This window comes from Flavobacterium quisquiliarum, assembly GCF_019308285.1.
GTDB classification, from domain to species: Bacteria; Bacteroidota; Bacteroidia; order Flavobacteriales; family Flavobacteriaceae; genus Flavobacterium; species Flavobacterium quisquiliarum.
Genome location: NZ_WWEM01000017.1, coordinates 57,672 through 173,014, shown reverse-complemented (window position 1 = coordinate 173,014; position 115,343 = coordinate 57,672). Strand labels below are relative to the sequence as shown.

Below are 115,343 nucleotides of genomic sequence, written 5' to 3'. Positions count from 1 at the left end.
TCTTTTTATACCAGTATTCTAAACAACCGTTTCAAAGAATTGATTTTGAAAAACCAAAGCTCCTCTTTAGGAATGAAAACCTATTTTGAACCGATTTCAAGATTAAATACTTCCTTTAATATTTCGGCTGCAGCCAAAAAAGGAAAAACATTAGAAGCCTTTGAAGATGCTTATACAGAAGCCGAACGTTTAAAACGTTTTGGAATTGCACAAACTGAATTGGACAGAACTAAAAAACTTTTTATTAGTTCGTATGATGATTTTATAAGCAATAAAGATAAAGTGGACAACGACACTTGGTCGGATAAACTGACAAATTATTTCTTAAAAGCAAAACCTTTTCTTTCTGCTGAAGATGATTATAAATTAATTGTTGGCATTATCAAAAGTATCACTTTAGACGAAATAAATGCTTACGTCAAAACCATTCAGAAACCAACTAATCAAGTCATTTTAGTAACTGGTTCTGATGAGGATAAAGTAAATTTTCCAACGAAAGAATCTGTTGTTCAAGTAATGAAAAAAGTCGAAAACAAGACTTTAGAACCTTACACGAAAAAAGAGAATAACGAACCTTTAATTACAAAAGAATTAAAACCAGCCTCAATTAAAAAAACATTTGAAGTGCCGGGAATTACAGCTGCAAAAGGATATACTTTAGAAAATGGCGCTAATGTAATTGTATTGCCTACAACTTACTCACAAGATCAAGTTGTATTGACAGCTTTTTCTAAAGGCGGTAAATCTTTAATTAAAACAGAAGATTTAGCTTCTGCCGAGATCGCCACAACGATCGCAAGATCATCTGGTTTAGGCAATTTTGATAATATTGCTTTAAAAGAAAAATTGACAGGTAAAGTAGCACAGTCTGCTCCTTTTATTGGCGAAAATACGCAGGGATTCCAAGGCAGTTCCAACAAAGCCGATTTCGAAACGATGCTGCAATTGATGTATCTTTCTTTTGAAGCGCCACGCTTTGACCCGAACATTTTCAGCATCTTAAAGGAACAGTATAAAAACCGTTTGGAAACAATCAAAAAAGACAACGGAAATACATTCAAAGATTCTGTTGCTTTAGCCAATTCGAATCACAATCCAAGAACTTTTATTTTTGATGAAAAGTTTTTACAAAACATTGATTTGCAGAAAGCAGAGAATATTTATAGAGACCGAATTAAAAATGCTTCGGATTTTACTTTCGTTTTTGTTGGGAATATTCCTGAAGGTGCTTTAGAAATGATTCAAAAATATATTGGGAATTTAAAATCAAATCCTGCTGTAAAAGAAACTTTCGCAGATCATAATATTGGCCCTAAAAAAGGAAAAACAATAGTGCATTTCAAACGTCCTATGGAAGTGGCAAAAAGCACTGTTTACTTAAATCTTTCTGGAAAAACAGAATACAGTAAAGAAAATGCCATGACAATGTATATCATTGGTGAATTGCTTTCTAAACGTTTCTTGCAGACCATTAGAGAAGAAGAAGGCGGAAGCTACGGTGTAAACGTTGGCGGTAATCTGGAATTGATTCCAAAACCATCATTCAGCCTTGCCCTTACTTTTGACTGTAATCCTGAGAAACAGGAAAAATTAATGCAGATTGTCTGGAAAGAAATCAACGATTTAAAATCGAATCCAGTCAATGCAAATGATTTGGAAGACATAAAAAAAGCTTTGTTGAAAAACAGAGAAGAATCGCTTAAAACGAATTCTTTTTGGGCTACAACCTTATACAATTACAGCTTAAATCAGATTCCGTTTTCAACAGATGAGGAATATAAAAATCTAATTTCTAAAATTAATCAGAAAACTATTCAGCAGTTTAGTAAGCACGTTTTGGATAGTTCTAGTAGCGTCGAAGTTATTATGAACCCTGAAAGCCAATCAGGAAAGTAAAACTTTAGAATACATTTTTATTTTATTAGTCTTTAAAGGCTGTCTCGTATGAAACAGCCTTTTTTGTTGGATTTTTATTTTATCACTGTTGCTTCCAATTCCACTTTCAAAGTTTCAAAAAGGCTTTTTACTTCCAAAACTGTACTGGATTGTTTGACCTCATTTTTCTGAATCCAATTTTGGAAAACATCAAAATTTTCAAATAACGAAGCACTGTCTGTGGTGTAAATATTTAATCTTACGATATTTTTTAATTCATAATCCGCATCAGAAATTACTTTTTCCAGATTTTCTAATGTTTGTAAAAGCTGACTTCTCATATCGGCATTACTTGAAATTCCATTGTCGTCTATTGCCGTTTGTCCAGAAACATATAGCGTACCTTGAACATTTGTAACTTCTACTGCCTGGGCATAATTTCTAGCATCCTGCCATTTCCACGGATTTATTACTCGTTTTTCCATCTTTAAATTTTTAAAATTAACAGATGCAAAAATCAGCAGACTAAATTTTTTAAAGGCGTGACAAATATCACTATTTACAAGCCTTACATAAAAAGGCGGCTCAATGTCTCGCGCGAAACTCCTAAATAAGAAGCTAAAGAAGTTTTAGGAACACGTTGTAAAAGAGAGGAATTTTTAAGAAGCAACTGTTCGTATCTTTCTCTTGCGTTTGAAGTCAAAAAAGATAATATTCGTGTTTGAGAACCAATATGCCCAGCTATTGATTTTCGAAGAAAAAAACGTTCCATTTTCTGCAAGTCATTACAAAGCTTCTCGAAGTTTTCAAATGAAAGACTATATGCAATCGTGTCTTCAATACATTCTAACAACAATGTGGCTTTGCTTTGCGTGTAAAAAGCCTGAAAATCGGTTTCCCACCAATCTTCCATGGCAAATGAAACAATATGTTTTTTAGCATCTTGATCTTCATAAACCAACTTTACAAGTCCCGCTAACAAAAAATATACATTGTGAACTTCATTTCCTTCTTCAATAATAAATTGACCTTTCTTAAATGTTTCCAGTTTAAAATGAGAAACAATGAATGAAGCTTCTTCATCTGTCAAAGGGACAACTTTTTCTACATGGTTTCTTAAAAATTGTTCAGGATTATTCATAAAAAGGTTTTCAAAATAAATAACAAAAATACAGCTTCAAAAAACAAAAAATCCAAATCCCAAGAAATTTGGAATTTGGATTTTTAATATTCGAATTTATATTTCTTAGTCTAAAACAAAACTTACGCTGACATTAGCTGTAATTTCGATTTCTCCAATAGCTAAAGTTTCATTTGAAGCTCCCATTGAATCTGCTTCTTTCATTCTCATCGCAGCATACATTGGCTGTGGATGATAAACTTGTGAATTGTCTGAAATTGTAAACGCTTTACCTACTTTCTGTCCTAAAACAGATACGTATTCCTCAGCTTTTACTTTCGCATCTTTCATTGCTAATTTTCTAGCTTCCGATTGATATTGTGCTAATTTAGAAGATTCAAAAGAAACTCTGTCGATACGATTAATTCCTTGCTGTACCAAACCTTCCATTAATTCATCATATTTAGACAAATCTTTTACTACAATTTCTACCGTTTGTGTAGCGTTGTAAGAAGTTTTCTTTTTCTCATAATCATATTGCGGATTTAGAGAAACTTGTTTTGTTTTGAAATCTGCTGTTGGAACATTCATTTTTTTGATGAATTTTAAAACAGCGTCCATCTTTTCGTCATTCTGTTTTTTAACGTCTTTAGCATTATTCCCTTTGGTTTCAACCGTAGCTGAAATACAAACTTGATCAGGTGCTACTTTTACTTTTCCTTCCCCGTTTACATTGATTAGAGGTATTTGTTTGATTTCCTGGCCGTAAGACATAGTCATAAACATGATTGTTAAAAATAATACTAGTTTTTTCATTTTTGTTAAATTTTAATATTTGATAAAAGCTTTCCAAAAGTTATGCCATCATTATAATTTTCCCATTTTTGCCATCCCAAAAAGGATTACAATTGGAATTGCAAGCAGAATTACCATCAAAGTTTGATCGGCAAATAAAGACGGTTCTTTTATCAAAGTTATCACATAACCACCTATAGCACCGCCAAAGTGAGCGGTATGGCCAATATTATCATTTTTAGCTTTCATACCGTAAATGGAATACAATAAATATAAAATTCCGAAAATATAGGCTGGCATCGGAATGACAAAAAATATTCCGAGCATCATGTCAGGTCTTAACAATATTGCAGAATACAAAACCCCTGTTACAGCTCCAGAAGCCCCAACGGCACGATAACTATAGTCATTTTTATGGAAAAGCATCGTCAAAAGACTTCCGAAAATCAAACTTCCAAAATAAATCAGGACAAAAGAGAAAGTTCCGAGCCAATCTAATACAACAGGCGCAAAAAAATAGAGTGTCAGCATATTGAAAATTAAATGCAGCATATCAACATGCAAAAAACCAGAAGAAAGCATTCTAAACTGTTCACCCGAACGAATACTTCCTACATGAAATTCGTACTTCCTAAAAAAAGAAAGATCATTAAAACCTTTATAACTAATAACAGCGTTGGCGACGATAATCCCTGCTAAAATGATATTCATAAATCAAAATTATTGTGAATTGTAAATATAATCATTCTTAAAGATAAGTTAGCACGAATGCAAAATATCGATCGATAATCATTTTTAATTTATCTTTGTCAAAAAAAATTACATGCAGTTTCTTGTTTATATTTTGGCCTACCCTTTACTTTGGCTAATCTCTATATTACCTTTCCCAATATTTTACTTGTTCTCAGATTTTGTATATTTTCTGATTTACAGGGTTATTGGATATCGTAAAAAAGTGGTTCGTGAAAATCTGGCGCTTACTTTACCACACTTAAGTGATCCTGAAAGGAAAGAGATCGAAAAGAAATTCTACAAACACATGTGCGATATGTTTTTGGAGATGGTTAAAACCATGAGTATGTCTCCTGAAGAAATGGAAAGAAGATTTCATGTCACCAATATCGATTTGGTTTTGGATTATGCCAAAAAAGGAAAAAGCGTAATTCTAGTAGCTTCGCATTATGCAAGTTATGAATGGCTTTTGACTATAAATCCTAAACTTGGTTTTCAAGGAGTTGCAGTTTATAAAAAATTAGCCAATCCTTATTTTGATAAATTAGTTCGAAAAATCCGTTCGAAATACAATACAGAAATGATTGAAACCAGAAAAGCAATTCCAACCATGGCTCAAAACCAGCGTAATGGAGTATTAAGCATGTACGGTTTGGCAAGTGATCAATCGCCTAAACTAGATAGAATTTTTCATTCAATGAAATTTTTAGGAGTTGAAGTCCCTGTTCATACTGGAGCCGAAATGCTAGCTAAGAAATACGATTTGGCTGTAATTATGGTAAAGGTAGAAAAAGTAAAAAGAGGATTTTATGAAGCTACCTTTTTATCTCTTGCTGACAATCCAAAAGATTTTGAAGACTTCGAGATTACAGAAATGTATTTAAAAGAGGTTGAAAAACAAATTCTCGCAAAACCTGAATTCTATTTGTGGACGCACAAAAGATGGAAACATAAAATTAATTAATACTTAGAAAAATCCGAAAAAACAAAAAGCCTCTTTTTAACAAAAGAGGCTTTTTTATGGATTAAAAACTAAAATCTTAGATTCCAGCGATTACTTTAATTTCGTCAATAATACGAAGAGCCAATTTATCAGCTTCCTCCTGAGAAGGAGCTTCTGTGTAAATACGAATAATTGGTTCTGTATTTGATTTTCTTAAATGAACCCATTCTGTAGCAAAATCAATTTTTACACCGTCAATTGTCGAGATATCTTCGTTTTTATATTTCTCTGTCATTTGAGTTAAAATCGCATCGACATCAATCTGCGGTGTCAATTCAATTTTATTTTTACTCATATAATATTCCGGATAAGAAGCTCTCAAGGCTGCAACCGACATTTTTTTGTTTGCTAAATGTGTTAAGAATAAAGCAACTCCAACCAAACTATCGCGTCCGTAATGTAATTCAGGATAGATAATTCCACCGTTTCCTTCACCACCAATTACAGCATTGTTTTTTTTCATTAATTCAACCACATTCACCTCTCCTACTGCACTTGCTTCGTAGTTTCCGTTGTGGGCTTTTGTAACGTCTCTTAATGCACGAGAAGAAGACATATTAGAAACTGTATTTCCAGGAGTTTTACTTAAAACATAATCTGCTACAGCAACTAGTGTATATTCTTCACCAAACATTTCTCCGTCTTCGCTGATGAAAGCCAAACGATCAACGTCTGGATCTACCACGATTCCGAAATCCGCTTTTTCTTTTACAACTAATTCTGAAATATCCGTTAAATGCTCTTTTAATGGCTCTGGATTATGAGGGAAATGTCCGTTTGGTTCGCAGTATAATTCTACTACTTCCACTCCCATTTGTTTCAAAAGTTTTGGAATAATAATTCCTCCCGAAGAATTAACTCCATCAATAACCACTTTAAATTTAGCTTCTTTTACAACTTCAATATCAACCAAAGGCAAGTTCAAAACTTCATCAATATGAATGTCCATATAAGCATCATTTGAAATGATTTCGCCTAAACTATCAACGTCAGAAAAATCGAAAGCTTCTGCTTCAGCAATTTCTAAAATTTTAGCACCATCTGCACCGCTTAAAAATTCTCCTTTAGCATTTAATAATTTTAAGGCATTCCATTGTTTTGGATTGTGAGAAGCTGTTAAGATAATTCCACCGTCTGCTTTTTCTAACGGAACAGCCACTTCAACCGTTGGGGTTGTAGAAAGTCCAAGATCAATTACATTGATTCCTAAACCGATTAAAGTATTTACAACTAAATTGTGGATCATTGGCCCAGAAATTCTGGCATCACGACCAATTACCACGGTTAATTTATCTTTAGCAATGTTATTTTTTAAGAAAGTTCCGTATGCCGACGCAAACTTCACTGCATCAACAGGAGTCAAATTATCTCCTACTTTTCCTCCGATCGTCCCACGGATTCCAGAAATAGATTTTATTAGAGTCATTTTTGTGAGTTAGGGTTATTTTTTTACAAATATAAAAAAGTTACCGAGTTACTAAGGCGCTAATTTTCTAAGATTTTAAATTTAACTTATAAGAAAGCACTTTCATTGTGCTATTTTTATAACAAAATGATTTAAAAAAGTTTTTATACATTTACTAAAACAACTCGGAAACTTAGCCACTAAGATTCTCAGCAATTATAGAAAAAATGAATTTCTTAGCCCATATATATCTTTCTGGAGAAAATGATTTGATTAAAATAGGGAATTTTATGGCCGATGGAATTCGCGGCAAACAATTTGAACATTTTCCCGAAGACGTGCAAAAAGGTATTTTACTGCATCGCTTCATTGACACTTATACCGATTCTCACGATACTTTTAGAAAAAGCACCAAACGACTGCATGATAGATACCATCATTATGCTGGAGTAATTGTAGATATTGTTTACGATCATTTCCTAGCGAAAAACTGGACAAAATATTCAGATGAAAAACTAGAAACTTTTATCAATCGATTCTACAATTCATTACACGATAATTATGATATTTTAACAGAAAAAACTCAAGGTTTAATGCCTTATATGATCGAAAGAAACTGGCTTTTAAGTTATCGCACCACCGAAGGAATCCACCAGATTCTGACACAAATGGATCGCAGATCTAAAAACATTTCTAAAATGCAATATGCGGTAGAAGAATTAAATGAATTTTATGATGATTTTGAAGAAGAATTCACTTCTTTTTTCGAAGAGATAAAAATACAAGCCAAAGCAAAATTAATTACGCTTTAACACGTTTGTTTTCCATTACAAATCTATTACACATGAAAAAAATTACGCTTTTAATAGCTTTCCTTTATATTAATGCCAACGCGCAGCAAGCAAATCCAACAGGATTAGTTGTAACCAAAGCAATGGTCGTTTCGGCTCGTGAAGAAGCTTCTAAAATTGCTTCAGACATTATGAAACGAGGCGGCAATGCATTTGATGCTATGGTTGGAACCGAATTGGCTCTTGCTGTTGCCTTTCCCTTTGCTGGAAATATTGGCGGAGGTGGTTTTATGGTGTATCGAAAAGCCAATGGCGAGGTTGGTTCTTTAGATTATCGTGAAAAAGCGCCATTGGCCGCTACAAAAGATATGTTTCTAGACAGCGATGGAAATGTCATTAAAGGTAAAAGTACCGAGACAGCTCTAGCAATTGGAGTTCCCGGAACTATTGCCGGCGTTTTTGCAGTTCATAAAAAATACGGAACGATGCCAATTTCCAAAATTCTTGAACCAGTAATTGCTTTAGCAGAAAGAGGTGTTGTAGTTACAAAAAAACAAGAAAAAAGCTTAAAAGATTATCACGAAAGCATTGTCAAAATTAACGGAGAATCTTCTCTCCTTTCTGGAAATTTCAAAGAAAATGATACTATCAAATATCCTGCTCTTGCCAAGACTTTAAGAAGAATTCAGAAAAAAGGAAGAAATGAATTCTATAAAGGTGAAACAGCTAAAATTTTAGTTGATTATCTGAAGAAAAAAGGCGGTATTATTACGATGGAAGATTTGGCAAAATATGAAGCCAAATGGAGAAAACCGCTTCAGTTTACGTATAAAGGTTTAAAAATAACCTCGATGTCTCCACCGAGCAGTGGGGGAATCTGTCTAGCACAAATTCTAAAAATGCTGGAACCGTATGATTTATCCAAAATGGGACATAATTCAGCCGATGCTATTCAGGTTATTGTAGAAGCAGAAAGAAGAGCTTATGCTGATAGAAGCTACTTTTTAGGAGATCCGGATTTTGTCAAAATTCCAGTAAAAGAATTATTAGATCAAAATTATTTACGTGATCGAATGGCAAGTTTTAATCCAGAAAAAGCCACTTTGTCCTCTGAAATAAAAGAAGGAAAAGTCAATTATGCTGAAAGCACCGAAACGACTCATTATTCTATTGTAGATCAATTTGGAAATGCAATTGCAGCAACCACAACTTTAAACGACGGTTACGGGTCTAAATATTATTGTGATGAATTAGGTTTCTTTTTGAATAATGAAATGGACGACTTCAGTGCAAAGCCAGGTTCGCCAAATATGTTTGGTTTGGTTGGAAATGAAGCCAACAGCATTGCACCGCAAAAGCGTATGTTAAGTTCAATGACGCCTACGATTGTTGAGAAAGATGGAAAATTGTATATGGTTGTGGGAACTCCGGGCGGTTCTACTATTATCACCTCAGTTTTGCAAACTATTTTAAATGTATACGAATACAATCTGAGCATGCAGGAAGCAGTAAATGCACCGCGTTTTCATCATCAGTGGCTTCCTGATTTGATTACTTTTGAACCAAATGCTTTTGAGACAAAAACAATAGACAAACTAAAAGCTAAAAATTACTTAATCAATGAAAAACCAACTCCAATCATCGGAAAAGTGGATGCCATTTTAGTTTTGCCGGACAACAAATTAGAAGGCGGAGCTGACTTTAGAGGAGATGATAAAGCAGTTGGCTTTTAATACTTATTCGTTTTTATTTTTTTAATCTAACATTATAAACTAATTTTGTAAGAACGAATAATTTTAAAAAGAATGCTCAAAAAATATTTCAGAAGACTCGAAAGCATCATTGCTTTGGCACAATCCTTAATGACTCCAAAGCAGTTTCTTTTTTTGTCAAGCGTTCTTATTGGGATTTCGTGCTCACTTGCCGTTATCGTACTAAAAACTTTCGCACACAGCGTTTTCTCCTTTGCAACTTACATTAACGGAATCTTAAAGTTAAGCTTTATTAATAGTATCCTTCCGATTATCGGAATTCTATTGACTGTTTTTGTTGTAAAGAAAGTTCTAAATGGATCGATTCAAAAAGGTACTTCTCAAATCCTTTATGCGGTTGCAAAAAAAGCCAGTATTATTCCGCGAAAGCAGATGTATGCACAAATTGTGACCAGTTCGTTAACGGTTGGTTTAGGAGGTTCAGCAGGTTTAGAGAGTCCAATTGTAATTACAGGTGCCGCATTTGGTTCTAATTATGCTCAGAATTATAAAATGCAGTATAAGGACAGAACCTTATTAATTGGATGTGGTGTTGCTGCTGGAATTGCCGCTGCTTTTAATGCTCCAATTGCCGGTGTTCTTTTTGCAATTGAAGTTTTATTGGTAGACGTGAGCATTTCTGCTTTTACACCGATTATGATTTCTGCGGCAACCGGTGCATTAGTTTCAGCTATTGTTTTGGACGAAAGCATTCTTTTAAGCTTCAAAAAACAAGAAACATTCGATTATCACAATATTCCTTTTTATGTAATATTAGGGGTTTTAACAGGGCTAACAGCAATTTATTATTCCCGAAATTTCCAGAGAGTAGAACATTATTTTGCCAAACAACAGATCAATCCTTATAAAAAAGCATTAATTGGTTCTTCACTTTTAGCATTGCTGATTTTTGTTTTTCCAACTCTATTTGGCGAAGGATATGAAAGCATTAGAACTTTATCTGAAACCGATCCTGGAAAATTATTAGACAATACTCTTTTTGCAGATTTTAGAAATAATCAATGGGTTTTACTGCTTTTTGTGGGTGCCACTATGATGATGAAAGTTTTTGCTTCGGGACTAACTCTTGGAAGCGGTGGAAATGGAGGAAACTTTGCTCCTTCTCTATTTTTAGGTTCTTATCTGGGATATTTCTTTTCTAAGCTAATAACAATGATAGGTTTGTCAAAACTACCAATTACCAACTTTACAATGGTTGGAATGGCGGGTATTTTGAGTGGATTATTTCACGCTCCATTAACGGCAATATTTTTAATTGCAGAAATCACAGGAGGTTACGGTTTAATGATTCCGCTTATGATTGTTTCTTCCATCAGTTTTGCAATTTCAAAACGTTACGAAAAATATTCGCTTGACGTAAAAGGATTAGTAAAAAAAGGTCACGCTTTTACCAGCAATAAAGATTCTAATATTCTTTCCACTTTAGACATTGATACTATTATTCAATGTGATTATTTAACAGTTCACCCGGAAGAAAATTTGAGCAAATTGGTTGATCTTATTTCCCATTCCAATCAAGTCGTTTTTGCGGTTGTTGACAATGAAAAAGAATTGGTTGGTGTAGTCCATTTTAATGATATCCGAGAAATTATCTTTAATTCCTATCGAGTAAAATACACTCAGATAAAAGATGTTATGAAAACTCCTGCCGCAACAATTTCTTCTTTTGACAGCATGGAAATTGTAATGAGTAAATTTGAAAAATCTAAATCGGCATTTCTTCCGGTTTTACGAAATGGAAAATACTACGGTTTCATATCCAAATCTATAGCACTTGAAGCTTACAGAACCAAACTACGCGCTATGACGATAGAATAGCCTTAATATCGGATAAGTTAAAAATTTTTATTATCCGATATTAAGAAGTACTTTTGTAGGATTATGTGGAATATAAACCTAACATACAGAGAAGAATTTCAATCAACATTTGATCGGTTGTACCAAAAAAGGCAGGAACTGCAAACCAGCAGACCATTGCCTAATATCGCTTTGAATAAAATCCGTGAAAGTTTATCTCTAGAATGGACTTACAATTCAAATAGTATTGAAGGAAATACAATGAGTCTACGCGAAACCCAAATGGTAATCCAAGAAGGCATTACGATTAAGGGAAAATCTCTTCGCGAACATTTTGAAACACACAATCACGATAAAGCAATCGACTATCTATATTCAATTGTAGATGAAAATTACAAGCTTAGAAGTATTGACATACTTTCTATCCATGGTCTTGTTTTACGATCCATTGAGGATGATTTTGCTGGGCGAATTCGAAATGGTGGTGTTCGTATTTCAGGAGCTAATTTTATGCCTCCGAACGCGAATAAAGTTTCAGATTATCTTGATGAATTAATTGAGTTTATCAATACAAATCCGTTAGGATTAAACGATATTGAATTGGCAACAATTTACCATCATAAACTAGTCTGGATTCATCCCTTTTTTGATGGAAACGGCCGTACAGTTCGTCTAAGCATGAATTTATTATTGATGCGTTGTGGTTTTCCCCCTGCCATTATACTAAAAAATGACAGGAAAAAATATTACGAAGCGCTTAATCAAGCCAATAATGGTAATTATCAAAAACTAACACTTTTGATGTGTCAGGCACTTGAACGAACACTTAATATTTATTTAAGCGCTATGCCAGGAAGCAGTTATGATTATCAATCTATTCAAAACATTGTTAGCGAACCTGATACACCTTATGGTCAGGAATATGTAAGTTTATTAGCCAGAACAGGGAAAATAGACGCTTATAAAGAAGGCAGAAACTGGTACACCACCAAAGAAGCTATCGAAGATTATATAGCAACCCGAAAAAGAAAACGCTAGTTTATACTAGCGTTTTTTGTTACTAATTGTAACATAAAGTTTTGCTATCGAGCACTAAAAGAACAAATCAAAGTGGTAACTTTGCGTTTTGCTCAAAATTATGTTAGAAAAAGACAATACTATTGAAGTTCTTGGTGCAAGAGTTCATAATCTTAAAAATATAGACATTTCTATTCCGCGTGAAAAACTGGTTGTAATCACTGGTTTATCGGGTTCGGGAAAATCATCCTTGGCATTTGATACCATTTATGCTGAAGGCCAGCGTCGTTATGTTGAAACTTTTTCGGCATACGCCAGACAATTCCTTGGTGGATTGGAACGTCCTGATGTTGATAAAATTGACGGACTTTCGCCAGTAATTGCCATTGAACAAAAAACAACCAGCAAAAGTCCGCGTTCGACTGTTGGAACCATTACTGAAATTTACGATTTCCTTAGACTTTTATACGCTCGTGGTGCTGATGCATACAGTTATAACACAGGCGAAAAAATGGTTTCGTATTCTGATGAGCAGATTAAAGATCTGATTATTCAAGATTATAAAGGAAAACGAATCAATATTTTGGCTCCGGTTATTAAAGCGAGAAAAGGACATTATGCCGAATTATTCCAGCAAATTACAAAACAAGGATTTTTAAAAGTTCGTGTAAATGGCGAAGTTCAGGATTTGGTCTCTGGAATGAAATTGGATCGTTACAAAACACACGATATTGAAATTGTGGTAGACAGAATGCAGATTGAAGATACACCTGACAATCAGAAAAGATTGGCTGAAAGCATCAATACTGCCATGCATCATGGTGAAAATGTCCTGATGATTTTAGATCAGGATTCTAATGAAGTTCGTTATTTCAGCCGAAATTTAATGTGTCCTTCAACTGGAATATCTTATCAAAATCCGGAACCGAATTTATTTTCTTTTAACTCACCAAAAGGAGCTTGTCCGCATTGCAACGGATTAGGAACGGTTCATGAAATCAATGTAAAAAAGATTATTCCAAATCCGAAATTATCTATAAAAAGTGGTGGTTTTGCTCCACTTGGCGAATATAAATCTTCTTGGATTTTCAAACAACTGGAAACCATTGGAGAAAAATTCGGATTCAAAATTACCGATCCAATCGAGAAGATTCCCGAAGAAGCCATGACCATGATTTTGTATGGCGGAAAAGATAAATTTGCCGTCAACTCAAAAGATCTTGGTGTAACCAGAGAATACAAAATTGATTTTGAAGGGATTTCAAATTTCATCAAAAATCAATATGATGAAAGTGCTACAACTAGTATCAAACGATGGGCAAAAGATTTTATGGACGAAATTCCATGTCCGGTTTGTGATGGTTCCCGTCTTAAAAAAGAAGCTTTATTTTTTAGAGTAAATGAAAAAAATATCACGGAATTGTGTGATATGGATATTTCAGATTTAACAGCATGGTTTCAAGATTTGAATAGCCATTTGACTGACAAACAGCTTTTGATTGCTTCTGAGGTTGTAAAAGAAATCAAAGACCGTTTGAACTTCTTAATGAATGTTGGTTTGAATTATTTGGCTTTAAGCCGAAGTTCAAAATCGCTTTCTGGAGGAGAAGCACAACGTATCAGATTAGCAACACAAATTGGTTCTCAGTTAGTTGGAGTTTTATATATTTTGGATGAACCGAGTATTGGTTTACACCAAAGAGACAACGAAAAACTGATTCAGTCTTTAGAACAATTACGTGATATTGGAAACTCGGTTATCGTAGTAGAACACGATAAAGACATGATCGAAACGGCTGATTATGTAATTGATATTGGCCCAAAAGCCGGAAAATATGGTGGCGAAATCATTAGCATTGGAACTCCAAAAGAAACTTTAAAATCAAACACCATTACCGCTCAATATCTGAATGGTAAAATGAAATTTGATATTCCGAAAGAAAGACGAAAAGGAAACGGTAAATTCTTAAAACTAACTGGTGCAACTGGAAACAATCTTAAAAATGTTTCTATAGAAATTCCGTTGGGACAGCTTGTTTGCGTTACTGGAGTTTCCGGAAGCGGAAAATCGACTTTGATAAACGAAACCCTCTACCCGATTCTGAATGCCTATTATTTTAATGGCGTAAAAAAACCACAACCTTATAAAAAGATTGAAGGTTTAGAACATATTGACAAAGTTATTGATATCGACCAAAGTCCGATTGGACGTACACCACGCTCAAATCCAGCGACATATACCGAAGTTTTTTCCGAAATCAGAAATCTGTTTACGATGACTTCAGAAAGCATGATTCGAGGTTATAAAGCAGGACGTTTCAGTTTTAACGTAAAAGGCGGACGATGTGAAACTTGTGAAGGTTCTGGAGTAAGAACCATCGAAATGAACTTTTTACCGGACGTTTATGTAGAATGTGAAACCTGTCAAGGGAAACGTTTTAACAGAGAAACATTGGAAATTAGATACAAAGGAAAATCTATTTCGGATGTTTTGGATATGACGGTTGATGAGGCAGTTCCTTTTTTCGAAAATATTCCGAAAATTTACAGAAAAATAAAAACGATTCAAGATGTTGGTTTAGGATATATTACGCTGGGCCAGCAAAGTACAACACTTTCTGGCGGAGAAGCACAGCGTATTAAACTAGCTGGCGAATTGTCTAAAAAAGATACTGGAAATACTTTTTATATCTTGGACGAACCTACAACAGGATTGCATTTTGAAGACATTCGTGTTTTGATGGAAGTAATCAATAAATTGGTTGATAAAGGAAATACGATTTTGGTAATCGAACATAATATGGACGTAATCAAACTTGCTGACTATATCATCGATATTGGTCCTGAAGGCGGAAAAGGTGGCGGACAATTGGTTGCCAAAGGAACTCCGGAAGAAGTTGCTAAGAATAAAAAAAGTTATACGGCTAAGTTTTTGAAAAAAGAACTTGAGTAAAACAAATCCATCTTTGTCAAAGTTTTGAAACTTTGACAAAGATTTACATCTAAAAGCTTCATAACACTGGGTAAACTACACCTCTGATAATGAATCTAAAAACTAAATTTTATCGTTATCGCAACATTAGATTTAGATTATAATTCCCGTTTTCCATAACAATTCTGGAAAAAAGTGTTAATTTAGTATCCGCTTTTTTTGAAAAATTCAGGCTCTTTAGGAAAAACTGTTTCGATTAAACCAAGTGTTTATTTAAAACCAACTGCCCTAGCCCTGATGGGAGCGACATCCTTTTGCTGTGGGGTTCACAGCAAAAGATATAGCGGACAGCAGGAATAAGCTCCTGACTTCGACTACGCTAAAAACATAAATTGAATAACTTAATAAATTAAAATACCTAAAATGAGATTAGAAGATTTTGATAATGATGAAGATAAAGTAATTCAGGACCGTTTGAAGCAAAAAACGTGGAATGAAATTAGAACCAATGACAGCTGGGCAATTTTTAAAATTATGTCCGAGTTTGTAAATGGTTATGAAGCAATGGGTAGAATTGGTCCGTGTGTTTCGATTTTTGGATCGGCTAGAACAAAACCAGACGATAAATACTATCAATTGGCAGAGAAAATTGCTTACAAAATAAGTAAAGCGGGTTATGGCGTAATTACGGGCGGTGGCCCAGGAATTATGGAAGCTGGTAACAAAGGCGCTCACTTAGGTGGTGGAACTTCGGTTGGTTTAAATATCGAACTACCTTTTGAACAGCATTTTAACCCTTATATTGACCACGATAAAAACCTAAATTTCGATTATTTCTTTGTGAGAAAAGTAATGTTCGTAAAATATTCTCAAGGTTTTGTGGTGATGCCGGGTGGTTTTGGAACTTTGGACGAAATGTTCGAAGCGATCACTTTGATTCAGACGAAAAAAATTGGAAAATTCCCAATCATTTTGGTGGGAGTAGAATTTTGGTCTGGCTTAATCGAATGGGTCAAAACAGTTCTGGTGGAGAAAATGCATACTGTAAGTCCAGAAGATCTGAACTTGTTTAAGATCGTTGACACAGAAGATGAAGTAGTAGATGTTTTAGACAAATTCTACAAGAAATACGATTTGAGTCCGAATTTCTAAATATTATCAACCTAAATACTAATATAAGAAATTGCAAGTTTGCCGTTAAAGCAGTGTAATTCAAATACACTTACATGACTTATAAGGTTAAATTGTATTAAATATCGTAAAAATTGAAAGCTGTTTTTTTAAACAGCTTTTTTTATGTTATTTTTACAAAAATCCGAAGTAACTTTATGTACGTAACTTAAGTATATCTGATAAACCTTGCGCCATACTTGAAATTGTTTTTTAAAATTATTTGTCCGATTATAGTTTTATTGTTTTCAATAAAACTTTCAGCACAACATCTTTCTAAGATGGAAGTGGCGGTAAATCTCGAACTTAAAACACTGAATGTAAAACAGGATATTACGTATCACAACGTTTCACAAGATACTTTAACTTCTATAGTTTTAAATGATTGGAATAATGCTTTTGCAGATAAAAATACACCATTAGCAAAACGTTTTTCGGATGAATTTTATAGAGGTTTTCATTTAGCTAAAGCTGCTGACAGAGGGAAAACTACTATTTTGAGTCTTACTGATACGATGGCTCTTGAATGGGAAAGAAACGAGAAAGATCCTGATTTTATAATTGTTAAATTAAGTCAAAAACTGCTTCCGGGCGAAAAAATCGATCTCCATCTTACTTATATTGCTAAAATTCCTAATGATAAATTCACTCATTTTGGTTTTGATCAAAATGGTGGAATGGAGCTTAAAAATTGGTTTTTAAGCCCTGCTCGTTTCGAAAATCATAGCTTCATAAAATACAACAATTTCAACTTAGATGATATTGCTAATGCTGCGACAGATTACGAAGTTGAAATTAAAATCCCTAATTCGTATTCTATTACAACCGATTTGAATTCGGTTTCTAAAGACGTTTCAAACAACGATTACATTATTTATTCCTTTTCTGGAAAAAACAGAACCGATTTCAGTCTTTATATTGAAAAACAAAGTTCCTTTAGAACTTATGACAATGGTTTAGTTGAAGTGGAAACCAATTTGAAAAACAAAAAAATCGACGAAATTCAGAAAGCTATAATTATTGATCGTGTAGTTTCTTTTGCATCTGATTTTGTTGGTCAATATCCGCACGAGAAAATCACAGTTTCACAGGCCGATTATGATCGAAATCCTTTTTATGGATTAAATCAGCTGCCTTCTTTTATAAGTCCGTTTTCGGATGATTTTATGTTTGAAATTCAGTTTCTAAAAACATTTTTGAACAATTATCTCAAAAACAGTCTTCGTATGGATTCCCGAAAAGACAATTGGGTTTACGATGCAATACAGATTTATGCCATGATGAAATATATGGAACTAAATCATCTGGATAAAAAAATGCTGGGCAGGCTTTCGGATATGAAACTTTTTAAAAGTTATAATATCACCAATTTAACTTTTAACGAACAGTACAGCTATTATTATATGCTTATGGCTCGTAAAAACCTAGATCAGCCATTGGGAGATCCTAAAAATACTTTAATCAAATTCAACGAACAAATCGCAAGTAAATATAGAGCAGGTTTAAGCTTGAGCTATCTGGATGATTATTTAAACCATAATATTGTTCCTGAAAGCGTAAAACAGTTTTATAATCTCAACAAAAGCCAACAGACAAATCGTTATGATTTTGAAAAAATCTTGACTCAAAAAAGTTCAAAAAAGATAGACTGGTTTTTCAATACTATAATTGACTCGAGGGATATTATTGATTATAAATTTTCGCATGTTTCAAGAACAGCCGATAGTGTCACTTTTTCAATTAAAAACAAAACAGGAATTTATGCTCCCATTCCTATTTACGGATTGAAGAAAAATAAAATCGTTTTTAAAGAATGGATCGAACCTAAAACAAAAGATTCTGTTTACGAATTTGAAAGAAAAAATGCTGATAAAATTGTTATAAACTACGATAATGAAGTTCCAGAATACAATCAGAGAAACAACTGGAAATCATTAAAAAGTGTTGTTATAACCAATCGTCCAATTAAGTTTAATTTTGCTAAGGATTTAGAAGATCCATTCTACAATCAGATTTTATACATTCCAACACTTACTTATAATTACTACGATGGTTTTACACCAGGAATTCGTTTTCATAACAAAACCATTCTAGACAAACCTTTTAATTTTGATATAAATCCAGCGTATTCTATCAAGGCAGGAACACTCTCTGGTTCTTCTGCTTTTTCTTGGAACGAATATTACAGAAACAGCACTTTGTACAATGTCCGCTATTCTATTAGCCAAAATTATTTTCACTATGCGCCAGATGCGACTTATTTGAGATTAAATCCGATGGTGGTTTTCCGTATTCGCGAAAAAGATTTTAGAGACAATAGAAAACAGCAGTTTTTGTTTCGTCAGGTTATCGTAAATCGTGAAGCAAGCGATTATATCACGGATAATTCCGAGCCTAATTATTCCATTTTTAATGCACGATATTCAAACACCAAAACGGAACTTATTGATCATTTTAATTTCATGACCGACTTACAGTTTTCTAGCGGATTTGGAAAGGTTTCGGGAGAGATTGAATATCGAAGATTATTTCAAAATAATCGTAAACTAAATTTAAGACTATTTGCTGGAAGTTTTGTATACAACACAACAAACTCCGATTATTTTAGTTTTGGTTTAGACAGACCAACCGATTATTTATTTGATTATAATCTTTTCGGAAGATCTGAAAGCACAGGCTTTTTTAGTCAGCAGTATGTAATTGCAGAAGGAGGTTTTAAATCTCAACTAGAACCTTCCTATGCCAATCAATGGATGACGACTTTAAATGCCAGTTATGCCGTTTGGAACTGGGTAGAATTATATGGAGACATTGGTTTTATGAAAAATAAACATCAAAGCGAGTTCTTTGCTTATGATACAGGAGTACGTTTAAATCTAGTTCCAGACTACTTTGAACTTTATTTTCCAGTTTATTCCAATAATGGATGGGAAATTTCACAACCTAGATACAATGAAAAAATACGATTTATAATCACTTTCTCACCAAAAACATTAGTCACGCTTTTTACCCGAAAATGGTTTTAATCAAATAAATTTTAAACAAAATATTGCGAAATTATCAAAAATACTCGTTTTTTACTTTAAACAACATAAATAAAACACCTTGTTTTTTCATTTTAAATACAAATAATTAAATTATATTTAGTTTAAAGAATTATGATTATTGATTGTTTTTAAGTAATTTCGCGACATAAACATGACCCTTCAAGATTATGATAAAAGAAATAAACAATACTACATTGACATTTGAGGATTTCAAAACTGAGGTATTGAATGACTATAGAACTGCTGTAATCAGCCGTGAATGTAGTCTTTTAGGTCGAAAAGAAGTATTAACAGGAAAAGCAAAGTTTGGAATTTTCGGAGACGGAAAAGAAGTGCCGCAGCTGGCAATGGCCAAGGCTTTTAAAAACGGGGATTTCCGTTCTGGATACTATCGCGATCAGACTTTTATGATGGCTATTGGCGAATTGGACGCAAAACAGTTCTTTGCCGGTTTATATGGTCATACTGATTTAGCTTTCGACCCAATGTCTGCTGGAAGACAAATGGGAGGACACTTTGTAACACACAGTTTAAACGAAGATGGTTCTTGGAAAGACTTAACCAAACAAAAAAATTCAAGCTCGGATATATCGCCAACTGCAGGACAAATGCCAAGATTATTGGGATTAGCGCAGGCATCTAAGATTTATAGAAATGTTGATGGAATTACCATCAAAGATAAATTTTCTGTAAATGGAAATGAAGTGGCTTGGGGAACTATCGGCAATGCTAGTACATCTGAAGGTTTATTTTTTGAAACCATAAACGCTGCAGGAGTTTTACAAGTACCAATGGTAATGAGTGTTTGGGATGACGAATACGGGATTTCTGTTCACGCAAAACACCAAACTACTAAAGAAAATATTTCTGAGATTTTAAAAGGATATCAACGTGATGAAGACGCTAAAGGTTATGAAATCTTTAGAGTAAAAGGCTGGGATTATGCCGAACTGGTTTCGACTTACGAAAGAGCCGGAGCTATTGCACGCGAAGAACATATACCTGTTTTAATTCACGTAAACGAATTAACACAACCGCAAGGACATTCTACATCTGGTTCACACGAACGTTACAAAAGCGCAGAGAGACTGGCTTGGGAAAAAGATTTTGACTGTATCCGCCAAATGCGTTTATGGATGATTGCAATCAATGTTGCTTCTCCTGAAGAACTGGCAGAACTTGATTTCGAATTAAAGAAACTTGTTTTGGAAGCTAAAAAAGAAGCTTGGAATTCCTTTATCAATCCAATTATCGAAGAGCAAAAAAATCTTTTAAACTTATTGGAACAGATTGCAGAAGCAAGTATCAATCATAAAGACAGAATTAAAAAATTAATTTCTGAATTAAGTTCAATAAAAGCGCCTTTAAAGAAAGAATTATTGGTTTATGCTAGAAAGATTCTTCGTTTTATTGAAGTTCCAAACAGCAAGATAATTTTATCAAACTGGATTACAAATTTTATAGCTGAAACACAAAAAAAATTCAGCAGTAACCTGCATTCTGAATCTGCTCAAAATGTATTTTCTGTAGAAAAAGTTCTTCCAAAATATGCAGAAAATGCAAAACCAGATTTAGACGGAAGAATGATTCTTCGTGATAATTTTGATGCATTATTTGCAAAATATCCTGAAACTCTAATTTTCGGTGAAGATGTTGGAAACATTGGAGACGTAAATCAAGGCTTGGAAGGAATGCAAGAAAAATACGGAGAACTTCGTGTTGCCGACGTCGGAATTCGTGAAGCGACCATTATCGGTCAGGGAATCGGAATGGCATTGAGAGGTTTACGTCCTATTGCAGAAATTCAATACTTAGATTATTTATTGTATGCTATTCAGATCATGAGTGATGATTTAGCGACATTACAATATAGAACCGTTGGTAAACAAAAAGCACCGTTAATCATCAGAACTCGTGGACACCGTTTGGAAGGTATCTGGCACTCTGGTTCTCCAATGGGAATGATTATCAATGCTATTCGCGGTATTCATGTTTTAGTTCCAAGGGATATGACACAAGCTGCTGGTTTTTATAACACATTGTTGGAATGTGACGAGCCTGCTTTGGTTATTGAATGCCTTAACGGATACCGATTAAAAGAAAAAACTCCTTTAAATTTTGGTGAATTTAAAACGCCTATAGGAGTTGTGGAGACTTTAAGAGAAGGTTCTGATATTACTCTAGTTTCTTATGGATCAACTTTAAGACTGGTTCAACAAGTTGCTGGCGAATTGGCAGAAAAAGACATCAATTGTGAAGTGATTGATATTCAATCTTTACTTCCATTTGACATCAATAAAGATATTGTGAAAAGTATCGCTAAAACGAATCGCCTTTTAGTAATTGATGAAGACGTTCCTGGCGGAGCATCAGCTTACATCTTACAACAGATTTTGGAAGAACAAGACGCTTATAAATATTTAGACAGCAAACCACAGACTCTTGCCGCAAAAGCGCACAGACCAGCATACGGAACTGATGGCGATTATTTCTCAAAACCTTCTGCCGAAGATATTTTCGAGAAAGTTTACGAAATGATGAATGAAGTTAACCCTTCTAAATATCCTGCTTTATACCAGTAATTTAGAATGTTTTAGATATAAAAAAAGCTCCAAAATTTTGGAGCTTTTTTTATTACCTATTTCTTTGTCAAATTTGTCAAATTTTAAAACTTTAACAAAGTTCTTTACGCAATCTTTGTGGAGCTACTTGCGAAGATTTCTCCCTTCGGGAAATGACAAAAATGAGATTAATCCATTGCAATAAAACAAAAATCCGCTTCAAACTGCGCTTTCTCGAAAGCGAATCCGTTTCATCCACGTTCTATATCACGAATTAAATATCTTTCAACATCGTTCTGGCTCTTTCTAAATCTTCAGCCGTATCGATTCCAATTCCAACATGAGTTGTTTCGACCATTTTAATTTTTTTTCCAAACTCTAAATAACGTAATTGCTCTAATTTTTCAGAAGCTTCTAAAGATTTCATTGGAAGGCTATAAAAGTCTAATAAAGCTTGTTTTCTAAAAGCATAAATTCCGATATGCTGAAAGTATCGCACACCAACATTTTGCTCTCTTGGATACGGAATTACAGAACGGGAAAAGTACAAAGCAAACTGTGACTGATCTACAACCACTTTTACATTATTCGGGTTATTAATTTCGTCTTCATTTTTAATTTCACGCATTAACGAAGCTAAATCAACTTTTTTATCTGGATCATTTTTAAAAACTGATAAAACTTGTGCTAAAGGTTCAGCTTCTGTAAAAGGCTCGTCTCCCTGAACATTTACTACAATATCTACATCAAGATCTGCAATAGCTTCAGCAATTCGGTCGCTTCCAGATTCGTGTTCTTTAATACTCATTATTGCTTTTCCACCATTCGAAACAATTTCATCAAAAATTAAATCAGAATCGGTTACTACAAAAACATCTTCAAATAGTTTTGTTGAAACTGCCGCTTCGTACGTTCTTAAAATTATTGTTTTACCTCCTAAATCCTGCATCAATTTTGCAGGAAAACGTGTGGAAGCATATCGTGCAGGAATTACCGCTATTATTTTCATTTATATATTTTATTTTTTCTATGCAATTTACTTTAAAAATGTATTTTCCCACAGATTAAAAGGACTAAAAAGATTTCTGTAAAAAATATTCAAACCAATAATAAGAATCTGTGAAAATCATTTTAATCTGTGGCAAAAAAAACTATTCTTCAAAACTCTCGTCTTTAAAACCGATCAAATATAATTTATTTTTAGCACGTGTCATTGCCGTATAAAGCCATCTGATGTAATCTCGATCGATTCCGTCTGGTAAATACGGCTGTTCTACAAAAACGGTATTCCATTGTCCACCCTGCGATTTATGACAGGTAATAGCGTAAGAGAATTTAACCTGCAATCCGTTAAAATATTCGTTTTCCTTTACCTTTTGAAATCTCTTGTATTTAGTAGTTTCATCTTCATAATCCTTCATTACTTCTTCATACAAACGATTCGATTCTTCGTAAGTTAAAGAAGGAGATTCGCTTTTTAAAGTATCTAAAATCAAAACGGTTTCAAAAGGCTTTTGGTTGGGATAATCCACCATTCTAATTTTCACTTTGGCAAATGTAAATCCATATAATTCTCTGATTCCGAATAATTCTAAAACTTCAATAATATCTCCATTGGCAATAAATCCTGCTTCATCCGTTTCTTTCAGCCAGAAATAATTGTTTTTTACCACCATCAAAAAGTCGCCTACAGAAAGTTCGCTTTCTTTAAATAAAATTCGGCTTCTGATTTGTTCGTTATACTGATTGGCTCTTTTATTCGAGCGAACAATAAAAGCCGTGTCTTCAATACTGTAATTGCTGTACGCCATATTAATCGCGTCCTGAATATCGTAGCCGTCTGTTAATCGGACAATATCTTTAAACTTCTTTACATTAAATCGGAATTCGGTAATAAAACTTTCTTTTAATAATTCACGTAATTCTGTAGCATTATATAAAATCCCTGAACTTTCTTCCTGACGCATTACTTCGTCGAGTTCTATGTGTTCGATTTCTTTACTATAATGAGAACCCAAAGTGTCAATGTCTAAAGCTGGACTTACGTCTAAATTAACGGGAGGAAGCTGTGCTGTATCTCCTAAAAGAATCATTTTACAGTTTTGACCCGAATACACATAGTTGATTAAATCATCCAGAAGAGAACCACTGTCTAAAGTGCTATCTGAAATCATCGAAGCCTCATCGACGATAAAAATGGTATTTTTGTGTTTGTTGACTTGTTTAGTAAAAGCTACTCCACCACCCGATGATTTTTTAGGGAAATATATTTTTTTATGAATTGTAAAAGCAGCTGTATTCGAATAATTAGAAATTACTTTTGCCGCGCGTCCTGTTGGTGCCAGCAAAACATATTTCTTATTAATGTCACCCAAATTATTTACGATTGTAGAGATTACAGTCGTTTTTCCTGTTCCGGCATATCCTTTTAAAACAAAAATAGTATCGTTTTGTGGTTCGGTTAAAAAAATAGCGATTTTTTGAAAAAAGATATCCTGTTTAAGCGTTGGAGCAAAAGGAAATCGTTTTTGTAAAATACCGTAAAAGTGTGCTGAATTCATAAGGAAAATTTGAATCGCAAAGGTCGCTTTTTTAAATGGCAATATCAAAAATCAATTTCAATGACAATTAAAGTCTCCAATTTTAAAACTCAAAAATATAGCTTACATACAATCATTAAACAATAAAACATAGTAAATCACTAAAATTCAAGTAAATAAACCTTTTGTTAACCTTATTTTAAAATAAAATCCAAATTGTTTTTTGAAATTGCAATTATAATTGTTCCTTTTTAATTTGTAAGTTTGTGGTCGCTTAAATTCTTTCTTGATTTAAAACAGGTAACGAATTGTAAATCAACTATGTCATTACACAACACCAACATTACTTCAAAAAATTACAAAAAACTTTCTATTCAGGTTTCACTGTCGGGATTTTCATATTGTTGTTTTGATACTTTAAATAATGTAATTACTTCATTTAAAGAAATTCAGTTTGACAACACAAATAAAACGGCAAAAATTGAAGATTTGCTTACCGATGCATTCAAAAAAAATCCTGAATTAAAAGGTAATTACGATGATGTAATGGTAATTCACACTAACAATCTTTCAACTTTTGTTCCAACCGCTTTGTTTGATGAAAATTACTTGGGAAGTTATCTGCAATACACAAAAAAAGTATTTGAAACAGACTTTTTTACTTTTGACCGAATCCCAAATTACGAAATGAATTCTGTTTATATTCCGTATGTGAACATTAATAATTTCCTAATTGATAATGTGGGTTCTTTCAATTACAGACATGCAAACACTATTTTGGTCGAAAAACTGCTGGATAATTCCCGTAATGATGACGAAAAGAAAATGGTCATCAATTTTAATCCTGGGAATTTTGAAATTATAGTGGTTCAAAATCAGAAGCTTTTGTTATTCAATTCATTTGAATATCAAACCCCTGAGGATTTCATTTATTACATTTTGTTTACAGCAGAACAGTTAAGTATGAATCCAGAAAGCTTCAGATTGGAATTCTTAGGAACTATTTCTGATAACGATCCATTTTATCAAATTGCTTACAAATATGTTCGTCATATTTCTTTTTTGGATGTTTCTAAACTAAAAGAAAAAAATAGCTTTTCAACAGCTCAAAATCAAAAACATTATATCTTATTTCAATCATGAGAATCATTTCAGGAAAATACAAAGGGCGCCGAATTAATCCGCCAAAAAATCTGCCTGTAAGACCAACGACTGATATGAGTAAAGAAGCATTGTTTAATGTTCTGAATAATCATTTCAATTTTGACAGCTTAAAGGTTTTGGATTTATTTTCGGGAACCGGTAATATCAGTTTTGAATTCGCTTCACGCGGAAGCGCACCAATTACATCTGTAGATGGCGATTTTGGATGTGTAAAATTTATCAAACAAGTTTCATCAGAATTTGATTTTGATATCGCTGCAACTAAAAGTGACGTTTTTAAGTTTTTAGATAATGCGAAAACGACTTACGATATCATTTTTGCAGACCCACCTTATGGATTGGATCAGTCAACTTTTGAAAAGATTGTTTTGACTGTCTTTGAAAGAGGCTTGCTAGAAGAAGATGGAATGATGATTATCGAACATTCGAAGTATACCAAAATGGAACATTTAAGCAATTTTTCATTCCAAAAAAGTTATGGCGGTTCGTTTTTTAGTTTTTTCGAACTACATTCTACAGATGACGATGAAGAACTTCCGGGTGAATCTCCATTAAAAATTGTTGAAGAAGACGAAGGATAGTCTGAATTAATATATAAATATTAAAATCCCAAATTCCAATTTGAAAGTTGGAATTTGGGATTTTAATTTTGGATTTTATATTCTTTATCTGATTCTGTTTTCATTCTCATTGACGCTCTTTTCTTTAAACTCACTTTCTTTTATTTTTCCAAAAGAATAACGGAGCGTAATCGAAACTTCATTGGCATCAACCAAATATCTGGCTCTTGAACTTATGTTATTGATTGTAAAACGTTCTGAATAAATAGTATTTCTAAAAATATCATTATAATTCAAAGTACAAGTCCAGTGTTTACCAAAAGATTTAGCCAACGATAGATCAAAAATCAGTTTTGCATTTCGTTCAAAAACGCCTTCTTTTTGTTTGGTTGCACCCCAAAAAGACAAAACGAAAGTAAAATCTTTTGGAAGTCTGAATGTATTATTGGAATAGTAATACAAATAAGTTTTAGAAGAATTAAATACTGCCGATTCATCTTCAATTTTATTGGTTGCAAAAATTAAAGAATTCATATTCGTCCAAAATTTATAGGTAAATGGCAATGTAAATTCAATATTATAACCGGATTCTTTTTGGAAGTTTTTCTCAGTAAAAGTCAAAACATTATTCTGATCATCAAATACAAAATCCTGATAAGTAGGATTTTTGTTTTGATACAAAGTCAGTTTTAAAGATTTGTCATGATACTGAAAAACAGTTGAAATTACATCTATAGAAGTCGGCCCCAGATTGATATTGCTTCCATAAATAAAATACGGATTGATGTAAGTTGCAATCATACTCAAAGAAGAATAATTAGGTCTTGAAATACTTTTAGCATAATCTACGCTTATACTTTTAGTACTGTCAATTGCGAATGAAAATTGCGCTTTTGGAAAAAGATTCGTATAATTTTTATCAATCAGAAAAGCGCTATCTGTACTGTATTTTCCGCTGACATTTGTATTTTCAAGTCTGAATCCAACTGAGAAATTGATTTTTTTAATTTTTCCTGTAAGCTGTGTATATAAAGCCGAATTAGCTTCTTTAAAATTATAATCGAAAGTTGTATTTTCATTTTTATCATAATCAAAAACATCATAATCCGATTTAGATTTGGCAGAAGAATACAATCCTCCGTATTCCCAGTTCCATTCGTTTTTAAACTTTTTTTCTAAATCAATCCGACCTGAAAATACATTTACATCAAACTTCTGATCACGATTCTGAGATAATTCTAATTCCGTTTCATTGAAATCATTCTGCACTAAACTCCACAAATCCTGATTAAAATTGGAACCCTGAAAACCAACAAACAGTTGCGTATCAATCGCTTTTATTTTCTTTGAATAATTGATAAACGAGTTAATAAAATTCTTTGAACTGGAATTATCGCTGAACGTATAAACATTATTTTCTTCATTTTGATTTTGGTTATACGTAAAGGTATTGATGTCAAAAGTGTCACTTCGTCTTTTACCATTTACATTCACAGAGAAATAATCTTCCTCATTAATTTTATAAAATAAACCTCCGCCAAAAATATAATCCTTTCTATACGTAACAGCCGAAACATCATAATCTGAAACAATATTCGCCTGCGGAATTTGATACGCAATACTGTGGTTTTCCCAAGGTTGTAATTTGTTATAATTGAAATTGGCTTTCCATTCCAGTTTGTTCTTTTTAAAGCTTGAATTGAACCCCATATAATTGTTATAGTTTTTTTTGAAAGAAGCAGTTTCCGAAACATTCGTTTTAAAACCTTCTTTTCTGCTTAATTTTCTGGTAATCAAAATCACCGCACGACCTTCTGCTTCATATTTTGAAGACGGATTCTGAACAATCTCTATTGTTTTAATATCATCAACAGACAACGCGTTCAAATCGTTCATTCCTACTTTTTGATTATCAATATAAATCAGTGGATTTCCTTTGCCTACAATCGAAATACTTTCGCGGTCTGCGCTCACTTGTACATTGGGAAGTTTCGAAAGCAGATCAACCGGATTAGGAATGGAATTATAAACAGAATTGGCAACATCTACTTTTATATTTCCATTCGTATTGGTAAAAGTCTTTTTGTTTTGGGCAATGACAACTTCTTTCAATTCCTGATTAGATATAGTATCTTTTGGCGTTTCATTTTGCGCATTGGCAATAAAAGAAAGACAGAAAAGCAAAAGCGCAATTAAAAGTTTTAGTGGCAGAAAAACATTCATTTTATAGTATTTTGGTTTATGATGATGCAAAAATGCTTTGAAAAACCAATTACGAAGGTTAATGGGAGGTTAATGCGGAGTTAACGGGCTATTTATGCTTTAAAAACAGTATTTTTGACGAAGAAAATTAGCATATTGATTTTTAAATCTCCCGCAGATTTAGCTGATTTAGGAGATAAAAAATCTGCTCAATTTGCTAAATCTGCGAGAGAAAATTTTCTAGAAATAATTTCAAAAACTTATTCAATCAGAGTTATCTGTTAGCTATAATTCGACACAAAAATGAAACAAAGAATCAATTTATTAATCTCATTTTCTGTAATCGCACTTATTGTGTTGATGACAGTGCAATGTTATTTGGTAAAAACGGCTTATGAGTACAAAGTAGCACAGTTTCATACACAGATCAAAAATGAAATTGGTAAGATCACCAATAATTACAGCGATATTGATTCGGAATTAGTAGCTAAAAAAGAAGCGCTTTACAAAAGTCTATCTGAAAACTATATCAGAGGAAAAAATACCAAACAGGATATTAAAATCGGGGTTTTGAAAAATGAATACCAAAGTGCTGTAACACAACAAATCCAGCGAAAATTTGAAAAAGATTTGCCGTATTTCAAAATTGATTTTGCTATCGTTTTGAACAAATTTATACTGTACCAAAACGCAAAAAAGAACGATACCATTTTTTCTGAAAAACCATTTATTGAAAACAAACTTTATGGAAATCTGAATTCTTTAAATCAGGCTTTTTTGGTTCGAAGCTATGTTGGGATTACGAATGGGACTTTTGAAAATCAGAATTATAAATTACTGACGGAAGATTCCATGTACGTTTCGGTTATTGATTGGGAAATGATTATTTTACAAAGAATGACCTTTATTCTGATCCTTTCTTTATTATCGATTCTAACTTTAATTACACTTTTTGTTATTGCTTTAAAAGCTTTAATTAAACAAAAGAAAGTGAGTGATGTTAAAACGGATTTCATCAACAACATCACACATGAACTGAAAACACCTTTGGCAACTTTAGGAATTTCTACAAAAATTTTAGAACAGAAAAACATTCGTGATAACGAAGAAAATTTCAATGCAATTGTTAATACGATTTCACGCCAAAACAATCGTTTACAGAGTTTAATTGATCAGGTTATGGCTAATTCCCTAGCAGAAAATGAACTTGAATTACAAAAAGAAAAAATAGAAACCGAAGATTTTCTGCTTTCTATTATCAATGATTTTAAAATTACGTTTCCAAAAATCAATCTTAAAACCGATTTTCAAACTGAGAAAACAATTTTAGTTTTAGATAAATTTCATTTGACAACCGCTTTTTTAAATGTTTTGGAAAACGCTGTAAAATATGGCTCCAGTACCATTACAATCAAAACAAAAATTATTGAAAGGCAGTTTTCCATCAGCATTGAAGATGATGGAATTGGAATCGCTAAAAACAAGCAATCCCTTCTTTTTGATAAATTTTATCGAGTTGAGCAAGGAAACCTGCACAACACAAAAGGTTTAGGTTTAGGTTTGTATTATGTGGCTCAAATTATAAAAGCACATCAGGGTTCTGTAAGTGTTATGAGCGATTTAGGAAAAGGAACCGAGTTTACTATTTTATTAAAAGTTTAAATTCCATATTTTGAAAAAATTACTTTTAGCTGAAGACGATTTTGATTTTGCCACCATTCTAAAACAATATTTAGAACTACATCAATTTGAAGTAACCTGGGCAGAAAATGGAGAAATAGCATTGGACTATTTTAAAAAACAAACTTTTGACATTTGTGTTTTTGATGTCATGATGCCGATATTGGACGGATTCTCTTTGGCAGAAAAAATAATTACAATAAATCCTGAAATTCCTTTTATTTTTCTAACAGCTAGAAAATTAAAAGAAGATAAACTCATTGGCTTAAAACTGGGCGCAGACGACTATATCGCAAAGCCTTTTGAAGTCGACGAACTGGTTTTGCGTTTGCAGAATATCCTAAAAAGAATTGAGCAAAAGAGGACTTTAGAAGGAAATAATACAATAGAAATTGGTTCGTATATTTTTGATAATGAAAGATTAACTCTCAATAATAAAAATCATGTGCAGCAACTTACAGAAATGGAAGCTTCTCTTATTGAATATTTGTACTTAAACCATAATCAATTACTAAAGAGAGACCAAATCTTAATGTCTGTTTGGAAAAAAGACGATTATTTCTCCGGTCGAAGCATGGATGTTTTTATCAGTAGGCTTCGAAAATATTTCAATTCAGATCCAAAAATTAAAATTGAAAGTGTTCGTAATATTGGCTTAGAATTTAAAATTGATAAAGAGTAGTTTTATTTCAGTCTTTTGACTCCAAAGTAATATTTAAATTCTATTCCGTAAACACCAACATTATCTACTGGTTCAGTCCCTGGATTTAATTTATTAAAAGAATTCGAAACTCTAATTGTATTGTAACATAAATTAATTGCTAATGTATTTGAGTACCAAGTATCAAAATTAATTACGATTCCCACGCCGAGCCCAAAATTATGCTGTGAAACCGAGGTACTTCTTTCTGTTGCGCCAGATCCCAATTGACTAGTTGAATTTATTGTTTCTTTTGCATTAACTATTGAATAAATATATTTTGGCAAGATTTGTATGTATGCATTATCATTGTAATCACCCAGCGCAATTTTGGGACTAAAACTAAAGTTTACAGTAGAAAAGGTTTTATCTGAAACATTTGCAATTGAATTAGAATCTTCTCTACTTTTAAATTTTCCAAACATATAATTAGCTTCAATTTCTGGCATAAAAAAACCAAAGGGTCTATATTCCGCACCAGCAGAAAGACTTACTGCCGGAGATGACTGTAAATCTTTTTCAAAAGAATATAAATGCACAAAACCTCCTAATCCTATAAACGGACGCAGTTCTTGAGCATTACTGATATAGCCAGTAATAAAAACTAAGCTAAAGACTAAGTTTTTCTTCATATTATTTTCCAATAATCCAGCCTAATGAAAAGTTTCCAATTGGAACTACTTCCGTTTCATTCCTGTCCGTAGCAACTCCCAGACCTAAATTTAGATCGATATTCAATTTTCTTTTATACGTTCTTTGAATTCCCCAAACTGGACCAACTGTAAAAGAAGGACAATATTCGCTAAACAACTTATTGGTAGAAATAGATTGAAAACTATAATCAGCATACAATGCAACAAAGTTTCCTGAATTATGAGCTGTTCTTTTTCCTTTTGCAGCTCTTTTCTCTAAATTATAATAATGTCTAAATTGTTCAGTAATTCTTGGAACAAAATACCAAGTTGATTCATCATAAAAACTATTGTGACGATAACCAATTATAACACTAGCTTCTGAATAAAGTGTATTTTTTGTAGAAAATCCATGCTCATAAACAAAGCCTGGAGAAAGTATAGGATTAATTTTAAATTGATGTTTTGCTACAGAAACGGGAGCATCATCTTGCGCTTGAATAGCATTGACAAAAAGAATGAAAAGAATTAAGAATAGGTAGTTTTTTATCATTTTTGGTTAGTTAAATTGGTTGCGACAAAAATAGTCTTAAAAGTATATTATCCTATTAAAACTTAATTTATTTTCTTACAACTTTGAAATCAGTTTTTAAACACTTAAAATCATATAATTTTACTAAACAATTGTATAACAACTATTAAAGTTTGTCATTTTAACTTTGGATAAACTTTAAAATCTAACATCATGAACCTAAAAAGATTTTTCGGCGGATTACTGACAATCCTGGGAATTGTAGGACTTATTTATACAGCAGTGATTTTCTCTAATACTTCTGGAGAAACCAGAGATATTAAATCGCTTATTATTTACGGTATATTAGGAATTGTTTTCTTTACGTCTGGAATTAGTTTAGTGCGCGCAACAAAAGATGAAAGTTAAGATATGCCACAAAGGCACTAAGGCGCAAAGTTTTTTTTAATCTCGCAAAGTCACAGAGTCACAAAGGTTAAAATAATTAAAAGAAAAATTTGAAAAGAAAAAGCTTTGCGACTTTGCGAGCACTATTAACCTCAAAAGAAGACCAAAACTTTTCGCCTTAGTGTCATTTGTGGCAAAACCCAAATTATTCTTCTAAAACAGGATTCAGATTCAGCTCTGTAAAATCTCTTTCTGTTTTCGAAATAATAATCGTTGCTACTGTATTTCCGATTAAGTTTGTAATTGCTCTGGCTTCGCTCATAAATTTATCAACTCCTAACAAGAATGCCAAACCTTCAACTGGAATCTTATGAAGCGCTGTTAAAGTTGATGCTAAGACAATAAATCCGCTTCCTGTAACACCAGCAGCGCCTTTTGAAGTAATCATCAAGATTCCGATGACCGTTAAAATTTCGAAGAAACTCAAATGGACATCATATAATTGCGCTAGAAATATGACTGACATTGAAAGATAAATCGAAGTTCCATCCAAATTAAAGGAATAGCCTGTTGGAATTACCAAACCTACAACCGATTTACTGCACCCCATTTGTTCTAATTTTACCATAATACTTGGCAGGGCAGCTTCTGAAGATGAAGTGCCCAAAACCAGCAAAAGTTCTTCTTTAATGTATTTTAGAATCGAAAGAATACTGATTTTATAATATCTCAAAATGCTTCCTAAAATTAAAAACACAAAAAGCGCCATTGTCAAATAAACGCATAGCATCAATTTCCCAAGTGGAATTAAAGTCTGCAATCCAAACTTTCCAATTGTATAAGCCATTCCACCAAAAGCTCCAATTGGAGCCAGATACATGACGTATTTTAAACAAGTAAAAACTACTTTAGAAAAACGTTCTAAAACCAAAATAGTCTGTTCTCTTTTTTGATAAAAATTCAAGGCAATCCCACAGACTATAGCTGCTAATAAAACCTGTAAAGTAAAATTGGATAAAAAAAATTGCAACCAAGAAAAATCCTTTGCACTCGCATTTGTATATTGGCTTGCATCTCCTAAAGTTAATTTAGACTTATCTACTTTTCCGGGTTGAAATAAATAAGCAACAGCGACTCCAATTGCTAAGGCAACAGTAGAAACTACTTCGAAATAGGTCAATGCTTTTATCCCAATTCTTCCCACTTTCTTCAAGTTGCCCATACCGGAAATTCCTAAAACAATGGTCAGGAAAATAATTGGTCCAATAAAAAGCTTGATTAAATCAACAAATCTTTTTCCCAAGACTTCCATTTTCACTCCATTTTCAGGTGAAAAATGTCCGAGTAAAACTCCAGCAATAATCGAAATAAGAACCCAAAAAGTTAGATTGGTCAGTATGGTTTTAAGAATACTTTTGTTGTTTTTTGAAGAAGGATTTGGAGTGGCAATATTCATGAAATGTGGTTAGTTAGTTTCACAAATATATAAAAAATGCAGACCTATAAGCCGGATTCTGTTCTTGTCTCATTTTGCAACAAGACAATACCTTATCATTTATCTAGATCCCGAATTACTTCGGGACTCAATCTACCTACCCTTCGGCAACGGACGAGAAGCCCTTAAATGCCGATATACTTGGTATTTCACCGCATAGAGTTTACCTGGTTTCACTACAGCATTACCTGTACATACTTTCTGCTGCACTTGTCCTAATTCCGACCGAAATCGAAACCGACGGGCGTTACCCGCTATGCTTCTCTATGGTGTCCGGACTTTCCTCCCTCCCGATGAATCGGAACGACGATAAGGCGGTCTGCGGTGCAAAAGTAACACTTTATGAACTAACAATAATGATTTTAAATTTCAGTTTTTATGGAGTTTACCCTAACTTTTTAATTTTAAAATAGTTATCTTTAAGATTCTATAATTTTTAAATTCAGTTATCATGAGAAGAATGTATCATTACGCAACTGTTTCAAAGGCTTTAGATCAATTGAATGAAAAAGGATTTACATGTGATTTTAATCGAAATGCTGACCTGATTAAAAAAAATCCTGAAAAATTTGAAATTGTTCATGTGTATCGATACGAAGGGGAATCGGACCCAGCGGATGAGGCAGTTGTATACGGAATTAGGTCTGTTAACGGCAAAAAAGGAGTGTACGTAGCTGGTTTTTCTGCCGACTCAGATCAGGAAACAGCGCAGTTTTTATTTCAATTAAGTATTAAGGGAAGGTAGTTTTTAGTTAGAAACTTTTTTCAATGAAATAAAAAACGCATGGAGTAGTTAAAAGAGAAGTAATCACAACCTACGTCTTCCCGAGTAACGAAGGATTTCCACAAATAAAATCACCAGTCTTTGGCGAGCTACTTACGGAGATCCCTCGTTCCTCGGGATGACATAAAATGAGAAACATTCCTATCTTGAATTACTACTTATTATTTTTTTAAGTAATAAAATCAACAACATAAACATTTGCGATCATTGCGTAATTCCTTGCGCTCTTTGCGGTTAAAAAACACAAAAAAGCCCATCATAAAGAGGGCTTTTAAAACAGTAAAACTACAATACTGTTGTTGGTATCTTCAATTTCCAGCCTGGCTGAATTAAGTCGGGGTTTGAAATAACATCTTTGTTGGCTTCAAAAATGGTCTGCCAGGAAACTCCAAATTCTTTTCCGATTTTCGAAAGTGAATCACCGCTTTTAACTGTATATTCTTTTGAAATTCCTTCTGCAACTTTAATATCCATTACAACATCAGCAGATCTGTAATCTGGATCAATTGTTCCGTAAGCGTTCCAAAGTTTTTCTTTATCTTCTGCCGATTTTACTATGCCATCGATATACAACACATTATCTTGTTCTCTTACTTCTAAATTTGTTGCCTCCAGCTGAGAAGCCAAATCTATCACCTCTTTATATTTATCTTTTAAACTCATAACAATTTATTTTATAATTAATTTGTTATCTACTTTTTTCGGTTTCAATTCTTGTATGCTCTGCATAAGAGGCTGTAATTTGTCTCTTTTAATTTCTCCCGAAAGCGTTACAACACCTCCAACAACCGTTACACTAACGCCATCATAAGCATCAACAACTTTATGTACGGATTTATCTAATTCTGTGTCTGGATTGATTACAACCGCAGCAGCTGCAGGTTCTTGATTAGCTCTGGCCAATTCGCAGGTATTTACAACAGATTTTACACCTTTTACTGATCTAACGCTTTTCTCGATATTTTTCTTGAAAATTTCGTCTTCGCAAGTCCCTGTAATAGTTGCCACACCATCATGAACTGAAACTTGGATTTCTGGAGTATCGTTTAATTTTTCAGTGATTGCTTTTTCGATATCTGCATCATTGGGCTTGCAAGATACTAAAGCTATACACAGACTCATTCCTAATAAAATTGATTTGAATTTCATAACGTTTCCTTTTAAATAATTAACAATCTAAAATTAAACAGTTTAAAACCCAAAACATTATAGGATATACTTATGGTTTTATAACTTTCCCAGTAAAATTGAGGTCTGAAGTCTTGATTTAGTAAAAATAAATTAATAGCTACATAAAACAGGTGATTTACAACCTTAATCTTGATATGAATATTTGACATCCTTTTTATCAAAATCGGAGAGCATGTTTTTATGTGTTTTAAAATAAAAAACTTTGCTGTCAAAATAATTCTCAATCAACAATCCAGTATTTGCACCTTCAGTCTTTTTTAAAGTGTTCTGTAAGGAATTGTAAAATTTTGCAATCTGTTTATCTGGATTTTTACTGATTATTCTTAATTTGATTATTTCAATATTATCGTGATCTTCTCTACCTCCTTTTCCTTCAATACAATAATCAAAAAGTGCATCATCATAAAAACTGATTCTGTCTTTTTTACTGGTTTTTCCTAAAATTAGATTTCCATCTTTTATTTCTAAAGCTTTAGAAGAAAAGAAAAAACCACGATAATCTTGATTAGAGAAAAAGGTTATGTTATCGCTTTTCGGATCAATAAGTTCGTAGTAAAATCCTTTTTTTCCATTTAAATATTCTGCATAAAGATTTACAGCATTCTTATTGATTATATCTCTTAACTCAGAAATAAACTTTTCAAAAGGGATTATAATATTGAAATATACTGCCATTGTATTTTTATAATTTGATGAATAACTATAGTTTTTCTTAATTAGAATTTGTTAGTGTTTTTATTAATTCCTCCAATTGCAAAATCGGCATTTTCACGACAGATTCAACCTGTATATCATCGGAAGCTATAATCAAAACACCTACGTTATCTTCTTCATATCCAGCTGGCACAGCATAGAAATTCGGATTTGAAATTACTGTTTCTTTTTTCCCATCTTTAAACCAGCCGTAATTGGCTTCGTAAATAATTCTATCATCAAAAAAAGAAATAGTTTCTTCGCCATAAGTATTCCATAATGACATTCTGAGAAGATAAAAACCTAAAAGAGAAAATATTCCGATTCCGATAAAAAAGCCAATATGTAAACCAAATCCAAGTACCACACTAAAAATCGCTCCAAATATTGGAAAAACAAAAAAGGAAAAGGAAAGCAAAAACATTACTAATCGAACCAAAAATGGAGATTTTTTTACTTTTAGATTAAGAATGTTGTTTTTATAATGGTATTGTTTCATAAAATTATTTGTCTAAAATTATAAAAATAGATTTTTTGAATTTTAATGATATTCAATTTTTCGTTCTGTAATACCGCTAATTTTATCATTTATTAGATAAGTTTTTTTTATCCAATTCTTGAATCTATCATAAACAATATCAATATTAACTATATATAAGCTCTCTTTATCATTCTTTGATAAAGTATACTTTGTAATTCTTTTTCTTGGATTGGTAAAAGTATTATAATAACTATCTATCTGTCCATTACCATCATATCGAAAATGAAATTCTGAAATAGAATCTTTTAGTGTTGTTGTAATTTCTTTCTTAACCAAAATATTATTTTCATACTTTTCAAAGATTTCAAAATTAAAATTGGGCTTTTTAAGGCTTTTTCTAATTTCTTTCATGGCAAATTTTGGCCTGATTGTTATAGTAATAATAGTATCCTTTTTCTTTTCATATTCATAGAAAATTTTTCTTTCTGGATAAAATGATAACATTACTCCATTATCGGCTTCTTTAGAAATCAGAGTTTGATCAGAATCATTCTCGGTACTTGTATAAAAATCTTCAATCAGCTGTCCTTTATCATTATACTTATAAATTCTAAAGTCTTTCAACTTATCATTTACAAAATATTCATACTTAACAACCTTTTTATTGTTGAATGTATTTACATATTTCTCCTTATAATTTTTGTCCGTATTAATCAATGTAGAATCTGGAAAATTTGAATCATTACTATAATACTGTTTAATGGGATTAGTAATTGAATCTCCTCTCTTAAAAGAAATTTTTGTTATTCTTTCCAGTTTATCTAATTCGATAATTTTCCATGAATTATTCAAAAAACTAACATAACTCTTAACCAATTCAATCTTTCCATTTTTAGCAAAATTAGTTTCAGAAATAGCTCGAACCGAATCTACATTAGTATTCTGTTTATTCGAAATAAAATCTGTAATCGTAATCTTTTTTACTCGACCCGTAAAATCAAGATCATGTGGTAAAACCTCATTTTTTTTAATCCTAACTTCTTGGGAGAAAACAAACAAATTGAAAAACAACAAAAAAAAACAAGATTAGTTCTTTCATTATAAATGACTTATGTAGATAAAATAGACTTCAAATTTTATTATTGCAACAAATATTACATTTTTTTACTTAAAAAAGTAGTTTATTTAGTACGAAAAAAGTTTTCCATCAAAAAAGTTGACATTTTTTATAATTAAAAAAATAAAAAATCTACTAAAAATTGTTTTACTAACTAATACTCAATCCACTTAAAAAATCTTCAAAATAATTATGATTTTCAGATTTGTGATTTGGTAATTTTCAGACTATATTTGCTATCGAATAAAAAAGAATATGGAACAATTTGTAGTATCGGCGCGTAAGTATCGTCCTCAGACATTTAAAGATGTTGTGGGACAAAAAGCCATTACTAACACTTTGTTGAATGCTATTGAAACCAATCATTTGGCTTCTGCTCTTTTATTCACTGGACCGCGTGGAGTTGGTAAAACAACCTGTGCCCGTATCTTGGCTCGAAAAATAAATCAGCCTGGATATGATGATCCTACCGAAGATTTTGCTTTTAACGTTTTTGAGCTGGATGCTGCATCAAACAACTCTGTTGATGATATTCGTAACCTAATTGATCAGGTTCGAATACCGCCACAAACCGGACAATACAAAGTATATATCATTGACGAGGTTCATATGTTGTCTTCGGCCGCTTTTAATGCTTTCCTTAAAACATTAGAAGAACCGCCAAAACATGCTATTTTCATTTTAGCAACAACCGAAAAACACAAAATCCTTCCAACGATTTTATCTCGTTGTCAGATTTTCGATTTCAAAAGAATTACCGTAAAAGATGCTAAAGAACATTTAGCTGACGTTGCTGAAAGCCAAGGAATCAATTTTGAAGATGACGCTTTGCACATTATCGCTCAAAAAGCTGATGGTGCCATGCGTGACGCTTTATCTATTTTTGACCGTGTAGTTTCTTATTGCGGTACTAATTTAACGCGTCAAGCCGTAACCGAAAACCTTAACGTTTTAGATTACGAAACCTATATTTCGATTACTGATTTACTTTTAGAAAATGAAATTCCAAAGCTTTTATTAGCTTACAATGACATTTTGGCTAAAGGTTTTGACGGTCATCATTTTATTGCTGGACTGGCTTCTCATTTTAGAGATTTATTAGTTAGCAAAACGCCTTCGACTATTGCTTTATTAGAAGTTGGAGAACAAGCACAGCAAATGTATGCTGCACAATCACAGAAATGTTCTCAGGAATTTTTATTAAAAGGAATTGATATTGCAAATGACTGTGATTTAAAATACAAATTAAGTCAGAATCAACGACTTTTAGTTGAATTATGCTTGATGCAATTGGCCTCTATCAACTTTGATGGAGAAAAAAAAAAGTTGAGCAATTCATAATTCCACCCGTTTATTTTAAAAACGGAGGCTATTCGATTGTTGAAATTCCAAGTGTAAAACCTCAAATTCCAAGTTCTGAAGAAAAAACAAATGGTAATGTTAATGTCAATCAAAATGACAATGGCAATAACAACTCAAGTGTTCAACGTACCGAAACTGCTTCCGTAAGTCCAGAGCCTCCGAAAGTTCAAACTCCCGAAACTCCAAAGACAGCAACAGATAATACGCCAAAGGTTTCTGCATTTTCTCTAGCCAGTATCCGCAAGAAAAAAGAAATGGAAGCCAGCAGTAAATCGTACGTTAAACCTACTACTGCTTTTCTAACCGAAGAATTTAACGAAACTGATATGCGTCTCCATTGGAACAAATATGCAGAACGTTTAGGTCAAAAGGGACTTAAGATCATGGAGTCGATTCTATTGATCAGCGATCCAGTATTAAATGGAACAACAATTACCTACGAACTTCCAAATGAAGGTTCTAAACTAGATTTTGAAAGCCAAATGAATGGATTATTAGGGTATTTAAAAGGACATTTACATAACCATGATATTACCATTGATATAATTGTAAACGAAGAGATTCAAACGATAAGAGCTTTCAATGATCAAGATCGATATAATCGTTTCTTAGAAATTAATCCAAACATTGAACTTTTACGATCTACATTTGGATTAGATTTCACATGATTATTATTCTTTTTAATATCTGCCACTAATTACACGAATTTCAATTCTAAAAAAAGCTTATTAGTTGCAAATCATAAAAAACTATTTTTGCTGTAGTCCGAAGTTGCAGACTTTCTCCAGCCATTTTTTTCTTTGCTTTTCTTCTGAACCTTTTATAACTCCGATGTAGCTCACTTTTACTGGTTTTACACCGCAAAATTCTAAAGTAGATTTCTTTAATTGATTAACGCTCGGTCTTCCGAAAAACAATCTGTAATACCAACTTGGCTGATCTAAAGTGGTAATAATATGTGCCGTTTTTCCTTTTAATAATTTATCCCACCAAACTGAATTTTCTCTGTATTGAAAAGCCATTCCAGGTAGAAATAATCGATCAATAAAACCTTTTGTTATTGCTGGAAGTCCGCCCCACCAAACGGGATGTATCCAAACCAAATGGTTGGCTCTTTTGATTTTTTCCCAAGATTCGAGTAAATCTGGTTCTAATTCAGTACGTTTTTGGTAACCGAACTGTAAATTAGGATTGAATTTTAAATCAACTATCGTAATCGTTTCAATTTGTGCTCCAGAAGCTATTGCTCCACTTTTATACGATTCTGCAATTCCGAAATTGAAGCTTTCAGGATTTGGATGTCCGTTTATAATCAGTATTTTTTTCATGTTTATGTTTTTTCAAAAATACTTTTTATAGCTTTTATTTTACTGGACAAATGTCCCAAAAAGCATTGATTTTTATTCTCCCGCAGATCTTGCAGATTCGGCAGATTATTTTTTTAACCAATCTATAGAAATTCTTTAATTTTTATAAATCAGCTCAATCTGCAAGATCTGCGAGAAACAAAAAATTACAAAACTGCTTTTCTGATTCGGCTTAAATGTCTTGGACTAACACCTAAATAAGAAGCTAAGTATTGCAACGGAATTAACTGTAAATAGTTCTGATGATTTTTATATAGTTCTTGATAACGCTCCGCACCAGATAATTTCTGAAAAGAAACCATTCTTTTATGTAGGTTTACAAATTCTAATTCCGTTAGTTTTCTTCCCGTTTCTTGCCAGTTAAAACCCGATTGATATAGTTTTTCTAAAGCTTTTCTATCTAAAATTTCTAATTCGGTATCGACTAAAGCCTGAACACTTTCTTCTGCTTTTTCCTGAGTGATAAAACTGGCGAAAGATGCCATAAATTCATTTTCAAAAGCAAAACAATTGGTAATTTCGCCGCCTTTATGATTTAAAAAAAAGGAACGTAAAATTCCTTTTTTTATAAATACAATTTCATTGCAAACCTGACTTTCAGTCAATAAAAGTTCTCCTTTTTTCAACATACGAAAAGTTATTAAATCATCTAAAAGATCTAATTCTTCATTTGAAAAATTCTGGATTGACTGAAAAATGGATTTCATATAAAAAATATTCGCCACGAATTCACGAATTAATATTTTTAAATAATTCGTGAATTTGTGGCTATTAAAAAACTTTAAATATTAAATTTTACCGTAATACATCGCTTTTACGATACCATCAGAAAGTCCGATTTTAGGAACATAAATCTGGCGTGCTCCACTCCATTTCATCGCATTAAGATAAATTCTTGTGGCATGGATGATTACGTCGGCACGGTCAGAGTTTAATCCTAATTCGGCAATTCTCTGTTCGTATGTCAATGAATTTAAGAAAGCGTATTGTGAGTTAATATAAATGTATGAAAGCGGTTTTTCCTGTTGTTTTCCAGACATTTTAAAAAGCTTGTTGATGTTTCCACCAGACCCGATAAGGGTAACCTCTTCATAATCTGCTGTATTGGTTTTAATCCATTTTTCGATTTCATCCCAAACCACATCATGCACCATATTATTCAACAAACGAACGGTTCCCGCTTTGAAAGATCTTGAAGTAATCATTTTTCCAGAAGAGAAAAGTGTAAACTCCGTACTTCCACCTCCAACATCCACAAAAAGATACGTTTCGTCAGATTTAATTAAATGATGTAAATCGGTTGAAGCAATAATAGCCGCTTCTTTTTTACCATCAATGATTTCGATTTTAATATCGGCTTTTTTCTTAATTAAAGCTACAACTTCTTTAGCATTATAAGCTTCACGCATTGCTGAAGTAGCAAAAGCCATATAACGTTCTACTTTATGTACTTTCATCAAAAGGTTAAATGCTTTCATAGCATCAACCATTCGATCTATATTTTCTGGTGAAATTTCTCCAACTGTAAAGGCATCCTGTCCTAAACGAATTGGTACACGAACAAGGGAACTTTTATTAAACTGTGGTTCTTTTCCATCTTGTTCTACAACGTTAGCTATCAGGAGCCTCATGGCATTTGATCCGATATCTATTGCTGCAAACTTCCTAATATTAATCATGCTCACTTTATGATTTTGAAATTGGTATTTATTATTAATTTACTTTTTGAGGAATCTCATCAAGTACGGCGATTTTATTCTGATAATATTTATAAGTCTCAAATTGCGCTCTAAACGGGGCATGATGATTTTTAGGTTTATACTTATTATCTAATTTATAAGAATGGTATCTTACTTTTACATTTCCTTTCCAAGCAAGATTGAAATTATCTATGAGCTCTTTTTTAATTTCAAGGTCATATATTGGACAGGTTACTTCGACTCTTCCGTCCAAATTTCGAGTCATGAAATCAGCTGAAGAAATATACACTTCTGTTAAACCTGCGTTTCCAAAAATATAAACTCTTGAATGTTCCAAATAATTATCAACAATACTTATCGCCTCAATATTTTCGCTCATTCCTGGAATTCCTGGAATCAACGAACAAATTCCTCTTACTTGAAGCTGGATTTTAACCCCTGCATTACTTGCCTCGTACAATTTATCGATCATTTTAAAATCGGACAAACTATTCATTTTTAACTTTATGTGTGTTTTTCTTCCAGCCAGAGCATGCAGAATCTCACGATCAATCAGTTTTATAAATTTGGTTCTGGTATAATGAGGGGATACAATTAAATGTTTGTATCTGTGAACTCTATAATTGATATCAAAAAATTCAAATACTTTCGAGGTGTCTTTCAATATTCCCTGATGACAGGTAAATAGGGTTACATCTGTATAAATTTTCGCAGTCGATTCGTTGAAATTTCCAGTAGAAATAAAGCCGTAACGACGGTTTTTACCATCTTCAGTTCTTTCAATTACACAAATTTTACTGTGTACTTTGAGGCCTTTAATTCCGAAAATCAATTCGATTCCTTCCGTCTGCATCTGCTCTGCATAAGAAATATTCGAAGCTTCATCAAAACGTGCCTGAAGCTCAATCTGAACCACTACTCTTTTACCGTTTTTAGCTGCATTTATCAAAGAACTGATAATCTGAGAATTCTTAGCCAAACGATACAAAGTTATTTTAATGCTTGTTACTTTTGGATCTAAGGCAGCTTCACGTAAAAACTTAGTTAGATATGAAAATGATTGATATGGTGCATGCACCAAATAATCTTTTTTACTGATTTTTTCTAAAATACTTCCATCCAAACTTAAACCAGGAACTGGTAAAGGCTCATTTGGTTTATACAATAAATCGTAACGCCCTAGATTTGGAAAACTCATATAATCACGACGGTTGTGATATCTTCCGCCGGGAATTATACTATCGGTTTCAACAATTTTCATTTTATCCAAAAAGAAACGCAGTGTATCATCTTCAATCAAGCTGTCGTAAATAAAACGAACAGGTTCTCCAATACGACGGTCTTTTACAGATGAAGCAATTTTTTCAAGCATACTTTTACTCAAATCACTATCGATATCCAGCTGTGCATCTCGAGTAATTTTGATCATATGAGCTGAAACGGTCTTGTAATCAAAAATGTTAAAGATATTCTTCAGTTTAAAACGAATCACATCATCAATTAAAATAACATATTGTTTTTCATCTTCAGAAGGAAGAACAACAAATCGGTTTATGTTTTTCGGAATTTCGATTAAAGCATAGCGAACTTCATCGTTATTTAATTCTAAACGAACTGCTAAATAGCCCAAAGTATCTTTTAATACAGGAAAAACTGCCAAATCATTTAAAATGATTGTTACCAATTCTGGACTTAATTTTTGATTATAAAAATCTTTTAAAAAACATTCCTGTTTTGGTGTTATCTGAGTTTCGTTTATAATAAAGATATTTTCTCTTTCAAGCTCAGCTTCAATATTCCCTAGAATACGTAAGCTTTCAGACTGTTGCTGAATTACAATTTCTGTAATATCTTTAATTAATTGATGTGCAGAAATACCACCCAAATATTTTTCACCAGAAATACCCGAGAGACTTAATCGTCGGATGGCCGCATATCGAACTCTAAAAAATTCATCTAAATTATTTGAAAAAATTCCAACAAAACGTAGTCTGTCTAAAAGCGGAACCGTATTGTCCGCAGCTTCTTGAAGTACTCTTGCATTAAACGCTAACCAGCTTTTTTCTCTATCGATATATTTCTGTTCGTACACTGTTATTATTTTAAATCTTTGGGGAAAATAGTTTTATGAGTTTTGCCTTTATCTATCGTGCTCCAGCTGTCGGCATCAAATTGCAACGAGACAAAGCCTGAAGTCGGAACATTTTCTATAAAAACATCTCCAAATTTATTAACAAAATTTGTAATAGCCTCGTTATGTCCAAAAAGAATAACGCTTTCTAAACTATTATCACACGATTTGATAACTTTTTCGAGCTGTCTTTCATCAAAAGTGTACAAATCGTCTCTAAAAACGATACTTTCTAAAGGATAAGAAAGATTTTGTGCAAAAATCAAAGCGGTTTCTGTTGCTCTGGCAGCAGTACTGCTCCAAATTATATAAGTTTTAGGAATGTATTTGGAAATACTTAATGAGACATCATGTGCATCTAAGATTCCTCTCTTCATTAGTGGACGATCAAAATCTTTCAAAGGTGCTTCCCAACTCGATTTAGCATGACGTATTAAAATAAGATTTTTCATAAGCAGTTAAATTTAGAAACCTAGATAAGAAGGCTTTCATTTTTATATAACTTCTAATGTACAAAAGATATTTTAAACCATTTCTTTTTTTTATTTCTGTTAACATTATATAAAAATTTTAACAAGTAAGTTTCTTTTATAAAAGGTTAACTTTTTGATAAAATAAAATTGATTCTATTTTTTGATTTTGTGTTCTTCATCTATGAAATCCGCATTTAGTCGATATTCTCCAAATTTGCAAAAAATTAACCAAATATTTGATTTTTAAGTATTTACAATATTTCAAAAGAACGAATTTTCATCAAAAAAGCAAAAAAAAACACATTAAAAAATTCACTTTTTTAGGTTAAAAAAAATGCTTTTTATCGCTATTTTTTGTTAAAAAAGATCATTTCAACGAGTTTTTAGGTTAGTTGCAGAGAAAAAAAATCAAAAATAAACGGACTATATAACTTTGATTCTGTTAAAATACTTTAAATACATTAAAACAAAATCTTTGAGTTATGAGAGCTAAATCTACTCTTGAAAAAGCAGTAAAATTTGTTAATAATTGTAAGTTTATTTTTTCTTTCAAAAAGAACATTTTTCAAAAAAACATTTTTCTTCTTTTGTTTTTTTTAATAACAAATTTTTCATTTGGTCAAATTGAAAATGTGGATTCATACTTAACGAACTTAGAAAACTCTGGACAGGATTCTAAGCTTAGTAATCTTAAACATTTACTGTATGATTTACATTCTGCAGTTTATGCTTCTTCGGGTGAAATAAAAACTTATGGTAATGAGCCAACAGCTTTATTCACGGATAACAATTCTATTAACAGCCTAAATACTTCGGTTTCCTTAAAAAACGACATTCAGATTGTTACGATTAAAATTGAAAAAGCAGCAGATTTAAACAAGTCTATCGATTTGAGCTCTTTTTCTGGTTTTGAAAAATTAAAATATATCATCATTATTTCAAAAATTGCGACAACTCCAGCTGCGATCAATAATCTGATCCAAAACGATACTTCAAAATATGTTCTTCTTTACAAAATATCTATAGGCGGATAATTAAAAAACTATTACTATGAAAAAAATCTACTCTCAATGTTTTACGGTTTTTAATTTCTTTTTAATCCTAATTATTGGTATTAATGAAGGGAATGCGCAAGTAATAAAACCGTTTAAAGAAAGAACTTCTTCTTATTCTCCCGCTAGAACAATCTATAAAATTAAAGGAGATTTTACGATGATTGGAAATAGCAATTTGACATTACAAAATTATAGTGATACTGAACCTAATGGAACTAATCCAATGGTTTATGTTGACACGGATAATAATAATCAAACGCATAATTCTTCTGGAGCGACTTTGGATTTACTGAATGACAATGGTGCAAAACTAACGAACTGTTACAACATCGTTTACGCAGGTTTGTATTGGACTGGAAGAGTTTCTGATGCTGCTAATAGTCCAAACTCTTTCACTGTAACAAAAAATGGCGTAACGAAAACTTTAGATAAAAGAAAAATTTTATTCAAAGGTCCAGTAAACACCAATTATACTGAGTTTACAGCTACTGATATTTATTTTCCAACCAATGCAGACAATAATATGTTCAGTGCTTATGCAGAAGTTACCGATTATGTAAGAGCAAATGGAGTGGGTGAATATTTTGCCGCCGATATAGCTGCAACTGAAGGAGCTGATGGAGGTACGATAGGAAAATACGCTGGATGGGGCTTGGTCGTTATTTATGAAAACTCAAACATGAAAAACAGAGACATTACTGTTTTTGATGGTCATGCCTTTGTAAATAATAATATAACTGCAAATTATACTATTCCTGTTTCTGGATTTAATTCTGTAACATCTGGCCCAGTTGGTATCAAACTTGGTATTATGGCTGGAGAAGGTGACTTGTATTATGATGGCGATTATTTTCAGATTCAAAAATTAAACACAAGCGATTACCAAAGCTTAACTCATTCAGCTAACACTGCAACTAATTTCTTTAATTCCACCATAAATACTGGGGGAAATAATAGAAATCCGAATTTAATTAATAATTCAGGTGTAGACATTAGCATGTTCAACCTGCCAAATAGTGCAAAAGATCTTATTGGAAATAATCAGACCTCAACGACTTTTAGATACGGATCTACAGTTGATACTTACGCCATCTTTTCTATTGTAATGGCAGTTGATGCTTATGTTCCAGAGATTGAAGGGGTTCTTACTGCTACTACTATAAATGGAAATAACGCAGGCACAGGTCCATATACTGTCTTACCTGGTCAGGAACTTGGTTATAAAGTACAAATAAAAAACAAAGGTTCGGAAGCCATACAAAACAGTAAAATTGTAATTCCAATTCCATACAATGCGACATTTGTTAGCGGTAGTTTGGGAAAAACTATCAATTTCTCTCCTGATCCTACGCCAAATTCATTGACTTATGAACCAACAATTGGCGCAAACGGATCAATAGTTTGGGATATAGGTACATTGCCCCTGCCTTCTAATCCGGACATTGTTTTAGCTGAATTGACATTCAATTTAAAATCGACAGAAAACTGTGCTTTACTTAAAAACTCAAACTGTAACAATGCCATTCAAGTAAATGGTGTATTGAGCGGAAAAGGAGTTAATTCTGGAGTAACCGTAGCTGATAAGTCTTTAATCTTAGGTTATACCAACTCTGGAAGCTGTACAGGAACTGCTATAGCTGCGCCACTTCAGACCACTATCAATTCAACGGATTACACCAATGCGAATTGTCAGGCAACGCCGCCAACCATTGCTTTTACTTTTTGTAACAGTTCAATGACATCAATTCCAGTTACTGACGTGATGGGATCATTTCCTACTGGGTCTACATTCTATAATGCTTATCCTGTAGTTGCTGGTATTACAACTCAATACACGATTAACAATCCGTTCCCTGCAACAGTTGGAACTTCAACTTATTATGCTATTCCTCCTGGAGGAGCCAGCAGTGGCTGTTACTTTCAATTTACAATTACTATTGAAAGCATTACAACATCGCCTACAGTTACGGATCCTATAAATTATTGTATTGGGGATATTGCAACTCCATTAACAGCTGTCGCAACTAAACCAGAATACACATTATATTATTACCTTACAGCGACTTCGACAGCTCAACAATCAATAACTCCTTCAACTACAACTACAGGTCAATTTACTTATTATGTTGCCGAGGGAAAAACAAATGCTTGTATTGGTCCTAAAAAAGCTATTGTAGTTAATGTAAATGCAAAACCAACGGTTGTAGTAACTAATCCGCTTCCTATTTGTGCACCAACAACTTCATTAGATTTAACCGCTGGAAGTATAACTGCTGGAAGTACAACAGGATTAACTTATACTTATTGGACAGATTTAGCGGCAACAATTCCGCTTACCAATTTTAGCTCGGCAAGTCCTGGCACTTATTACATAAAAGGGACAAATTCGTCTAACTGTTTCGATATAAAACCGGTAGTGGTTACAAAAAATACCGTTACAATAACAGAAGTAACTGCTTCTCACGTAGATGTAAAATGTTTCAATCAATCTACGGGATCAATTACAGTAAATAATGCTTCAGGTGGAGTTGCTCCTTATACTTATTCATGGAAAAAGAATGGTTCAGCTTATAATGGTACTTCTCAAACTTTAAATAATTTAGGAATTGGAAATTATGAAGTTACCGCAACAGATGCTAATGGATGCCAAGGAACATTAACTCTAAGTATTTTACAGCCAAGTGGTGCATTAACTTTAGGAGATTCTTCTAAAACTGATGTTTCTTGTTTTGGAACCAGCACTGGTTCTATAACTGCTGGAACTATAACAAATGCTGTAGGAATTATAACTTATTCTTGGAAAAACAGTGCAAATGTTGAAGTAGGAACTACAGCAACAGTTTCAAACCTTCCTGCTGGAACTTATACTTTAACAATAACAGATTCTTGTTCTACTGTATCAAATTCCGTGACAATTTTACAGCCAAGTGGTGCATTAACTTTAGGGGATTCTTCTAAAACTGATGTTTCTTGTTTTGGAACCAGCACTGGATCTGTAACTGCTGGAACTATAACAAATGCTGTAGGAATTGTAACTTATTCTTGGAAAAACAGTGCAAATGTTGAAGTAGGAACTACAGAAACAGTTTCAAACCTTCCTGCTGGAACTTATACTTTAACAATAACAGATTCTTGTTCTTCTCAATCCAATTCAGTTATAATCCTACAGCCAACAACTGCTTTAAGCTGTTCTATCACGCAAAATAAAGCGGTTACTTCAAATGGATTAAGTAATGGAGAAGCTACCGTGACGCCAATTGGTGGTAACGGAAATTATACTTACTTGTGGGATAACAATGAAACTACACAGACTGCTATGGCATTGAGTGCAGGATCACATTCTGTAACTGTAACCGATTCTAAGGGCTGTACTACAACTTGTAGCGTAACGATAACTGAACCAAATGTGCTTTCTTGCAGTATATCTCAAGACAGCCCTGTAAAATGTTTTGGAGAAAATACTGGTAAAGCAACAGTAACAGCTATTGGCGGTAATGGCGACTATACTTATCTGTGGGACAATAGAGAAACCACAGCTCAAGCTATTGCTTTAAATGCCGGTTTACATACTGTAACAATAACAGATAAATTAGGTTACACTACTACTTGTACAGTTACTATTTCACAGCCTCAAAATGCTTTAAGCGTAGTAAAAAACCAAACAGATGCTAGCTGTGGCGGAGGAAACAACGGTACTGCAACGGTAACCGTTTCTGGAGGAACTGCGGGTTACACTTATTCATGGAATACAAATCCAGTTCAAACAACTGCAACTGCTGTTAATCTTGCTACAGGTAATTACAGTGTATTAATTACAGATGCAAATGGATGTACCATTTCCGAATCATTTACAATTCTTGATGGAGATTCTATTATTCCAATCATTAATCCATTACCAGAAACCACAACTATTAACTGTCCAGCGGAACCAATTTTTGCGCAAGCAACCGCTACAGATAATACCGGAACTATTTCTTCTCTAACTTATGTTGACACTATAATACCTGGAAATTGTGCTGGTTCTTATACAAAAACAAGAACTTGGACTGCAAAAGATGCATGTGGAAATACTTCGCTACCTGTCAGCCAAACTATTATTGTACAAGATAATACAGCACCAACTTGGACCACTCAAACAGGAACTTTAGATAGAACTATTGAATGCAGTAATCAGAATACATTAACAGCTGCACAGGCTTTATTTCCTGAAGCTTCAGATTCTTGTGACACAGACGTAACTAATATTATAAAAGTAAACGGTCAGTTTGTTGCTTCAGCTAATTGCAGCAATGCTGGAACGTATACCAATACTTGGACAGTAACAGATGATTGTGGTAATATTTCTGATACTTTCACACAAGTGATAACTATTCAAGATACTATTGCTCCAACATTTACAGGCAATCTTCCTTTGGATATTGAAGTATCTTGCGACGCCGTTCCTGAACCAGCAGAAATGCAAGCTTCTGACAATTGTAATGGCGATTTACCAATTGTGTTTACAGAAATAAAATCCGATATCTTGAATGGATGTCCAACTAATTATACGTTAACTCGTACTTGGAAAACCAGCGATTGTGCAGGAAACACAGTTTCTTATACTCAAATTATTAAAGTAAAAGACACGACTCCTCCAACAGGAACTGCTCCTGCTAACGTAACCAATTTGGCGAGTATTGATTTAATTCCGACTGGGAGTCCAGCTGATATTAAAGACGCTACAGATAATTGCAGTCCTACAGTAAATATCACAGTAGTGGATACTAATAGCGGATGTGACGGAAATGTTTCTATTATAACTAGAACATATACTTTAACTGATTGTGCTGGAAATAAAACAGAACTGGTTCAAACTTTTAGCGTAGACTGCAGAGTTAAAAAAGTCATTGTTGCTAATGATGATAATGCTGGGCCTATCGCTGGTGTAAATCATACAACACCAAATGTCATAAATATATTTACAAATGATACTCTTGATGGTGTTTTAATTAATCCTTCTGATGTTATCTTAACAACTGTAACACCAAATAATTATTTGCACCTAAATTCTGATGGTTCTGTAGATGTACTGCCAAATGCTCCTGTAGGAACATTGACTTTAGTTTATCAAATTTGCGAAAAAACACAAACAGACAACTGTGATACCGCAACGGTTACCATCACAATCGAAGCACCAAAAATGACGGTTACAGCAACACCAATATGTGTTAATGATGTTCCGTATATTGATTATGTGGTTACTCCCGTAAATTTCACTCCTGTAGATAATGTAACAATTACATGGACTGACAGCAGCAACAATACAATTACCACAATGACAAATTTAGCTTTAAGCGGTAGAATATTATGGCCTGGAGCAGTTATAGATGGAACCGGAAAAGGAATTGACTGGCCGGGATGGATCTTTGAAAACAATAAATGGGTCCAAGGTGCTGATGGATTTGAAAAATTACGTCCAACAGCTAATTTGGTAATATCATTAAATCCAACTGAAACTATTACGGTTAACTATCCACCATCAGATCCATATTGTACCTCAAGACCAACCTTTCTTATTGTTGCCAATGATGATAATCCTGCACCAATCAGTGTGCCAACTGTTGCAACAACTGTGATAAATGTTTTTACTAATGATTTACTAAATAATACTGCAGTCAATCCTGCTGATGTAACCTTAACAACAGTAACACCAGACCCTAAAGGAGTATTGACTTTAAATGTTGATGGATCGGTAACCGTTGCTGCGAATGCTCCTGTAGGCACTTACACCCTTACCTATCAGATCTGCGAAAAAGCCGATGCTGGAAATTGCGATACCGCAATTGTAACTGTTATTATTCAAGATGCTCCTTCTCCGCCAACTCCAGTCGTAGCAAATGATGACACTTATAACAATATAGGATGTAACACTTTTGGAGTTGTAGGCAATGTATTGAGTAATGATTTAAAAGGAGCTGTTCTTGCAACACTTCAATTAGTTGACTTTACTCTTATCACCCAAAATGGCGATAAAACAAATCCAAATATTACAATTGATAATGCTGGAAATGTAAATGTATCTAGTTTAACACCAGCAGGAACTTATATTTACAGTTATAGAATATGCGATAAATTAAGTTCTCAAAACTGTGATACAGCTATTGTAACCATTATTGTAATTCCAAATGGAATAACACAAATTAGCAGTACATCTTGTACTGATGATTCATCTTTGATTAACCTAACCACTTTACTTCCAGAAGGCAGTCCAATTACTGGAACTTGGGTTGACAAAAACAACTCAAATGCACTTCAAGGAAATATTCTTAATCCTTTTGGTTTGGCACTTGGAAATTATGTTTTTGAATATTTAATAGCTGATGAAAAATGTCCTAGAAGCATAATGCTAAATATGGAAGTTAATGATGACTGTAAAGTATTGGCTTGTGGAGATGTTTTACCTCGCAACGCATTTTCTCCTAATGGCGACGGAATGAATGATACTTTTAAAATTGACAACATCGATGACGTAACCTGCTATCCAAGCAATACTGTCGAAATATACAATCGTTGGGGAATCTTAGTTTTTGAAACTATTAATTATAACAACACAACAAATTTCTTTGATGGTACTTCGAGAGGAAGAACAACTATAAAACAGTCTGACGGATTACCTAGTGGAACTTATTTTTATATCATTAATTATAAGTCACTGGACGGAAACAACACTATTCAAGAAAATAAACTTGATGGATATCTGTACCTATCCAAATGATAATTTTAGCAAAAACAAACATAACCCATTCTTTTACAGATAATTAAAAAGAACAAACTGATTTTTTGCTTAATTTTGAATAAAAGAATGCATTGATTTTCAATACATTAAAAAAAATCAGTGATAATAATTAAAATAATAAATATCTATTTATGAGAACAAAATTATTTTTAATCGTCATTCTGTTAGTTACATGTAGCGGGTATGCACAGCAAGATGCGCAGTTTACCCAATATATGTACAATACAATAAACATAAACCCTGCTTATGCTGGTTCTCGAGGTGCTCTAAGTGTTTTTGCTTTACATCGTGATCAATGGATTGGGTTGGACGGAGCTCCAAAAACTAATACAATTTCTATTAACACGCCAATTAACAATAGTAATATCGGACTTGGAGTTTCGTTGGTAAATGATAAAATTGGACCAACAAACGAAAATCAATTTTCTGTGGATCTTTCTTATAGTATCCCAACATCAGAAACATGGAAACTTTCTTTTGGTATAAAAGGTACAGCAGATATTTTTAATCTTGATGTTGATAAATTAAATCCCGAAACCGCTGGAGATAGACAGCTTCAAAGCATAAACAATGATTTTTCGCCAAATATTGGAGCCGGAGTTTACTGGCATTCCAACAAAGCGTACATTGGATTATCAATACCTAATTTTATACAGACTACCCGTTACAATGATAACGATGTAGCCATTTACAAAGACAAAATAAATTACTATTTAATAGGAGGTTATGTTTTTGATTTTTCTCAGGAGGTAAAATTCAAACCAGCAGTTCTTACCAAAATGGTTGAGGGAGCACCGCTTCAGGTCGATGTATCTGCAAATTTTATGTTTTTTGAGAAACTGACTCTGGGTGTTGCTTACAGATGGGATGCAGCAGTGAGTGCAATGGCTGGATTTCAAATTAGTGACGGACTGTATATTGGTTACGGATATGACAATGAAACAACCAAGCTAAGAAACTATAATTCTGGCTCACATGAGATTTTCCTGCGCTATGAGTTCTTCAAAAACAATGGTAAAATAACAACTCCTCGTTTCTTCTAAAAAATTGTATCATGAAAAACTATACTCTACTTTTCCTTATAATTATAAGTTCTTTTTCTTTCAGTACTTATGGGCAACAGGCAAAAATAAATTCTGGTGATAAGAAGTATGATAACTACGCCTATGTTGATGCCATTAAAACCTATGAAAAAGTAGCTAATAAAGGTTACAAATCTGAAGATATGTTTAAAAAACTAGGCAATGCTTATTATTTTAATTCCAATTTTGGAGGTGCTGCTAAATGGTATGGAGAATTATTTGCTATGAATACAACCGTTGAACCAGAATACTATTATAGATATGCTCAATCTCTAAAATCGACGGGAGACATTAGTAAAGCGAATAAAATGTTTGATGAATTTAAGGCAAAATCAAAAACCGATTCTAGAGCAAAATTTTATTCAGAAAATATAAATTACCTAGACCAAATTAAAGCTAATTCGGGAAGATATAAAGTTGAAGATGCAGGAATAAACAGTAAATATTCAGACTACGGATCTTACGTTTATAACAACAAAATTTACTTTGCCTCTGCAAGAGATACTGGGAATTTTTCACAGCGCAAACACAAATGGACTGGCGAATATTTTACTAACATCTACAATGCCGATTTAAATGCAGAAACTGGAAATGCCGGAAAAGTAAATAAGTTTAAATCGACTATTAATACCAAGTTTCACGAATCCTCTCCTGTTTTTACTAAAGATGGAAAAACAGTTTACTTTACCCGAAACAATTATATTGATGGAAAAAAAGGAAAAGACGATCATAGAGTTACTTTAATCAAAATTTACAAGGCTACTTTAGATGAAAAAAACAAATGGAACAACATTACAGAACTTCCTTTTAATAGTAACAATTACAGTGTCGGTCATCCTGCCTTAAGCCCAGACGAAAAAACTTTATACTTTTCTTCTGATATGCCTGGGTCTATTGGACAATCAGATTTGTATAAAGTTACTATCAATCCGAATGGAGGATATGGCACTCCAGAAAATCTAGGAAATGCAATTAATACCGAAGGAAAAGAAACCTATCCTTTTGTCACAAATGAAAATGAAATTTATTTTTCATCTGATGGTCATCCAGGATTAGGAGGTTTGGATGTTTTTGTTGCTAATATCGAAGATGACGGGACAATCGACAATGTTCAAAATGTCGGATCAGACATTAATTCGTCTAAAGATGATTTTGCATACATTATTGATACCGCTACAAGAAGAGGCTTTTATAGTTCCAATAAAGATGGCGGACAAGGTTCTGATGATATCTACAAATTTCTAGAAACTAGAAAATTAAAATGTATTCAAGAACTTGAAGGTATAATAACTGATCTTGATACAGGAACAATTCTGCCAGGAACAAAAGTGACCTTATTTGACAATCAAATGAATGTTAAAAATTCGACAGTTTCTGATAATTATGGAAAGTATACTTTTCCTGTAGATTGCGGTAAAGCTTATTTAGTACGAGCAGAAAAGCCAGAATACACTACTAAAGAATTAAGTGTAACGATCTCAAAAACAACAGGAAAAACAACTTTACCAATTGCATTAGAAAAATCAACTTGTAAGGTTACTGTTGGAGACGATTTAGGTAAATGTTTCGGAATTAAAATGATTTACTTTGATTTAGATAAATCTAATATTAGAACCGAAGCGGCTTTAGATCTAGAAAAAATATTAGTGGTCTTAAATGAGTATCCAACCATGAAACTAGATATTCGTTCACATACTGATAGTAGAGCTACTCATAAATACAATGAAGCTTTATCTGACCGCAGAGCAAAATCAACAATCAAATGGCTGATTAAAAACGGAATAGCACCAAACCGATTAACTGGAAAAGGCTTCGGAGAAACCCAATTAGTAAATAAATGTTCTGATGGTGTTAAATGTACTGAAGAAGAACATCAGGCCAACAGAAGAAGTGAATTTATAATCACGGCGTTATAAAAATCGAAACTATCTAACCAATAAAACTGCTTGTAAACACAGGCAGTTTTTTTTTAAATAAAAAGTCGTTGCAACTCTATGAATTACAACGACTTCTAAAAAACCAACCTGTTCAATATTCGTTTAAAGTTTAGCAAAAATATTTGTATAATATTTTTTGCCATTAGTACTATCTGTAGTTACAGATAAGCCGAAGTGCGTAAAATCACCTTCGATATTCTCTTTGTGGCCTGGACTCTCCAGCCAGGCTCTCAAAGCCGCTTCAGGAGTTTTATAGTTGTAGGCAACGTTCTCACCAACTTTTTTAGCTCCTAAAACATTTGTAATATTATTAGATCTTGCTGTAAAATCATTATGATCTACAACTTTATTCTCAATCATATAAAGATTATGTTCTTGACATTTAAAAGAGATATGATTACTTCTCTCCAAAGCATTTAAACCAACACTAACTCGATAATCGTTTATGAGTTTCATGGTCTGAACTTCTGTGTCATTGTAAGTGTAATTTGTAATAAGCGTTGAGACTGGAGTATTATCCACGCTTCCTTCGGCGGTATCTGCAGAACATGCGTTCATTGCGACTAGAATCGCAATGAACAACATGGTGCGCTTAATCTTTTCCATAATCAACAGCATTTTAGCAGTTTAAAGTAGATGTTGGGGCAAATCCTTTAAATTTATTTTATGAATAACTTGTCGTCTAATTTTCTAGATCAAACATATTCAATTTACCGTTAAACTACAAAAAAAATCGATGAAATACACACTAATTTTTAATACCAATGTTATTTTCTTACAAATTAAGAAGAAAGTCGTTCAATTTTCCATGAAAAATCAGATTGACTGGTATAACGTATCCTATCATGTAATCTATTTGCTCTTCCCTGCCAGAATTCTACTTGTAACGGAGTGACAATATATCCTCCCCAATTTTCAGGTCTTGGAATTGATTTTCCTTCAAACTCGATTTCTAATTTTTTCAAATTTGTTTCTAAAAAATCTCGTGAAGGAATTACTTCACTTTGATGCGAAACTACAGCTCCGAGTTTACTGCCTTCTGGACGTGAATCAAAATAATTATCTGAAATGATTTCCGAAGTTTTCTGTGCAATTCCTTTAATAATTACCTGACGTTCCATTTCCTGCCAGAAAAAAGACAAACACACATTCGGATTTGCTTCTATTGCTTTTCCTTTTTCAGAATTATAATTAGTGTAAAATATAAAACCCTCTTCTGAGAATTTTTTCAATAAGACTACACGAGATTTAGGAAAACCATCCAAACCAATAGTTGAAATGGTCATCGCATTTACTTCTCCACTTCCACCGAAATCTTCCACTTCATGAAACCATCGGTTAAAAAGGTTAATAGGATCTTCTGGAATATTAGTTTCCAGCAATTCGCTTTTCTCGTAAGATTTTCTATAATTACTTAAATCACTCATGACTATTATTTTAGATTTTAGATTGCTGATTTTAGATTTTCCTCAAGCAATCTTACAAATTTGATATTTCATTTTTAGCTTCTTTTCTCTCGGCTTTGTCAAGCTGAACAAAATCGAAAACCAACTCTTCTAAAACATACTTTACGATAAAAGTCCTTCGACTTCTCTAGCAGAGACAACAATTTTCAAAACTTAGAATCTCAGAACCTTAGCAACTTAGTATCTTCTAAATTACAAATCAAAACTCAATCCATCATCTGCTAAAAGCACATTTGGAAAAACTTCTTCTGCTTCTTTTTTAAATGACTCTAAACCATCATAACGCGTAGAGTAATGTCCTAAAATAAGCTGTTTGACATTTGCTTTTAAAGCAATAGTCGCTGCTTCTTTTGCAGTTGAATGAAGCGTTTTTTCTGCTAGCCTTGCTTCCGAATCTAAAAAAGTAGATTCGTGATACAAAACATCTGTATTTGCTATAATCGGAATTATTGCTTCATTGTAAACCGTATCTGAACAAAAGGCATAACTTTTTGCTGGTTCTGGATCAAAAGTCAGTTTTTCATTTTCGATTACAGTTCCGTCGTCCAATGTAACATTACCACCATTTTTTATCTTTTGATAATAAGCAACATGAATATCATAATGCTGTACTGCTTCTACATTCAGTTTTCGTTCAGCAGGTTTTTCCTGAAATAAATAACCATTTGTATAAACACGGTGTTTTAGCGGAATCGTTTTTACAATGACTTTAGCATCTTCAAAAATTACTTCACTTTCCTTCGATTCCAATTCATGAAAAAACAAACTGTAAGTGGTCCAGGATTCTGTCAATTTTAATTGAAGCAGAATCAATTCTTTAATTCCTTTTGGACCATAAACATGCAAATCGGTTGTTCTTCCCAAAAGGGAAAAAGTCGAAATCGTTCCGATCAATCCGTAAAGATGATCTCCATGAAGATGTGAAATAAAAATGTGGTTGATCTTCGAGAATTTAATTTTATTCTTTCGAAGTTGCACCTGAGTTCCTTCGCCGCAGTCAATTAAAAATAATCTGTTTCTAATTTCTAAGACTTGTGAAGTCGGATTAGTAAGTGTTCTAGGAGTTGCGGCATAACAGCCAAGTATTGTTAATTTCATTTTCTAATTTTAGATTTTAGATCGTAGATTTTAGATTTATAAAACATTTTAAAAAGTAACATTAAAAAAATCTAAAATCTAAAACCAGAAATCTACAATTAAAAACCGAGGTCTCTCTCAATTTCTTCCATTTCGATAATATCATGAGCTTCCAAAAGAGAAGGAACTACAGCCAATTTATCAGAAATAGCATTAAAATCAAGATCAGAGGCAACAATTACAAACGATTTTTTTGCTTTTTTATGTGTTTTAGAAAGCGGTAAAAAAAGTTTCAAATCATTTTCTGAAACTTCATCAGAAGACAAGTCGATTATGATATTGTGCTTTTCAAAGGTTTTAAATTGCTGCGTTACTTTTTCCAAGAAAGCATTTACATCTCCTTGAGTATCTTTAATTGTAACGGTATGTCCTTTTTGATCTACTTTCATTTTTTAATTTATGGGGCTTATATAAAAATTGATTTTCTGAGAGCTAAGGTACGAAGTTTTTTTATTTTTTGGTTTCAGGTTTAAAGTTTCAGGTTCCAAGTTTTTCAGGCTGAGCAAAGTGCAAGCCTCGTTTGCAAAGCAAGTTTCATTTTTTAAAGCACCTCTACTTTGCTTACTGTGACATTAATTTCAAAGCTGAACACTCAAAATCTGAACACTGAATACTAAATACCTACTGAATCTTAGAAGCCAAAAGATAAATAACCGCCATTCTAATCGCTACACCATTCTCCACCTGATTCAAGATTACAGAATGATCAGAATCAGCCACTTCTGAAGTAATCTCTACTCCTCTATTGATTGGTCCTGGGTGCATGATTACGATTTCTTTTCCTAATGAATCCAAGAGCGGTTTGTCTACTCCGTATTGCTGTGCGTATTCACGTGTCGATGGGAAGAAATTTACATCCATACGTTCGTTTTGTACTCGAAGCATATTGGCAACGTCGCACCATTCTAATGCTTTACGCAAATTCGGTTCAACTGTAACTCCAAGTGATTCAATGTATCTCGGAATCAAGGTTTTTGGTCCGCAAACTTTAACCTCAGCACCTTGCATCTGCAAAGCGTATATATTAGATAAGGCCACTCTAGAATGCAGAATATCGCCTACAATAACTACTTTTTTTCCAGCAACATCGCCCAGTTTTTCTCTAATCGAATAACTATCTAACAAAGCCTGAGTTGGATGTTCGTGCGCTCCATCTCCCGCATTTACGATACTCGCTTTGACATTTTTGGATAAAAAATAAGCCGCTCCGGGATTGGAGTGGCGCATTACAACCATATCAACTTTCATCGAAAGGATATTATTTACAGTATCAATCAGGGTTTCTCCTTTTTTAACGGATGATTGAGCTGCAGAAAAACTGATGACATCAGCAGATAAACGTTTCTGCGCTAATTCAAACGAAAGTTTGGTTCTGGTACTGTTTTCAAAGAAAATATTGGCAATGGTAATATCTCGTAATGAAGGAACTTTTTTAATCGGTCGGTTAATGACTTCTTTAAAATGATCTGCCGTTTCAAAAATCAGGTTAATATCATTTTCATTAATGTATTTTATTCCTAATAAATGATTTACGCTTAATTCTTTCATTGTTGTTTCTTTAATATTATTGGTCAAATTCCGAATGAAAAACGGGTTTCATTCCATGCTTCTTTAAAGAGCAGCTACTCTATTCAATCATTCTCTCTACAACTTCTCCATAATCCTGAAGGTCTCTCGAATCTTCATTATAAACCTGCTGCCATCTGAAATTTGGAATTTCAATTTTTCGAGAAGCAGTTTCTTCCCATTTTACCTCAAAACCATTATTTCTCAGAACTTCGGCAACTTTCTTTCCAACTTCAATTGTAACTGCTGGATCAGAGTTATCAACTTTTTGAAAAGCGATATACAAACTTGGATTTTCAGGATCAATCGCTCTCGCTAAATCTTGTTCGTGATAAAAACAGTAGCCGTCAGATGTAACTCCATTTTCACGAAGCTCTCTTTCTACCTCAACAACTTCATATTCGCCATCACTTGTAGTGTAACCTGCATTGTGAAGCGCTACGATATTCTGATCGCATAATTCATCAAACGCGTTTATTAGTCTTTCAGTATCAGTCGGGCTTTTCCATTGTTCACTTTCTGCAAGTAACTTTTGGTATTCTTCGTCGATTTTTTCAAAAGCCCAAGCTTCTGAAATTTCCTCTTCAAATTCATTATCTTCAATTTCTTCCATGATGTTCTCTTTAATATCATCAATAGAAAGAAATCCCATTCTTACCTGGTTAAAAATTGATTCATAAATAAACTCTTCGTCCTCTGTCATGATTGTATTTTCAATTTTTAACGATTCATTTTAATTGGTAACCAAATGAACAACATCTTCACCATCATTTTCTTTCCAGCTTACAATTACCTTTTCTCCATTAATTGCATCTACCTGACGGCCTCTGTAATCGGGCTGAATAGGTAAATGACGGCTGAAACGTCTGTCAATTAAAACCAATAATTCAATTTCTGAAGGTCTTCCAAAAGACTGAATTGCTGTCAAAGCAGAACGAATGCTTCTTCCGGTAAACAAAACGTCATCGATAAAAATGACTTTTTTGTCTTCGACTATAAAATTGATTTGGGTTTTATTGGCTTCAAGCGGTTTATCAGTACGACGGAAATCATCTCTAAAAAAAGTGATATCCAGATAACCTAAAGTAATTTCAGGAACCTTGTATTCGTCTTCTAATAATTGTTTTAAACGTTCCGCTAAATAAACACCTCTTGGCTGAATTCCCACCAAAATTGTATTAGAGAAATCAAGATGTTTTTCGATTAACTGACAAGCCAAACGATGGAGTATGATAGTAACTTCTTTCGAATTAAGTAATACTTTTTGACTCATAAGTGATTGTAATGTTTGGTTGCGCAAATATACGGAATCTGATTTTATTTGTTGGGGTGTTGGATACTGAAATATTTTAGAAAACAAATTTAGCTTTTTGAAAATTTTTTCTTACCTAAATACCATATTTTAGCAAAAGAAAATTTTTAACTTTATTTGGTTAAATAATGCTTTGAAAATAATCTATGGACAAATACAAAGAAACTTTTGAAACTTGGAATAAAATTGCAAATCTCTACGAAGAGAAGTTTATGTATTTAAGTTTGTATAATGAAACTTATGATTTTTTTAGTAAAACCCTCACTAAGGAACAATTAAATATTCTTGAAATTGGTTGTGGACCAGGGAATATTACAAAATATTTATTATCAAAAAGAAGCGACTTAAAGATTACAGGCATTGATATTGCGCCAAATATGATTGAATTAGCAAAAGCTAATAATCCTTCTGCCAACTTCAAATTAATGGATACAAGAGAACTTGATTCACTAAGTCAAAAATTTGATGCTATTGTGTGTGGTTTTTGTTTACCATATTTATCACAACAAGATTCTCATAAACTTATGAATGATGCTGGAAACATTCTTTTAACCAATGGAATTTTATATTTAAGTTTTGTTCAGGGAAAGCCTTATGATTCTGGTTTCATTTCTGGAAGTACTGGTGATCGCGTCTTTTTTTATTATCACAGTTTAGAAGGAATAAGCAGTCAACTTCTAATAAACAATTTCATAATTATTAAGTTGTTTGACGTCAGTTATTTCAGAGGTAATAATATCGAAACTCACACTATAATAATTGCTAAAAAAACAATTTAATCTATTACTCAAATACGAGTAACCTTTTTTAGCACTAACTATATATTAATAAAAAAAATTAAACAAATCATACATACAACCAAATGATTTACATTAATAAAAGTACATTCCCATTTTGCTATGTAGAAGAGAAAAAATTTGAATGGGGAGAACCATACGAAGATGTAACACCTATTTTTAATTTATCAATTGATCCTAAATTATCTGATCTGGAATATACAATTGAAGTTCTAGGCAAAAATAATTTTAAAAACAATCTTCTAAAGCTTCATAACATATTAGTTAATAGAGAAGAAAATATACGTATAGAACATTTTAATGATTTAATTACTGATAGAGAAGTTTTGCTAAACAGAATTAAAATCTATTTAGACTCTAACACAGATAAAATCTCTCCTTGGGATTTACCTTATCATGTCTGTTTTAATGAAAACGATTATTTAGAATCAATTGAGAATGAAACGAATAGAATTTTATTATTTGAAAGAAAAGAATACCATTAAATAAAACTTATGAAAGAGTTTATCAAAATATATATTTGATAAATCCAGCCCTACAATATTGATCAATCCGATAGCTCTTTTTTCCTTTTGTATGAATCAAAATTTTCAAAAATCAACTTAGACTTTTCTAATCATTTAGATTTAGAGCTGGCAATCCAAGTTAATTTATGCCAAATAAATTCCAGTGGGCCTTGTTTATGATTTTTCAGCCACCAATTAGAAAATGCCAGCTGAAGCAAAAACAAAACAATTCCGATTATTAAACTAAAAACAGCTCCGGTATATTTAAAAAGTCCCAAACCATATTGATAAAATAAAACTGAACCAACAATAGATTGCAAAACGTAATTGGTTAAACTCATCTTCCCATAAGGAACTAATTTCTCTAAAACCTTTTGTGTTTTTTCTTTTGCATAAAACAAAATGAAAAGACTTATTAATACAAATGTAAAAGCAAAATTTGCCCAAGAAGTGACAATAAGCATTATAGAATCTGCTAAAGTTTTATTTTCAAATGATGAATAAATATTGATTCGAATAATCAAAAGTATCGCAACAATTATCAAAGCATATCGAAGCGTTTTTTTCCAAAAGATAAAATTTACTTTAGAAGTAAGGAAAAGCTGTTTTCGACCAGCAAGCGTTCCTAACACAAATAATCCCGCAGTTTGAAAACATTTTCCAGTATCCCAATTCCATAAAAATGATGAAATTCTGCCTGTTGTTAGATTTCCTATCACGACATCAACAAAAGAATTTCCCTTTAAGTACAACTGTGTTTGATAAGAATAAAAACTTCTGCTGCTTTCCTTGATTACATATTCTGAATTAAATAATAAATTAAAAACTTTATACCATTCTAAAGGCAAAAGCAATAAAAAAATTGCTATGCCAAAAACATATTTAGTTTTTAAATTAGAAACCAACAACAAAACTATTCCTAATACTGCATAGAGCATCAAAATATCACCCGCAAAAAAAATGGTATTGAAAATCCCGAAACAAAACAACAGTATGAGTCTCCACAAAAATCTCGGTCTAAAATTTTTTCCTTTCTTTTTCTGATTTTCATTCTGAATAAAAAAGCTGAATCCAAAAAGAAATGCAAAAATGGCATAAGCTTTTCCAGCAAAAAGATAAGAGAAGACACTTGCTACTATACTATCTAAGGTTTTAATCGATTCTGGCAAGTATTCTGGAATATAATCTATGTCAAAATGCTGCATGCAGTGGAGCAACACTATAATCATAAGCGCAAAACCTCGTAACGCATCCATTACTTCAATACGTTTAGGGTTATTGGCAATCATAGAATTTTAAATTATCAAGTTAAAGGAAATACAATAATAAAACATTTCTCAAAAATTCTATAACACATTTTCTTGATTCTTGAAGTAATTTTAAGTATGAATTTAAAATATCAGAATCATGCAAAATAAAATACTAAGATTGTTAATGGTATTCGTAATACTGTTTTCATTTACAAGCTGTGAACTAGTTGGAGACATTTTTAAAGCCGGAATGGGATTCGGGATTTTTATCGTAATTTTTGTGGTTGCGATTATTATCTGGATTTTCGCTAAAATGTTCGGAAGCAAATAAGACATAAAAAAATCCTCGTTATTTACATAGCGGGGATTTTTTTTAAACACATAGAAACATAGTTTTTGAAACTGCTTAGAGGCGTTTCACTTTTTTACAAAAAACATAGCTATGTGAAAGAAATATATTTCTCTTTTGTAGTTCTTTATTCTCACTAAATTCGACACTAAAACTATGTTTCTATGTGTTTAAAATTAGACTCCAATAAAAAAATCCCAAACTCCAATTTTAATTTGGGATTTGGGATTTTTTTATTGTAATTTATAGATTAAAGATTGTACATCTTTTTTCTTTGTTCCTGAATCTTTTCATCATCAAGATATTCGTCAAATGTCATGTAACGGTCGATTACTCCGTTTGGTGTCAATTCTACGATTCTGTTACCAACAGTTTGCGCAAACTCGTGGTCATGTGTAGTGAAAATTACTGAACCTTTAAAGTTTTTCAATGAGTTGTTGAAAGCTGTAATAGACTCCAAATCTAAGTGATTTGTTGGTTCGTCTAACATTAAAACGTTTGCACGCTCCATCATCATTCTAGACAACATACAACGTACTTTTTCTCCTCCAGATAAAACTCTAGATGTTTTTAAAGCTTCTTCTCCAGAGAAAATCATTTTTCCTAAGAAACCTCTAATGAATACCTCATCACGTTCTTCTTCCGTTTTAGCATACTGACGTAACCAGTCTACTAAACTCAAATCGTTTTCGAAATATTTGTGGTTTTCAGCTGGTAAATAGGCTTGGTTTGTTGTAATTCCCCAATCAAAAGTTCCAGCATCTGCTTTTTGTTCGTTGTTTAAGATTTCGTAGAAAGCCGTTGTAGCACGTGAATCTTTAGAGAAAAGAACGATTTTGTCGCCTTTCGCCATATTCAAGTTAATATCTTTAAATAAAACTTCTCCATCTACTGAAGCAGATAAGTTTTCTACATTCAAAATTTGATCTCCAGCTTCACGATCCTGATCGAAGATAATCGCAGGATAACGACGGCTTGAAGGTTTGATTTCAGAAATATTCAATTTCGAAATCATTTTTTTACGAGAAGTTGCTTGTTTCGATTTCGCAACGTTTGCACTAAAACGACGAATAAATTCTTCCAACTCTTGTTTCTTCTCTTCTGCTTTTTTGTTTTGCTGTGCACGTTGTTTTGCCGCTAATTGGCTAGACTCGTACCAGAACGTATAGTTTCCTGAATAGTGATTGATTTTTCCGAAATCAATATCAGAAATATGTGTACAAACCGCATCTAAAAAGTGACGGTCGTGAGATACAACGATTACAGTATTTTCGTAGTTTGCCAAGAAGTTTTCTAACCAAGCGATTGTCTCGAAATCCAAATCGTTGGTAGGCTCATCCATAATCAATACATCAGGATTTCCAAAAAGAGCCTGAGCCAAAAGCACACGAACTTTCATTTTTCCTTCCATATCAGCCATTAAAGTATAATGATCTGCTTCTGTGATTCCTAAGTTAGACAACATTGATGCTGCGTCAGAATCGGCATTCCATCCGTTCATTTCTTCAAATTGAACTTGTAATTCCCCTATTCTATCAGCATTGGCATCATTATAATCTAAATAAAGCTCATCCATTTCTTTTTTAACAGCATACAGAACTTTATTTCCCATTAAAACGGTTTCCAAAACAGTATGCTCGTCGAACATGTTGTGGTTCTGGTTTAAAACCGACATACGTTTTCCCGGCTCTAAATGGATATGACCAGAAGTTGGGTCCATATCGCCTGAAATGATTTTTAGAAATGTAGATTTTCCAGCACCGTTGGCTCCAATAACGCCGTAAATATTTCCGTGAGTGAATGTGGTATTTACTTCGTCAAACAAAATTCGTTTGCCAAATTGAACTGATAAATTATTGACTGTTAACATGAATGTCTTTTTAATTAATTTGGTGCAAAAGTACGGAAAAAGGTTCAGAGTTGCAAAGGTGCTGAGATGCTAAGTTTTTTTATGCTGATGAAGGGTTCTCGCAAAGTCGCGAAGGCGCAAATTTTTATTTTTTGAAGTTGATTACTGCGTAATCTTGTCATTTCGACGAAGGAAACCCGAGCAATAGCGAACTGGCGAAGCAAATCACACGCGGGATTCGACAAAGATTAGCGACATTCTATGCGGAGTTTCTAGTGCGATTTCTCCCTTCGGTCGAAATGACAAACTGTGCCTTTAATCTTCATTTTTACACATTGAATTAAAAATTCAACTATCTGGAAAATCTGCATAATTCGATATTAATTTCAACTACTCGAAAAATTCGAATAGTTCAAAACTAAAATTTACTTTCCTTCGCCAAAGCCACTTCTAAACTCTCAAAATTTGGTAACACTTTCGAAATCAATCCTTTTTTGTTTAGAATAAAATGCGTTGGAAATGAATTCAATTGTAATGCTTCATTCATATATTCTTTCATGTCAGGAATTACAGCATAAGAAAGCGGTTTTCTAGCTAAGAATGTTTTTAATTCTTCTGGTGAATCTTCAGCTAAACTTATAAAAATAATATCTTTTCTATCCTTATACTCTTCTACAAGTTTATTAACCTGTGGAAACTCTTTTATGCAAGGCGTACAATGAATGTACCAACATTTAATTACAATTATTTTCCCTTTCATGGATTCATTGGTCACCAAATTTCCATCTAAATCTTTAAACGAGAATTTAGGGAAAACCGTTCCTTCCATTTTATAATTCTTATAAGCATCAAAACCAATTTGATTGATAGTTGCTTTTATACTGGTATCTGTTTTGGGCTGAATTTTGAAAAGTTTATAATAATAAACCGAAGCATCTGATTTTAATCGGATTGGAATGAAACTTCCATTTGCTAATTGATCTAAAAAAACTTCTTTGGTAATTTCTTTGGAAGAAACATCAAGAGCTGTGAAATCTCTCGAAAGCATTATATTTTTATTCTGATAAACCGACCATTGTTCGTACGTTTTCTGAATTTGAACAGGATCAACTTCGGGATTTCCGAATTTGTTTTGAGCTTGGCTTAATGAAAAGGTGAAAAGGAATAGTGTTAGACTGAAAAGTTTCTGCATGAATTCTGAAAAAATATATTGAAACCCAAAAGTAATCAAAATTTTATAAGTCAATTTTAACTCAAAAGTTCGCTACTGTTCCTTCAGAAACAATAGCGAACTTACGATATAATTTATATTATTACTTTAATTTTTGAGAGCTGGCAGAAAAGAAATATCCACAGTATATTTTGATGGATTCTCTGGATCAATAAAAACTCTTACTGTATCTGTTTTCACAAATTCTGTTGGATCAAACCAGATGTAATCGCTTTTAAAAACATATAAATCATTGGTTTTTGGATCTTGCCATTGACTTAAAATTTGGTAAGGATGTCTTCCGTTTGAAGTATAGCTGGTATTTAATTGTACTTGTGTAAATTTTGCTGTAACAGATTTTCCTGTATCACGTAAATTTTGAGCTTTTCTTTTCTTTAAATATCCAAATAAAAAACTAAGACTGCCAATTAAAAAGAATATGGTTCCAATTGTACTTAATATCAATGGAACAAGCCATAAAGAAGCAAATCCGTTTATAACAGCTTCTTTTGGATCTGCTGGATCATATAAAATTTTAACTTTTTCATTGACAGTATAACTTGGAGGATTACTGCTAATAGAAGATGTAAAAGTAATTTCTTGTCCTAATTTTGTTTTAAAACTTACTACTGGACAATATGTTGTAGAATTATCTGATCTTCTGGCAATCATTTCGATAACAGTTCCCTGCGTACTTTCTGCTTTTTCTAAAAATATCTTTTTATCAAAATAAAAATAAACAGCTCCAGCCAATAGACCTGCGCCAACCATAGAAAATACAAGCTTAAAAATAAAAAATCCTTTCATTATTTTGGGGTTGATTAGTTATGGTAAAAATAGTATTAAAAGATTTCCATCCTCCTTAAATTGAATACTTTTTTAAACAAAAAAACCTGACAACGAATTGTCAGGTTTATAAATGTCCTTGTTTAGGTAAAAACCAAATAACAAATTACCTAAAGTCGGTACATTGTTTTGAAATAAAATTTAGATTAAAAAATAAATAACCAAACTCAATTTTAACCCACCAAAAATTTTACCTCACTTAATTTTCATGAACTTTGTTATTAACTCTTGAAAATATATTTAATTCCAGACACAATAAACTAAAAATATATTTTTGTAAATATCTCTGCCAGTGTTGCTCCAGCAGAGATAAATCATTTTAAATTAATAAAGGCAATAAATTACTAAACACTAATTCAAACTAATTTTACAATAATTTCTTCAAGCTAGCATAAACAGCTAGTTCAACATCTGCATGATCTTTTGTATTACAATCTTCAACTAACTTTTTCAAATTACCAGAAGTCGATTTATTATCCAAAACCAATAATAATTCCTGAGAAGCATCACTTAACTTTTTAGACAATGGTAATATTGGCTGCACTAAAGGTGCATTTGCACTTAAATCCGTTAAATCTTTGTGCACTGCAATCCATTTATTAAAAAATGCTGCAACTTTAGCTTTATTCTCCGCTGATTTATTTGCCAAATACTGATTTACTGCCGCATCAAATGCTAAAGAATCTTTTGAATCTGGACCGCAAGCATCTGCGAATAAAGTAAACGGAGAATACATTTGATATTCTGTTCCGCCTTTGTTACGGGTATATCCTTTTAATGGTTCACTTACATAGGAGAATTCTTCAAGCGCTTTAATATTTTGATTGTTTGCAATGTTTCTCAGGATAACATCTTTATTACGGATATGTGTAATTCCTAATTCTTCTAATCGGAAAGAAATTGTTTCTAAACGTTTACGCATGTTCTCAACATCTACCACATCTTCAGCAGACCAAAGTCTTTCGGCAATTGCAGCCGTTCTTGGCCAAAGTCTTGAATCTATGGTTTCAGAAGTAACCAATTCAGTCCACATTGTTGCTTCACCTCCAAGAATTCTCGCTTTTTCTTCATTTGTTAAATTAACTCCTTTTGGCATTGGATCATTTAAATAGTGACTTGCAATTGGATACATTAAATCGATATAATAGCCGTTTGATAAAACTGTTTTATATCCTTTTTTAACTGCATCTACCAATGATTGTCCAGCTGTCATTCCTTCGTTTGGACCTCTCCAAGAATGCACAATCGCTTCTTTAGATAAATCCTTCGTTAATATTTCTTCCCATCCCATTAACTGTTTTCCGTGCTTCTTTAACATCGGTGCCAACTGCATGGTGAAATAAGTCTGTAATTCGTGATTGGTTTTTAAGTTGTGTTTCTTTTTAAATTCTTGAATTTTCGGATTGGCATCCCAATCTTTCCCTTCATTTTCATCTCCTCCAATATGGAAATAATCTCCTGGAAATAAAGGACAAACCTCATCAAAAACACCACTTAAAATTTGGTATGTTTTAGGATTTGAAGGATCTAATGTCGGAGAAAAAATTCCCGCATTTCTTTCAACTCCATAGGTAGCGATTGCTGTACCTTCAATATTTTTTTCGGATGTTCCTCCTTTCAGCGTAATCACTTTGCTGCCAATTTCTGGGTAAGCTGTTAAAATTGCTGATCCGTGACCCGGAACATCTATTTCTGGAACAATTAAAATACCACGATCATCTGCATATTTTACGATATTTTTAATTTCCTCTTGTGTATAATAAAGTCCATCTGAAGCTAATTCTATAAACTTCGTATGTTTTTTCATTTCAATTCTCCAGCCTTGATCGTCAACTAAATGCCAGTGAAAAACATTCATTTTCATTGCTGCCAATGCATCGATGTTTCTTTTGATTACATCAACTGGCTGAAAATGTCTTGAAACATCAATCATTAACCCCCTCCAAGTAAATCTTGGAAAATCAGAAATTTTTGAAGCAGGAAAATAATACGATGAAGCATTGTTTTGAAGCATTTGCAATAATGTTTCTAAACCGTGCAAAGCTCCTAAATCGCTCGAAGCATTAAGCGTAATTTTATTTGATGTAATATCTAAATGATAACTTTCGTCCTCGTATAAACCAATTTTACCACTTTTTGTACAATTGATCTGCAATTCGGCATTTGGGACTTCATTTAATTTTGTGATAAATCCCTGTCCGAAAAACATACCTGTTCTACCATCTAGACGGCGCAGAAAACGCGTTACTCCTCCAAAAATTCTTGGATTTGGATTACCAGTAATATTTACTTTAAAACTTTTAGTTAAGGCAAAATTACCGTCATTAATAACCACGCTCTGAGGCCAAGGCATAAGATTGAGCTGCTCTTTTTTAACCTGAGCGCTTGCAGATAAGCCCGCAAACAATAGTACAAATAGATATTTCATTTTTTCTTTTTTTGGTTGGATAGTTTAGTATCCCTAATTTATTAAAAAAACAAAACTCAGACCGATTTTTGCTTTACCTCACTCTTGCAATGAGATCAATCTGAATTTTGTATTTGATTCATTTTCAAAATGAATCGTCAAAAAAATAGTTAGTAATCAAAACGCTTAAAGGCTTCTATCGCTTCATATTCAGCCAAACCTAATTCATCATATAAAATCGCCGTATTTTTATTTCGATCCTCTGCTCTCACCCAAAACTCTCTGGAATCATTTCCTTGAAACATAACTCTGTCTTTCTGTGATTGATGAAACAAAATAGCATGGCGTTTTAATAGAACTTCAGATGGACTTAATGGAACAGCCATATCAATTTCATGAATATCCCATTCGTGCCAAGCTCCTCTGTAAAGCCACAACCAGCAGTCTTTCATATAAGGTTCTGGTTTAAGTTCTTTTAAAGCAGCAAAAATGGCATTCAGACAGACTTCATGCGTGCCGTGCGGATCTGCTAGATCTCCCGCTGCAAAAACCTGATGCGGTTTTATTTTAGCAATAATATCTTTTACAATTTCAATATCTTCTTGACCTAACGGATTCTTTTTAACCTGTCCTGTTTCATAAAAAGGAAGATCTAAAAAGTGTGTGTTCTCGTCTTTAAGTCCAATATATCTTGTTGCGCCATAAGATTCCCTTCTTCTGATAAGTCCTTTTAATTTTCGAACTTCTAAAGAATCAATTTGGTTTTCCGATTTATTATTCAAGAAATCAATAACTGCCTGGAAATTAATATCTGCTTTTCCTTCACCAACAAAATCACTGGCTACTTCAGCAAATTTCAATGCTTCTTCATCAGAAACTGCAATATTTCCAGAAGTTTGATACACGACATGTACGTCGTGACCTTGTTTGATTAATTTAGAAAAAGTTCCTCCCATAGAAATCACGTCATCATCTGGATGCGGACTAAAAAGAATCACTCTCTTTTTTGCCGGATTTGCTCTTTCTGGGCGATGCGAATCATCTGTGTTTGGTTTTCCTCCCGGCCATCCGGTAATGGTATGCTGTAAAATATTGAACATATTGATATTCATATCATAAGCAGAACCTTCCTGAGCCAAAAGATCAGACATTCCATTATTATTATAATCACGGTCTGTCAATTTTAGAATAGATTGTTTTGTTTTTTGACACAACCAAACAATCGCTTTACTCTTCATTTCTGGAGTCCAAAGACATTCACCAACCAACCAAGGTGTTTTAAAACGAGTTAATTCTGAAGCTGCAGACTGATCTAAAACAAAAGTGGCATTTGCATGATTTTGCAAAAATGTAGCTGGAATCTCTGAACTAATATCTCCCTGAATGGTTCTCTTAATAATATCTGCCTTATTTTGTCCCCATGCCATCAAAACAATACGTTTTGATCTCATAATTGTTGAAACTCCCATTGTAATGGCACGTTTCGGTACATTATCAATACCATTAAAAGCAGATGAAGCATCAACTCTCGTGATATGATCCAATGTGATAATTCGGGTTCCAGAATTGATGTGTGAACCTGGCTCATTAAAACCAACATGTCCAGTACGCCCAATTCCTAATAATTGAAAATCAAGACCACCTGCGTTTTTAATATTCATTTCATAATCGATACAATACTGATTGATTTCCTCAATCGCAATCGTACCATCAGGAATATTAATATTTTCAGGTTTGATATCAATATGATTAAAAAGATGCTCATGCATGAAATAGTGATAACTCTGATTGTTCTCTTTTGTCATTGGATAATATTCATCCAAATTAAAAGTGATTACATTGCTAAAACTTAGTCCTTCTTCTCTATGCATTCTCACCAGTTCTTCGTAAACTTTTATAGGAGAAGAACCTGTAGCCAATCCTAAAACACAAGATTTATTTTTCTCTTGTTTAGATCGAATTAGCTGCGCAATTTCCTGAGCTACAATTACAGAAGCTTCGACAGAACTTTTGAAGATTTCATTATGAATTTTTTCAAATCGAGTTTCTTCAAACTTTCCTGCGCTTTTGTAACTAATATCAGGTTTTATATCTAAAGCACCTTTCATTTCTTTTCTTTTTTTGTGGTAATTAACATTTCGATTTAATAATGGTATAGACTGCTTTCACAGCCTATACCAATACTACTAACCAAACTTAAACCCTTGTGATCTGTTTTTTTTTGATGTTTGCTGAACCGCTGTTTAGTTGCCGCAAAGACTTGTAGTTTTTACTTTTAATGATGTGTATTTTTTATGAATAACTTCCAATAAAGAATACTCATCAAATGAATCCTGCGCTAATTCCCAAATCATGATTCCTCCTGTATTTTGAGATGCATATTCTACTTTTTGTGCGATAGTTGGTCTTCCGTTATAATAGATTTTACCTAATTCATCTTGTTCAGCAAATTGTTTTCCTGCTGCTACAATCTCACTATATTTAGCACTTGTAACTTCTGGGTTCGTAAAATTATAACCATAAAAAGGAACACCAAGAGTCAGTTTTTCAGTAGGAACATTTTGAAGTTTATGCCAAAAATCAATTCCTTCCTTAGCAAAAGCAAAAGAACTATGCTGACCAGGTTTGTTTGGCGCCCAAGGACCAGTGTAGTCATAAGCCATGACATTGATAAAATCGAAAGCTTCTAAAGCGGCTGCATTTATATTTTCAAAACGGGAATTGTTTGGAAGCGCGGCAGTCAAGAGCTTTTTATGCTCAATCATGCTCTTTTTTAATTCCAGAACAAAACCGCTGTAACCAGCTGTTACGGCATCCCATTCTAAGTCTACATCAACGCCATCCAGCTTATGTAACTCTACAAAATTTACAATGTTTTGAATTAAAGCTGGCCTATTCTCAGGTTTATCAATTAACCATGACCAGTTTGAAGCTTGTTCTTCTGAAATTACACCACCTGCCAAAGAAATACTTATAACAATATTCGGATTAACTGATTTGGCATATTTAACAAGTGCATCAATATCTCCTGAGAAAATAATGTTTCCATTTTTGTCAGGATTTGCAAATGCCACATTGAGATGTGTTAATTTACAAAACTGAATTGATGTCATTTTATCAAAATTATCCGTAGATAAATATCCAACAACTCGTGCTGTTTTCTTTTTAACATTGTCAATTTCTGAATCTTTTTGTGAAGTACAGCTGTAAACAGAAATAAGTGAACTTATAAAGAAGAGGATGCCTAATAAGGCTTTATTTTTTCTCATATTTTTGATTTTAATACTACCTTATTAGGCATAACTCTAATTTAGTTTTAGTTTACATCCCACCAAACTTTATTCAGCCAGTCGTTTGTTCCGCCCATTCTTGATAAAGCGTCTGTATAGTTCACTCCATTCTTCTGCATTTCATCATTTGGATAGTATAAACGTTTTGGCGTAACACCATTTGTTTCAGAATCTGGATTGGTAATTGGCAACAATTGCGGGAAACCTGTTCTTCTCCAGTTTGAATATGCTTCAATACTATTGAATAAGTAAGTAACCCAAAGTTGTGTTGCAATTTGTTCTTTTTCAGATCCTGCCACTAAAGGTTTAGCTGTCAAATAAGTATTAATCGCCGCAGGAGTTGCTGGTGTAGCACCATAAATTTCTAATTGTCTAATACCTGCTTCAACACCTTTTTTATAGTAATCAGCCGCTGAGCCTGTAACCCATCCTCTATATGCAGCTTCAGCTAACAATAATTGTGACTCTGAATAACTAACATGCAAAAATGGTGTGGTTCTTAATTTCAAATAAGGCTGGATTCCAGATATTGCGTTTGAACCACCTGGCATCTCCCATTGAAAAAGCCCTGGAGTATTTCCTATGTACAAATCTTCTCCAGGAAGAGGAGCTCCACCAGCTGCACCACCAGTTTTTGGAGTTGCAAGCATAGTTAATCTAGGATCTCCGTTATTCTTCAAGAAATTAATCATTAAACTACTAAAGTGGTCACCATTTTCATTTCCTATAAGTGCATAAGAAAGTCCGTTTCCTCTAAAATCAAGTGCCCCAGGAGTATCATTGAAAGGATAATCCAAATGTTTCATGATACAGTTATCAAGGTTACTTTCGAAAACTCCATTTTGAAACGCTGCTTTTGCTTGTTTTTCAGCTTCAGCTGGTTTTACTTCTGAGATTCTCATCGCTAAACGCAAACGAATTGTATTCGCTAATTTTTTCCATTTGCTAACATCTCCGTTATAAAACAAATCTCCATTAATAGCTCCGCCTCCTGCATTTAATTGTACAAAAGCCTCTTCTAATTCAGCAAAGAATTGATTGTAAATATCCTCTTGTTTATCATATTTTGGAGTTACAATTCCTTTAGAGAAACCTTGACCAGCTTCTGAATAAGGACAATCGCCATATAAATCGGTAATACGTTGTGCAATCATTACTCTCATGATTTTTGCTACCGCATTCATATTTACCATATCAGCTTTTCCGCTTGTTTTTTCAATAACGTCTACGATACCTTTTAATTCATTAGCATATCCATTTCTCCATATTGCTGTTGCGTAGTCATCGTTTTTCTTAAACTTACTTCCAAATTCTGTTACATTCCACGCTCCTGCGTAGTGTTGCACAAAACCTCCTGAATAAATAAGGTTAGCTCTCCATTGGTAATATCCGTCACCAGACATACACAATTGAGTAAATGAAAGCTGTCCTGCAGGATTTGCAGATAACGCAACTGGATCTTTTTCCAGTTCGTCAAAATTGTCTGTACAGCTTACCGTAGCAAAAGTTACAAGTGCAGCTAATAATATATTTTTAAATTTCATAATTTCTATTTTTTAGAATGTAACTTTAAGATTAAAACCATACGATCTTCTAAATGGTAAAGAACCATACTCAAAACCTTGTCCATTACCTGAAGTATACATAGATTCAGGATCAACGTTTGGTAAATCTTTATTAAAAGTCAATAAATTTCTAGCAAATGCTGAAACATAAATTGAACTAATTTTTGATCCAGCGAAAACACTTCCAGGAATTGTATATCCTAAACTTAGCTCTCTAAGTTTTACGTAAGAAGCATCATAAACAAACGGTGCTGGTGTGTTGTTGAAAACAGTGCTCCAATAATCTTGAGGATTTACTGGTCTTGTATTTTGCACATAGTTTGGATTTTCTGCTGTACCCGTATTTACAACTCCTTGTACTACGTAACCAGCAGTAGGAACCCATGTAGACTGGCTAAAGTTTGGATCATTTGCAACAGCTTCAGCTCTTGCTGCATTATAAGCATCTCTTCCTTCTGTTGTAATATCCAAAAGACCTTTTTGAGCCGCAAGTGCATTTGTCATAGAATATACATCCATTCCAAATTTCATATCAATTAAAAATTGAAGCGTAATTCCTTTATAAGAGAAACGGTTTGTCAAACCTGCTGCCCAATCAGGAAGACCTTTTCCTAAAGCAACTTTATTATCTGTAAATAGAGGCATACCGTTAGCTCCAACAATTTTTTCTCCAGATGGTGTTCTTAAGAAATCTTTCCCCATAATAGTTCCATATTGTCCTCCAACCTGCGCAACGATCGCCGCACCAGCCCAACGAGCTTCAGAAATAGTATAAGTATCAATATCTGGATGTAAAGAAACAATTGAGTTTTTATTTCTAGAGAAGTTCAAATCAATTCCCCATTCAAAATCTTTTGTTTTGATTGGTGTACCAGATAAAAACACCTCGATACCTTCGTTACGTAACTTACCAGCATTTACAGAGATAAATTCATATCCAGATGTTGCAGATGAAGGTAAATCTATAGTTTGATCTGAAGTATCTTCGCGGTAAACTGTAATATCAGCTCTTAATCTGTTTTTGAAGAAAGCCGTTTCAAAACCAAACTCAATTCCAGTTTTAGATTGGTATGTTAAATTTGGATTTGGTGCAGAAGTATTTTTAATGTTTACCACACTTCCTCCGTTATATGAAGAATAAGTTGTATAATTTAATGCATTTTTGTAAGCACCCGGCGCATTTGAAACCTGTGCCCAAGAACCTCTTAACTTACCATAAGAGAATGTATCGCTCTGAAGTCCAAGTGCATCAGAGAATATGAATCCCATCGAAGCAGCTGGATAAAATGCATCTTTATTAATTACACTAAACCAGTCATTTCTACCTGTAAATTCAGCATATAAATATCCTTTGTAATCAAATTTTGCAGAACCATAAACTGAATTCGTTCTTGTTTTTGTTTCTAAAGGAGCATTTTCTGTCTGATTAGAGAAGTTACTAATATACTCTGTTCCTGGCTCGATAATGTTAGTTGCGAATCTAGAGTTTTGTTCTCTTCTAAAATCTCTTCTACCTGTACCTAGAATTCCTGAGAAAGTGAAATCTTCTGCTAATTTAATATCACTAAAAGTAGCAATGATATCGGTATTCATTTCAGAAACTTTAATTCCTTCTAAACCTAAGTAACCATTATCTCTTCCTGGCCAAGTGTTTCCACCTTCCATAAAATCTTTAGAGTCAAAAGTATAAGTATCTAAACCTGTTCTAAAAGTTAAACCCATCCATTTTTTTAATTGGTATGTTCCTGTAACATTACCCATAAAACGGTTTTTCTTAGTTGCATTATGATTTTTGTCTACAATCCAATAAGGATTCAATGAGTACACATTGTTGTTCCATTGATACATATCACCAGTTTCAGGATTCTGAGAGTTTTTCAACCATGCCTGATCAATATTTGGTGCCAAACCACTTAAAGCATATCCAACGTTATTTGGAGAATCTCCTAACCCTGGTCTATTATTAGTGTTTTCTACCATATAGTTCACATTAGCATCCAAAGTAAATTTTTCAGATTTTAATGTTGCATTTAAGCTTGCATCATTTCTTTCTAAACCTGTATTAGGAATTACGTCATCATTTTTTAAGTTATTGTATCCAAAACGTACAAATGCATTTTCACTTCCTGAAGACAAAGAGATACCATTTGTCATTGTAACTCCAGTTCTAAAAAAGTCTTGAATATTGTTTTTAACTCTTGCATAAGGTTTCATAGAGCCATCAAATATCACAGTTTGCTGTCCTACAGTCTCAGAAAATTTAGGTCCCCATGCACTTGTAGTATAACTATAAACTTCAGTAGGTCTTGCCGGATCTGGTAATAGTCCATTAGAACCTGAACCATACTCTGTTTGATAATCACTATATTTAGCATTTACACGATCAAAACTTACACCACTATTAAGTTCTACTTTTAATGCTCCTTTACTACCTTTTTTAGTAGTAATCAAGATTACTCCGTTTAACGCTCTAGAACCATACAAAGCCGCAGCTGCCGCACCTTTAAGCACAGTTAAACTTTCAATGTTGTTTGGGTTGATACTAGAAATTCCATCTCCACTATCTCTACCGTCAAACCATTTACTTGTTGCAGCTTGATCATTATTCAATCCTGAGTTATCAATTGGCACACCATCAACAATGTAAAGTGGCTGGTTACTTTCACCAATACTAGAAATACCTCTAATAATAACACGAGTACTTCCACCAACACCAGTTGCAGGAATAGATACATCAACACCGGCAACCTTACCAGAAAGTGCTGTAGCAACATTGGTAGTGATTACTTTGTTTAACTGGTCTCCTTTTACATCCTGAACAGCATAACCTAATTCTTTCTTCTGTCTCTTAATACCTAATGCCGTTACAACAACTTCATTAAGGTTTTGAGCATCTTCAGCAAGTGTAACATTAAGCTGTGTTGCATCTGTTACCGTAACTGATTGAGATTTAAATCCGATGTAAGAAAACAACAAAACATCATTTTTAGATGCTTGGATTGTATATAATCCATCATAATCAGACTGACTTGCTTTGTTACTTCCTTTAATAAGGACCGTCACTCCTGGTAATGGCAAACCTTTCTGGTCAGTTACCAAACCTTTGACAGTTTTTACTTGTGCAAACATTGTTTGCGCTGTAAAAACAATCATAAAGATTAAGAAAATTTTTTTCATGTTTATTTTATTTTGTTAGTTATGAAGTAAAATTATTCTTAAGACATTGTTAAAAAAAATAAATTAAACCAACGACAATAAAATTTAAACGAACGACATAAATCATTCAATAATGCGTTTTACGAAAACGTTCTATTTAAAAAATAAAACACCATTTAAGTTTATTTAGGAAATTTTATTCAAAAAAATTGCGACTTTGCCTTTAATTGTTTAAAGTTGCACAATATTTCATCTTTGTTAAGAAAAACCTAAAAACCCCTAACTGCAAAAGTCAATTGAAAGAAATCCGAAAAGTTAGATTTGATATTAAACTACAAAATCATATTTGGTTTTGGGGCGTATATTTTATGTTGAACTTTTTAAGATGGGGAGCTTACTTTAATGATTATCCTTATGCATTCAAATCGAACTTGATTGAGTTCTCTTTGGTTATTCCTTTGGTATATCTGAATTTATTTGTTTTAGTTCCTAAATATGTACTAAAGCAGAAGTATATTATGTATACTTTTTTATTACTGCTGAGTTTATTTGTAATTTATTTACTTAAAACAGCACTTACCTATTACATTATATCTGAAAATATCTGGCCGGAAGCGAATCGAGAATACCATCCTTTTGAAATCAATCATATTGTTGCTGTTTGTATTGGAGAGTTGTATGTTTTAGCAATGGCATCTTCAGTATATCTTACTTTAACTTGGCTCAAAGAACGAGAAAGAAACAGATCGCTGAGAGAAAATCAGTTTAAAATCAAATTAAAATATCTCGAAAACCAAATTCAGCCACATTTTTTCTTTAATACCTTAAACAATCTATACGCATTATCATTAGAATCTTCGAAAAAAGTTCCAGATGTGATTATCAAACTTTCCAATTTAATGGAATATGTTCTTTATGATGTAAAAGGAACCAAATTTGTTCCCTTAATAAAGGAGATCGATTACATTCAGAATTATATAGAAATCGAAAAACTTCGTTTTGAGAATGTAGAAGTAACCATAAACCTAGAATCAAATATTGAAGATGTTGTTGTACCGCCCTTAATCTTTATTTCATTGGTAGAAAATGCGTTTAAACATGGCGGTTTAAATAATAGAGATTTAAAAATCAAAATTAACTGCAAGGTCATAGACAATAAAACCCTCGATTTTGAAATCTTAAATAATTTTGTAATTTCACAAAATCATAAACCAAAGAGAGGAATTGGTTTAGTGAATACCAAAAAAAGGCTTAAACTTATTTACCGAAATAATTTCAGCCTTAAGCAAAAAACCAAACTTAATTTCTACATAACCAGACTACAAATACCTACTCATAATGAAGATTAAATGCGTGTTAATTGATGATGAGCCATTAGCGATCAAAGTCCTGCAAAATTATTTTACCAATTTTACAGATTTTGAAGTTATTGCTACATTCAACAACTCTTTAGAGGCGCTGGATTTTATCAACAGTACTCCTGTTGATGCCGTCTTTTTAGATATTAACATGCCAATGATGACAGGTTTTGAATTGATCAGTCTAATAGAAAGCAAAACCAAAGTAATCATCACAACCGCTTTTAGAGAATTTGCTGCCGAAAGTTATGATCTCGATGTATTAGATTATCTAGTAAAACCTATTCCGCTGCCAAGATTTATAAAGTGCATCAATAAGATCACAACCGAGTACAATCTCAAAAACAATATTAAAGTCGAAACTGCAAAAGGTGATTCTCATATTTTTATTAAAGTTGATAAAAAAATGATGAAAATTAATATTGAAGAAATTTTGTTTGTCGAAGGAATGAAAGAATATATCAAAGTTGTAACGCCAGATAAGACCTATATTACTCACAAATCTCTCACCTCTTTATCCGAAGAATTACCCGCGGATCGCTTTCTTAGAATACATAAATCTTATGTCATAGCGTTAAATAAGGTAAAATCTATCGAAGGAAACCGTGTTCAGATCCAATCTTACAACATTCCGATAGGCAGAAACTACAGTAAAGATGTTAAAAATAAAATTTTAGAATAATTCATTTCTTAAATTCATTTTATAAGTAGGTTAAAATTAACACTTTGTTGAAAAAAGAGTGTCGTTGGTATAAATTTAACATTATTTATGCCCTTTTATTTTTTTTTGATAATCCTAACAAATATATTTACGGTCTTCAAAAAACAATAAAATAAAAAATTAACCTTATTCTTATGAGTTCAGAAAATGTGCAAACCAAATGGGGGCAGTTTATCTCATTGATAATCGTGTTCTTCTTTTGGGGTTTTGTTGGTTCTGCCAATGATATCCTGATTCCAGTATTCAAAAAAGTATTTACGTTATCGCAAGTACAATCACAATTAGTAGCGTGGGCATTTTATGCAGCGTACTTCGTTGGATCAATTATATTCTTTTTAGTTTCTTTAAAGCTTGACGTACTCCAAAAGTTCGGCTACAAAAGAACACTTTCAGCGGGCTTACTTCTTTCTGCTGTTGGATCATTTTTATTCATTCCAGCTGCAACAATGGAAAGTTTTCCTTTCTTTTTAACCGCTTTATTTACGGTTGGTTTAGGATTTTCTATCCAGCAAATCGTAGCAAATCCATTAGCAATTAAAATGGGAAGTCCAAACACTGGGGCTCACCGTTTAACACTTGCTGGAGGTATCAATTCTTTTGGAACAACAATTGGAGCTATCTTATTAGGAATTGCTCTATTCGGAATGGGTGACAATAAAAAAACAGCTCTTTCATTAGAAGATATTAAATTACCTTTTATTATTCTTGGTCTTGCTTTTATTGCTGTGGCAATTTTTATGAACTTCTCTAAAATTGAAGATCCTGAAAAAGAGGAAGAAGCTATTATTAAAGAACCTCATAGCAAATTTAATATTCTGGATTACCCACAATTGTACCTTGGAATGTTAGGTATTTTTATTTACGTAGGAACAGAAGTAACGATCATCAGTAATTTACCAGCTCTATTACACACTAGCGAGTTTGGAAATGTACTTGAAGATGCCATTGCTCCGTTTATAGCACTATATTGGGGAAGTTTAATGATTGGTCGTTGGAATGGTGGTGTAAACGTATTTAATACTTCAAACTTAGTAAACACGGCACTTAAATTTATCGTTCCTGCTGTAGCATTTGGAGTAATCATCGGAGCTAACATTTTTGCAGCACACGATGTTTCTTCATTTTATATCTACCCAATCTGGATTTTACTATTTATCGCTGTAAGTTTCGTTGGTGGTAAAAATGCTGGAAAAACTTTAATGCTTTTTGGTATTTCAGGATTATTAATGATGGTATTAGGTTTAGTTTGGCCAAATCCAGAAATTGCTAAATTCTTCTTTATCTCAGGAGGTTTATTCTTATCTATTATGTGGCCTTCTATCTTCGATTTAGCGATCGCAGGATTAGGAAAAAACACAGGAAAAGCCTCTTCTTTCCTAATTATGATGATTCTTGGAGGTGGAGTTATTCCATTAGTTCAAGGAAGTATCTGCGATTTTGATATTTCTCACCCAGGAGGAATCTTCGGAATTACATGGACGCATTTCTCTTATATAGTACCGCTTCTTGGTTTTGCATACTTAGGATTTTACGGATTCTACTGCCCAAAAATCTTAAAAAAACAAGGTATCAACCACGTTGAAGGCGGTGGTGGCGGACACTAAAAAAAAAATTAAAAATCCAATATAAAAAAATCCAAATTCCAATTTTAAAAAACGGAATTTGGATTTTTTTTATTCCAAAACAAAGCCTAAGGATCTTACCTCTTTCACTTCGCATTTATAATATTCTCCAGATTCTTTTTAAAAACAGCCTTACTTTGATCCGAAATCGTATACACAACATCTTTGTCTGCCTTAACGATTACTTTGTCTATATTAGCCTTTAAAAGAGCTTGCGGGTCTTTAATTTTCAAAGTACAGGCGCCGTCAAAAAAGCCATCATCTTCAATAATTTTTCTAGCTTCCAAAACAGTACCATCATTTAAAACGGCCGAAATAGTCATTTCTTTATTCAACGTTTTAGAATAAAAACCATCCATTACCAAAAGCAGTCTGTAACTGTTTTTCATTTCGGGACCTTTAAACTCATGCCTCGTAATATTATACCGAAGCCCTTTTGCTAGACTTTGAAATTTCACAGAACAATCCAATTCGTAAGTCGCCACATCACCAGCATCATTGACCGAAGTAATCACTTTTGCCTGAGCGTTTATTAAAAAACTAACAAAAAAACACAATACAATCAATAGTACTTTCATATTCAACTATTTAAGATTCATATAAAAGTAAAAAAAATCGCCTTTTCTCGTTAGAAAAAAGACGATTTTAATTTTATAAGTATTTAAGGACTACTTGTTTCCTTTTTCAAAATCAGCTACGAATTGCGCTAAACCGATATCAGTTAATGGGTGCTTCAATAATCCGTAAATTGCAGAAAGCGGTCCAGTCATAACATCTGCACCAATTTTAGCACAGTTTACAATATGCATGGTATGACGTACAGAAGCAGCTAAAATCTGAGTTTCGTAACCGTAGTTATCATAAACCTCTCTAATTTCTTGAATCAAGTTCAATCCATCTGTAGAAATATCATCTAAACGACCAACGAAAGGAGAAACATAAGTAGCTCCAGCTTTAGCAGCCAAAATCGCTTGTCCTACAGAGAAAACGAGAGTTACGTTAGTTTTGATTCCTTTATCAGAAAAATATTTTGCTGCCATAACACCTTCCTTAGTCATAGGAAGTTTCACAACGATTTGATCATGTAATTCAGCTAACTCCTCACCCTCTTTTACCATTCCTTCAAAATCCAGCGCATTTACTTCAGCACTTACGTCACCTTCTACAAGATTACAAATATCAACATAATGCTTTAAAATGTTGTTTTTACCAGTGATTCCTTCTTTTGCCATCAATGATGGATTAGTTGTTACACCGTCTAAAACACCTAAAGCCTGTGCTTCTTTAATTTGAGCTAAATTAGCTGTGTCAATAAAAAATTTCATAATTTATATTATTTAAATTGTGTTGATTTATTCTGGGCGTGCCCCAAGGGTCGGGCTTTCGGCTAAATCTTTTGTTACGTTTCACTTCACAAAAGGATACCGCCTCTATCCCTCACGCAAACGCCGGTGCAAAATTACGAAATCAATGCCAATAACAATTTCAAAAACTAAATCAATTTGCAAATTATATGAAAATTCACAAAATATTTACAAACCGTAAATTATTTGTTTCGGTTTAGTTCTTTCAATTCATCCCTAATTTCTTCCAAAACCCTTAAGGTATCTTCTTTATAGCTTTCAGAATTGTTGATTTTGTCACTTATGCTTCCTAAAATCCTACGAACCACAAACCAAACAACAAGTAAAACTAAAACACCAAAAAAAGCTGGCAAATACTCTGTAAACTTTTCCATAATTTTATAATTTATAATGGTTCATTAACATCTTTTCGTACATCTTATCTGGAAGGGCACGCTTTAAAACAATAGAAAACTTCTGCATAAAAGCACCAACTTTGTAATGCACATTTGGCTTTTTAGTTTGAATAATTTTATAAACCGCTTCTGCCATTTCATTTGGATTGCTTCCTGCATCGACATGATCATTCATCGTTGCCAAAACATCGCTATACACTTTTTCGTAAGCCGAATCTTTAATCACTGGCGCATGATAACGTCCTGCAGCAATATTGGTTGCAAAATCTCCGGGCGCTACATTTGTAATTTCGATTCCAAAAGATTTAACCTCCATTCTCAAAGCTTCGGTAATCAATTCCAAAGCCCCTTTTGATGCCGAATAAACGCTTCTGTAAGGAAGTCCCATATAACCTGCAATAGAAGTAATATTAATAATCAGACCTGAATTTTGTTTACGCATTTGCGGTAAAACAGCTTTCATAACCTCAATTGGACCAAAGAAATTAGTCTCAAAATTATTTCGGATTTCTTCTGTCGGAATTTCTTCTAAAGGTCCCGTAATACCAACTCCGGCATTATTGATAACAATATCTAATCTACCCGAAGTTTCAATGATTTTAGAAACCGCTGTCTGAATAGATGCTGCATTTCTAACATCCAAAGCAATCAAAGGAAAAACAGAATTTAATACTTTCTCAGGATTTCTGCTCGTTCCGTACACTACGAAACCTTTTTGCTGTAAATATTCACCAATAGATTTTCCAATTCCAGATGATCCTCCGGTAATTAAAACGACTTTGTTCATTTTTTTTGAGTTATGAGTTTTTGGGTTATGGAGTTATTAGTTTTTTGGAATTGGGTTTATTTTTGAGTTGCAAAAAGCACTCAGCTTTTAACTTCTAACCAATAACATCTAACTTCAGCTGGGGTAAAAATAAAAAAATCCTCCTAAAAGGAAGATTACAAATTAAATTAATTCTAAAAAAAATGGCAAGCGACCTACATCGCACCGCTCAACCGCGTACCCTTGCTATGTTCCCATCCTGGGGGAGTCTGCAGGAGCTGGTCGTGTAGGACTTGCCGGTGCAAATATACAACCTTTTTATATTTTTGCAAGAGCTTTGCTGCTATAAAAATATCATCGTATATTGCATTATTCAAATTTTAAACTATGAAAAAACATAACTTCCTAGCTGTCATTTTATTAGGAATCACATTAATTGGATGCGGAGATAAAAATAAAAGTGAAAATTCTTTATTTACTATCGATGATTCTGCATTTCCAGCACATTTTACGCAAAAAGATCCCGTTACAATTGGAATTTTAAACCCAAAATCCAAAGAAATTGACAGTGTTGCCTACTTCATAAACGACCAAAGAATTGGAGGCACAAAAGGTGCTGCAGAATTTAGATTTGAATTAATCGATCAAAAATTAGGCTACCAATACTTAAAAGCTACTGTTTACTTTGGAGGAAATTCTTCTGATGCGACCAAAAGAATCGAAGTTGTCTCTGATGTACAGCCAAAAGCATTAAAATATAAATTAGTTAATACTTATCCTCATGATAAAAAGGCTTTTACAGAGGGGTTTGAATTTTATAATGATACCTTATATGAAAGTACGGGACAAGAGGGAGCTTCATTTATTAAAAAATACGATTATAAAACAGGAAAAGTTTTTAAACAAATTGATCTTGATCAGCAATACTTTGGAGAAGGAATAACCTTTATAAACGGTAAATTATTTCAGTTGACTTATAAAAACAAAAAAGGTTTTATCTACGATGCTAAAACATTAAAACTGGAAAAAACTTTTGATTACGAAAAAGATATTGAAGGCTGGGGAATGACAAATGACGGCAAATACATTTATCAAACCGATGGAACTGAAAAAATCTGGAAAGTAGATCCCGCAACTCAAAAAATGATTGATTATATTAATGTATATTCGGGTGATACAAAAATTAAAGCAATCAATGAATTGGAATGGATTGATGGAAAAATCTACACAAATGTTTGGTTTAAAGATGCAATCGCTGTTGTAAATCCTGCAAATGGAGCTGTTGAAGGAATTTTAAATCTATCAGACCTGCGCAAATCGATGAACGACATTACTAAAGACGATGTATTAAATGGAATTGCTTACAACCCTAAAACTAAAACTATTTTTGTAACAGGTAAAAACTGGAGCAAAATGTTTGAAATAACAGTTACAGAATAAATCAGATACAAAAAAATTAAAAACACAAATTTCACAGATTACACGAATTAGTTCGTGATAATTTGTGAAATTTGTGTTTTATAACAATCCTTTCTAATGATCACTTTAATCCAAAACATACAAGAACTGCTTCAGGTACGCGAAACTATAATTGCAAAAGTTTCCGGAGCAGAAATGGCAGTACTTCCAACCATTAAAAATGCTTTCTTAATTTTAGAAGATAATCTTATTTCAGATTTCGGACCAATGGAAAATCTTCCTGAAATTAAAGCTGATAAAATTATTGATGCAACTGGAAAAGTAGTTCTCCCTTCTTGGTGCGACAGCCATACTCACATTGTATACGCAGGAAATCGCGAACAGGAATTTGTAGACCGCATCAATGGATTATCTTATGAAGAAATTGCTAATCGTGGCGGCGGTATTTTAAATTCTGCCAAAAAATTAAATGAAACTTCTGAAGAAGAAATCTACGAACAATCGAAAGTTCGTTTAGAAGAAGTCATTCATTTAGGAACCGGAGCTGTCGAAATAAAGTCAGGTTATGGTCTTACAGTTGATGGTGAACTAAAAATGCTTCGTGTTATTAAAAGACTTTCAGAAAACTATCCTGTAGCAATAAAAGCAACTTTTCTTGGAGCACATGCTTTTCCAACTCATTACAAAGAAGATAAAGCTGGATATCTGGACGAAATCATAAATGAAATGCTTCCAGAAATTTCTAAAAACAAGCTTGCTGATTACGTTGATATTTTCTGCGAAAGCGGTTATTTCTCAGTGGAAGAAACTGAAAAAATAATGGAGGCTGGTATCGCATTTGGCTTAAAGCCGAAAATTCACGTCAATCAATTCAACTCTATCGGTGGCATTCAGGCAGGAGTTAAATTTAACGCACTTTCTGTCGATCATTTAGAAATTATGAATCATGAAGATATCGAAGCTTTAAAAGGAACTGAAACAATGCCCGTAGCTTTACCTTCCTGCTCTTACTTTTTAAGCATTCCGTACACGCCGGCACGTGAAATGATCAAAGCGGGTTTACCTGTAGCATTAGCCACAGATTTTAATCCTGGTTCTACTCCATCGGGAAATATGAATTTTGTTGTGGCAACGGCCTGTATTAAAATGAAAATGACTCCAGAAGAAGCCATCAACGCTGCAACAATAAACGGAGCTTACGCCATGGGACTTTCAGAAACACACGGAAGCATTACAAAAGGTAAAAAAGCCAACTTAATCTTGACAAAACCTATTTCTTCTTATTATCAGATTCCTTATGCTTTTGGAAGCAATTTAATCGAATCCGTTTTTATTGAAGGAAAAATTCTAGCCTAACAATAATTCATAAAAAAGGTCTGTGAAATACACAGACCTTTAATATCTAAGTGGTATTTAATCCCTTTGGTAGCTTATCTTAAGCTGAAACTAGTTTTAGAAACTAATTCATCATTATCAAATACATTGATAAAATAAGTTCCTTTTGCGAAATCTTTACCTGGTAAATCTTGTACAACATTTACAGATTTGTTTTCGTATTGCACAGTAGTTTTAAAACTGTAAGTTAATGTGTTATCACCAAAATTTTCTGTTTTCTTATCTCCTAAAACATTATTTTTAGAATCGATAACTTGTACGTAATACGTTTTGTCACCAGATTTTGCAATTTGGTTCTCAGCAATTGTAAAACTTACTTTTAAAACATCAGCGCGGCTAGCTTTATCAGTTTCAATTTGTTTTCCTGAGCTTCTTAATTTGTAAGCTGCAGTTTTTGTGTTCAAAATAGATAATTTAGAACCTCTTTCTACTGTTTTAGCTAACTCTTCGTTTTGCCCAACTAATACTTCATTGTATTTTTTAGATTCTCCTAAAACCACAATTGTACTATCTCTTTGAGTAGTTAAAACACCATTTTGTTTTTTCAACTCATCATTTTCAGCAACCAAAGTTTTCATTTTGCTCTGCATTGCCTGAACTTGAGATCTGTATTTAGAAACATCTCCTTTAGACTTATTTAAATCATCCATTAAAGCAACTACTTTATCTCTTTCTTGGATCAATTCGTCAGACATAGAAGTATTTTCTGCAATTGCAGCATCATAAGTAGCTTTTAACTCCTGTAAATCTTTCATTACAGATTCTTTCTCTGTCAAAGTTGTGGTAAGTTCTGTTTTAACTACCTCTGTATCAGAAGATAATTTAAAAATATACACTAAGCTACCAATCAGTAGGACTGCTAAAACTGCGATTATCGCTTTTAGACTTGAATTGTTGTTCTTTGGGTTTTCCATATTTAAAAAAATTTTCTTTAATAACAAATTTAAGAATTAATATAAGGTAATAACGTAAGTTTCTACAATTATATTATTTTTGGAAAATAAATTTTTTTAATGGAGAAATTAATCCCTTTCACTATAAATGATTTAGCAAAAATCACAAATCATCGAAGCGGTGAATTAAAGTTTGGAGAAAAAATGATTGTCATCCCTCCAGGAGCTGACAAAGTTAATTTTCTAAAAGAAAGTGAAGCTAAATACGTGCTTCTTGGAATTCCTGAAGACATTGGAGTGCGTGCCAATTATGGAAGACCTGGAGCCGCTTCAGCGTGGCAGTCTGCTATAAAAAGTATTGCCAACATTCAGCACAATAGATTCTGCAAAGGAAGCAACATCATTATATTAGGACAAATTAATGTAGCTGATGAAATGCGTGAAGTAGAAAACCTTGATTTTAACGACATTGATGATCGCTCTAAATTAAGCCAATTGGTTGAAAAAATAGACAAAGAAGTATCTCATATCATTTTTACTATAATTAAAGCGGGAAAAACGCCTATTATCATTGGCGGAGGCCATAACAATGCATACGGAAACATTAAAGGTGCCGCTTTAGCTAAAGGAAAACCTGTAAATGCTATTAATTTTGATGCACATTCCGATTTTAGAATTTTAGAAGGAAGACATAGTGGTAACGGATTCTCTTATGCTTACGAAGAAGGTTTCCTAAAAAAATACTTCATTTTCGGCCTACATGAAAATTACACTTCAAAAAGCGTTTTAGATATAATTAAAAAATTAGAAGACAGAGTTCGCTACAATACTTACGACAGCGTAAATATCAGAAAAGAAAAAGATTTTAACAGAGAGATGATTACTGCTTTGGATTTCATCAAGAATGATGCTTTTGGAATTGAAATTGATTTAGATGCGATTCCTAATATTGCCAGCAGTGCTATGACAATCAGCGGATTTTCTGTTGAAGAATTGAGGCAGTTTGTTTCTTTTTTTGCCGAGCACAAAAACGCAGCTTATCTTCATATCTGCGAGGGCGCTCCAGATTTAGACAATGCTCCAAATAATAATTTAATTGGTAAATTGATAGGATATTTGGTTACGGATTTCATTAAAGCAAACATCGAAAAAGAATAAGCAAACCGTCACATTAAATTCAAAAACAAAGCGTTTTCCTAAATAAAAGCCAATTCAAACAAACGATTAACCGAATAAAACTATCTTTGCACGTCATTTTGGTACTTAAAACTAAAATGTTTAATCCTTAAGATATGTTATTCGAAGATTTATCACTTTCAAAAAGTATACAAAGAGCCGTATTTGAAGAAGGCTATTTAAATCCGACTCCTATTCAGGAAAAATCAATTCCTATTGTTTTAGAAGGTCGTGATTTAATTGGCTGTGCACAAACTGGAACAGGAAAAACGGCAGCATTTGCCATCCCAATTATACATCAATTACACCGAATTGTAGGTTCATCAAAAAAAGCAAAACAAATTCGCGCATTGGTGGTGACGCCTACTCGTGAATTAGCTGTTCAAATCGGACAAAGCTTTGACACTTATGCCAAATATACCAATTTGACGCAGTTGACTATTTTTGGAGGTGTTTCTCAAAATCCTCAGGTTGATGCTTTAAAAAGTGGAGTTGATATTTTGGTTGCTACTCCAGGTCGTTTATTAGACCTTCATAAACAAGGTTTTCTGGATTTTAATCATCTGCATACTTTGGTTCTAGATGAAGCCGATCAGATGCTGGATATGGGTTTTATTAACGATGTCAAAAAAATCGTAAAACTTACGCCAAAAAACAGACAAACATTGCTTTTCTCTGCTACAATGCCAATTGCAATTCGCGAACTAGCCGAAATGTTTTTGCAAGATCCAGAAAAAGTAGAGGTTTCACCCGTTTCATCAACAGCAGAAAAAGTAGAACAGCGTATCTATTTTGTAGATAAAACGGAAAAAAGAAATTTATTATACAGCTTGATTAAAGAAGAAAATTTATCAAACGTACTGGTTTTTTCGAGAACAAAACATGGTGCTGACAATGTTGTAAAAGCACTTCGTAAAAAAGATATTCCTGCAGAAGCCATTCACGGAGATAAATCTCAAAATGCAAGACAAAGAGTTTTAGACGCTTTTAAAAATAAAGAAGTCGGTGTTTTGGTTGCTACGGATATTGCTGCGCGAGGAATTGACATTGAACAATTACCCTACGTAATCAATTTTGATTTGCCAAATATTCCAGAAACTTATGTGCATCGTATTGGTCGTACAGGTCGCGCCGGAAATGGCGGAATTGCAATTTCTTTCTGCGGTAAAGATGAATTACCCTATTGGAAAGACATTCAAAAATTAATTAAAGTGGATGTAAAAACCATTTCAGACCATCCTTACCAATGGCATTCCGGAAGTCCTGAAGCTGGAGAGAAACCGAAAAGTTCGAACAGAAGCGGTGGTGCTCATAAATCAAGAAAATCAAATTCATCAAAGAAAAATAAAAAGCGCTGGTACTAAACAGCGCTTTTTTCTTTTATAAGATAATTGATTATTTTAAACAATTTAACGGGCTCAAAAGGCTTAATTATAATATCATTCATACCCGAAGACAATGCTTCATCTGTTATTTCATCCTTATCAAAAGCAGTCAATGCAACAATTGGCGTTTCTACTCCCGCAAGACGTATCCTTTTTGTCGTTTCAAAACCATTCATTAACGGCATATTAATGTCCATCAAAATCAAGTCAAAAACTTCATCTTCTAAGATTTTAAGCGCAGCATAACCATCATCAACCACTTTACAGATATAATTATTTTTCTCAATAATTTTTTTCGTCACAAGCTGATTAATTAAATTATCTTCTACAACTAGAATTTTATATACTTCATATGAAGTTAAATCAACCTCAATTTCATCAATAATACTTTTCGTCTTAGCAAGATCGTGTTCAAAAGCTATTTCGAAAGAAAATGAAGTTCCTTTTCCTAGATCACTATCTAGTGTAATGGTACTGCCAAATAATCCTAATAATCTCTTTACAATACTAAGTCCGAGTCCAGTTCCTTGATAATCCTCTTCCTTTCTACCCACTTGAACAAATTTGTCAAAGATTTTACTTTGATCTACAATCGCAATTCCAATACCATTATCTCGAATCAGGAAATCTAAATAATTCATTTTTCCTTCTACTTTAGTGCGCTTAACGATTATTTCAACTTGTCCGTCTTTCGTGAATTTCAGTGCGTTACTTACCAAGTTCATCAAAATTTGAGATAATCTTAGTTTGTCTCCAATTAAATATTCTGGAATATCAGGATCAATATCTATAGAAATTCTATTATTATTTTTCTGAGAAAGAAAAGAAAGTGAATTTTTTATCACTGTAATTTCGTCAGAAATATTGAATGTCAGATTCTCAAGAACAATTTTATTTTCCTCAATTTTATTAATCTGAAGAATGTCATTTACCAGTGAAAGAAGATATCTGGCAGAAAACTTAAGAGAACTTAGATGCTGGCTTCTGGAAAGCTCTTTATGCTCTTCAAGCAGCATATTGGTAATCCCTACAACTCCATAAAGAGGAGTACGTAATTCGTGGCTTATAGTAGAAATAAATTGGGTTTTTAGTAAAGAGGCTTCCTCCGCAATTTCTTTCGCTTTTAAAAGTTCTTGATTATGTCTTTTTTTGAACCTGATATTTTTAACTAAGGTGATAATTAAAAAAAGAAGTATTAAAGAAATAAGAACAAAAAGTATTACAATGATTTTCGATTTTTTAAGGCTTTGAGATTGTTCAACTTTCTCATTTTCGATTTTATTAATCTGTCTTTTGTATTCATCTAACTCAACTCCAATTCCCGCAATTGAAGCTTTTTTCAGCTTCTTGACACTGTAAATATCGTCAGAAACAGTATTATAATTAACTAGAGCCTGATACGCTTCTTTATGTTTATTAATTTTATTCAAAAACTTTGAATATTCTAAATAAGCACTTGCTAAATCTGTTTTTTCCTGTGCCTTTTTTCCTAATTCAATTGCATTTAGAAAACATGTATTTGCCGAGGTATTTTCATTTTTATGGCTTAAATAAATTCCATTAAGCATCTCAACAATAACTTCTGTCGATCCATCACTATATTTATTCTTAGCACTGTTTATATATTTTAGAAATAAATTACCCTGCTCATAATTTTCAACATCAAAATAAGCCCATGCAATATTTACATTCGTAAAATACACTTCCTTTAAATCATTAATCTTTAAAGCATAAGCAACTGATTTTTTATAGTAACGAATTCCTTCATCAAATTGTTTCTTTTCAAAGCAATACATATTGCCTAAGTTATTGTAGATATTACTCTTTAAAGAATCGTTAGTGGTTTTGTCTGCATAATAAAGACTCTTTTTGTAGAAAAAAATGGCTTTGTCATAATCTGTTAATTCATTGTAATTAGCAGCTATAATATTGTAAGAACGAGACATCAAGCAATAATCTTTTACTAAAGTAGCTGCATTAAGTGCAGTTCGAGAAATTTTGAGCGACTGATCAAAATTAGATTCTCTAAAATTTAAAAGTGCTTTTTTTACAAGTTTATCAAGTTTAGGATCTTGATTACAATTAGATTGAGATAATACCGAATTGGCACAGCAATTCAGTGCAAAAAGTAGAAGTAAAAAAATCCGTATTGGGGGCATTAATCGGCTAATTTTCTCAAATATACACTTTAAAATAAAAAAAAGCTGTATTTCATAAAAAAATACAGCTTTTCAATTGTTTTTAAGCACACTAAGTTAAAAAATATCTTATTCTTAGTGTTAAAATTTATTCTTTATTTTCTTCCCATTGCCCTACTACAGAGGTCGCTAACGCATTTCCAAGTACATTGGTTGCACTTCTAAACATGTCACAAAAATGGTCAATTGGCAAAATCAAAGCAATTCCTTCAATCGGAATATCAAACATACCGCAAGTTGCCGCTACAACAACCAAACTAGCTCTTGGAACCCCAGCAATCCCTTTACTGGTAAGCATTAAAACCAAAAGCATTGCCATCTGCGTTCCTAAATCTAAATGCACATTATAAAACTGGGCAATAAAAATACTAGCAAATGTCATATACATCATGCTTCCGTCAAGGTTAAAAGAATAACCAAGAGGCAGCATAAAAGAAACGATTTTATCTTTTACTCCAAAACCTTCTAATTCCTCCGTTAATTTAGGAAATACAGCTTCACTACTTGTTGTTCCAAAAGCAATCGCTAAAGGTCCAGTTATGCGCCTTAACAATTCTGTCATTCTTCCTTTTAAGAAAATATAACCAACTGCAATTAGTATAATCCATAAAGTACTGATACCGATTAAAAAAGATCCGAAAAATTTAAAATAAGTTATGATCAATTCTTCTGCATCTCTGATAGCGAATACGGCTGCAATCGCACCGAAAACGCCTATTGGAGCAAAATTCATCACATAGTTTACCATTTTTAAAACAATATGAGATAATTTATCAAAAGCACCAATAATGGGCTTTACAGTAGATCCCAAAGATGCTGCTGCTAAACCAAAGAAAATAGAGAAAACTACAATTTGTAATATTTCATTAGTCGCCATTGCTTCTACAATACTTTTGGGCACAATGTGTTCAACGAAATTGTCAAAAGAAAGGTTTTGCGTTTTTCCTGTAACTTCAGAAGCTGCAGCCATATCTACATGTTCCAATTTCAAACCAACACCTGGCTGTAAAATATTCACATAAAACAATCCTATTAAAAGAGAAATAAACGAAGCTGTAAAAAACCATCCAATAGCTTTACCTCCAATTCTTCCAACCGTTTTAATATCTCCCAGTTTTGCTATTCCAACTACTAGAGTCGTAAAAACTAATGGGGAAATAATCATTTGCACCAAACGAATGAAGATAGTCGCCAGCATTTTTATTTTACTGCTAAATGCTTGCGCTGCTTCCTGCGAAATGGTATTGTGCAGTATAATTCCTAAAATAGCTCCAAGAACCATCGCAATTATAATCTGCCCTGTTAATCCCGAAAGAAATGATGTTTTTTTAGTTTCTGTAATTTCTTGCATTAATTTATTTTTTGATTATTAAAATATAAGACCCTCACTGTCTTACCTTTTATTAATATGTTTTGTTGATTAAATAAAAATCAGCCAAAACAATTGCAGCCATTGCTTCTACAATAGGCACTGCGCGAGGAACTACACATGGATCATGACGTCCTTTTCCAGTCATTGGTGTAATGTTTCCTTTATTATCTAATGAGTCTTGAGTCTGCATAATAGTAGCAACAGGTTTAAAAGCTACTCTGAAATAAATATCCATTCCGTTGCTGATACCGCCTTGAATACCACCAGAAAGATTTGTTTTTGTCGATCCGTCAGGATTATACAAATCATTGTGTTCGCTTCCCTTCATTTCAGAACCAGAAAAACCGCTTCCGTATTCAAAACCTTTTACTGCATTGATAGAGAGCATTGCTTTTCCTAATTCAGCATGAAGTTTATCAAAAACCGGTTCGCCTAAACCAACTGGCACATTTTGAATCACACATGTTACAACTCCTCCAACAGTATCTCCTTGTTTGCGGATATCACGAATATATTCTTCCATAATCGCAGCCGATTTTTCATCTGGACAACGAACAGGATTACTTTCTATTTTAGAGAAATCTAATTCTTGATAAGGCGTTTCTAAATGAATTGGCCCAACAGAAGAGACATAAGCATTGATTTTAATTTCTGGTAACATTTGTTTGGCAATTGCACCAGCTACAACTCTGCTTGCAGTTTCTCGAGCAGAACTTCTTCCACCACCGCGATAATCACGGAAACCATATTTCTGATCGTAAACATAATCAGCGTGGCTTGGTCTGTAATTGTCTTTTATATGTGAATAATCATCTGACTTTTGATTCGTATTTGGAATAATAAAGCCAATTGGAGTTCCTGTAGTTTTTCCTTCAAAGATTCCAGATAAAAACTGAACTGCATCTGGTTCTTTTCTTTGTGTAACAATTGCCGACTGGCCAGGTTTTCTTCTTGCCATATCTACTTCAATCGCTTCAAAATCAAGTTGTATTCCTGGAGGGCATCCGTCAATAATGCCGCCTAAAGCTTCACCATGAGATTCTCCAAATGTTGTCACTTTATATAGGGTGCCGTAGCTGTTTCCTGCCATTGTATTTTGTTTTGAGCAAATGTAAGTTTTATGAATTAAATTAAAAAATTTAAAACTGGTATTATTAACTAAACATTAAACCAATTAAAAATCACAATTTGGTAAAATTATCTGCATTTTCATAACCTTTTGATAAAATAAAAAAGTTCAAAATTTTATTAATTTGTAAAACTTCAAATCAAGAAAAATTGAAAAAAAGAAATGTCGAATTGGTCATTCTTTCTGATGTTCACTTAGGAACTTACGGAAGTCATGCAAAAGAACTAAACAACTATCTTTCAAGCATTAAACCCAAAACTTTAGTCTTAAACGGTGATATAATTGATGCTTGGCAGTTTAGAAAATCTTACTTTCCAAAAGCCCACTTAAGAGTTATTCAACGTATTATCGGAATGGCTTCTAAGGGAACAAAGGTGTATTATATTACTGGAAATCACGACGAAATACTTCGTAAATTCAGTGATATGAATATGGGAAATTTTGCTTTGGTTGATAAATTAGTTTTAGAATTAGACGACAAAAAAGCTTGGATTTTTCACGGAGATGTATTTGATGCTTCTGTACAGCACTCTAAATGGATTGCAAAATTGGGCGGATTAGGATATGATTATTTAATTCTAATGAACCGATTTGTTAATTGGTGTTTGGCAAAATTAGGACGCGAACCTTACTCTTTTTCTAAAAAAATTAAAGCCAGTGTCAAAAAAGCCGTTAAATTTATTTCTGATTTCGAAACTACTGCAACAGATTTAGCTATCGAAAAAAAATACGATTATGTAATCTGCGGTCATATTCACGAACCAAAAATCATGACCAAAGAAAACAAACACGGATCTACTTTATATTTAAATTCAGGAGACTGGGTAGAAAACTTGACTGCGCTTGAATATCATAAAAAACGATGGAAACTTTTCTCTTATAAAGCAAGTAATTTTATTGAAGAAGAGAATCTTTTCGAAATGGAAGATATTCTGTCTTCACAATTAATATCATCAATAATATTGAAATAATTTTACTTTTAGAACCTTCAAAACAAGCAGATTGTAGTATTTATAAAACAAAAATGTAAATTATATAACAATTTTCAAAAATATTATACGTTCTCTGTATAACTGTAATAATACATTTGAAAAAAAATAATTTAACCATTTTTATGAAAAAGATAATATTATCTGCCATTATGCTTTTTGGTTTAGCATTTACGGCTCAATCACAAGAAATTTCAAAACACGCTTTAGGATTACGTTTAGGAGACAACAACGGATTTGGTGGTGAGGTATCTTACCAATTAGGATTAAATCAAAAAAACAGACTTGAATTTGATTTAGGCTGGAGAAACAGTAGGGATGTAGATGCTATTAAAGGTGTAGCACTTTACCAATGGGTCTGGAACATCGAAGGAGGTTTTAACTGGTACGCAGGTGTCGGTGGAGGTTTAGCTGCATGGGATTATAACTATCACTATAACGATAACAGATTTAAAGACAGCGGAACCTATGTATTTGCAGCAGGAGATGTTGGTATCGAATACAGATTTAAAGAAGTACCGCTTACATTATCTCTAGACGCAAGACCAGAAATTGGTTCTGGCTACTATGATGATGACAACTTTGGATTCGACGTTGGTTTAGGCGTTAAATTCAGATTCTAAATAAAAGTAAAAAAAATTGTAAAAAAGAAACCTGTCGTTTAAAAACGACAGGTTTTTTTATGTTTTTAAACTAAGTCCACAAAACAAAGTTCGAAGAGCTTAATATATAAAAAGAGCTTCGACCTCGCTCAGCCTGACATCTAACTCACAACCCCTTAACTAATCACTAAGGACTAAGGACTAAACTACTTAATAATAATTTCTTTCTTAGAATGTATTTTTACTACAGTGTATGGGTACGAAATAACCTGCATTGTCACAGCATCTTTTGCAGGATTGTTTTCTTTAACTGTTATGATAATATTCTTATCAGTTTCTTCCACTTTTTCGACATCAATAGAATAACCGCTTGTGTTTTTTTCGCCCATGTTCAAAATCACATAATTGTAATCATGAACATTTGGATTCTTCATTTTTTCTGCCAAAATTGGGTCATTTTCCAGCATTTTAATTTCGTTTGGCTCGGTCAGAATTTCAAAAAATTTAATATTCCCGCCACCGTCAGACTGTTTCGTTAAAACTTCATATAATGCATTTGAACTTTCAACTTTCTTCACGCCGCATGAAACTAAAACAAAAATTACAAAAATAGAAATTACCTTTTTCATTTATATCTCTTTACGATTTAATGTTTTTCATACTTGTAGTCATCTACAGCTTTTTGATACAAGGCTTCATACTTAGGCAGAATATTTTTAATATCAAACTTTCTAGCCACTTCCAAAGCATTGGCTTTAAACTGATTCAATACTTTGTCGTCTTTTAGTATTTTTAAAGCATTTTGAGCCATTTCTTCAACATTTCCAACATTGCTCAAATATCCAGAAAAACCGTCAAAGTTTACCTCTGGCAATCCTCCCGAATTACTTGAAATTACCGGCACACCGCAAGCCATAGCTTCTAATGCCGCTAAACCAAAACTTTCTGTTTCAGAAGGTAGTAAAAACAAATCGGTCATACATAAGATTTTATCAATCTCGTGGCTGTTTCCAAAGAAAATTACCTTATCTAAAATTCCCAATTCCTGACATAAAATTTCAGCTTTTTCTTTTTCTGGTCCATCCCCAACCATCATTAACTTAGCTGGAATTTCTTTTTGAACGTTATAAAAAATCTTAATAATATCTGGAATACGTTTTACCTTTCTAAAATTACTAATATGTGTTATAATACGTTCATCTTCATTTGCCATTACATAACGATGACAAGGTGCGTTTGGATCTTTCTTTACTTTATCCAATTCAATAAAGTTCGGAATGACTTTAATTTTGTTCTTAATTTTAAACAGCTTCAAAGTATCATCTTTCAAACTCTGCGAAACCGAAGTTACATAATCTGATTTATTAATACTGAAAGTTACTGCTGGTTTGTAAAAAGGATGATTCCCAACCAAAGTAATATCTGTACCGTGAAGTGTTGTAATCATTGGCAGATTAATGCCTTCATTTTTCAGCATTTGTTTTGCCATATATCCTGCGTAAGCATGCGGAATAGCATAATGCACGTGCAAAAGCTCAATTTTATATAACTTAACCATATCGACTAATTTACTCGATAATGCTAATTCATAAGGCTGATAATGAAACAATGGATATTCCGGAACATTTACTTCGTGATAATGAACATTCGGATTTAAAAGTGCCAATCTCACTGGCTGACTATATGTAATAAAATGTATTTCGTGTCCTCTTCTGGCTAATTCGAGACCTAACTCTGTGGCTACTACACCACTACCTCCAAAAGTAGGATAACAAACAATTGCTATTTTCATGGATTAAATTTAATTCTACGAAAATACTCAAAAATCACCTTTAAATAAGCTTTTAAATTGTTAGATTTTTGACAAAATTAGATTAATTCCAGTTAATATTTTTTTTTAGAAGCAGTACGATATCGATCAAAACAACCAGTCGTCCCGCTGTCCATTATATCTTTTGTGCCGAACCCCGGCACAAAAGGATACCACTCCCATCGGGGCTAAAAAACAGCATTTTGTTTTTCAGTTCCCCTTTCTAAAATTGAGCAATTACAAACAAAACAACTTGCAACAGCAACAACAACCAAAAGAACAGTAATGAAGGTTCTACAGTTTCAGAAATAAATTGATTTAATTTCACAGAAACTATCTGCGACAATTTTAAATCTTCTCTGCTAAAATCAATATCATCCAATTTAATTTTCTGAAACAGATAATTAATAATTTTCTTTTTAATTCTAGAACTTTCCTTATCATTTTTATTAGCTTCCAACAATTTCAATCTTAACATTGATTCATTAGAGATTGTGCCTACCAAACGATTTGAGTCTGTTATTTTATCCACTAAAAAAACTACTTTCGAATCAATATAATCAGAAAACTTTTTGTTTTTCCAAGTCAAATAAATCATCTGTTGAATTGCGACTTTATTTGCGATTACAAAATATAAAAAGGCAAAAACAGGCGCTCCAACAAATAAGATAAATCCACAAATATTATTTAAAAGTAAACCTACTATAAAAGCATAAGCATTTCCGTGTCCACCACCGGCAAAGCTTGCATTTTGAAAAAGAATTATAAAAAACAAGATCAACGTAAAGATATTCCCGCCAACCATTACAATTAGCCATTTCAAGCTTGATTTAGCTGAAATACTAGCCATCATTTTAATTTCTTCTTTCATACAATTCAAATTATACTATTGGTTTTAAAAAACAATAATACTGAATTAACAATCAAAATCCTATCATAAATAAAAAAGGCATGAAAATTAAATTTCATGCCTTTCCACACTATTTTATAAATTCTATTAGAAAAATCTACTATGCCAGCTATCAGCTGCGGGAACTTCCCAAGCATCATTAAACTCTTCTATATTATTAACTAGATTATTAAATACAATTGTATTTCCAGTTACCGCTTTATCTTTAACCATTTTTTTGAAATCAATTAATGGTTTGTGCGCTATATGTTCTCCAAGTTTAAATGTAACGTTCATTTTATCCAATAAATCGACGTCGTATTTTTTCTCTAAACTTTGGATAAATTCAACCGAACTGTCAATAGAACAACCAGTCGCTGCTTGCACGTCCTGATTTACAGCCAATATTATAAATCGATTGTATTTCAACAAATAAGAAGCTTCAAGGCTTGTACCATGCGCTGCCCATTGTTCCACGAAAGTCTTTAAATCGGTTTCAATTTCAGAAAACTCTTCCTCAGAAAATTTTCTGTTTGATTGGTAAATCCAGACTCTAGATTCACCTGGTAAATTTTCAAAAGGTATATACATTTTAATTTTAGATTTTAGATTGTTGATTTTAGATTTCTTGAATTGTTAATAAAAAAACTTAGCGCCTTAGCATCTTAGCAACTCAGAATCTTTTACAAATCTTGCGCGTTTGCTATTAATTCAGCAACATCCATTACTTTTACTTCCCCCTCTTTATGTGCGTGTTTAATACCATCTGTTAACATCGTATTACAGAATGGGCAACCTGCTGCAATAATATCTGGTTTTACCTCAAGAGCATCTTCCGTACGCAATACATTTACTTCTTTATTTCCTGGTTCTGCATCTTTAAACATTTGTGCACCACCAGCACCACAACATAAACCATTTGCTTTAGAACGTTTCATTTCTACCAACTCAACATCCAATTTTTGAATCAAATCTCTTGGTGCTTCGTAAACTTTGTTCGCTCTTCCTAAATAACAAGGGTCATGAAAAGTAATTTTCTTTCCTTTAAACTGACCGCCTTCTACGGTTAATCTTCCATCATCAATTAATGATTTCAAAAACTCTGTATGATGAATAACCTCGTAATTCCCTCCTAATTCAGGATATTCATTTTTTAATGTATTAAAACAGTGCGGACAAGCAGTAACGATTTTTTTTGCTTCATAAGCATTCAGAACTTCAATATTCATCATCGCCTGCATCTGAAACAAAAACTCGTTACCAGCTCTTTTGGCAGGATCACCAGTACAACTTTCTTCTGTACCCAGAACCGCAAAAGATACATTAGTACGATTTAAAATTCGTACGAATGCTTTGGTAATTTTTTTTGCTCTATCATCAAAACTTCCTGCGCAACCTACCCAAAACAAAACTTCTGGCTGTTTTCCTTCGGCAAGCATTTCTGCCATTGTTGGCACTACTAAACTTTCTGACATTTCTCTCTCTTTTGTTTAAAGTTTAAAGTTTCAAATTTTATTCTGAAATCTGAATTCTTATATATTATCGTGAACTAAAAATTAGTTCTCGTTTTTCCAATTTAATCGATCTTGCTGGCTGTATTGCCATGGTGCTCCATTATTTTCGATATTCGTCATCATGGCGTTCAACGGCATTGGCGCGGCACTTTGCTCCATTACCAAATAACGACGCATATCCATAATAATAGACAACGGACTGATATTTACTGGACATTCTTCTACACAAGCATTACAAGACGTACAAGCCCATAATTCTTCTGGAGTAATATAATCGTTTAAAAGTGATTTATTATCAGGAACAAAAACACCTTTGTTGGCATCAATGTTTTTTCCAACTTCAGTCAAACGATCTCTAGTATCCATCATAATCTTACGAGGAGACAATTTTTTCCCGGTTTGATTTGCTGGGCAAGAAGATGTACAACGACCACATTCTGTACAAGTATAAGCATTTAATAATTGTACCCAGTTTAAATCCTGAACATCGCTAGCTCCAAATTTAGCCGGAGCAGCATTTTCATCAGCTGGTGCTGCGGCAAATGGATCTGCATTTGGATCCATCATTAATTTCACCTCTTTTGTTACCGATTCTAAATTATCAAACTGTCCTTCTGGTTTTAAATTAGCAAAATAGGTATTTGGGAATGCTAAAAGAATATGAAGGTGTTTTGAAAAATATAAATAGTTCATAAAAACCAAAATACCTACTATATGCAGCCACCAAAATACTTCGAACAAAAGTCCAACTAACTCATTAGATGTACCATTAAAAATTGGCGCAATAAATTGACTTATTGGATAACTTCCTGCTTTATGAAAATGTGAATAACCGCCTGGTACATTCTGTAAATGCAAATCAGAAGCATTCATCAATAAAAACAGAATCATTAAAACGGTTTCGAAATACAGAATATAATTGGCATCGCTTTTTGGGAAACCATTTAAGTCTGAATTAATAAAACGTTTTAAACGAATTACATTTCTTCTAATCCAAAAAACGGTAACAGCAAAAATTACAAGTATTGCCAATATCTCAAACGAAGCAATTAAAACATCATAAACCACACCTAAATACGGCGCAAAAACTCTATGAGTTCCAAAAAGCCCGTCAATAATAATTTCAAGCAATTCAATATTAATAATTATGAAACCAACATATACGAATATATGCAGTATTCCAGCAACAGGGCGTCTCACCATTTTTGATTGCCCAAGAGCAATCAGTGCCATGTTTTTCCAACGAGCTTTAGGATTATCTTTTCGATCTACATCTACTCCCAGATTAATGTTTCGGATGATCTTTTTTACGCTCGCTGCAAAAAAACCGAAACCAACTATAAGAAGTATGGCAAATAAAATATTATCTAAATAACTCATTTATAATTATTTTTTATCAGTTGAGTTTGTATCTTCTGTTGGTGCTACGTAAGGTTTATTTTTCTTTCCGAAAAGAGAAACGTTTACGTAACGCGTTGGATAAAGACGTACATCTTGCAATAACAATTCAAGCTCTTTTGACGTTTTTGCTAAGTTGTTATATAAGGCTTCATCATTTAATAATTTTCCAGCCGTACCTTTTCCAGAATTTAAGTTAGCCATTAATGCATCAACTTTCGCTAACATCTGGTTTAAGTTACGTACTGTTTTTCCTAAATCAGCTTTGTTTAAAGAATCAGAAATTTTATTAAAGTTATTGGACACTTTATTAAAATTAGAAACCATTCCATTAATCTGCCCTTTATTAGTATCTAAAATATTGTTTAGACTTCCTGAAGCTTTGTGAAACTGTGTCATGGTCTGACTTAATTCTGCAATAGTTTTCTTTAGATTTTCCTGAGTATTTTTATCTAAGGTGTTATTCAATCCTGTAACCAGAACATCAATATTTACAAGCATTTTGTCCAGTTTTTGCTGAATTGGCTCAATTTTCCCTCCTAGAGATTCTGTTAATCCAAGTTCAACTGTAGAGGTTAATTTCTGACCGTCCTCTGCTAATTCTTTATCAGCAAAATTTGGAACAATTTTAATCTGTTTTCCAGCAATTAAGCTCGGAGAATAAATTGTAGCAGTACTTGTTTTTGAAATTGGGAAATCTGTCTTTAATTGGAGTTCAACTAATAATTTCCCTGTTACTTCATCAATTGTGATTTTATTTACTTTACCTATTGCCAGTCCGTTTAAAGTAACCGGTGCAGAAAGTGACAAATCTTCAACATTATCATATTCAGCATATAACATGGTGTAATTTGTAAAAAGATCTTTGCCTTTTAAAAAGCTGTAACCCCAGATAAATAATAAAATCGATGCGATGACTAATATAGCCGTTTTAATTTCTCTTGTTAGTTTCAAAATTCTAAGTGTTTGTACAAAATTAATATAAATATTCGAACTTGGGCTTATTATTTAATGGCGTCCTGAATACTGATTTTTTCTCCATCTTTAGTTGCTACTAAAAATGCTGCCCCATACCCTTTACTTTTAGCTTCTTGCAAAAACTTTTGCGCTGTTTCGTAACTAGAAGTTTCTTCGTAAAAATACTTATATATATTGTTTTCAAATAACATGGTAACATTTTTAAGTCCTTTGAAGTTTTTTGGCTCCAATGGTGTTTTTTTGATACTCGCTATAAGCTGTACTTTAAAAAACGTTCCTTTTGGTGCATTTTTTACCGCAGTAACTGGAGTGGTCGTTTTGGGTTTAGCCGGAGTTGAAGTATCCTTTATGGGCCGACTGTCATCTGACTCACCTCCTGAGCCAAAATATTCCCTTTTGTAACTCAAAATAGCTTCAGCAATGGCTTTCGCAATATCATCCTGACCTTCTTCTGAATTTAAAATATTTCCCTCAGTTGGATTTGAAATAAAACCTGTTTCTACTAAAACTCTAGGCATATAAGCTTTATGAAGCACCATAAAAGGCGCTTGTTTTACCCCCCCCTGACGAAGTTTTTTTCCTAACTTTTCAAAATTATCTTCAATTTTAGTTGCCAGCGAAATACTATTGTCCAAATATTCCTCCTGCATTAGAGTCATCCCAATCATGGATTCTGGAGAATTTGGATCGTACCCCTCATATTTACGTTTATAATCTTTCTCTAACGTAATTACCGAGTTTTCTTTCTTCGCTGCTTCCAAGTTTGATGCAACTTTACTTAAACCCATTACGTAAGTTTCAGTTCCGTCAGCAGCAGTATTTTTATTGGCATTACAGTGAATAGACACAAAAATATTTGAATTGGCTCTGTTTGCAATATTGGCTCTTTCTACCAAATCTATAAAAACATCCGTTTTTCTAGTGTAAATTACATTAACATTTGGATTAAGTTCTAAAATTTTCCCCACTTTCAAAACAATAGCTAAAGCAATATTTTTCTCAATCCTGCCGCTGTAAACAGCTCCAAAGTCGTGATCTCCATGTCCGGCATCAAGAGTTACCTTAAACACATTTGACTGACTCTGAGCACAAAAAGACAGAAATATTAGAAATAAAGTAAATATTACCTTAAATTTGTTAATTCTATTCATAAATCTAAAAGTTAATTTTAATAAAATGCAGCTGTTATAATTTTCAGAATTGATTATTTTTGCCAAAAAATTATATGTAAGTTTGACATGTCAAAAAACACGCCATAATTTTACAAAAATAGCATTTAAACCTTTGCATACAAACTTATTTAATATCGTTTTAATATCATTTTTCCTAACTATAGGTTGTGGTAATTTATATTCGCAAGAAATAAAAAACAAAAAAAAGCCTTTACCTGCTGTAAAACAATCAGATAAAGAAACGCCTGTACTTAATGACACCATAAAACTGGATACAGTTAAGACCAAAAAGACTTTTTTGGATGGAAAAGTTAGATATAAAGCAAAAGATTATGCGAAAATTGATCAAAAGAAAAAATTAATTACCTTATATAACGAGGCTGAATTATACTACAAAGACGTTGAATTAAAATCTGGTATAATTGTCTTAAATTATGAAAAGGATGAAGTTTATGCAGGAAGAATAAAAGATTCTGCTGGCGTTCTAACTCAATTTCCTAACTTCAAACAAGGCTCAAACGAAGTACAGCCTGATTCAATTCGTTTTAATTTCAAAACAAAAAAAGCATTAATTTATAATTCAAGAACCAAACAAGGAGAATTAAATATTAAAGCAGCAATCACTAAAAAAGAAAACGATTCTGTTTATTACTTGAAAGGGGCCCGCATTACAACCGCAACTGATATTGACAATCCCGAATACTATTTTCGAACGAGTAAGATAAAATTTGTACCTGGTAAAAAAATTGTAACCGGCTTAACACAAATGGTCATTGCTGATGTTCCTACTCCACTGGCACTTCCTTATGGCTATTTTCCTTTAAGCCAAGAAAAAAGTGTTTCCGGAATCATTGTACCAAGTTACAACGACTCGAATACAAGAGGGTTTTCATTGCAAAATGGAGGTTATTATTTCGCACTAAGTGATAATTACGATTTAACTGTATTAGGAGATTATTACACCAACGGAAGTTATGCGATGCGTTTTGAATCTGCGTATGCTACTAGATACAAATATCGTGGTAACGTAAATATCCGTTTTGAAAATCTAATCAACAGCGAACGCGGGTATCCTGATTATTCTAAACAAAACATTTACAACATACAGTGGTCTCATTCTAAAGACTCTAAATCAAATCCAAATTCAAGTTTTTCTGCATCGGTAAATATGGGTAGCAGTAAATACTTTAAACGCTCTATCAACCAAGCCAACATTGGATCAAATCTGAATAATACTTTAAGTTCATCTATCAACTACAATAAAACCTTTAATACAGTTCCGGGTGCTCGTATTGCATTATCTGCAACCCATAGCCAAAACACACAAACAGAAGACATCATCATGACACTTCCTTCCTTACAGGGTAGTATTGACCGTGTTTATCCTTTTGTTGGGAAAAATGGCGTAAAAAAAGGGTTAATTAAAAATATCAACTTACAATACAGCGTAAGTGGTAAAAACTATTTCAAGACTAAAGATTCCTTATTCTTTAAACCACAAATGTTTCAAGATGCACAATTAGGAATGCAGCATACTATTCCGCTTAGTACTAACTTTAAGATATTTAAATATTTTAGTGCAGGAGCTTCTACCACATATCAGGAAACATGGGTTAATAAAACCACACATAAAGCTTACGATTCTTCTACAGGACAAGCAGAACCTACCACCGTAAATGGTTTTGATTCTTTTAGAACCTACAACTTCAGCATGAATTTAGGTACTACAATATATGGAACGTTTGATTTTGGAGAAGATAAAAAAATTCAATCCATCAGACACGTCATGCGTCCAAGTATTACTTATGCTTACACACCAAGTTTTGAGCGTTATTACGACACTTATGCTGTAGATGCTACTGGAACTATTACTACTCAATATACACGATTTGAAAACGGTATTTTTGGAGCACCTGGAAAAGACAACTCCAACATTGTTGGTTTTGCTTTGAGTAATACTTTTGAAGCCAAAGTTAGAGACAGAGACAGCACAAAAACAGAACCTAAAAAAATAATGCTGCTAAACAACTTAAACTTTAGCACAAGCTACAATTTTAATGCTGATGGAAAAACAACTTTAGCATTACAACCTATTTTAGTTAGCGGCGGAACTCAGTTTTTTGACAATAAAATGAACATGAACTTTGGTGCTACTTTAGATCCTTACGCATTAGACAGTGGCAACAACAGAATCAATATGTTTAATATTGACAATGGAGGAAGTTTATTCAGATTAACTAGTGCCAACGTAACTGTAAATTATTCTTTTTCAAACAAAGGTACAGGCAAAGAAAAAAACACCCAGAGTCAGCGGAATGGAGGACGAAACGATGACTTATTTGGAACGAATACTGACTTAAATGACAGCAGGAATAGTCAGTTTGCAAATGAACCGGAAAAAGATGATGTAATTACAGAATTCTTTAATTCTAAAATTCCTTGGGATATGACTTTAGCTTACTCGCTGACATATTCTAATACAACGAGACAAAATCAAATCTCTGGGAATTCCCTGATGATTTCTATTAATACTGATATTACACCAAAATGGAAAGGCGGTGTTTCTACTGGTTATGACTTTGTACAAAAAGGAGTTACCTTTACTCAATTCCGTTTCGAAAGAGACCTATTAAGCTGGAGAATGGCATTTAACTGGCAACCAATGGGTACAAATTCAAACTGGAATTTCTTTATCGGAATTAAATCTGGTATGCTAAGCGATATTAAATGGAACAAACGAAGCGTTTCTAACCGATAAGCTACTTTTTCGAACCAAACATACTTTCATTATGAAAAAAATTATTTTTACAGAGAAAGCTCCAGCTCCAATTGGGCCTTACAATCAAGCTGTATTATCTGGAAACACACTTTATGCTTCTGGACAAATTGCAATCAATCCTGAGTCAGGAGAATTAGTTACAGACAACATCAATGATGAGACTGACCAAGTAATGAAAAACATTGCAGCGATTCTTGAAGCTGCCGACATGACTTTTGAAAATGTAGTTAAGGCTACTATTTTCATTATGGACATGAATAATTTCGGCGCTATAAATACCGTTTACGGATCTTATTTTAACGAAAAAACCGCTCCAGCTCGTGAAACGGTTCAAGTGGCTTGTTTGCCAAAAAATGTAAATGTTGAGATTTCTATAATTGCTGTGCAATAGCATCTAATAATAATTGTGCCGTTGCTTCGTTAGTAGCCAGCGGCACATTATGCACATCGCAAACACGAATCAGCATATTAATATCTGCCTCATGCGGATGGCTCGACAAAGGATCTTTAAAAAAGAAAACCATTTGTGTAATTCCCTCCGCTACTCTACCAGCAATCTGCGCATCACCTCCAAGAGGTCCTGAAAGCATTCTTTGAGTTTTAAAACCTGCTGCTTCCGCTTTTCCTCCCGTAGTTCCTGTACCAATCAGCCTTATTTTTTCATTGTGTAAAATCGCTTCATTTTTGATCAAGAAATCAATTAAATCAGCTTTTTTTCCATCATGAGCAATAATGGCAATTTCCATAAAACCAGAACTATTGATTAGCGACATGGTATGCAATTAATCCATCAATAGGTCTTCTTAAAACATTACCTAATTGAAGTTCATATTTATCAAAAGTTTCTTGTAATTCGTCTTTCAAATAGAAAGCAATAGAACCTACAAAATGTACTGGAACTTCTTTACAGTTGTCGAATTGTTTGATATAATTCTTAACAAAAGATTTCATTCCTTTAAAGATAATTTTTCTGCAGAACTCTGTGTCTTTATGCTTAATTAAAAACTTAGCATAAGTTGCCAAATAAGCATTTGGATTTGGTTCTTTATATAATTTGTTTTTAATAAAATCTGGATCAACGTCGTACTCTTTTTCAAGTTCAACAGCCAATTCTTTAGGCATTTTATTAAAATAGTACTTTCTAATTAATTCTTTACCAAAAACATTTCCGCTGCAGTCATCCATAACAATATATCCCAATGACTGAACTTTTTGGTGCAACACTTTTCCATCAAAGTAACTGCAGTTTGATCCTGTTCCTAAAATAGAAACAATCGCCTCTTGTCCTTTTGGAGTCGTTGCATAAACAGCAGCATAAGTATCTTCCTGAACGTCAACAATTGCGTTAGTAAAATACTCTTGAAAGACTTGTTTCAAATATTCTTTCATTCTGTCTGTTCCACATCCTGCTCCATAAAAGAACAAATGTGTTGCATTTTTTTTGTTTTGTAAAATATCAAAACGGTCGTTTAATCTTGAAATAATTTCCGGTCCGTCAAGAATTTCAGGATTTAACCCTAAAGTTTGTGTTGTGAATAATACTTTTCCATTATCATCAATTGCAATCCAATCGGCTTTAGTAGATCCACTATCAACTATTAATTTCATTTCGTTTAGTTTTTGGGATTAGGTTTTTCTATTTTTAATTTAAAAGTGTGATTTTTACATTAATTATAGAGGTAACAAAATAAGAAAATCCCGTTACTTACATAACGGGATTTTGCAAAAATATATATTATTATTTTAAACCTGCAATATGTACAGATAAATCAATTAATTTGCTTGAGTATCCGTACTCATTGTCATACCAAGATACTAATTTGAAGAAAGTTGAATTTAAACCAATTCCTGCACCAGCATCGATAATAGATGTTCTTTTGTCAGAGATGAAATCTTGAGAAACAACTGCATCTTCAGTATATCCTAAGATACCTTTTAATTCGTTTTCTGAAGCTTTTTTCAATACAGCCATAATTTCCTCGTAAGAAGTCTCTTTAGCTACTTTTACAGTTAAATCTACAGTAGAAACGTCAGCAGTAGGTACACGGAAAGCCATACCTGTTAATTTTCCATTTAATTCAGGAATAACTTTTCCAACCGCTTTAGCAGCACCTGTTGAAGAAGGAATGATGTTGATTGCAGCAGCACGTCCACCTCTCCAGTCTTTTCTAGAAGGACCGTCAGCAGTCATTTGAGTTGAAGTAGTTGCGTGAACTGTAGTCATTAAACCTTCAACAATTCCAAAGTTATCATTGATAACTTTAGCTAAAGGAGCTAAACAGTTTGTAGTACAAGATGCGTTAGAAACAACTAAGTCAGAAGCTTTTGCAGTTTCGTGGTTCACTCCCATTACAAACATTGGAGCATCAGCAGAAGGAGCAGAAATGATTACTTTTTTAGCTCCACCTTTTAAGTGCTCACTTGCAGTTTCGATAGTTGTGAAGATACCAGTACATTCAGCAACAACATCTACATCAACTTCGTTCCATTTTAAGTCAGCAGGATTTCTTTCTGCAGTGATACGGATGTTTCTTCCGTTTACGTACAATTTTCCTTCTTTAACTTCTACAGTTCCGTCGAAACGACCGTGAACTGAATCATATTTCAATAAATAAGCTAAGTGATCTACGTCTAACAAGTCATTGATTGCAACAACTTCTACATTATCTCTGTTGAAAGACTCTCTAAAAACGATTCTTCCGATACGTCCAAATCCGTTTATTCCTAATTTTACTTTTGACATTTTACTAAATTTTTGCTTTTTGTTTTTATTACACTATTTCAAAGTCTAATTTCCTCACAATAAACTTCTCTCTATTTTAAACTTTTATATGGGTTATGTCGACATAATGTCAGACACTCTTAATAACTCTCTATCAATTTCTGATTTTCCTTTAATAGCTTGTTCAAGTGGTGTTAAAATCACTTTATCTTCTTTAAGACCAACCATGTAGTTTGATTTTCCTTCCAATAATGATTCTACAGCTTTTACTCCTAAACGGCTTGCTAAAACACGGTCAAAACAAGATGGTGAACCACCACGCTGCATGTGACCTAATACAGAAACACGTACATCATACTCAGGTAAATTAGCCTCAACATAATCCTTTAATTCGAATACGTTTTTACCAATTTTATCTCCTTCAGCAATAACCACGATACTAGATGATTTTCCTGAAGCTTTACTTTTTTGCAGTGAATCTAAAAGACGATCTAAACCAAGATCCTCTTCAGGAATAAGAATTTCTTCAGCACCTGCACCAATTCCGGCGTTAAGTGCAATGTGACCTGCATCTCTACCCATAACCTCTACAAAGAATAAACGGTTATGTGAACTTGCAGTATCTCTAATTTTATCAATACAGTCAACAACAGTATTCAAAGCAGTATCGTAACCTAGAGTAAAACTTGTACCATAAATATCATTATCAATTGTGCCAGGAATTCCTATTACCGGGAAATTATATTCTGAATTGAAGATTAGTCCTCCAGTAAAACTTCCGTCTCCACCAATTACAACCAAAGCATCAATTCCAGCTTTCAAAAGGTTTTCGTGAGCTTTTTTTCTACCTTCCGGTGTTCTAAAATCAACAGAACGAGCCGATTTTAAGATTGTTCCTCCTTTATTTACAATATTATTAACGCTTCGAGGGCCCATTTCTTTAAAATCGCCTTCGATCATTCCTTGATACCCTCTATAAATCCCTACGCATTCTATATTATGATAAGCACATGTTCGAACAACTGATCGTATTGCAGCATTCATTCCTGGTGAGTCTCCTCCTGAGGTAAGAACACCTACTTTTTTTATTGTTTTTGACATTATTTAAGTATTAAAGTTGTAAAATTAGCAAACATTCACCAGTATTCTCGTTATGTTTATTATAAATTAATAAAATATGTTAAATTCAAACGTTTTCGTTAATAAGTTTTTTGATGGCAAAAATTTCATTTAAAATAATAAAAGGCCTTTTTTTTAATTAAATCATCAAAATTAACAATACCCAAATGAAGTGTTATAAAAATCGAATTTTCCTTCTCACTTAAAAAATTCTCTTTTAGAGCCTCTAAATTTAGCACAAAAAAAACCATTATGAGAATAATGGTTTTACAAATGCTTATTTTTAACAAAGTGTTAATAATCATTATCGTCTGGAATCACGCCTTGATTATTGTAAGGTTCCTGTTGTTTTTTCTTTTCTTTTTCCTTCTCTTCTTCTTTTTTCTTTTTCTCTTGCTCTTTTTCCGCCTTCTTTTTGTTTTTGTCTGATTCCTTTTTGTTTGAGAAACTCATATAATCTGGAAGATAAGAATCTTGAAGATCGTCCGATGAATTTTTTGTGGCCTTTTCTATCTTATGATTTTTAAATAATTTATTCACCAATTCACTAAATGTATCAAAATCTACTTCATAAGAAATCCCGACACCTTGTGTATATCCAATTCCTTGCCCTATATAATTGATATCATTCTCTTTATTAAAAAGACGCAGATTCATTGTTCCATCTTCGTTTACACGATACAAAATTTCGATATCTCCAACAATTGCCGATTCGTTTACTCCTCCTACTGGAACTCCAAGTTTACCATTAATTGTAATCCTTTCATTAACCTGTGAAGAAATATTTGCCACAAACTGACCATCGACTTCCTGCCCCATTCTTCTGTCGGCCGCAATGTAATTTAAATCGATATTTACTTTATCATTATCTGATTTTATAAGACTTCCGAATAAGCTTGAAGCGGTTTCTGTCAAAGTTCCAGAGAAATCTCCCTGGCTAAATCCGTCTGTACTCATAAACGAACCTGTAGATAATAAATATAAAGCTTGTGTCTGGCGAATATCTTTATCGTCTAACTTATACTGAATTTCCGATTTCAACACGTTACTTACCGATGGGAATTGAATGTCAAAATTAGGTTCAGGACTAGCTAAATCTCCTCTTAGTCCGATAACAACCTCTACCGGCACTTTTTTATTGAATGAGGAAGTATTATCTAAAAGAACGGCTGGATTAGCCTGCGTTTTATAAACGGCTTCTAGATTTAGCTGAGCACGCATCGGGTTTCCTTCCCAAATAATAGAACCACCTTTTTTAACTGCAAACTTTTTATCGATCAGTCCGCCGTATTTGAAATTATAAGTTCCTTCGTATGCCTGGAAATCTCCCCACATATTAAATTTACCCAGTGTATTAATTTTAAACAAAAGCGATCCGTATCCTTTTCCTTTCATTCCGTGCCCAGAATTACGATCCAGAATAACTTCTACTTCAGCATCTGGTGTAATATCAAAATCAAACTCTAATTCTAGACCATTATAATTTTTAGTTTTCTCAACAATTCCATTTGCGAGATTGTATTTCTCTTTTGGCGTCACAAAATGAATCCAACTGCTCTCCCCTACACTTTGTGCATTATTAATTGGTATTTTAACCTCAGTTCCTTTTTCTGATTTTGCTTCAACTTTAATAAACAAACTTTCTACAGGACCTCTTATACTTGCAGATCCGTTGATAAAGGCTGTACCAAAATAAGCGGCATCATCACTGTCTTTTGTATCCAGAGCAACCAGTCGTTTAGAAGTGATATTTAAATCTAATTTCCAATCGCCAAAATTCTTATGCTCAATGCTTCCATTAAGTAAACCTTTTGTACCATATTTAGTATCTGTGAGTTGATTATTTCTAAACAGGAATTTTTCGTTAGTTAAATCGATTACTGTTCGATCACTTAATTCATAATCGGTATTTAAATATGGAATTGTCATTCCTGCTTTTTCGACATATAAACGTCCGTTGATTTCTGGTTTTTTCAGATTTCCAACCACAGCAGCGTTTCCTGAAACCGAACCTCGAATATTCGATAAAACATCACCTCCGATAGTTCCTAAGGTAGCAAGATTAAATCCTTCTAGTTTTAAACTCATATCTACAATAGTCTCTTTATTTTCGATGGCAAAATTTCCACTGGCTCTAAACGATTCTGTAAAACCATTTTGTATCGACGAGTTGACTGTAAATTTCCTAAAACTTTCATCTCCCGAAATATCAAAATTAAGCGTACCTAACTCTGTCTTGTTCATCACTAAATGATCAATTTTTATGGAAGCCGTTGGCTGATAAACATTTTTATTCTGCTTATAATTAACACTTCCATTTAAATTACCATCAAAGACGAACTTAGAATTGACCGGTGTAATTTTATTAATATCAACATCTTCAAAATTCAGTACGAGATCTTTATAATCCTTCCCTTTGATCACTCCATTTAAATCAATTTTCTGATTTTCGTGAGATAAAATAATGTTATCTATCGTAAAGTTTTTAAAATATTGATCAAAAACAATCTGATTATCATCACCTGCTTCTTCGTTTAAATACCATATATAATCTTTAAACTTCATTTCAGACTTCTTAATCCCGACAATGTTATTCTTGTTTTTGTCAATTGTATGATATAAATCCAAATTGAAATAATCTTCCCCTTCATTTCCTCCCTTAAATTCAGAACGAACAAACAAAGTATCTTTGGCCGTAACATTAATTAAATTAAAATCACGAATCTTATAATAAGGAGTTTTAATACTGTCTAATTCAATATAGGCATTATAAAGTGCATTTTTATTATCAATATTAATTCGGATATTATCAAAAGTATTTTTTGCGGCCGTAATTTTTTGCGAATTAAATCGGAATTTAAATTCTTGTAAATCAGAATCAATTTTTCCTCTTACTGTTGTAGAAGAATCGATATTAATTTCAGGATAAAGCATTTCGACCACTTTATCATAAACACGGAAATTGAATCGTAAAAACTGACCTTTTCTAACTTTATACGGTTTATAATTGGTATATAAACTTCCAACAGAGTTCATTACAAGCTTATCTAACTGATCAAATCTGAATTTACCCACAATCTTTCCATCAACAACATCATTAGAACTAATTGTGATGGTTCTTAATCGATCAGCATCAAAATTTGAACTTACGGTTACATCATCGAAAACATAGCTTGCTTTAGGGTTTTGGTATTCAGCATCTTTTAAAAATATATTCCCTTGAAGATTTTCGATGGAGTTTCCTGTAACTTGAACGACAACATCTCCTTTAAAATGAGAAATTGAATCACTTACAAATTTCAGTTTTCTTAAATCTGAGTTTTCTACATTGATATGAAAATCATAACGATTTTCCTTTTTGCTTAAATCCAGTAAACCATCAAAACTCAAGTTTAGATTAGGATCGTTAACTGTA

At 33.0% G+C, this 115,343-nt stretch carries 94 protein-coding genes and 2 other RNA genes (2 of these 96 cut by a window edge); 36 read left to right on the top strand and 60 right to left on the bottom strand.

Annotated elements, in window-relative coordinates; all coding sequences use genetic code 11:
- A protein-coding gene (locus tag GSY47_RS07110) for a M16 family metallopeptidase (protein ID WP_219071203.1) crosses the window boundary here: on the top strand, window positions 1-1,896 show its 3' portion. Its footprint begins 918 nt before the window's first position; only the last 1,896 of its 2,814 coding nucleotides appear in the window; its start codon lies beyond the left edge, outside the window; the stop codon is at window positions 1,894-1,896.
- A gap of 74 nt (window positions 1,897-1,970) precedes the next feature.
- Here the strand turns inward: GSY47_RS07110 and GSY47_RS07105 are convergent, their stop codons facing one another.
- The 4 genes from GSY47_RS07105 to GSY47_RS07090 all read right to left on the bottom strand — a co-directional run bounded on the left by GSY47_RS07105 (window position 1,971) and on the right by GSY47_RS07090 (window position 4,501).
- Window positions 1,971-2,360 (bottom strand): RidA family protein, encoded by a 390-nt coding sequence (locus GSY47_RS07105; protein ID WP_179005105.1) that lies wholly within the window; start codon window positions 2,358-2,360, stop codon window positions 1,971-1,973.
- 83 nt (window positions 2,361-2,443) lie between these two features.
- Window positions 2,444-3,016 (bottom strand): Crp/Fnr family transcriptional regulator, encoded by a 573-nt coding sequence (locus GSY47_RS07100; RefSeq protein WP_179005103.1) that lies wholly within the window; start codon window positions 3,014-3,016, stop codon window positions 2,444-2,446.
- A 105-nt stretch (window positions 3,017-3,121) separates the two neighbouring features.
- Window positions 3,122-3,811 carry an SIMPL domain-containing protein gene (locus GSY47_RS07095; protein WP_179005101.1) on the bottom strand — a complete coding sequence of 230 codons (690 nt, stop codon included), beginning with the start codon at window positions 3,809-3,811 and terminating at the stop codon, window positions 3,122-3,124.
- Window positions 3,812-3,862: 51 nt separating this feature from the next.
- Window positions 3,863-4,501 (bottom strand): rhomboid family intramembrane serine protease, encoded by a 639-nt coding sequence (locus GSY47_RS07090; RefSeq protein ID WP_091493095.1) that lies wholly within the window; start codon window positions 4,499-4,501, stop codon window positions 3,863-3,865.
- A gap of 112 nt (window positions 4,502-4,613) precedes the next feature.
- On the opposite strand from GSY47_RS07090, the gene GSY47_RS07085 reads away from it, so the two are divergent.
- Complete coding sequence (locus tag GSY47_RS07085) at window positions 4,614-5,486, top strand: lysophospholipid acyltransferase family protein (RefSeq protein WP_179005099.1); 873 nt, start codon at window positions 4,614-4,616, stop codon at window positions 5,484-5,486.
- A 76-nt stretch (window positions 5,487-5,562) separates the two neighbouring features.
- Here GSY47_RS07085 and glmM read toward each other — a convergent pair whose 3' ends face one another.
- The gene (glmM, locus tag GSY47_RS07080) at window positions 5,563-6,951 is read right to left on the bottom strand and encodes a phosphoglucosamine mutase (protein WP_179005097.1); all 1,389 of its coding nucleotides are present in this window, start codon (window positions 6,949-6,951) and stop codon (window positions 5,563-5,565) included.
- 206 nt (window positions 6,952-7,157) lie between these two features.
- Here glmM and GSY47_RS07075 point away from each other — a divergent pair, with 206 nt between their 5' ends.
- From GSY47_RS07075 to GSY47_RS07040, 8 genes are all read left to right on the top strand, one after another.
- Window positions 7,158-7,742 carry an acyl carrier protein phosphodiesterase gene (locus GSY47_RS07075; RefSeq protein ID WP_179005095.1) on the top strand — a complete coding sequence of 195 codons (585 nt, stop codon included), beginning with the start codon at window positions 7,158-7,160 and terminating at the stop codon, window positions 7,740-7,742.
- A 32-nt stretch (window positions 7,743-7,774) separates the two neighbouring features.
- Entirely contained in the window at window positions 7,775-9,454 is a 1,680-nt protein-coding gene (ggt, locus tag GSY47_RS07070; protein ID WP_179005093.1) for a gamma-glutamyltransferase, read from the top strand.
- A 72-nt stretch (window positions 9,455-9,526) separates the two neighbouring features.
- On the top strand, window positions 9,527-11,311 hold the full coding sequence (locus GSY47_RS07065; protein ID WP_179005091.1) for a chloride channel protein: 1,785 nt from the start codon (window positions 9,527-9,529) through the stop codon (window positions 11,309-11,311).
- Between the two features lie 63 nt (window positions 11,312-11,374).
- Complete coding sequence (locus tag GSY47_RS07060) at window positions 11,375-12,328, top strand: Fic family protein (RefSeq protein ID WP_179005089.1); 954 nt, start codon at window positions 11,375-11,377, stop codon at window positions 12,326-12,328.
- A 100-nt stretch (window positions 12,329-12,428) separates the two neighbouring features.
- Entirely contained in the window at window positions 12,429-15,260 is a 2,832-nt protein-coding gene (gene uvrA, locus GSY47_RS07055) for an excinuclease ABC subunit UvrA (RefSeq protein WP_179005087.1), read from the top strand.
- A 402-nt stretch (window positions 15,261-15,662) separates the two neighbouring features.
- A complete protein-coding gene (locus tag GSY47_RS07050; RefSeq protein WP_179005083.1) occupies window positions 15,663-16,391 on the top strand; it encodes an LOG family protein in 729 nt (242 codons plus the stop codon).
- Between the two features lie 299 nt (window positions 16,392-16,690).
- Window positions 16,691-19,435 (top strand): gluzincin family metallopeptidase, encoded by a 2,745-nt coding sequence (locus GSY47_RS07045; protein ID WP_179005081.1) that lies wholly within the window; start codon window positions 16,691-16,693, stop codon window positions 19,433-19,435.
- Between the two features lie 188 nt (window positions 19,436-19,623).
- Window positions 19,624-22,038 (top strand): alpha-ketoacid dehydrogenase subunit alpha/beta, encoded by a 2,415-nt coding sequence (locus GSY47_RS07040; RefSeq protein ID WP_179005079.1) that lies wholly within the window; start codon window positions 19,624-19,626, stop codon window positions 22,036-22,038.
- A gap of 253 nt (window positions 22,039-22,291) precedes the next feature.
- Here the strand turns inward: GSY47_RS07040 and kdsB are convergent, their stop codons facing one another.
- Both kdsB and GSY47_RS07030 read right to left on the bottom strand, forming a co-directional pair.
- Window positions 22,292-23,026, bottom strand: a complete 735-nt coding sequence (kdsB, locus tag GSY47_RS07035) for a 3-deoxy-manno-octulosonate cytidylyltransferase (protein ID WP_179005077.1) — start codon at window positions 23,024-23,026, stop codon at window positions 22,292-22,294.
- Window positions 23,027-23,168: 142 nt separating this feature from the next.
- Window positions 23,169-24,578: an ATP-dependent DNA helicase gene (locus tag GSY47_RS07030; RefSeq protein ID WP_219071202.1), complete on the bottom strand. Its 1,410-nt coding sequence runs from the start codon at window positions 24,576-24,578 to the stop codon at window positions 23,169-23,171.
- Between the two features lie 300 nt (window positions 24,579-24,878).
- On the opposite strand from GSY47_RS07030, the gene GSY47_RS07025 reads away from it, so the two are divergent.
- Window positions 24,879-25,700 (top strand): DUF3822 family protein, encoded by an 822-nt coding sequence (locus tag GSY47_RS07025; RefSeq protein ID WP_179005073.1) that lies wholly within the window; start codon window positions 24,879-24,881, stop codon window positions 25,698-25,700.
- Window positions 25,697-26,302, top strand: coding sequence for an RsmD family RNA methyltransferase (locus GSY47_RS07020; protein WP_179005071.1), 606 nt, complete (start codon window positions 25,697-25,699; stop codon window positions 26,300-26,302). Before GSY47_RS07025 ends, GSY47_RS07020 begins: the two co-directional genes overlap by 4 nt.
- 84 nt (window positions 26,303-26,386) lie before the next feature.
- Here the strand turns inward: GSY47_RS07020 and GSY47_RS07015 are convergent, their stop codons facing one another.
- Window positions 26,387-28,504, bottom strand: coding sequence for an outer membrane beta-barrel family protein (locus GSY47_RS07015; protein ID WP_179005069.1), 2,118 nt, complete (start codon window positions 28,502-28,504; stop codon window positions 26,387-26,389).
- 282 nt (window positions 28,505-28,786) lie between these two features.
- On the opposite strand from GSY47_RS07015, the gene GSY47_RS07010 reads away from it, so the two are divergent.
- A complete protein-coding gene (locus tag GSY47_RS07010) occupies window positions 28,787-30,145 on the top strand; it encodes a sensor histidine kinase (protein WP_179005067.1) in 1,359 nt (452 codons plus the stop codon).
- Between the two features lie 10 nt (window positions 30,146-30,155).
- Entirely contained in the window at window positions 30,156-30,845 is a 690-nt protein-coding gene (locus tag GSY47_RS07005) for a response regulator transcription factor (RefSeq protein WP_179005065.1), read from the top strand.
- Between the two features lie 2 nt (window positions 30,846-30,847).
- On the opposite strand, the gene GSY47_RS07000 is transcribed toward GSY47_RS07005, so the two are convergent.
- Entirely contained in the window at window positions 30,848-31,495 is a 648-nt protein-coding gene (locus GSY47_RS07000) for a hypothetical protein (RefSeq protein ID WP_179005063.1), read from the bottom strand.
- Window position 31,496: 1 nt separating this feature from the next.
- A complete protein-coding gene (locus tag GSY47_RS06995; protein ID WP_179005061.1) occupies window positions 31,497-32,048 on the bottom strand; it encodes a hypothetical protein in 552 nt (183 codons plus the stop codon).
- 192 nt (window positions 32,049-32,240) lie between these two features.
- On the opposite strand from GSY47_RS06995, the gene GSY47_RS06990 reads away from it, so the two are divergent.
- The gene (locus tag GSY47_RS06990) at window positions 32,241-32,435 is read left to right on the top strand and encodes a hypothetical protein (RefSeq protein ID WP_091493069.1); all 195 of its coding nucleotides are present in this window, start codon (window positions 32,241-32,243) and stop codon (window positions 32,433-32,435) included.
- 184 nt (window positions 32,436-32,619) lie between these two features.
- On the opposite strand, the gene GSY47_RS06985 is transcribed toward GSY47_RS06990, so the two are convergent.
- Together GSY47_RS06985 and rnpB are read right to left on the bottom strand one after the other, a co-directional pair.
- Window positions 32,620-33,870 (bottom strand): cation:dicarboxylate symporter family transporter, encoded by a 1,251-nt coding sequence (locus GSY47_RS06985; protein WP_179005059.1) that lies wholly within the window; start codon window positions 33,868-33,870, stop codon window positions 32,620-32,622.
- A 31-nt stretch (window positions 33,871-33,901) separates the two neighbouring features.
- An RNA gene (gene rnpB / locus GSY47_RS06980) (RNase P RNA component class A) lies at window positions 33,902-34,235 on the bottom strand.
- 125 nt (window positions 34,236-34,360) lie between these two features.
- Here rnpB and GSY47_RS06975 point away from each other — a divergent pair.
- Window positions 34,361-34,654: an SH3 domain-containing protein gene (locus tag GSY47_RS06975; protein WP_179005057.1), complete on the top strand. Its 294-nt coding sequence runs from the start codon at window positions 34,361-34,363 to the stop codon at window positions 34,652-34,654.
- A 324-nt stretch (window positions 34,655-34,978) separates the two neighbouring features.
- Here the strand turns inward: GSY47_RS06975 and GSY47_RS06970 are convergent, their stop codons facing one another.
- The 5 genes from GSY47_RS06970 to GSY47_RS06950 form a co-directional block, all read right to left on the bottom strand.
- A complete protein-coding gene (locus GSY47_RS06970; RefSeq protein ID WP_109194124.1) occupies window positions 34,979-35,356 on the bottom strand; it encodes a LysM peptidoglycan-binding domain-containing protein in 378 nt (125 codons plus the stop codon).
- A 6-nt stretch (window positions 35,357-35,362) separates the two neighbouring features.
- Complete coding sequence (locus GSY47_RS06965; RefSeq protein WP_179005055.1) at window positions 35,363-35,842, bottom strand: BON domain-containing protein; 480 nt, start codon at window positions 35,840-35,842, stop codon at window positions 35,363-35,365.
- A gap of 165 nt (window positions 35,843-36,007) precedes the next feature.
- Window positions 36,008-36,559 (bottom strand): hypothetical protein, encoded by a 552-nt coding sequence (locus tag GSY47_RS06960; protein WP_179005053.1) that lies wholly within the window; start codon window positions 36,557-36,559, stop codon window positions 36,008-36,010.
- Window positions 36,560-36,596: 37 nt separating this feature from the next.
- Window positions 36,597-37,076: a hypothetical protein gene (locus GSY47_RS06955; protein ID WP_179005051.1), complete on the bottom strand. Its 480-nt coding sequence runs from the start codon at window positions 37,074-37,076 to the stop codon at window positions 36,597-36,599.
- A 42-nt stretch (window positions 37,077-37,118) separates the two neighbouring features.
- A complete protein-coding gene (locus GSY47_RS06950; RefSeq protein ID WP_179005049.1) occupies window positions 37,119-38,132 on the bottom strand; it encodes a hypothetical protein in 1,014 nt (337 codons plus the stop codon).
- Between the two features lie 298 nt (window positions 38,133-38,430).
- Between GSY47_RS06950 and dnaX the strand changes: the two genes are divergently transcribed.
- Window positions 38,431-39,516: a DNA polymerase III subunit gamma/tau gene (gene dnaX / locus GSY47_RS06945; protein ID WP_091493057.1), complete on the top strand. Its 1,086-nt coding sequence runs from the start codon at window positions 38,431-38,433 to the stop codon at window positions 39,514-39,516.
- A 275-nt stretch (window positions 39,517-39,791) separates the two neighbouring features.
- Window positions 39,792-40,205, top strand: coding sequence for a DNA polymerase III subunit gamma/tau (locus GSY47_RS06940; protein WP_179005047.1), 414 nt, complete (start codon window positions 39,792-39,794; stop codon window positions 40,203-40,205).
- Between the two features lie 81 nt (window positions 40,206-40,286).
- On the opposite strand, the gene GSY47_RS06935 is transcribed toward GSY47_RS06940, so the two are convergent.
- The 5 genes from GSY47_RS06935 to GSY47_RS06915 all read right to left on the bottom strand — a co-directional run bounded on the left by GSY47_RS06935 (window position 40,287) and on the right by GSY47_RS06915 (window position 45,187).
- Entirely contained in the window at window positions 40,287-40,865 is a 579-nt protein-coding gene (locus tag GSY47_RS06935) for an NAD(P)H-dependent oxidoreductase (protein WP_179005045.1), read from the bottom strand.
- A 185-nt stretch (window positions 40,866-41,050) separates the two neighbouring features.
- Complete coding sequence (locus GSY47_RS06930; protein ID WP_179005043.1) at window positions 41,051-41,611, bottom strand: Crp/Fnr family transcriptional regulator; 561 nt, start codon at window positions 41,609-41,611, stop codon at window positions 41,051-41,053.
- Between the two features lie 81 nt (window positions 41,612-41,692).
- Window positions 41,693-42,583 carry a Ppx/GppA phosphatase family protein gene (locus GSY47_RS06925; protein ID WP_109194131.1) on the bottom strand — a complete coding sequence of 297 codons (891 nt, stop codon included), beginning with the start codon at window positions 42,581-42,583 and terminating at the stop codon, window positions 41,693-41,695.
- Window positions 42,584-42,617: 34 nt separating this feature from the next.
- Window positions 42,618-44,696, bottom strand: coding sequence for a polyphosphate kinase 1 (ppk1, locus tag GSY47_RS06920; RefSeq protein ID WP_179005041.1), 2,079 nt, complete (start codon window positions 44,694-44,696; stop codon window positions 42,618-42,620).
- A 5-nt stretch (window positions 44,697-44,701) separates the two neighbouring features.
- On the bottom strand, window positions 44,702-45,187 hold the full coding sequence (locus GSY47_RS06915) for a SixA phosphatase family protein (RefSeq protein ID WP_179005039.1): 486 nt from the start codon (window positions 45,185-45,187) through the stop codon (window positions 44,702-44,704).
- A gap of 653 nt (window positions 45,188-45,840) precedes the next feature.
- On the opposite strand from GSY47_RS06915, the gene GSY47_RS06910 reads away from it, so the two are divergent.
- From GSY47_RS06910 to GSY47_RS06895, 4 genes are all read left to right on the top strand, one after another.
- Window positions 45,841-46,242 (top strand): hypothetical protein, encoded by a 402-nt coding sequence (locus tag GSY47_RS06910; protein ID WP_179005037.1) that lies wholly within the window; start codon window positions 45,841-45,843, stop codon window positions 46,240-46,242.
- A 16-nt stretch (window positions 46,243-46,258) separates the two neighbouring features.
- Window positions 46,259-53,017, top strand: a complete 6,759-nt coding sequence (locus GSY47_RS06905) for a T9SS type B sorting domain-containing protein (protein WP_179005035.1) — start codon at window positions 46,259-46,261, stop codon at window positions 53,015-53,017.
- Window positions 53,018-53,169: 152 nt separating this feature from the next.
- Window positions 53,170-54,081: a PorP/SprF family type IX secretion system membrane protein gene (locus GSY47_RS06900; protein ID WP_179005033.1), complete on the top strand. Its 912-nt coding sequence runs from the start codon at window positions 53,170-53,172 to the stop codon at window positions 54,079-54,081.
- 11 nt (window positions 54,082-54,092) lie between these two features.
- Complete coding sequence (locus GSY47_RS06895) at window positions 54,093-56,036, top strand: OmpA family protein (protein WP_219071201.1); 1,944 nt, start codon at window positions 54,093-54,095, stop codon at window positions 56,034-56,036.
- A 123-nt stretch (window positions 56,037-56,159) separates the two neighbouring features.
- Here GSY47_RS06895 and GSY47_RS06890 read toward each other — a convergent pair whose 3' ends face one another.
- From GSY47_RS06890 to pyrR, 7 genes are all read right to left on the bottom strand, one after another.
- The gene (locus tag GSY47_RS06890) at window positions 56,160-56,663 is read right to left on the bottom strand and encodes a CAP domain-containing protein (RefSeq protein ID WP_246611277.1); all 504 of its coding nucleotides are present in this window, start codon (window positions 56,661-56,663) and stop codon (window positions 56,160-56,162) included.
- 176 nt (window positions 56,664-56,839) lie between these two features.
- The gene (pdxH, locus tag GSY47_RS06885) at window positions 56,840-57,484 is read right to left on the bottom strand and encodes a pyridoxamine 5'-phosphate oxidase (RefSeq protein ID WP_179005029.1); all 645 of its coding nucleotides are present in this window, start codon (window positions 57,482-57,484) and stop codon (window positions 56,840-56,842) included.
- Window positions 57,485-57,715: 231 nt separating this feature from the next.
- Window positions 57,716-58,621 carry a ribonuclease Z gene (locus GSY47_RS06880; protein ID WP_179005027.1) on the bottom strand — a complete coding sequence of 302 codons (906 nt, stop codon included), beginning with the start codon at window positions 58,619-58,621 and terminating at the stop codon, window positions 57,716-57,718.
- A 98-nt stretch (window positions 58,622-58,719) separates the two neighbouring features.
- Window positions 58,720-59,049 (bottom strand): ribonuclease Z, encoded by a 330-nt coding sequence (locus GSY47_RS06875; RefSeq protein WP_179005025.1) that lies wholly within the window; start codon window positions 59,047-59,049, stop codon window positions 58,720-58,722.
- 232 nt (window positions 59,050-59,281) lie between these two features.
- A complete protein-coding gene (locus GSY47_RS06870) occupies window positions 59,282-60,208 on the bottom strand; it encodes an aspartate carbamoyltransferase catalytic subunit (protein WP_029273654.1) in 927 nt (308 codons plus the stop codon).
- Between the two features lie 79 nt (window positions 60,209-60,287).
- A complete protein-coding gene (locus GSY47_RS06865; RefSeq protein WP_179005023.1) occupies window positions 60,288-60,929 on the bottom strand; it encodes a DUF6891 domain-containing protein in 642 nt (213 codons plus the stop codon).
- Window positions 60,930-60,959: 30 nt separating this feature from the next.
- A complete protein-coding gene (gene pyrR, locus GSY47_RS06860; protein ID WP_179005021.1) occupies window positions 60,960-61,499 on the bottom strand; it encodes a bifunctional pyr operon transcriptional regulator/uracil phosphoribosyltransferase PyrR in 540 nt (179 codons plus the stop codon).
- A gap of 185 nt (window positions 61,500-61,684) precedes the next feature.
- On the opposite strand from pyrR, the gene GSY47_RS06855 reads away from it, so the two are divergent.
- Together GSY47_RS06855 and GSY47_RS06850 are read left to right on the top strand one after the other, a co-directional pair.
- Window positions 61,685-62,317 (top strand): class I SAM-dependent DNA methyltransferase, encoded by a 633-nt coding sequence (locus GSY47_RS06855; RefSeq protein ID WP_219071200.1) that lies wholly within the window; start codon window positions 61,685-61,687, stop codon window positions 62,315-62,317.
- Window positions 62,318-62,400: 83 nt separating this feature from the next.
- A complete protein-coding gene (locus tag GSY47_RS06850; RefSeq protein ID WP_179005017.1) occupies window positions 62,401-62,820 on the top strand; it encodes a hypothetical protein in 420 nt (139 codons plus the stop codon).
- Window positions 62,821-62,951: 131 nt separating this feature from the next.
- Here the strand turns inward: GSY47_RS06850 and GSY47_RS06845 are convergent, their stop codons facing one another.
- Window positions 62,952-64,130 (bottom strand): DUF418 domain-containing protein, encoded by a 1,179-nt coding sequence (locus tag GSY47_RS06845; protein WP_179005015.1) that lies wholly within the window; start codon window positions 64,128-64,130, stop codon window positions 62,952-62,954.
- 118 nt (window positions 64,131-64,248) lie between these two features.
- On the opposite strand from GSY47_RS06845, the gene GSY47_RS06840 reads away from it, so the two are divergent.
- Window positions 64,249-64,422: a hypothetical protein gene (locus tag GSY47_RS06840; protein ID WP_179005013.1), complete on the top strand. Its 174-nt coding sequence runs from the start codon at window positions 64,249-64,251 to the stop codon at window positions 64,420-64,422.
- Between the two features lie 268 nt (window positions 64,423-64,690).
- Here the strand turns inward: GSY47_RS06840 and GSY47_RS06835 are convergent, their stop codons facing one another.
- The 8 genes from GSY47_RS06835 to GSY47_RS06800 all read right to left on the bottom strand — a co-directional run bounded on the left by GSY47_RS06835 (window position 64,691) and on the right by GSY47_RS06800 (window position 78,784).
- The gene (locus tag GSY47_RS06835; RefSeq protein ID WP_179005011.1) at window positions 64,691-66,310 is read right to left on the bottom strand and encodes an ABC-F family ATP-binding cassette domain-containing protein; all 1,620 of its coding nucleotides are present in this window, start codon (window positions 66,308-66,310) and stop codon (window positions 64,691-64,693) included.
- 397 nt (window positions 66,311-66,707) lie between these two features.
- Window positions 66,708-67,481, bottom strand: a complete 774-nt coding sequence (locus GSY47_RS06830; protein ID WP_179005009.1) for a TlpA family protein disulfide reductase — start codon at window positions 67,479-67,481, stop codon at window positions 66,708-66,710.
- 126 nt (window positions 67,482-67,607) lie between these two features.
- Window positions 67,608-68,306 carry a DUF3592 domain-containing protein gene (locus tag GSY47_RS06825; protein WP_219071199.1) on the bottom strand — a complete coding sequence of 233 codons (699 nt, stop codon included), beginning with the start codon at window positions 68,304-68,306 and terminating at the stop codon, window positions 67,608-67,610.
- Window positions 68,307-68,712: 406 nt separating this feature from the next.
- Window positions 68,713-70,773: a beta-N-acetylhexosaminidase gene (locus tag GSY47_RS06820; protein ID WP_179005005.1), complete on the bottom strand. Its 2,061-nt coding sequence runs from the start codon at window positions 70,771-70,773 to the stop codon at window positions 68,713-68,715.
- Window positions 70,774-70,922: 149 nt separating this feature from the next.
- Complete coding sequence (nagB, locus tag GSY47_RS06815) at window positions 70,923-72,860, bottom strand: glucosamine-6-phosphate deaminase (protein WP_179005003.1); 1,938 nt, start codon at window positions 72,858-72,860, stop codon at window positions 70,923-70,925.
- Window positions 72,861-72,995: 135 nt separating this feature from the next.
- Entirely contained in the window at window positions 72,996-74,021 is a 1,026-nt protein-coding gene (locus GSY47_RS06810) for a glycosyl hydrolase family 18 protein (RefSeq protein ID WP_179005001.1), read from the bottom strand.
- 47 nt (window positions 74,022-74,068) lie between these two features.
- A complete protein-coding gene (locus GSY47_RS06805) occupies window positions 74,069-75,586 on the bottom strand; it encodes a SusD/RagB family nutrient-binding outer membrane lipoprotein (RefSeq protein WP_179004999.1) in 1,518 nt (505 codons plus the stop codon).
- 12 nt (window positions 75,587-75,598) lie between these two features.
- Window positions 75,599-78,784, bottom strand: coding sequence for a SusC/RagA family TonB-linked outer membrane protein (locus tag GSY47_RS06800; protein WP_179004997.1), 3,186 nt, complete (start codon window positions 78,782-78,784; stop codon window positions 75,599-75,601).
- 275 nt (window positions 78,785-79,059) lie between these two features.
- On the opposite strand from GSY47_RS06800, the gene GSY47_RS06795 reads away from it, so the two are divergent.
- The 3 genes from GSY47_RS06795 (at window position 79,060) to GSY47_RS06785 (ending at window position 82,446) form a co-directional block, all read left to right on the top strand.
- Window positions 79,060-80,112: a sensor histidine kinase gene (locus GSY47_RS06795; protein ID WP_179004995.1), complete on the top strand. Its 1,053-nt coding sequence runs from the start codon at window positions 79,060-79,062 to the stop codon at window positions 80,110-80,112.
- Window positions 80,102-80,803 (top strand): LytR/AlgR family response regulator transcription factor, encoded by a 702-nt coding sequence (locus GSY47_RS06790; protein ID WP_179004993.1) that lies wholly within the window; start codon window positions 80,102-80,104, stop codon window positions 80,801-80,803. The genes GSY47_RS06795 and GSY47_RS06790 overlap by 11 nt, the downstream gene beginning before the upstream one ends.
- A gap of 173 nt (window positions 80,804-80,976) precedes the next feature.
- On the top strand, window positions 80,977-82,446 hold the full coding sequence (locus GSY47_RS06785) for an MFS transporter (RefSeq protein ID WP_179004991.1): 1,470 nt from the start codon (window positions 80,977-80,979) through the stop codon (window positions 82,444-82,446).
- 104 nt (window positions 82,447-82,550) lie between these two features.
- Here GSY47_RS06785 and GSY47_RS06780 read toward each other — a convergent pair whose 3' ends face one another.
- From GSY47_RS06780 to ffs, 5 genes are all read right to left on the bottom strand, one after another.
- Window positions 82,551-83,042, bottom strand: coding sequence for a hypothetical protein (locus GSY47_RS06780; RefSeq protein ID WP_179004989.1), 492 nt, complete (start codon window positions 83,040-83,042; stop codon window positions 82,551-82,553).
- A gap of 90 nt (window positions 83,043-83,132) precedes the next feature.
- A complete protein-coding gene (gene fsa, locus GSY47_RS06775; RefSeq protein WP_091493007.1) occupies window positions 83,133-83,789 on the bottom strand; it encodes a fructose-6-phosphate aldolase in 657 nt (218 codons plus the stop codon).
- Between the two features lie 221 nt (window positions 83,790-84,010).
- A complete protein-coding gene (locus tag GSY47_RS06770; protein WP_179004987.1) occupies window positions 84,011-84,202 on the bottom strand; it encodes a hypothetical protein in 192 nt (63 codons plus the stop codon).
- A 4-nt stretch (window positions 84,203-84,206) separates the two neighbouring features.
- Entirely contained in the window at window positions 84,207-85,010 is an 804-nt protein-coding gene (locus tag GSY47_RS06765) for an SDR family oxidoreductase (protein ID WP_179004985.1), read from the bottom strand.
- A 180-nt stretch (window positions 85,011-85,190) separates the two neighbouring features.
- An RNA gene (ffs, locus tag GSY47_RS06760) (signal recognition particle sRNA small type) lies at window positions 85,191-85,288 on the bottom strand.
- 88 nt (window positions 85,289-85,376) lie between these two features.
- Between ffs and GSY47_RS06755 the strand changes: the two genes are divergently transcribed.
- On the top strand, window positions 85,377-86,429 hold the full coding sequence (locus tag GSY47_RS06755) for a glutaminyl-peptide cyclotransferase (RefSeq protein ID WP_179004983.1): 1,053 nt from the start codon (window positions 85,377-85,379) through the stop codon (window positions 86,427-86,429).
- Between the two features lie 96 nt (window positions 86,430-86,525).
- Window positions 86,526-87,764, top strand: coding sequence for an imidazolonepropionase (gene hutI / locus GSY47_RS06750; RefSeq protein WP_179004981.1), 1,239 nt, complete (start codon window positions 86,526-86,528; stop codon window positions 87,762-87,764).
- Window positions 87,765-87,838: 74 nt separating this feature from the next.
- Here hutI and GSY47_RS06745 read toward each other — a convergent pair whose 3' ends face one another.
- Window positions 87,839-88,717, bottom strand: a complete 879-nt coding sequence (locus GSY47_RS06745; protein WP_091492999.1) for a hypothetical protein — start codon at window positions 88,715-88,717, stop codon at window positions 87,839-87,841.
- A 99-nt stretch (window positions 88,718-88,816) separates the two neighbouring features.
- Between GSY47_RS06745 and GSY47_RS06740 the strand changes: the two genes are divergently transcribed.
- Both GSY47_RS06740 and GSY47_RS06735 read left to right on the top strand, forming a co-directional pair.
- Window positions 88,817-89,854: a formimidoylglutamase gene (locus GSY47_RS06740; protein ID WP_219071198.1), complete on the top strand. Its 1,038-nt coding sequence runs from the start codon at window positions 88,817-88,819 to the stop codon at window positions 89,852-89,854.
- Window positions 89,855-89,988: 134 nt separating this feature from the next.
- Window positions 89,989-91,236, top strand: a complete 1,248-nt coding sequence (locus GSY47_RS06735) for a DEAD/DEAH box helicase (protein ID WP_179004977.1) — start codon at window positions 89,989-89,991, stop codon at window positions 91,234-91,236.
- On the opposite strand, the gene GSY47_RS06730 is transcribed toward GSY47_RS06735, so the two are convergent.
- The 3 genes from GSY47_RS06730 to aroC all read right to left on the bottom strand — a co-directional run bounded on the left by GSY47_RS06730 (window position 91,233) and on the right by aroC (window position 95,917).
- The gene (locus tag GSY47_RS06730) at window positions 91,233-93,416 is read right to left on the bottom strand and encodes a response regulator (protein ID WP_219071197.1); all 2,184 of its coding nucleotides are present in this window, start codon (window positions 93,414-93,416) and stop codon (window positions 91,233-91,235) included. The two genes, GSY47_RS06735 and GSY47_RS06730, sit on opposite strands and share 4 nt — an antisense overlap.
- A gap of 127 nt (window positions 93,417-93,543) precedes the next feature.
- Entirely contained in the window at window positions 93,544-94,806 is a 1,263-nt protein-coding gene (locus GSY47_RS06725) for a dicarboxylate/amino acid:cation symporter (RefSeq protein WP_179004974.1), read from the bottom strand.
- Window positions 94,807-94,858: 52 nt separating this feature from the next.
- Window positions 94,859-95,917, bottom strand: a complete 1,059-nt coding sequence (gene aroC / locus GSY47_RS06720) for a chorismate synthase (protein ID WP_179004972.1) — start codon at window positions 95,915-95,917, stop codon at window positions 94,859-94,861.
- 188 nt (window positions 95,918-96,105) lie between these two features.
- Between aroC and GSY47_RS06715 the strand changes: the two genes are divergently transcribed.
- Together GSY47_RS06715 and GSY47_RS06710 are read left to right on the top strand one after the other, a co-directional pair.
- Window positions 96,106-96,927, top strand: coding sequence for a UDP-2,3-diacylglucosamine diphosphatase (locus GSY47_RS06715; RefSeq protein ID WP_179004969.1), 822 nt, complete (start codon window positions 96,106-96,108; stop codon window positions 96,925-96,927).
- A 143-nt stretch (window positions 96,928-97,070) separates the two neighbouring features.
- On the top strand, window positions 97,071-97,568 hold the full coding sequence (locus tag GSY47_RS06710) for a hypothetical protein (RefSeq protein ID WP_091492988.1): 498 nt from the start codon (window positions 97,071-97,073) through the stop codon (window positions 97,566-97,568).
- Window positions 97,569-97,753: 185 nt separating this feature from the next.
- Here GSY47_RS06710 and GSY47_RS06705 read toward each other — a convergent pair whose 3' ends face one another.
- The 8 genes from GSY47_RS06705 to GSY47_RS06670 form a co-directional block, all read right to left on the bottom strand.
- A complete protein-coding gene (locus GSY47_RS06705; RefSeq protein ID WP_179004967.1) occupies window positions 97,754-98,176 on the bottom strand; it encodes a protease complex subunit PrcB family protein in 423 nt (140 codons plus the stop codon).
- Between the two features lie 17 nt (window positions 98,177-98,193).
- Window positions 98,194-99,339, bottom strand: a complete 1,146-nt coding sequence (gene bshA / locus GSY47_RS06700; protein WP_179004965.1) for an N-acetyl-alpha-D-glucosaminyl L-malate synthase BshA — start codon at window positions 99,337-99,339, stop codon at window positions 98,194-98,196.
- Window positions 99,340-99,580: 241 nt separating this feature from the next.
- The gene (locus GSY47_RS06695) at window positions 99,581-100,228 is read right to left on the bottom strand and encodes a hypothetical protein (protein WP_179004963.1); all 648 of its coding nucleotides are present in this window, start codon (window positions 100,226-100,228) and stop codon (window positions 99,581-99,583) included.
- A 126-nt stretch (window positions 100,229-100,354) separates the two neighbouring features.
- Complete coding sequence (locus GSY47_RS06690) at window positions 100,355-100,837, bottom strand: ABC transporter ATPase (RefSeq protein ID WP_179004961.1); 483 nt, start codon at window positions 100,835-100,837, stop codon at window positions 100,355-100,357.
- A gap of 92 nt (window positions 100,838-100,929) precedes the next feature.
- A complete protein-coding gene (locus GSY47_RS06685; protein WP_071638767.1) occupies window positions 100,930-101,721 on the bottom strand; it encodes a (Fe-S)-binding protein in 792 nt (263 codons plus the stop codon).
- Window positions 101,722-101,802: 81 nt separating this feature from the next.
- Complete coding sequence (locus GSY47_RS06680) at window positions 101,803-103,140, bottom strand: (Fe-S)-binding protein (RefSeq protein WP_179004959.1); 1,338 nt, start codon at window positions 103,138-103,140, stop codon at window positions 101,803-101,805.
- 6 nt (window positions 103,141-103,146) lie between these two features.
- Window positions 103,147-104,112: an MlaD family protein gene (locus GSY47_RS06675; RefSeq protein ID WP_179004957.1), complete on the bottom strand. Its 966-nt coding sequence runs from the start codon at window positions 104,110-104,112 to the stop codon at window positions 103,147-103,149.
- 50 nt (window positions 104,113-104,162) lie between these two features.
- Complete coding sequence (locus GSY47_RS06670) at window positions 104,163-105,287, bottom strand: N-acetylmuramoyl-L-alanine amidase family protein (protein WP_219071196.1); 1,125 nt, start codon at window positions 105,285-105,287, stop codon at window positions 104,163-104,165.
- An 82-nt stretch (window positions 105,288-105,369) separates the two neighbouring features.
- On the opposite strand from GSY47_RS06670, the gene GSY47_RS06665 reads away from it, so the two are divergent.
- Window positions 105,370-108,066: a putative LPS assembly protein LptD gene (locus GSY47_RS06665; protein WP_219071195.1), complete on the top strand. Its 2,697-nt coding sequence runs from the start codon at window positions 105,370-105,372 to the stop codon at window positions 108,064-108,066.
- 31 nt (window positions 108,067-108,097) lie between these two features.
- Window positions 108,098-108,478 (top strand): RidA family protein, encoded by a 381-nt coding sequence (locus GSY47_RS06660; protein ID WP_179004951.1) that lies wholly within the window; start codon window positions 108,098-108,100, stop codon window positions 108,476-108,478.
- Here the strand turns inward: GSY47_RS06660 and GSY47_RS06655 are convergent.
- From GSY47_RS06655 to GSY47_RS06635, 5 genes are all read right to left on the bottom strand, one after another.
- Entirely contained in the window at window positions 108,459-108,833 is a 375-nt protein-coding gene (locus tag GSY47_RS06655; protein WP_091493358.1) for a methylglyoxal synthase, read from the bottom strand. The genes GSY47_RS06660 and GSY47_RS06655 overlap by 20 nt on opposite strands.
- A gap of 10 nt (window positions 108,834-108,843) precedes the next feature.
- Window positions 108,844-109,695, bottom strand: a complete 852-nt coding sequence (locus GSY47_RS06650) for an N-acetylglucosamine kinase (RefSeq protein WP_179004949.1) — start codon at window positions 109,693-109,695, stop codon at window positions 108,844-108,846.
- A gap of 130 nt (window positions 109,696-109,825) precedes the next feature.
- Window positions 109,826-110,830 carry a type I glyceraldehyde-3-phosphate dehydrogenase gene (gene gap / locus GSY47_RS06645; protein WP_179004947.1) on the bottom strand — a complete coding sequence of 335 codons (1,005 nt, stop codon included), beginning with the start codon at window positions 110,828-110,830 and terminating at the stop codon, window positions 109,826-109,828.
- A 93-nt stretch (window positions 110,831-110,923) separates the two neighbouring features.
- On the bottom strand, window positions 110,924-111,910 hold the full coding sequence (pfkA, locus tag GSY47_RS06640; protein ID WP_091492971.1) for a 6-phosphofructokinase: 987 nt from the start codon (window positions 111,908-111,910) through the stop codon (window positions 110,924-110,926).
- Between the two features lie 312 nt (window positions 111,911-112,222).
- Window positions 112,223-115,343 carry the 3' portion of a translocation/assembly module TamB domain-containing protein gene (locus tag GSY47_RS06635; protein ID WP_246611276.1) on the bottom strand. Its footprint extends 1,421 nt past the window's final position, so only the last 3,121 of its 4,542 coding nucleotides appear in the window; its start codon lies off the right edge, out of view; its stop codon occupies window positions 112,223-112,225.

What these genes read in the sequence shown, in the direction of transcription:
- GSY47_RS07105 (WP_179005105.1), bottom strand. Translation starts at nt 2,360, where the DNA reads ATGGAAAAACGAGTAATAAATCCGTGGAAATGGCAGGATGCTAGAAAT.
- GSY47_RS07100 (WP_179005103.1), bottom strand. Translation starts at nt 3,016, where the DNA reads ATGAATAATCCTGAACAATTTTTAAGAAACCATGTAGAAAAAGTTGTC.
- GSY47_RS07095 (WP_179005101.1), bottom strand. Translation starts at nt 3,811, where the DNA reads ATGAAAAAACTAGTATTATTTTTAACAATCATGTTTATGACTATGTCT.
- GSY47_RS07090 (WP_091493095.1), bottom strand. Translation starts at nt 4,501, where the DNA reads ATGAATATCATTTTAGCAGGGATTATCGTCGCCAACGCTGTTATTAGT.
- GSY47_RS07085 (WP_179005099.1), top strand. Translation starts at nt 4,614, where the DNA reads ATGCAGTTTCTTGTTTATATTTTGGCCTACCCTTTACTTTGGCTAATC.
- glmM (WP_179005097.1), bottom strand. Translation starts at nt 6,951, where the DNA reads ATGACTCTAATAAAATCTATTTCTGGAATCCGTGGGACGATCGGAGGA.
- GSY47_RS07075 (WP_179005095.1), top strand. Translation starts at nt 7,158, where the DNA reads ATGAATTTCTTAGCCCATATATATCTTTCTGGAGAAAATGATTTGATT.
- ggt (WP_179005093.1), top strand. Translation starts at nt 7,775, where the DNA reads ATGAAAAAAATTACGCTTTTAATAGCTTTCCTTTATATTAATGCCAAC.
- GSY47_RS07065 (WP_179005091.1), top strand. Translation starts at nt 9,527, where the DNA reads ATGCTCAAAAAATATTTCAGAAGACTCGAAAGCATCATTGCTTTGGCA.
- GSY47_RS07060 (WP_179005089.1), top strand. Translation starts at nt 11,375, where the DNA reads ATGTGGAATATAAACCTAACATACAGAGAAGAATTTCAATCAACATTT.
- uvrA (WP_179005087.1), top strand. Translation starts at nt 12,429, where the DNA reads ATGTTAGAAAAAGACAATACTATTGAAGTTCTTGGTGCAAGAGTTCAT.
- GSY47_RS07050 (WP_179005083.1), top strand. Translation starts at nt 15,663, where the DNA reads ATGAGATTAGAAGATTTTGATAATGATGAAGATAAAGTAATTCAGGAC.
- GSY47_RS07045 (WP_179005081.1), top strand. Translation starts at nt 16,691, where the DNA reads ATGGAAGTGGCGGTAAATCTCGAACTTAAAACACTGAATGTAAAACAG.
- GSY47_RS07040 (WP_179005079.1), top strand. Translation starts at nt 19,624, where the DNA reads ATGATAAAAGAAATAAACAATACTACATTGACATTTGAGGATTTCAAA.
- kdsB (WP_179005077.1), bottom strand. Translation starts at nt 23,026, where the DNA reads ATGAAAATAATAGCGGTAATTCCTGCACGATATGCTTCCACACGTTTT.
- GSY47_RS07030 (WP_219071202.1), bottom strand. Translation starts at nt 24,578, where the DNA reads ATGAATTCAGCACACTTTTACGGTATTTTACAAAAACGATTTCCTTTT.
- GSY47_RS07025 (WP_179005073.1), top strand. Translation starts at nt 24,879, where the DNA reads ATGTCATTACACAACACCAACATTACTTCAAAAAATTACAAAAAACTT.
- GSY47_RS07020 (WP_179005071.1), top strand. Translation starts at nt 25,697, where the DNA reads ATGAGAATCATTTCAGGAAAATACAAAGGGCGCCGAATTAATCCGCCA.
- GSY47_RS07015 (WP_179005069.1), bottom strand. Translation starts at nt 28,504, where the DNA reads ATGAATGTTTTTCTGCCACTAAAACTTTTAATTGCGCTTTTGCTTTTC.
- GSY47_RS07010 (WP_179005067.1), top strand. Translation starts at nt 28,787, where the DNA reads ATGAAACAAAGAATCAATTTATTAATCTCATTTTCTGTAATCGCACTT.
- GSY47_RS07000 (WP_179005063.1), bottom strand. Translation starts at nt 31,495, where the DNA reads ATGAAGAAAAACTTAGTCTTTAGCTTAGTTTTTATTACTGGCTATATC.
- GSY47_RS06995 (WP_179005061.1), bottom strand. Translation starts at nt 32,048, where the DNA reads ATGATAAAAAACTACCTATTCTTAATTCTTTTCATTCTTTTTGTCAAT.
- GSY47_RS06990 (WP_091493069.1), top strand. Translation starts at nt 32,241, where the DNA reads ATGAACCTAAAAAGATTTTTCGGCGGATTACTGACAATCCTGGGAATT.
- GSY47_RS06985 (WP_179005059.1), bottom strand. Translation starts at nt 33,870, where the DNA reads ATGAATATTGCCACTCCAAATCCTTCTTCAAAAAACAACAAAAGTATT.
- GSY47_RS06975 (WP_179005057.1), top strand. Translation starts at nt 34,361, where the DNA reads ATGAGAAGAATGTATCATTACGCAACTGTTTCAAAGGCTTTAGATCAA.
- GSY47_RS06970 (WP_109194124.1), bottom strand. Translation starts at nt 35,356, where the DNA reads ATGAGTTTAAAAGATAAATATAAAGAGGTGATAGATTTGGCTTCTCAG.
- GSY47_RS06965 (WP_179005055.1), bottom strand. Translation starts at nt 35,842, where the DNA reads ATGAAATTCAAATCAATTTTATTAGGAATGAGTCTGTGTATAGCTTTA.
- GSY47_RS06960 (WP_179005053.1), bottom strand. Translation starts at nt 36,559, where the DNA reads ATGGCAGTATATTTCAATATTATAATCCCTTTTGAAAAGTTTATTTCT.
- GSY47_RS06955 (WP_179005051.1), bottom strand. Translation starts at nt 37,076, where the DNA reads ATGAAACAATACCATTATAAAAACAACATTCTTAATCTAAAAGTAAAA.
- dnaX (WP_091493057.1), top strand. Translation starts at nt 38,431, where the DNA reads ATGGAACAATTTGTAGTATCGGCGCGTAAGTATCGTCCTCAGACATTT.
- GSY47_RS06940 (WP_179005047.1), top strand. Translation starts at nt 39,792, where the DNA reads ATGGAAGCCAGCAGTAAATCGTACGTTAAACCTACTACTGCTTTTCTA.
- GSY47_RS06935 (WP_179005045.1), bottom strand. Translation starts at nt 40,865, where the DNA reads ATGAAAAAAATACTGATTATAAACGGACATCCAAATCCTGAAAGCTTC.
- GSY47_RS06930 (WP_179005043.1), bottom strand. Translation starts at nt 41,611, where the DNA reads ATGAAATCCATTTTTCAGTCAATCCAGAATTTTTCAAATGAAGAATTA.
- GSY47_RS06925 (WP_109194131.1), bottom strand. Translation starts at nt 42,583, where the DNA reads ATGATTAATATTAGGAAGTTTGCAGCAATAGATATCGGATCAAATGCC.
- GSY47_RS06915 (WP_179005039.1), bottom strand. Translation starts at nt 45,187, where the DNA reads ATGAAAAATCTTATTTTAATACGTCATGCTAAATCGAGTTGGGAAGCA.
- GSY47_RS06905 (WP_179005035.1), top strand. Translation starts at nt 46,259, where the DNA reads ATGAAAAAAATCTACTCTCAATGTTTTACGGTTTTTAATTTCTTTTTA.
- GSY47_RS06900 (WP_179005033.1), top strand. Translation starts at nt 53,170, where the DNA reads ATGAGAACAAAATTATTTTTAATCGTCATTCTGTTAGTTACATGTAGC.
- GSY47_RS06895 (WP_219071201.1), top strand. Translation starts at nt 54,093, where the DNA reads ATGAAAAACTATACTCTACTTTTCCTTATAATTATAAGTTCTTTTTCT.
- GSY47_RS06890 (WP_246611277.1), bottom strand. Translation starts at nt 56,663, where the DNA reads ATGGAAAAGATTAAGCGCACCATGTTGTTCATTGCGATTCTAGTCGCA.
- pdxH (WP_179005029.1), bottom strand. Translation starts at nt 57,484, where the DNA reads ATGAGTGATTTAAGTAATTATAGAAAATCTTACGAGAAAAGCGAATTG.
- GSY47_RS06880 (WP_179005027.1), bottom strand. Translation starts at nt 58,621, where the DNA reads ATGAAATTAACAATACTTGGCTGTTATGCCGCAACTCCTAGAACACTT.
- GSY47_RS06875 (WP_179005025.1), bottom strand. Translation starts at nt 59,049, where the DNA reads ATGAAAGTAGATCAAAAAGGACATACCGTTACAATTAAAGATACTCAA.
- GSY47_RS06870 (WP_029273654.1), bottom strand. Translation starts at nt 60,208, where the DNA reads ATGAAAGAATTAAGCGTAAATCATTTATTAGGAATAAAATACATTAAT.
- GSY47_RS06865 (WP_179005023.1), bottom strand. Translation starts at nt 60,929, where the DNA reads ATGACAGAGGACGAAGAGTTTATTTATGAATCAATTTTTAACCAGGTA.
- pyrR (WP_179005021.1), bottom strand. Translation starts at nt 61,499, where the DNA reads ATGAGTCAAAAAGTATTACTTAATTCGAAAGAAGTTACTATCATACTC.
- GSY47_RS06855 (WP_219071200.1), top strand. Translation starts at nt 61,685, where the DNA reads ATGGACAAATACAAAGAAACTTTTGAAACTTGGAATAAAATTGCAAAT.
- GSY47_RS06850 (WP_179005017.1), top strand. Translation starts at nt 62,401, where the DNA reads ATGATTTACATTAATAAAAGTACATTCCCATTTTGCTATGTAGAAGAG.
- GSY47_RS06845 (WP_179005015.1), bottom strand. Translation starts at nt 64,130, where the DNA reads ATGATTGCCAATAACCCTAAACGTATTGAAGTAATGGATGCGTTACGA.
- GSY47_RS06840 (WP_179005013.1), top strand. Translation starts at nt 64,249, where the DNA reads ATGCAAAATAAAATACTAAGATTGTTAATGGTATTCGTAATACTGTTT.
- GSY47_RS06835 (WP_179005011.1), bottom strand. Translation starts at nt 66,310, where the DNA reads ATGTTAACAGTCAATAATTTATCAGTTCAATTTGGCAAACGAATTTTG.
- GSY47_RS06830 (WP_179005009.1), bottom strand. Translation starts at nt 67,481, where the DNA reads ATGCAGAAACTTTTCAGTCTAACACTATTCCTTTTCACCTTTTCATTA.
- GSY47_RS06825 (WP_219071199.1), bottom strand. Translation starts at nt 68,306, where the DNA reads ATGAAAGGATTTTTTATTTTTAAGCTTGTATTTTCTATGGTTGGCGCA.
- GSY47_RS06820 (WP_179005005.1), bottom strand. Translation starts at nt 70,773, where the DNA reads ATGAAATATCTATTTGTACTATTGTTTGCGGGCTTATCTGCAAGCGCT.
- nagB (WP_179005003.1), bottom strand. Translation starts at nt 72,860, where the DNA reads ATGAAAGGTGCTTTAGATATAAAACCTGATATTAGTTACAAAAGCGCA.
- GSY47_RS06810 (WP_179005001.1), bottom strand. Translation starts at nt 74,021, where the DNA reads ATGAGAAAAAATAAAGCCTTATTAGGCATCCTCTTCTTTATAAGTTCA.
- GSY47_RS06805 (WP_179004999.1), bottom strand. Translation starts at nt 75,586, where the DNA reads ATGAAATTTAAAAATATATTATTAGCTGCACTTGTAACTTTTGCTACG.
- GSY47_RS06800 (WP_179004997.1), bottom strand. Translation starts at nt 78,784, where the DNA reads ATGAAAAAAATTTTCTTAATCTTTATGATTGTTTTTACAGCGCAAACA.
- GSY47_RS06790 (WP_179004993.1), top strand. Translation starts at nt 80,102, where the DNA reads ATGAAGATTAAATGCGTGTTAATTGATGATGAGCCATTAGCGATCAAA.
- GSY47_RS06785 (WP_179004991.1), top strand. Translation starts at nt 80,977, where the DNA reads ATGAGTTCAGAAAATGTGCAAACCAAATGGGGGCAGTTTATCTCATTG.
- GSY47_RS06780 (WP_179004989.1), bottom strand. Translation starts at nt 83,042, where the DNA reads ATGAAAGTACTATTGATTGTATTGTGTTTTTTTGTTAGTTTTTTAATA.
- fsa (WP_091493007.1), bottom strand. Translation starts at nt 83,789, where the DNA reads ATGAAATTTTTTATTGACACAGCTAATTTAGCTCAAATTAAAGAAGCA.
- GSY47_RS06770 (WP_179004987.1), bottom strand. Translation starts at nt 84,202, where the DNA reads ATGGAAAAGTTTACAGAGTATTTGCCAGCTTTTTTTGGTGTTTTAGTT.
- GSY47_RS06765 (WP_179004985.1), bottom strand. Translation starts at nt 85,010, where the DNA reads ATGAACAAAGTCGTTTTAATTACCGGAGGATCATCTGGAATTGGAAAA.
- GSY47_RS06755 (WP_179004983.1), top strand. Translation starts at nt 85,377, where the DNA reads ATGAAAAAACATAACTTCCTAGCTGTCATTTTATTAGGAATCACATTA.
- hutI (WP_179004981.1), top strand. Translation starts at nt 86,526, where the DNA reads ATGATCACTTTAATCCAAAACATACAAGAACTGCTTCAGGTACGCGAA.
- GSY47_RS06745 (WP_091492999.1), bottom strand. Translation starts at nt 88,717, where the DNA reads ATGGAAAACCCAAAGAACAACAATTCAAGTCTAAAAGCGATAATCGCA.
- GSY47_RS06740 (WP_219071198.1), top strand. Translation starts at nt 88,817, where the DNA reads ATGGAGAAATTAATCCCTTTCACTATAAATGATTTAGCAAAAATCACA.
- GSY47_RS06735 (WP_179004977.1), top strand. Translation starts at nt 89,989, where the DNA reads ATGTTATTCGAAGATTTATCACTTTCAAAAAGTATACAAAGAGCCGTA.
- GSY47_RS06730 (WP_219071197.1), bottom strand. Translation starts at nt 93,416, where the DNA reads ATGCCCCCAATACGGATTTTTTTACTTCTACTTTTTGCACTGAATTGC.
- GSY47_RS06725 (WP_179004974.1), bottom strand. Translation starts at nt 94,806, where the DNA reads ATGCAAGAAATTACAGAAACTAAAAAAACATCATTTCTTTCGGGATTA.
- aroC (WP_179004972.1), bottom strand. Translation starts at nt 95,917, where the DNA reads ATGGCAGGAAACAGCTACGGCACCCTATATAAAGTGACAACATTTGGA.
- GSY47_RS06710 (WP_091492988.1), top strand. Translation starts at nt 97,071, where the DNA reads ATGAAAAAGATAATATTATCTGCCATTATGCTTTTTGGTTTAGCATTT.
- GSY47_RS06705 (WP_179004967.1), bottom strand. Translation starts at nt 98,176, where the DNA reads ATGAAAAAGGTAATTTCTATTTTTGTAATTTTTGTTTTAGTTTCATGC.
- bshA (WP_179004965.1), bottom strand. Translation starts at nt 99,339, where the DNA reads ATGAAAATAGCAATTGTTTGTTATCCTACTTTTGGAGGTAGTGGTGTA.
- GSY47_RS06695 (WP_179004963.1), bottom strand. Translation starts at nt 100,228, where the DNA reads ATGAAAGAAGAAATTAAAATGATGGCTAGTATTTCAGCTAAATCAAGC.
- GSY47_RS06690 (WP_179004961.1), bottom strand. Translation starts at nt 100,837, where the DNA reads ATGTATATACCTTTTGAAAATTTACCAGGTGAATCTAGAGTCTGGATT.
- GSY47_RS06685 (WP_071638767.1), bottom strand. Translation starts at nt 101,721, where the DNA reads ATGTCAGAAAGTTTAGTAGTGCCAACAATGGCAGAAATGCTTGCCGAA.
- GSY47_RS06680 (WP_179004959.1), bottom strand. Translation starts at nt 103,140, where the DNA reads ATGAGTTATTTAGATAATATTTTATTTGCCATACTTCTTATAGTTGGT.
- GSY47_RS06670 (WP_219071196.1), bottom strand. Translation starts at nt 105,287, where the DNA reads ATGAATAGAATTAACAAATTTAAGGTAATATTTACTTTATTTCTAATA.
- GSY47_RS06660 (WP_179004951.1), top strand. Translation starts at nt 108,098, where the DNA reads ATGAAAAAAATTATTTTTACAGAGAAAGCTCCAGCTCCAATTGGGCCT.
- GSY47_RS06655 (WP_091493358.1), bottom strand. Translation starts at nt 108,833, where the DNA reads ATGGAAATTGCCATTATTGCTCATGATGGAAAAAAAGCTGATTTAATT.
- GSY47_RS06650 (WP_179004949.1), bottom strand. Translation starts at nt 109,695, where the DNA reads ATGAAATTAATAGTTGATAGTGGATCTACTAAAGCCGATTGGATTGCA.
- gap (WP_179004947.1), bottom strand. Translation starts at nt 110,830, where the DNA reads ATGTCAAAAGTAAAATTAGGAATAAACGGATTTGGACGTATCGGAAGA.
- pfkA (WP_091492971.1), bottom strand. Translation starts at nt 111,910, where the DNA reads ATGTCAAAAACAATAAAAAAAGTAGGTGTTCTTACCTCAGGAGGAGAC.